Source organism: Phaeobacter inhibens DSM 16374 (genome assembly GCF_000473105.1).
Taxonomy (GTDB): Bacteria; Pseudomonadota; Alphaproteobacteria; order Rhodobacterales; family Rhodobacteraceae; genus Phaeobacter; species Phaeobacter inhibens.
Genome location: NZ_AXBB01000004.1, coordinates 170984 through 283475, shown reverse-complemented (window position 1 = coordinate 283475; position 112492 = coordinate 170984). Strand labels below are relative to the sequence as shown.

Annotated in this window: 109 protein-coding genes, 1 pseudogene and 1 riboswitch (2 of these 111 cut by a window edge); of the genes and pseudogenes, 61 read left to right on the top strand and 49 right to left on the bottom strand. The window is 61.3% G+C overall.

The genetic code is table 11. The features are described from left to right. Window positions 1–300, top strand: partial view of an energy transducer TonB gene (locus tag INHI_RS0101370; RefSeq protein ID WP_027246450.1) — the 3' portion only. Its footprint begins 561 nt before the window's first position; 300 of the gene's 861 nt are visible here — the last part of the coding sequence; its start codon lies beyond the left edge, outside the window; it ends in the stop codon at window positions 298–300. Window positions 301–453: 153 nt separating this feature from the next. Here the strand turns inward: INHI_RS0101370 and INHI_RS0101365 are convergent, their stop codons facing one another. Further along, window positions 454–2553 (bottom strand): TonB-dependent siderophore receptor, encoded by a 2100-nt coding sequence (locus INHI_RS0101365; RefSeq protein WP_027246449.1) that lies wholly within the window; start codon window positions 2551–2553, stop codon window positions 454–456. Between the two features lie 504 nt (window positions 2554–3057). Here INHI_RS0101365 and INHI_RS21265 point away from each other — a divergent pair. Both INHI_RS21265 and INHI_RS20660 read left to right on the top strand, forming a co-directional pair. Then, window positions 3058–3279, top strand: coding sequence for a hypothetical protein (locus INHI_RS21265; protein ID WP_014880822.1), 222 nt, complete (start codon window positions 3058–3060; stop codon window positions 3277–3279). A gap of 15 nt (window positions 3280–3294) precedes the next feature. Further along, window positions 3295–4206 carry an FAD-dependent oxidoreductase gene (locus INHI_RS20660; RefSeq protein ID WP_254656808.1) on the top strand — a complete coding sequence of 304 codons (912 nt, stop codon included), beginning with the start codon at window positions 3295–3297 and terminating at the stop codon, window positions 4204–4206. A gap of 97 nt (window positions 4207–4303) precedes the next feature. On the opposite strand, the gene INHI_RS0101350 is transcribed toward INHI_RS20660, so the two are convergent. Together INHI_RS0101350 and INHI_RS20145 are read right to left on the bottom strand one after the other, a co-directional pair. Further along, on the bottom strand, window positions 4304–4744 hold the full coding sequence (locus INHI_RS0101350) for a MarR family winged helix-turn-helix transcriptional regulator (protein ID WP_027246447.1): 441 nt from the start codon (window positions 4742–4744) through the stop codon (window positions 4304–4306). A 54-nt stretch (window positions 4745–4798) separates the two neighbouring features. Then, window positions 4799–5296 (bottom strand): MarR family winged helix-turn-helix transcriptional regulator, encoded by a 498-nt coding sequence (locus INHI_RS20145; RefSeq protein ID WP_036766735.1) that lies wholly within the window; start codon window positions 5294–5296, stop codon window positions 4799–4801. Between the two features lie 139 nt (window positions 5297–5435). Between INHI_RS20145 and INHI_RS0101340 the strand changes: the two genes are divergently transcribed. Genes INHI_RS0101340 through INHI_RS20140 form a run of 3 tightly spaced genes read left to right on the top strand, consistent with a single transcriptional unit; the run spans window position 5436 to window position 7061 of the window. Then, entirely contained in the window at window positions 5436–5933 is a 498-nt protein-coding gene (locus tag INHI_RS0101340) for an EF-hand domain-containing protein (protein WP_027246446.1), read from the top strand. A 31-nt stretch (window positions 5934–5964) separates the two neighbouring features. Next, entirely contained in the window at window positions 5965–6516 is a 552-nt protein-coding gene (locus tag INHI_RS0101335) for a cytochrome b (protein WP_014875505.1), read from the top strand. Continuing rightward, window positions 6513–7061 carry a DUF1772 domain-containing protein gene (locus tag INHI_RS20140; protein WP_051338918.1) on the top strand — a complete coding sequence of 183 codons (549 nt, stop codon included), beginning with the start codon at window positions 6513–6515 and terminating at the stop codon, window positions 7059–7061. Before INHI_RS0101335 ends, INHI_RS20140 begins: the two co-directional genes overlap by 4 nt. A 108-nt stretch (window positions 7062–7169) precedes the next feature. Here the strand turns inward: INHI_RS20140 and INHI_RS0101320 are convergent, their stop codons facing one another. From INHI_RS0101320 to INHI_RS0101285, 8 genes are all read right to left on the bottom strand, one after another. After that, the gene (locus tag INHI_RS0101320; protein WP_027246445.1) at window positions 7170–8099 is read right to left on the bottom strand and encodes an MYG1 family protein; all 930 of its coding nucleotides are present in this window, start codon (window positions 8097–8099) and stop codon (window positions 7170–7172) included. 234 nt (window positions 8100–8333) lie between these two features. Beyond that, window positions 8334–9092 carry a class I SAM-dependent methyltransferase gene (locus INHI_RS0101315; protein ID WP_027246444.1) on the bottom strand — a complete coding sequence of 253 codons (759 nt, stop codon included), beginning with the start codon at window positions 9090–9092 and terminating at the stop codon, window positions 8334–8336. A gap of 130 nt (window positions 9093–9222) precedes the next feature. After that, a complete protein-coding gene (locus INHI_RS0101310) occupies window positions 9223–10203 on the bottom strand; it encodes a sterol desaturase family protein (protein ID WP_027246443.1) in 981 nt (326 codons plus the stop codon). Between the two features lie 215 nt (window positions 10204–10418). Continuing rightward, on the bottom strand, window positions 10419–10742 hold the full coding sequence (locus INHI_RS0101305) for an antibiotic biosynthesis monooxygenase family protein (protein WP_014880831.1): 324 nt from the start codon (window positions 10740–10742) through the stop codon (window positions 10419–10421). Between the two features lie 146 nt (window positions 10743–10888). After that, window positions 10889–12430 carry an ankyrin repeat domain-containing protein gene (locus INHI_RS0101300; RefSeq protein WP_027246442.1) on the bottom strand — a complete coding sequence of 514 codons (1542 nt, stop codon included), beginning with the start codon at window positions 12428–12430 and terminating at the stop codon, window positions 10889–10891. A 218-nt stretch (window positions 12431–12648) separates the two neighbouring features. Then, window positions 12649–13047, bottom strand: a complete 399-nt coding sequence (locus INHI_RS0101295; RefSeq protein ID WP_014880833.1) for a hypothetical protein — start codon at window positions 13045–13047, stop codon at window positions 12649–12651. Between the two features lie 83 nt (window positions 13048–13130). Further along, on the bottom strand, window positions 13131–16469 hold the full coding sequence (locus INHI_RS0101290) for a M10 family metallopeptidase C-terminal domain-containing protein (RefSeq protein ID WP_027246441.1): 3339 nt from the start codon (window positions 16467–16469) through the stop codon (window positions 13131–13133). Window positions 16470–17061: 592 nt separating this feature from the next. Further along, window positions 17062–17373 carry an ETC complex I subunit gene (locus tag INHI_RS0101285; RefSeq protein ID WP_027246440.1) on the bottom strand — a complete coding sequence of 104 codons (312 nt, stop codon included), beginning with the start codon at window positions 17371–17373 and terminating at the stop codon, window positions 17062–17064. A 228-nt stretch (window positions 17374–17601) separates the two neighbouring features. On the opposite strand from INHI_RS0101285, the gene uvrB reads away from it, so the two are divergent. Next, window positions 17602–19800, top strand: a complete 2199-nt coding sequence (gene uvrB / locus INHI_RS0101275; RefSeq protein WP_027246439.1) for an excinuclease ABC subunit UvrB — start codon at window positions 17602–17604, stop codon at window positions 19798–19800. A gap of 139 nt (window positions 19801–19939) precedes the next feature. Here uvrB and INHI_RS0101270 read toward each other — a convergent pair whose 3' ends face one another. Next, window positions 19940–20245: a hypothetical protein gene (locus INHI_RS0101270; protein WP_014880837.1), complete on the bottom strand. Its 306-nt coding sequence runs from the start codon at window positions 20243–20245 to the stop codon at window positions 19940–19942. Between the two features lie 147 nt (window positions 20246–20392). On the opposite strand from INHI_RS0101270, the gene INHI_RS0101265 reads away from it, so the two are divergent. Next, window positions 20393–20578: a PLDc N-terminal domain-containing protein gene (locus INHI_RS0101265; RefSeq protein ID WP_027246438.1), complete on the top strand. Its 186-nt coding sequence runs from the start codon at window positions 20393–20395 to the stop codon at window positions 20576–20578. A gap of 153 nt (window positions 20579–20731) precedes the next feature. Here INHI_RS0101265 and INHI_RS0101260 read toward each other — a convergent pair whose 3' ends face one another. The 3 genes from INHI_RS0101260 to INHI_RS0101250 all read right to left on the bottom strand — a co-directional run bounded on the left by INHI_RS0101260 (window position 20732) and on the right by INHI_RS0101250 (window position 21919). Then, window positions 20732–20989, bottom strand: coding sequence for a TFIIB-type zinc ribbon-containing protein (locus INHI_RS0101260; RefSeq protein WP_014875518.1), 258 nt, complete (start codon window positions 20987–20989; stop codon window positions 20732–20734). A 107-nt stretch (window positions 20990–21096) separates the two neighbouring features. Next, complete coding sequence (locus INHI_RS0101255; protein ID WP_014880838.1) at window positions 21097–21504, bottom strand: universal stress protein; 408 nt, start codon at window positions 21502–21504, stop codon at window positions 21097–21099. Between the two features lie 97 nt (window positions 21505–21601). Next, window positions 21602–21919: an antibiotic biosynthesis monooxygenase family protein gene (locus INHI_RS0101250; protein WP_014875520.1), complete on the bottom strand. Its 318-nt coding sequence runs from the start codon at window positions 21917–21919 to the stop codon at window positions 21602–21604. A gap of 134 nt (window positions 21920–22053) precedes the next feature. On the opposite strand from INHI_RS0101250, the gene INHI_RS0101240 reads away from it, so the two are divergent. Beyond that, window positions 22054–22782 carry a hypothetical protein gene (locus INHI_RS0101240; RefSeq protein WP_027246437.1) on the top strand — a complete coding sequence of 243 codons (729 nt, stop codon included), beginning with the start codon at window positions 22054–22056 and terminating at the stop codon, window positions 22780–22782. A gap of 27 nt (window positions 22783–22809) precedes the next feature. On the opposite strand, the gene INHI_RS0101235 is transcribed toward INHI_RS0101240, so the two are convergent. The 3 genes from INHI_RS0101235 to INHI_RS0101225 all read right to left on the bottom strand — a co-directional run bounded on the left by INHI_RS0101235 (window position 22810) and on the right by INHI_RS0101225 (window position 27470). After that, the gene (locus INHI_RS0101235) at window positions 22810–25095 is read right to left on the bottom strand and encodes a glycosyl hydrolase family 28-related protein (RefSeq protein WP_027246436.1); all 2286 of its coding nucleotides are present in this window, start codon (window positions 25093–25095) and stop codon (window positions 22810–22812) included. A 172-nt stretch (window positions 25096–25267) separates the two neighbouring features. Next, entirely contained in the window at window positions 25268–25681 is a 414-nt protein-coding gene (locus tag INHI_RS0101230) for a DUF4864 domain-containing protein (RefSeq protein ID WP_014880841.1), read from the bottom strand. Between the two features lie 145 nt (window positions 25682–25826). Then, a complete protein-coding gene (locus INHI_RS0101225; protein WP_027246435.1) occupies window positions 25827–27470 on the bottom strand; it encodes a lysine--tRNA ligase in 1644 nt (547 codons plus the stop codon). A gap of 293 nt (window positions 27471–27763) precedes the next feature. Between INHI_RS0101225 and INHI_RS0101220 the strand changes: the two genes are divergently transcribed. Both INHI_RS0101220 and INHI_RS0101215 read left to right on the top strand, forming a co-directional pair. Beyond that, on the top strand, window positions 27764–28186 hold the full coding sequence (locus tag INHI_RS0101220; RefSeq protein ID WP_014875525.1) for a tellurite resistance TerB family protein: 423 nt from the start codon (window positions 27764–27766) through the stop codon (window positions 28184–28186). Between the two features lie 36 nt (window positions 28187–28222). After that, window positions 28223–28744 carry a GNAT family N-acetyltransferase gene (locus INHI_RS0101215; RefSeq protein WP_027246434.1) on the top strand — a complete coding sequence of 174 codons (522 nt, stop codon included), beginning with the start codon at window positions 28223–28225 and terminating at the stop codon, window positions 28742–28744. 89 nt (window positions 28745–28833) lie between these two features. On the opposite strand, the gene dacB is transcribed toward INHI_RS0101215, so the two are convergent. Further along, window positions 28834–30318 (bottom strand): D-alanyl-D-alanine carboxypeptidase/D-alanyl-D-alanine endopeptidase, encoded by a 1485-nt coding sequence (gene dacB, locus INHI_RS0101210; RefSeq protein WP_014880844.1) that lies wholly within the window; start codon window positions 30316–30318, stop codon window positions 28834–28836. A gap of 100 nt (window positions 30319–30418) precedes the next feature. On the opposite strand from dacB, the gene INHI_RS0101205 reads away from it, so the two are divergent. Beyond that, window positions 30419–31267, top strand: a complete 849-nt coding sequence (locus INHI_RS0101205; protein WP_244915593.1) for a DMT family transporter — start codon at window positions 30419–30421, stop codon at window positions 31265–31267. On the opposite strand, the gene INHI_RS0101200 is transcribed toward INHI_RS0101205, so the two are convergent. Beyond that, window positions 31247–31879, bottom strand: coding sequence for a nicotinate-nucleotide adenylyltransferase (locus INHI_RS0101200; protein WP_081698668.1), 633 nt, complete (start codon window positions 31877–31879; stop codon window positions 31247–31249). The two genes, INHI_RS0101205 and INHI_RS0101200, sit on opposite strands and share 21 nt — an antisense overlap. Window positions 31880–32353: 474 nt before the next feature. On the opposite strand from INHI_RS0101200, the gene ettA reads away from it, so the two are divergent. From ettA to INHI_RS20125, 5 genes and pseudogenes are all read left to right on the top strand, one after another. After that, a complete protein-coding gene (ettA, locus tag INHI_RS0101195; RefSeq protein ID WP_014880847.1) occupies window positions 32354–34021 on the top strand; it encodes an energy-dependent translational throttle protein EttA in 1668 nt (555 codons plus the stop codon). Window positions 34022–34279: 258 nt separating this feature from the next. Next, window positions 34280–35146, top strand: a pseudogene (locus tag INHI_RS20780) (YaaC family protein); the annotation flags it as partial. A gap of 229 nt (window positions 35147–35375) precedes the next feature. After that, window positions 35376–35627 (top strand): hypothetical protein, encoded by a 252-nt coding sequence (locus INHI_RS0101185; RefSeq protein WP_014875531.1) that lies wholly within the window; start codon window positions 35376–35378, stop codon window positions 35625–35627. 217 nt (window positions 35628–35844) lie between these two features. Then, complete coding sequence (locus INHI_RS20130; protein WP_155805537.1) at window positions 35845–36018, top strand: hypothetical protein; 174 nt, start codon at window positions 35845–35847, stop codon at window positions 36016–36018. Window positions 36019–36240: 222 nt separating this feature from the next. Continuing rightward, window positions 36241–36459, top strand: coding sequence for a hypothetical protein (locus INHI_RS20125; protein WP_036766732.1), 219 nt, complete (start codon window positions 36241–36243; stop codon window positions 36457–36459). A gap of 50 nt (window positions 36460–36509) precedes the next feature. Here the strand turns inward: INHI_RS20125 and trxC are convergent, their stop codons facing one another. Then, a complete protein-coding gene (gene trxC / locus INHI_RS0101170; RefSeq protein ID WP_014875533.1) occupies window positions 36510–36935 on the bottom strand; it encodes a thioredoxin TrxC in 426 nt (141 codons plus the stop codon). Window positions 36936–37054: 119 nt separating this feature from the next. After that, window positions 37055–38296, bottom strand: a complete 1242-nt coding sequence (locus INHI_RS0101165) for a hypothetical protein (protein ID WP_014875534.1) — start codon at window positions 38294–38296, stop codon at window positions 37055–37057. 434 nt (window positions 38297–38730) lie between these two features. Between INHI_RS0101165 and INHI_RS0101160 the strand changes: the two genes are divergently transcribed. Continuing rightward, window positions 38731–39282 carry a L,D-transpeptidase gene (locus tag INHI_RS0101160; RefSeq protein WP_027246431.1) on the top strand — a complete coding sequence of 184 codons (552 nt, stop codon included), beginning with the start codon at window positions 38731–38733 and terminating at the stop codon, window positions 39280–39282. A 304-nt stretch (window positions 39283–39586) separates the two neighbouring features. Continuing rightward, on the top strand, window positions 39587–39793 hold the full coding sequence (locus tag INHI_RS0101150; RefSeq protein ID WP_014875536.1) for a cold-shock protein: 207 nt from the start codon (window positions 39587–39589) through the stop codon (window positions 39791–39793). Window positions 39794–39922: 129 nt separating this feature from the next. On the opposite strand, the gene INHI_RS0101145 is transcribed toward INHI_RS0101150, so the two are convergent. Further along, the gene (locus tag INHI_RS0101145) at window positions 39923–40564 is read right to left on the bottom strand and encodes an arylesterase (protein WP_027246430.1); all 642 of its coding nucleotides are present in this window, start codon (window positions 40562–40564) and stop codon (window positions 39923–39925) included. A 51-nt stretch (window positions 40565–40615) separates the two neighbouring features. On the opposite strand from INHI_RS0101145, the gene INHI_RS0101140 reads away from it, so the two are divergent. Together INHI_RS0101140 and INHI_RS0101135 are read left to right on the top strand one after the other, a co-directional pair. Next, complete coding sequence (locus INHI_RS0101140; protein WP_014880853.1) at window positions 40616–41332, top strand: ABC transporter ATP-binding protein; 717 nt, start codon at window positions 40616–40618, stop codon at window positions 41330–41332. Then, window positions 41329–43854, top strand: coding sequence for an ABC transporter permease (locus INHI_RS0101135; protein WP_027246429.1), 2526 nt, complete (start codon window positions 41329–41331; stop codon window positions 43852–43854). Before INHI_RS0101140 ends, INHI_RS0101135 begins: the two co-directional genes overlap by 4 nt. 76 nt (window positions 43855–43930) lie before the next feature. Here the strand turns inward: INHI_RS0101135 and INHI_RS0101130 are convergent, their stop codons facing one another. Further along, window positions 43931–44395 carry an RrF2 family transcriptional regulator gene (locus INHI_RS0101130; RefSeq protein ID WP_014880855.1) on the bottom strand — a complete coding sequence of 155 codons (465 nt, stop codon included), beginning with the start codon at window positions 44393–44395 and terminating at the stop codon, window positions 43931–43933. Between the two features lie 216 nt (window positions 44396–44611). Between INHI_RS0101130 and INHI_RS0101120 the strand changes: the two genes are divergently transcribed. Beyond that, on the top strand, window positions 44612–45199 hold the full coding sequence (locus tag INHI_RS0101120; RefSeq protein ID WP_027246428.1) for a gamma-glutamylcyclotransferase family protein: 588 nt from the start codon (window positions 44612–44614) through the stop codon (window positions 45197–45199). After that, window positions 45196–46383, top strand: a complete 1188-nt coding sequence (locus INHI_RS0101115) for a DUF2254 domain-containing protein (RefSeq protein ID WP_027246427.1) — start codon at window positions 45196–45198, stop codon at window positions 46381–46383. Before INHI_RS0101120 ends, INHI_RS0101115 begins: the two co-directional genes overlap by 4 nt. Window positions 46384–46621: 238 nt before the next feature. On the opposite strand, the gene gltX is transcribed toward INHI_RS0101115, so the two are convergent. Then, a complete protein-coding gene (gltX, locus tag INHI_RS0101110; RefSeq protein ID WP_027246426.1) occupies window positions 46622–47947 on the bottom strand; it encodes a glutamate--tRNA ligase in 1326 nt (441 codons plus the stop codon). Between the two features lie 197 nt (window positions 47948–48144). Here gltX and INHI_RS0101105 point away from each other — a divergent pair, with 197 nt between their 5' ends. After that, on the top strand, window positions 48145–49668 hold the full coding sequence (locus INHI_RS0101105) for a sensor domain-containing diguanylate cyclase (RefSeq protein ID WP_254656807.1): 1524 nt from the start codon (window positions 48145–48147) through the stop codon (window positions 49666–49668). An 83-nt stretch (window positions 49669–49751) separates the two neighbouring features. Here the strand turns inward: INHI_RS0101105 and INHI_RS0101100 are convergent, their stop codons facing one another. Continuing rightward, entirely contained in the window at window positions 49752–51410 is a 1659-nt protein-coding gene (locus INHI_RS0101100; RefSeq protein WP_014880860.1) for an NAD+ synthase, read from the bottom strand. Window positions 51411–51580: 170 nt separating this feature from the next. On the opposite strand from INHI_RS0101100, the gene INHI_RS0101095 reads away from it, so the two are divergent. Further along, complete coding sequence (locus tag INHI_RS0101095; protein WP_254656806.1) at window positions 51581–53095, top strand: MORN repeat-containing protein; 1515 nt, start codon at window positions 51581–51583, stop codon at window positions 53093–53095. A gap of 278 nt (window positions 53096–53373) precedes the next feature. Next, window positions 53374–54945 carry a 2-isopropylmalate synthase gene (locus INHI_RS0101090; RefSeq protein WP_027246423.1) on the top strand — a complete coding sequence of 524 codons (1572 nt, stop codon included), beginning with the start codon at window positions 53374–53376 and terminating at the stop codon, window positions 54943–54945. A gap of 77 nt (window positions 54946–55022) precedes the next feature. Here INHI_RS0101090 and INHI_RS0101085 read toward each other — a convergent pair whose 3' ends face one another. Beyond that, window positions 55023–55823: a 23S rRNA (adenine(2030)-N(6))-methyltransferase RlmJ gene (locus INHI_RS0101085; RefSeq protein WP_027246422.1), complete on the bottom strand. Its 801-nt coding sequence runs from the start codon at window positions 55821–55823 to the stop codon at window positions 55023–55025. Between the two features lie 72 nt (window positions 55824–55895). Beyond that, a complete protein-coding gene (locus tag INHI_RS0101080) occupies window positions 55896–56966 on the bottom strand; it encodes an agmatine deiminase family protein (protein WP_027246421.1) in 1071 nt (356 codons plus the stop codon). A 336-nt stretch (window positions 56967–57302) separates the two neighbouring features. Here INHI_RS0101080 and INHI_RS0101075 point away from each other — a divergent pair, with 336 nt between their 5' ends. The 5 genes from INHI_RS0101075 to rodA are packed head-to-tail and all read left to right on the top strand — an operon-like array spanning window position 57303 to window position 62974. Further along, entirely contained in the window at window positions 57303–58349 is a 1047-nt protein-coding gene (locus INHI_RS0101075) for a rod shape-determining protein (RefSeq protein WP_014875550.1), read from the top strand. Window positions 58350–58401: 52 nt separating this feature from the next. Continuing rightward, window positions 58402–59337: a rod shape-determining protein MreC gene (gene mreC / locus INHI_RS0101070; RefSeq protein ID WP_014875551.1), complete on the top strand. Its 936-nt coding sequence runs from the start codon at window positions 58402–58404 to the stop codon at window positions 59335–59337. After that, window positions 59327–59863, top strand: coding sequence for a rod shape-determining protein MreD (gene mreD / locus INHI_RS0101065; RefSeq protein WP_027246420.1), 537 nt, complete (start codon window positions 59327–59329; stop codon window positions 59861–59863). The genes mreC and mreD overlap by 11 nt, the downstream gene beginning before the upstream one ends. Beyond that, window positions 59863–61809: a penicillin-binding protein 2 gene (gene mrdA, locus INHI_RS0101060; protein WP_014875553.1), complete on the top strand. Its 1947-nt coding sequence runs from the start codon at window positions 59863–59865 to the stop codon at window positions 61807–61809. The genes mreD and mrdA overlap by 1 nt, the downstream gene beginning before the upstream one ends. A gap of 25 nt (window positions 61810–61834) precedes the next feature. Beyond that, a complete protein-coding gene (gene rodA, locus INHI_RS0101055) occupies window positions 61835–62974 on the top strand; it encodes a rod shape-determining protein RodA (protein ID WP_027246419.1) in 1140 nt (379 codons plus the stop codon). Here the strand turns inward: rodA and INHI_RS0101050 are convergent. Then, window positions 62971–63828, bottom strand: a complete 858-nt coding sequence (locus INHI_RS0101050; RefSeq protein WP_027246418.1) for a LysR family transcriptional regulator — start codon at window positions 63826–63828, stop codon at window positions 62971–62973. The genes rodA and INHI_RS0101050 overlap by 4 nt on opposite strands. 91 nt (window positions 63829–63919) lie before the next feature. Between INHI_RS0101050 and INHI_RS0101045 the strand changes: the two genes are divergently transcribed. The 3 genes from INHI_RS0101045 (at window position 63920) to INHI_RS0101035 (ending at window position 67523) form a co-directional block, all read left to right on the top strand. Then, on the top strand, window positions 63920–64330 hold the full coding sequence (locus INHI_RS0101045; protein WP_027246417.1) for a VOC family protein: 411 nt from the start codon (window positions 63920–63922) through the stop codon (window positions 64328–64330). Next, entirely contained in the window at window positions 64327–65253 is a 927-nt protein-coding gene (locus tag INHI_RS0101040) for a 2-hydroxyacid dehydrogenase (protein ID WP_027246416.1), read from the top strand. Before INHI_RS0101045 ends, INHI_RS0101040 begins: the two co-directional genes overlap by 4 nt. Before the next feature lie 584 nt (window positions 65254–65837). After that, window positions 65838–67523 (top strand): tryptophan halogenase family protein, encoded by a 1686-nt coding sequence (locus INHI_RS0101035; protein WP_027246415.1) that lies wholly within the window; start codon window positions 65838–65840, stop codon window positions 67521–67523. A gap of 124 nt (window positions 67524–67647) precedes the next feature. Here the strand turns inward: INHI_RS0101035 and INHI_RS0101030 are convergent, their stop codons facing one another. From INHI_RS0101030 to INHI_RS0100995, 8 genes are all read right to left on the bottom strand, one after another. Continuing rightward, on the bottom strand, window positions 67648–69663 hold the full coding sequence (locus INHI_RS0101030) for a M3 family metallopeptidase (RefSeq protein WP_027246414.1): 2016 nt from the start codon (window positions 69661–69663) through the stop codon (window positions 67648–67650). Between the two features lie 96 nt (window positions 69664–69759). Beyond that, a complete protein-coding gene (locus INHI_RS0101025; protein ID WP_014880871.1) occupies window positions 69760–70581 on the bottom strand; it encodes an amino acid ABC transporter permease in 822 nt (273 codons plus the stop codon). A 64-nt stretch (window positions 70582–70645) separates the two neighbouring features. Beyond that, window positions 70646–71458 (bottom strand): transporter substrate-binding domain-containing protein, encoded by an 813-nt coding sequence (locus tag INHI_RS0101020; protein WP_027246413.1) that lies wholly within the window; start codon window positions 71456–71458, stop codon window positions 70646–70648. 33 nt (window positions 71459–71491) lie between these two features. Further along, entirely contained in the window at window positions 71492–72628 is a 1137-nt protein-coding gene (locus INHI_RS0101015) for a HesA/MoeB/ThiF family protein (RefSeq protein WP_027246412.1), read from the bottom strand. Next, a complete protein-coding gene (gene dut / locus INHI_RS0101010) occupies window positions 72628–73083 on the bottom strand; it encodes a dUTP diphosphatase (RefSeq protein ID WP_027246411.1) in 456 nt (151 codons plus the stop codon). The genes INHI_RS0101015 and dut overlap by 1 nt, the downstream gene beginning before the upstream one ends. A 42-nt stretch (window positions 73084–73125) precedes the next feature. Next, the gene (gene coaBC / locus INHI_RS0101005) at window positions 73126–74328 is read right to left on the bottom strand and encodes a bifunctional phosphopantothenoylcysteine decarboxylase/phosphopantothenate--cysteine ligase CoaBC (protein WP_027246410.1); all 1203 of its coding nucleotides are present in this window, start codon (window positions 74326–74328) and stop codon (window positions 73126–73128) included. Between the two features lie 100 nt (window positions 74329–74428). Then, entirely contained in the window at window positions 74429–75367 is a 939-nt protein-coding gene (locus INHI_RS0101000) for a ChaN family lipoprotein (RefSeq protein WP_027246409.1), read from the bottom strand. After that, entirely contained in the window at window positions 75364–76242 is an 879-nt protein-coding gene (locus INHI_RS0100995; protein ID WP_014875566.1) for an RNA polymerase factor sigma-32, read from the bottom strand. The genes INHI_RS0101000 and INHI_RS0100995 overlap by 4 nt, the downstream gene beginning before the upstream one ends. A 295-nt stretch (window positions 76243–76537) precedes the next feature. On the opposite strand from INHI_RS0100995, the gene cobU reads away from it, so the two are divergent. The 4 genes from cobU to INHI_RS0100975 all read left to right on the top strand — a co-directional run bounded on the left by cobU (window position 76538) and on the right by INHI_RS0100975 (window position 80024). Then, complete coding sequence (gene cobU, locus INHI_RS0100990; RefSeq protein WP_014880878.1) at window positions 76538–77056, top strand: bifunctional adenosylcobinamide kinase/adenosylcobinamide-phosphate guanylyltransferase; 519 nt, start codon at window positions 76538–76540, stop codon at window positions 77054–77056. After that, entirely contained in the window at window positions 77053–77658 is a 606-nt protein-coding gene (locus INHI_RS0100985; protein ID WP_036766728.1) for a histidine phosphatase family protein, read from the top strand. The genes cobU and INHI_RS0100985 overlap by 4 nt, the downstream gene beginning before the upstream one ends. Before the next feature lie 58 nt (window positions 77659–77716). Continuing rightward, complete coding sequence (locus tag INHI_RS0100980; RefSeq protein ID WP_027246407.1) at window positions 77717–78400, top strand: glutathione S-transferase; 684 nt, start codon at window positions 77717–77719, stop codon at window positions 78398–78400. A gap of 121 nt (window positions 78401–78521) precedes the next feature. After that, complete coding sequence (locus INHI_RS0100975) at window positions 78522–80024, top strand: YifB family Mg chelatase-like AAA ATPase (RefSeq protein WP_027246406.1); 1503 nt, start codon at window positions 78522–78524, stop codon at window positions 80022–80024. Between the two features lie 22 nt (window positions 80025–80046). Here the strand turns inward: INHI_RS0100975 and gshB are convergent, their stop codons facing one another. From gshB to rsmI, 3 genes are all read right to left on the bottom strand, one after another. Next, window positions 80047–80979 carry a glutathione synthase gene (gene gshB / locus INHI_RS0100970; RefSeq protein ID WP_027246405.1) on the bottom strand — a complete coding sequence of 311 codons (933 nt, stop codon included), beginning with the start codon at window positions 80977–80979 and terminating at the stop codon, window positions 80047–80049. 98 nt (window positions 80980–81077) lie between these two features. Further along, on the bottom strand, window positions 81078–81482 hold the full coding sequence (locus INHI_RS0100965) for a YraN family protein (protein ID WP_014875572.1): 405 nt from the start codon (window positions 81480–81482) through the stop codon (window positions 81078–81080). 2 nt (window positions 81483–81484) lie between these two features. After that, the gene (gene rsmI / locus INHI_RS0100960) at window positions 81485–82345 is read right to left on the bottom strand and encodes a 16S rRNA (cytidine(1402)-2'-O)-methyltransferase (RefSeq protein ID WP_027246404.1); all 861 of its coding nucleotides are present in this window, start codon (window positions 82343–82345) and stop codon (window positions 81485–81487) included. Between the two features lie 84 nt (window positions 82346–82429). Here rsmI and INHI_RS0100955 point away from each other — a divergent pair, with 84 nt between their 5' ends. From INHI_RS0100955 to murJ, 3 genes are read left to right on the top strand one after another with little or no spacing between them, the layout of a single operon-like run. Continuing rightward, window positions 82430–83602 (top strand): penicillin-binding protein activator, encoded by a 1173-nt coding sequence (locus INHI_RS0100955; RefSeq protein WP_027246403.1) that lies wholly within the window; start codon window positions 82430–82432, stop codon window positions 83600–83602. Continuing rightward, window positions 83562–86390 (top strand): [protein-PII] uridylyltransferase, encoded by a 2829-nt coding sequence (locus tag INHI_RS0100950; protein WP_027246402.1) that lies wholly within the window; start codon window positions 83562–83564, stop codon window positions 86388–86390. The genes INHI_RS0100955 and INHI_RS0100950 overlap by 41 nt, the downstream gene beginning before the upstream one ends. Beyond that, the gene (gene murJ / locus INHI_RS0100945) at window positions 86387–87943 is read left to right on the top strand and encodes a murein biosynthesis integral membrane protein MurJ (RefSeq protein WP_027246401.1); all 1557 of its coding nucleotides are present in this window, start codon (window positions 86387–86389) and stop codon (window positions 87941–87943) included. The genes INHI_RS0100950 and murJ overlap by 4 nt, the downstream gene beginning before the upstream one ends. 50 nt (window positions 87944–87993) lie before the next feature. On the opposite strand, the gene INHI_RS0100940 is transcribed toward murJ, so the two are convergent. After that, a complete protein-coding gene (locus INHI_RS0100940; protein WP_027246400.1) occupies window positions 87994–88680 on the bottom strand; it encodes a rhomboid family intramembrane serine protease in 687 nt (228 codons plus the stop codon). A gap of 128 nt (window positions 88681–88808) precedes the next feature. Here INHI_RS0100940 and trpS point away from each other — a divergent pair, with 128 nt between their 5' ends. Both trpS and INHI_RS0100925 read left to right on the top strand, forming a co-directional pair. After that, window positions 88809–89837, top strand: a complete 1029-nt coding sequence (gene trpS / locus INHI_RS0100930) for a tryptophan--tRNA ligase (protein WP_027246399.1) — start codon at window positions 88809–88811, stop codon at window positions 89835–89837. Between the two features lie 54 nt (window positions 89838–89891). Then, window positions 89892–90098, top strand: coding sequence for a cold-shock protein (locus INHI_RS0100925; protein ID WP_014875579.1), 207 nt, complete (start codon window positions 89892–89894; stop codon window positions 90096–90098). Window positions 90099–90270: 172 nt separating this feature from the next. Here the strand turns inward: INHI_RS0100925 and INHI_RS0100920 are convergent, their stop codons facing one another. From INHI_RS0100920 to paaG, 4 genes are read right to left on the bottom strand one after another with little or no spacing between them, the layout of a single operon-like run. Next, window positions 90271–90867, bottom strand: a complete 597-nt coding sequence (locus tag INHI_RS0100920) for a TetR/AcrR family transcriptional regulator (protein WP_027246398.1) — start codon at window positions 90865–90867, stop codon at window positions 90271–90273. A 5-nt stretch (window positions 90868–90872) separates the two neighbouring features. Beyond that, the gene (gene paaK, locus INHI_RS0100915) at window positions 90873–92183 is read right to left on the bottom strand and encodes a phenylacetate--CoA ligase PaaK (protein WP_027246397.1); all 1311 of its coding nucleotides are present in this window, start codon (window positions 92181–92183) and stop codon (window positions 90873–90875) included. Window positions 92184–92198: 15 nt separating this feature from the next. After that, window positions 92199–92624, bottom strand: a complete 426-nt coding sequence (gene paaI / locus INHI_RS0100910) for a hydroxyphenylacetyl-CoA thioesterase PaaI (RefSeq protein ID WP_027246396.1) — start codon at window positions 92622–92624, stop codon at window positions 92199–92201. Between the two features lie 2 nt (window positions 92625–92626). Then, complete coding sequence (paaG, locus tag INHI_RS0100905) at window positions 92627–93412, bottom strand: 2-(1,2-epoxy-1,2-dihydrophenyl)acetyl-CoA isomerase PaaG (RefSeq protein WP_027246395.1); 786 nt, start codon at window positions 93410–93412, stop codon at window positions 92627–92629. Between the two features lie 126 nt (window positions 93413–93538). Between paaG and paaZ the strand changes: the two genes are divergently transcribed. The 6 genes from paaZ (at window position 93539) to INHI_RS0100875 (ending at window position 100148) form a co-directional block, all read left to right on the top strand. Further along, window positions 93539–95569: a phenylacetic acid degradation bifunctional protein PaaZ gene (gene paaZ / locus INHI_RS0100900; RefSeq protein WP_027246394.1), complete on the top strand. Its 2031-nt coding sequence runs from the start codon at window positions 93539–93541 to the stop codon at window positions 95567–95569. 66 nt (window positions 95570–95635) lie between these two features. Next, a complete protein-coding gene (locus INHI_RS0100895; RefSeq protein WP_027246393.1) occupies window positions 95636–96460 on the top strand; it encodes a PaaX family transcriptional regulator C-terminal domain-containing protein in 825 nt (274 codons plus the stop codon). Window positions 96461–96530: 70 nt separating this feature from the next. Beyond that, window positions 96531–96745: riboswitch (cobalamin riboswitch) on the top strand. 107 nt (window positions 96746–96852) lie between these two features. Continuing rightward, window positions 96853–97278 (top strand): DUF1636 family protein, encoded by a 426-nt coding sequence (locus INHI_RS0100890; protein WP_014880895.1) that lies wholly within the window; start codon window positions 96853–96855, stop codon window positions 97276–97278. Next, window positions 97275–98060, top strand: coding sequence for an ABC transporter ATP-binding protein (locus INHI_RS0100885; RefSeq protein WP_014875587.1), 786 nt, complete (start codon window positions 97275–97277; stop codon window positions 98058–98060). Before INHI_RS0100890 ends, INHI_RS0100885 begins: the two co-directional genes overlap by 4 nt. A 14-nt stretch (window positions 98061–98074) precedes the next feature. Next, window positions 98075–99055 (top strand): ABC transporter substrate-binding protein, encoded by a 981-nt coding sequence (locus INHI_RS0100880; RefSeq protein ID WP_027246392.1) that lies wholly within the window; start codon window positions 98075–98077, stop codon window positions 99053–99055. A gap of 1 nt (window position 99056) precedes the next feature. Continuing rightward, a complete protein-coding gene (locus tag INHI_RS0100875) occupies window positions 99057–100148 on the top strand; it encodes a FecCD family ABC transporter permease (protein ID WP_027246391.1) in 1092 nt (363 codons plus the stop codon). 64 nt (window positions 100149–100212) lie between these two features. Here the strand turns inward: INHI_RS0100875 and INHI_RS0100870 are convergent, their stop codons facing one another. Continuing rightward, a complete protein-coding gene (locus tag INHI_RS0100870) occupies window positions 100213–100560 on the bottom strand; it encodes a RidA family protein (RefSeq protein ID WP_027246390.1) in 348 nt (115 codons plus the stop codon). A gap of 328 nt (window positions 100561–100888) precedes the next feature. Between INHI_RS0100870 and INHI_RS0100865 the strand changes: the two genes are divergently transcribed. From INHI_RS0100865 to INHI_RS0100845, 5 genes are read left to right on the top strand one after another with little or no spacing between them, the layout of a single operon-like run. Further along, window positions 100889–101920: a BMP family protein gene (locus INHI_RS0100865; protein ID WP_027246389.1), complete on the top strand. Its 1032-nt coding sequence runs from the start codon at window positions 100889–100891 to the stop codon at window positions 101918–101920. Window positions 101921–101933: 13 nt separating this feature from the next. Then, window positions 101934–103502: an ABC transporter ATP-binding protein gene (locus tag INHI_RS0100860; protein WP_081698666.1), complete on the top strand. Its 1569-nt coding sequence runs from the start codon at window positions 101934–101936 to the stop codon at window positions 103500–103502. After that, complete coding sequence (locus INHI_RS0100855) at window positions 103492–104541, top strand: ABC transporter permease (RefSeq protein ID WP_027246387.1); 1050 nt, start codon at window positions 103492–103494, stop codon at window positions 104539–104541. The genes INHI_RS0100860 and INHI_RS0100855 overlap by 11 nt, the downstream gene beginning before the upstream one ends. A 1-nt stretch (window position 104542) precedes the next feature. Continuing rightward, window positions 104543–105487, top strand: a complete 945-nt coding sequence (locus INHI_RS0100850) for an ABC transporter permease (protein ID WP_027246386.1) — start codon at window positions 104543–104545, stop codon at window positions 105485–105487. Beyond that, window positions 105487–106767, top strand: a complete 1281-nt coding sequence (locus INHI_RS0100845; protein ID WP_027246385.1) for an amidohydrolase family protein — start codon at window positions 105487–105489, stop codon at window positions 106765–106767. Before INHI_RS0100850 ends, INHI_RS0100845 begins: the two co-directional genes overlap by 1 nt. A 7-nt stretch (window positions 106768–106774) precedes the next feature. Here INHI_RS0100845 and INHI_RS0100840 read toward each other — a convergent pair whose 3' ends face one another. Further along, on the bottom strand, window positions 106775–107356 hold the full coding sequence (locus INHI_RS0100840; protein ID WP_027246384.1) for an exopolysaccharide biosynthesis protein: 582 nt from the start codon (window positions 107354–107356) through the stop codon (window positions 106775–106777). Window positions 107357–107728: 372 nt separating this feature from the next. Here INHI_RS0100840 and INHI_RS0100835 point away from each other — a divergent pair, with 372 nt between their 5' ends. The 4 genes from INHI_RS0100835 (at window position 107729) to INHI_RS0100820 (ending at window position 110122) form a co-directional block, all read left to right on the top strand. Continuing rightward, complete coding sequence (locus INHI_RS0100835; RefSeq protein WP_027246383.1) at window positions 107729–107854, top strand: entericidin A/B family lipoprotein; 126 nt, start codon at window positions 107729–107731, stop codon at window positions 107852–107854. 299 nt (window positions 107855–108153) lie between these two features. Continuing rightward, a complete protein-coding gene (locus INHI_RS0100830) occupies window positions 108154–109533 on the top strand; it encodes a mechanosensitive ion channel family protein (RefSeq protein WP_254656805.1) in 1380 nt (459 codons plus the stop codon). A gap of 88 nt (window positions 109534–109621) precedes the next feature. Then, entirely contained in the window at window positions 109622–109885 is a 264-nt protein-coding gene (locus tag INHI_RS0100825) for a DUF7218 family protein (protein ID WP_027246381.1), read from the top strand. Window positions 109886–109942: 57 nt separating this feature from the next. After that, window positions 109943–110122: a PLDc N-terminal domain-containing protein gene (locus INHI_RS0100820; RefSeq protein ID WP_027246380.1), complete on the top strand. Its 180-nt coding sequence runs from the start codon at window positions 109943–109945 to the stop codon at window positions 110120–110122. Between the two features lie 92 nt (window positions 110123–110214). Here INHI_RS0100820 and INHI_RS0100815 read toward each other — a convergent pair whose 3' ends face one another. Next, window positions 110215–110724, bottom strand: coding sequence for a pyridoxamine 5'-phosphate oxidase family protein (locus INHI_RS0100815; RefSeq protein WP_027246379.1), 510 nt, complete (start codon window positions 110722–110724; stop codon window positions 110215–110217). 114 nt (window positions 110725–110838) lie between these two features. After that, window positions 110839–111036, bottom strand: a complete 198-nt coding sequence (locus tag INHI_RS0100810; protein WP_027246378.1) for a CsbD family protein — start codon at window positions 111034–111036, stop codon at window positions 110839–110841. A 214-nt stretch (window positions 111037–111250) separates the two neighbouring features. Here INHI_RS0100810 and INHI_RS0100805 point away from each other — a divergent pair, with 214 nt between their 5' ends. The 3 genes in view from INHI_RS0100805 to INHI_RS0100795 are tightly spaced (each overlapping or abutting the next) and all read left to right on the top strand, a layout consistent with a single transcriptional unit that may run on beyond the window. Continuing rightward, window positions 111251–111805, top strand: coding sequence for a hypothetical protein (locus tag INHI_RS0100805; RefSeq protein ID WP_027246377.1), 555 nt, complete (start codon window positions 111251–111253; stop codon window positions 111803–111805). After that, a complete protein-coding gene (locus INHI_RS0100800; RefSeq protein WP_014880909.1) occupies window positions 111805–112215 on the top strand; it encodes a phage holin family protein in 411 nt (136 codons plus the stop codon). The genes INHI_RS0100805 and INHI_RS0100800 overlap by 1 nt, the downstream gene beginning before the upstream one ends. After that, window positions 112208–112492: the beginning of a hypothetical protein gene (locus INHI_RS0100795; protein WP_027246376.1), read on the top strand. Its footprint extends 450 nt past the window's final position; 285 of the gene's 735 nt are visible here — the first part of the coding sequence; it begins with the start codon at window positions 112208–112210; its stop codon lies beyond the right edge, outside the window. The genes INHI_RS0100800 and INHI_RS0100795 overlap by 8 nt, the downstream gene beginning before the upstream one ends.

Below are 112492 nucleotides of genomic sequence, written 5' to 3'. Positions count from 1 at the left end.
GCGCAGGCCGGGCAACAGGCGAAACTCAAATCCATCTGGGGCGCAAAAATCCGCGCCCGTGTCGAACGCAACAAACGCAGGACCTCTGGCACCCGCGCCACCGGACGGGTGCTGCTGCGCCTCACCGTGGCGCGCAATGGTCAGCTGATCAGCCACCGTATCGCCAAATCCTCCGGCAATGCAGCGCTGGATCAGGCCGCGTTGAAGGCCGTGGCGCGCGCGCGCAAGTTTCCCGCCGCCCCCAAGCAGCTGACGCTCAATCAAATGACCTTCACCCTGCCAATGACCTTCTCAAAATAACCCGTCAGGTCCATGGCAATTCCCAAACGGCCCGCAGATCTCATGCGGGCCGTTTGCATATTCGGCCTACAAAACCGGTCCGCACGACACAAAAAACTGCGCCCGCAGATCTTGCGGACGCAGTTGTCGTTCACCCTTCACACGGGTTCAGGCTCAGAACTTCGATGTCAGTGTCAGCGCAATATTGCGCCCGTCGCCAAAGTAGCAAGCGCCGCCCTGACAGGTGGTGACATACCGCTCATCCGTGAGGTTCTGCACATTGAGCGACACCAGCCAATTGTCCTGACTGTAGGACACCGCCGCATCATACAGCGTGTAAGACGGCGTCAGATAGGTCCCGGTCCCGCCCCAGGCTTCGCCGTTGTAACGCAAGCCGCCGCCAAAGCTCCAGCCCTGCAAGGCACCCGCTTCAGGGGCGTAGTTCAGCCACAGCGAGGCGGCATTCTTCGGCACCTGCGCGATATAATCGCCTTCGGCATCTTCGCTATCAAGATAGGTATAAGCCGCATCCACCGTCAGATCACCAAAGCGGTGGAACAGTTCCAGCTCCAACCCCTTGGCCGAGGCGGCACCGGTCTGCACCTGAAAGCCCGGATTGCCCGGATCCGCCACCGTCATATTGGACTTGGTCAGATCGAACACCGCCGCCGTCAGCAGCGTATCACTGCCTGCTGGCTGAAATTTCACACCCAACTCATACTGCTCACCACGGGTCGGCTCAAACGCCTTGCCATTCACATCGCTGCCAATGGCGTCCTGACGGAAGCTCTCAGCATAGCTAATGTAGGGTGCGATGCCGTTGTCAAAGCGGTACATCACAGCCGCATTGCCGGTCCATTCGCTGTCACTGGCCGCGGTGCTGGTCGCACCAAAGCTGCCATTGCTCGGCCCGCTCTCGATCTTGCCATAGCGCAGACCAAAATCGACAAACAGCCGGTCATCATAGCTGGCACGCTGCTGCACATAAGCGCCGGTTTCGGTGATGGAGGTCCCCGGCGTATCCGTCACCGAGACCGTCGGGTAACCGACATAGACCGGGTTGAACGGATCAATCGGGCCAACCTGTGCACCGTAGCCTGTATCACTGTCGTAATGGCCGCGCGTATAGCTCGCCCCGATAATGGTGCGCATATCAAAGCCACCAAGCCGGTATTCCGCCGTGCCATAGGCATCAAACCCCCAGGTCTTCAGCGTGTTTTCAGCCCGGTAGAAGGTCCGGTTGATGGTGCCATCGGGATTGTAGCGCCCAGAGCCAAAGTTGTCGAAGGCCCACCAGGCATGCTGGTATTCGCCGTCACTCTCCAGATAGCGCGCATTGGCGTTGAGGCTCCAGACCGCGTTGAAACGGTGTTTGAACATCGCCGTGATGGCACGCTGTTCGGTGTTGAACGTGTCAAACCCCGGCTCCCCCACAAACAGGCTGTTGGGCAGGTAATCACCATTGCCAAAGCCAGTTGCAGGCAACAGCGTACCCGCCATGGAGGCAAACTGGATCAGCGGGCTGCCATCGCTTTTCTGATAGTTGGCCAGAATGGTCAGCTCCGTATCGTCGCTGGGCCGCCAGGTGATCGACGGCGCCAGCACAACAGTATCATCCTGCGAATGATCAACCTGTGTTTCCGCATCACGCAGCAGACCGACAAAGCGATAGCGCAGAGTGCCGCTGGCGTTCAGATCACCGCTGACATCCACCGCCGCCTGTTTGCGGTCATGAGATCCGACCTGCACCTGAAACAGATTTTCCGCCTCCTGTGCGGCGGTCTTGGATGTGGTGTTCACCACGCCGCCCACTGCGCCGCTGCCATACAGCCCGGAGGACGGCCCTTTCAGCACCTCGACGCTGTTCAGCAGGAAGGGTTCCGGCTTGGTGTCATTGTAAAAACCATAACGCGCAGGCAGCCCGTCGTGCAGGGTGCTGGCGTCAAAGCCGCGCACCAGATACCAGTTGGCGCGGCTGTCCAGCCCCCATTGGCCGCCCACAACCCCGGCAGAATATTGCAGCGCCTGTTCCACATTCTGGGCACCGCGCTCCGCCAGCTCCTGAGCAGTCACCACCGTGACCGAGCGAGGCGTCTCGGCGATGGCATCCCCGTTTTTGGCCACAGTGCCGGTATCAAGAGAAACGCTCTTGCCAAAGAAGGCATCACCGGTTTCCTGAGTTACAATAATTGTTTCCAGTTCGACAACTTCAGCCATTGCCGGCACAGAGGCCAGCAGGGCAAAGGTCGACACAGCAGTTCGTCGCAGAATCATGTCCCGTCTCCGCTTTTGCGGTTGATGTTCTGCCTGACGTTTCGCTGGGTATTTGGGGGTTAACGGCGCCCTGCCTCCGTGGCAAGACCTGATGCCCGCCCCGGTTACAAAAGCACCTGCGGCGGCGCAAAAACCGCAGTACATACCCGCTTTGGCCTCATCAACGGCGGCGCAGAACAACCTATGGTCGGCGGATGCACGGTGCGCATGCCTACGGTCCGATCCTGTTAACCCCGCCGAAACGTCTGTTGCAGCGCCACCAGATATCCGCGCCCGCAGCCTGCGCAACGCCCAGAAAAAGTATCAACATCGCTGCCCGAATGTTTCGCACGCGAAACAATTGGACAGAAAGGCTGACCTGCCACGGCACATGCGGTATCCGTCAAGGCGACGGTCGGCCAATACCCTCTCTCGCATGAAGGTAGCAAAACGTTATTGCAATTACATAGTGTGCTATTTATATAGATAGCAGGCATTGTAATTTACGCAGTCCGGAGACCCGCCATGAAGACACGTATCCATGCCATCGCAGGCACAATTGGCTTTCTGACCATTCTGCTTTTCTGGACGTCCACCGTCCTGTCTGAACTGTTTGGCTCCCATGCGACAGTGGCGGCGGTGAAATCCGCGATCCTGATGGGCATGTTCGTCCTGATCCCGTCGATGGCGATTGTCGGCGGCTCCGGTTTTTCGCTGGCCAGCGGGCGTAACGAGGCCTTGGTTTAGGCCAAGAAGAAGCGGATGCCCATTATTGGCGCCAACGGTCTGCTGGTGCTGGTGCCGATGGCCTTCTTCCTTGAATCCCGGGCCGCAGCCGGACAATTCGATGCCACCTTCTACAGCTTGCAGGTCGTCGAACTGCTGGCGGGGGCAACCAATTTGGTCCTGATGGGGCTGAACATGCGCGATGGTATTCGCCTGTCAGGAAAGGCCGCGCCGACCACCAAGGTCACACTGACAAGCAGCGAGACAATCGCAACCGGGACGATGGCGTTTCACTTGACCAAACCTGCGGGATTTCAGCATCAGGCGGGCCAATGGATCCGGCTGACCATCGCGGGCACCGCCGCAGCTGATAGCAAAACCAGGTCCCGTATCCTCTCCATCGTCAGCGCACCGGATGAGCCGCAGATCACGGTCGCCACCCGGCTGAGCGATAGTGCTTTCAAACGCAGCCTCAGCACGCTGCCCGACGGGGCTGAGCTGACGGTCGCCGGCCCCTCCGGCACCTTCACCCTGCACGAGGATGCCAGCCGACCTGCGGTTTTCATTGCCGGTGGCATCGGGATTACCCCGTTCATGTCAATGCTTCGGGACGTCACCGCAACCAAGACCCCGCATAAGATCACGCTGTTCTATTCCAATCGCGCACCGGCGGCAGCCCCTTTCCTGCGCGAACTGGAGGAGCTGCAAAAGGCCAACTCCAACATCCAGCTGATCGCCACCATGACGGATCTGGATGCACATGACGGCTGGGTCGGCGAGACCAGCAAGATTGATCAGGATATGCTCCGCCGCCACCTCAGAGAGCTTGATGCGCCGATCTACTATTGCGTCGGCCCTGCGGGCATGGTGACCGCCACGCAAAAAATGCTCAGCGCCGCCGGCGTGGCAGAGCAGGACATCCGGGTCGAATCTTTCACCGGCTACTAGGGTCTTTTGACAAACGTGAAACCGGTCCGCCCCCCGGAACCGGTGCGCCCGCCCCCCTTCCCCAGGCCTTTGCCGGAGAAAGGGGGGACGGGTTGCCTCAGGCCAGGTCCGCCCCACGGAACGTTTTGACCACCCGCTGAAGCAGGTCGATAAATGTTCGGCGTTCCGCCTCGGACAGATCAGCCAGCATCGCGTCGTTCACATCTCCAGCCGCCCGGTAGGCCTGATCACGGATCGTCTTGGCCTTCTCCGTCAGATAGATCACCCGGGCCCGCCCATCCTCAGGATGCGCCTGTCGGACAATCAACCCGTCTCGCTCCATCCGGTTCAGCGTATTGGCCATGGTTGCCTGTTCAACATCCGTTTTGGCCACCAGTTCACGTTGGGTCTGGCCGTCGCGCTGCCAGAGCGCCAGCAGCGCCGGAAACTGCCCGGGCACAATGCCCAGCGGCTCGATTTCCTTGCGCAGCCCCTCAAAGGCAAGCCGCGCCAGTTGATTTATCAGATATCCGGCTGAGGTATTTTGATCAAAGGTCATGCGTTACCTATATTATTCCATAGCATAGAATGCAATAACGCCTCGAAACGCGGGTCACCTCGTCTCTCCATCGGCCCTGTGAGAACTGGCCCTGTCAGCCCGGGCTTCTTTTTCGCTGATCGCGGAGCGTTCGACACTTCGGATGATCTTGGTGACCAGGGTCAGGATCTCCGCCTGCTCCTCTTTTGTGAGACCAGACAGCATATAGGTGTTCTGCTCCGCCGCGATCCGCAATGCCGGACTGCGCAGAGACCGTCCGTGCTCTGTCAGGCGTATTTCCCGCCGCCGCCCGTCACTCAGATCCCGCTGGCTGACGACCAGACCATCACGCTCCATCCGTTTGAGCGTATTGGCCATGGTGCCCTGTTCAATCCCAACCCGTTGGACCAGCTGTTTCTGCGTCAGCCCCTCCTCCTCCCACAGGTGCAGCATGATCGGGAACACACCAATCGACAGCCCCAACGGCTGTATCCGCTCTTGCAGCGCCTGTGCAAACAGCCGCGCCAGATGGTTGAACAGATATCCGGCAGACGTCTCTCTTGGCTGTTTCATAACATCCTCAGTTAAATTGAATTGCAGGCTATTCATTTATAAATAGCTCACTATATAATACACCACAGCAACGATGATTCGGAATGCATGTAACAAAATAAATAGCTCGCTATAAAATCAGACCCGAAGGAGCGCTAGAATGATGAACTCAAAATCCACCCTCGCCCTGCTGTTGACCCTGATTGCGCCAGTCGCGGCCCCTCTTGCAGCCCAGTCCACAGAAACCACCCCCGGTCAGGAGCTGTCGGACCTGATCTTTGGATCAATCGGCGACGGCGCGACGGCTGAGATCGACATGGGGCAATTCGTGGACTTCGGCCGCTCGATCTTCACCTCCATTGACAGCAATGAAGATGGGGCCATCGCGCAGGGCGAATTTATCGAATGGGATTTCGGCTTTGAGTTTATCGCCGATAAAAAAGGCCGACAGCAGGCGTTTCAGGCCGCACGCAATATCCTGTTCGCAAATTGGGACCGCAACAGTGATGGTACGATTGACCTCCGCGAATACCACCGCGCGATGGCCTGGGACTATCGCCGGGCGGATACCAATGATGATGCTTTCCTGAGCCGTGAAGAATTCCTGCGAGGCTATACCGTCATCAAGACCTACCGCGCCGCGCTCTCTGAGCAGTGAACCGCCACAGATCTGACAAGGAGGGACCAACATGAAAAGCCAATCCAATCGCTATGGCACCGTCGCGATCACCATTCACTGGCTAAGCGCGCTGTTGATCTGTGCCCTGCTTGCCTCCGGCTTCCGTGCTGCGGGCCTGACGGATGGCGACGCCAAGATCGGGATTCTCAGCGCGCATGTGCCCATGGGGATCACCATTCTGGCTCTCACACTGGTTCGGATTGCATGGTGGGTCTTTGCTGACAGCAAACCCGCCAGCCCGAAGGGGGATCCGATCTGGCAGAGCCTGAGCGCCAAAGCCGTGCATCTGCTGTTCTATGTAGTGATCCTCGGGATGGCGGCCAGCGGCATTGGCATGCTCGCGCTGTCCGGAGCCGGTGCAATCATCCTTGGCGCCGCCGCCGGGGATCTGCCGAATTTTCACGACTACGCCCCCCGGATACCCCATGGGATCGGGGCGAGGGCCATCGTCGGCCTGCTGGTGCTGCATGTCGGCGCTGCACTTTATCACCATTTCATCAAGCGTGACGGGCTCATCTGGCGGATGTGGTACGGCTCACGCGCGGACGGAGATGCAAAATGATACAACAGACGTTCAACATCCTCGCGATTTGCGGCGCAGCCGGGTTTTCCGGCGTGATGCTGTGCATCGGGGTCACATTGGGTGGCTACTGGCGCAGCCTGCCACCCGAAGAGTTCCTCACTTGGTTTGCCGCCAACAATCACTTTGTCTCGAACACCATCCCGCTGATCGTGGGGCCGACGCTGATCGGCCTTGGCGGCTCCCTCTGGGCAGGTTGGGGCGCCCCAGGCTTTGCGCTCTGGGTGGCCAGCAGCCTGTGCATGCTGGTGGTTCTGGGGCTGACGTTTGCCTATTTCGTTCCGACGAATGCCGCCTTCGCCAGCAAATCCATTGAGGTCGCGGCCACGGCCGCCAAGCTGGATCAATGGCTCATGCTGCACCAGTCTCTTTCGGGAGATGCGCAGTACCAGCTGATCAACGTCGCCCAGTGGGAAACCCCAGAGGCCTATCAGGCTGCCACCGCCCTGATGCGCGAAACCGCAAATCTGCCCCGTATCGAAGGCGTGGTGCCCGGCCCGGCGCTGTACAATGTGATCCGCGACTGAGTGGACCTCCGCGGAATAGGGCGCGTGTCGTCCCCTATTCCAGCTCTCGGCCCTGCCACTCCTGCATGACGCAAAGTGGCAGGGCGCATGCGCGCTGGCAAAGACAGGCTATTCGCTGGTCTGCGACACCGCCTGAACAGCGCGATTTGCCAGGTCCATAATCGCCTCTCGGGTGCGCGCCACCGCGATGAAGCGCGCGTTGTGGCAGAATTTTGCCCCTGCGACACCAGAGGCCGCCTCAAGCGCCTCATCCATAAGACCCGCCCAGGCCGCAGGCAGATCAGCGCGGCTCTCGAAACTGTCGCCGCTCTTGCGGATGGTGGTCAGCGTCCAATCGCTGCCGCGCGGATGCACCACGAACAGCAGGTGATCGGCGCCCGCCTTCTCCACCGCTGAGCGGAAGGGCATGCCCATCGGCAGCTCCAGCACCTTGCCCGCACCTGCCCCCTCAATCGCCTGAAGCACCATGGTCTCGGCCCGCCGTTTCGCAGCCTTGCCCCGGATCGAGGCCTCGACAAAGGCCCGCGCCACCGGCAGCGCCGCAAGGAACGCCTGATCATCCGCGCCATCGCGACGGTCATCAAACACCGGCTTCAGGGTTTCCAGCAACACCGGCAGCGTCATCCCCGCCAGAGGCCCGGCAACACCGGGATCAATCGCGCCATTGTCCAGCAGATCCACCGGCAGCACGAAGCTCTGATCAAAACCGTGATGAATGGCGTCGACATCAGCCTCCGGCACATCAAGACCACGGAGGTAATCGCGCCCGAAATGATGCCAGATCAGACCAAAGGAGCTGTAGGGCTGGCCATCCTCGCGCAGGGGATTGGGGCGCTGGTGATGGTCGAAGATCTGCGCCTCCCCATCATAGGCCTGCCCCACATCATAGATGATCCGCCCCGCCGCCGGCGTGATCCATGCAGCATCCCGCGAGCGTATCAGCTCCGCATCGGGGAACAGGCGGGTCAGGATCACCGAGGACAGAAGTTCATCGGCATGAAACCCGCCGGAATGGGTCACAAGATGGGTGATGGTCATAAAAAACGCTCCACAGCGGCAGGACATAATACAGGCGCCGCGACGACGCCCATCGGGTTCAGGGACGGTGCTGAAAGGGGCGCCAAGTCACACCGCTGATCCCCGTCGGCACATCGCACGGTTTCACCCCGCGATACCCTAAGACCCGACCCGAAGACAACCGCGCCCTGTCAGGCATGCTGCGTGATCTGCTGGATCAGAATTCATCCGGAACAACATCCGATGGCAGTCTTCTTATGCACCGGATTTGCTGACCAGAACACGGGCCCATTTCTCGCCGCGCCACAAGTCGCGCAGCGCTCCGATCTGGCTCAGTTCCTCGCGCTGGCGGGCAGCTCCTGCCTCCCGCAGGTCAAGGATGATGGACCCGTCTTGCCTAACACTTGTCTCCCAGAACCGCGCATAGGTGTTCGCCGGGTAATGAAAACCGCAGCTGAGCAATGACAGCGCCAGATCAACCTCTGTGATCCGGGTTGCATCCTCGTGTCCGGGGTTGAGCGTCGTCACGGCCTCTGCCGCCACACCATTGGCCAGCAGGAACGCCCGCGCCGTGGCAAGACTGCTGTAAGCCGCCGCCTCAGCGTGAAACCCGAAATGCGTTGCGTCATTGCTTTCCAGATCAATCAGCGTCAGCGCAGGCTGGAAATCCCGGGCGATGAACAGGTCAATGAACCCATAGCCACATCCGATGTCTGCGACATGTTTCGGTGCGAGGGAGGCCAAGGTGGGTTTCAGCGCGAGATATTCGAGATAGAGAACCGAAATCGCACGCCGGAGCAGCAGATCGCCCCGTCGGGCCACCTCCGCCTGAAGCGCCTCAGGCTTTCCCTTGGACCATTGGCGGATCGGCAGGCCCCGGCGATCAAGATCAAAGAGAACCTCAGAACGCTGCAACACCGTATTGAGAATGTCCTTTTCGGAGAACATTGACAGGTCAAGCGCATTCACAAGCTGCGACTGGGCGACCTCCTGCACACGATCTGCATCGAACATTTCTGTCTTCCTTGTCTTCGCATCGGATCTGCACAGTATCGCAGATTATTTCACCTATATGAGACACAGGTTCGCGACGAATAACAACCGGATTATCAAACATATTCAGCCACAAAAGACACGTCTGGTCTCAGCTTTTCATCAAACGCTTGCGACGCTCCCGGATGCGCGCATCAGCCCCGATCGTCCCGTCATGAAAAGATCCGAAGAATTTGTCCCAGGGAATTTCAAGCGAGCCATAGTTACACTCAAAATAGCGATGGTGCATCTGGTGGTGAAACGTCCCGAGGGCCAGCCGGTTCTTGTCCTTCACCAGCAATCCCTCAAAACCGGTGTGGGTCGTTGCGGCCGTCAGCGCATAATATTGCAGATGAAACAGGATATGGATCGGGTGCGCCGCAACACCCCAATGGATCAATACCGAGCCGAGAAAAATAAGATGTTCAACCGGGTGCATGGACAGCCCCGACCAGGGACCAACATTGATGTTTCGGTGATGCAGCGCATGCACGTGTTTGTAGAGAAATGGCACATGCAGCAGGCGATGGATCCAGTAGAAATAGAAACTCTCCCAGATCGGGATCAGCAGGAACAACGCCACAAACCAGACCGGATGCGCCGCGAAGGTCAGCATCGGCGCATAGCCATTGGCCAGCGCCCAGAACATCAGGACCTCATAGGCGGTCCAGACCGTCACGCCGCTTGCCAAGGTCCAGAACATATTGTCCCGGATCTGCCCGCCTAACTTGAACTGGCGTCCGGCCTTCATCAGGGGGCGCGGGTCATACCGCAGCCTCTGGCCCTGTTTGGTGAAGGCATAGAAATAGAGATGCAGCCCTCCGGCGACAGCTGTCATCAGGATAAGATTGCGCAGATACATCTGCGCAATCCAGTCAAATGCAAACTCCCTGCTCTCCGCCAGAGGGGGCTGAAACCAGTAAAAGGACATGAATGCGACAGCGACGAGGATCAGCTTTTCAGTGATCAGAAACCAGGAGTTCCAGATCCACCCAACCATCTCCAGAGGCCGCGGCGGCCATGTGAAAAACGGGGATACCTTGATCGGAACAGGCGGAACATGGTTCCAGCCCTTGAGCGGTGTCTTGTCCATCAGCTTTGTCTCCGCGCGAAACGGTATGCTGCCAGTCTGACAGAACATCCCGCGCGTGAACATATTTAATAGCTGTCCAGAAAACCGATGCCTTTCAGCACCCTCCATTGGCATATAGGCACGTATCGCCCGCATCGACGCTGATGACCGGGGCCATCACAGAGGCACGGTGCGAAAATGGCGCCGTGATCAGCGGGTCCGGTGGCCAGCTGCGTTCAGTCGGTTTCGATCACCGTGTAGAGACCGGGGGTGAAGTTCAGCCCGTCTACAGGCGCGATCCCTGCGGTTTGCATCATCTTCGCCGAGGCTGCCTTGAACGCCTCTGCGCTTTCCCAAACCGCAATATTGACCAGCATGAATTTGGCATCTGGCGCAATCGACTGATGCAGAGCGGTCGAGACATATCCGGGTTGGGTTTGCAGAAAATCGCGTGACAATTTCCAATAATCGATCGAGGCCTGCAGAGCGCCTTCCGGAACTTCAAAGACGTTGATCAAGGTGACAGTACCGCCCTCTGCCTGTGCAGCGGCGGCGCTCATGATGCACCTGAAAGGTGAAGAACAGTGAGAGAGATCATATACAAAGGCTCCAAGAGTTCAATTTGCATAGCTGACTGTATAAATTTAAACAGTCAGCTATGCAACTCCCTACAGCTATCGGACGCCTGACAGAACGGCCCCAGGAGTCAGACGACGCCGCCGTCGACAACCTGCCCGGGGTATTGCTCGGCCCAGTCCATCAGAAACTCCGCCACCTCTGCCACGCCTGTCAGCTCCATCGCGCGGCGCGGCAGGGCAATGCCCTCGCCCAGCGCCAGTTCCAGACAGGCAATGTGATCGCGCGCGGCGGCCTGAGGGCAGTGTTCCGCCCCATGCAGGATGGTCGACAGCAGCGTGCCGCCATAGCCGTTCACATGGGTGAGATCGGGCTTGAGGCTCAGCAGGTAGCGCAGAACCTCCGCCACCCCTTCCCAGCCTGCGACCTGAACCGGGGTGAGCCCCTCACTGTCAGGGCGATCATGGTCAAGGCCGAGAGCGACAAGCCGCCGGATATGATCCAGCTTGTCGGGCAGATGAAGGATCTGGCGAATGATGTCGCGGTAGGCCTCCGGGATCGCCTCAGGCGTCAGCATTGTCCCCGGGAACGTCCCCTCTGCGGCTGCTGCCAGGGTCTCCTCCGCCGGGGTCAGGGTTGTGTCCGCGCCCCGCTCTGCCAAGAGCTGCGCCAGATCGCGGTTGCCGAAGATCCGCGCATAAGCATAGGGGGTCGCGCCCTGAAACCGGCGGTTCAGCGCCGCGCCATTGTCCAGCAGCAGCGTGATCATCTCCCGGTCGGCCATGCGGCGGGCAGCCTGATGCAGCGCGGGCACCACCCAAGGCGCCTCACCGCCGACAGAGCGCCCGTCAAAGGCGTCCACCCTGGCACCGTGATCCAGCAACAGCTGCACCGCCGGTACGTCGTGAAAATCCATGGCCCGCAGCAGCGCGTTGGTGCCTTCCGGCTCCGCGCCATGCGCCAGCAGCATCCGCAAGCCGTCGTGGTGCCCCAGTTCGGTCGCGTGATAAAGGCTTTCGCCATCATCAGGATTGGCCCCCTGCTCCAGCAGCCATTGCCCCAGCGCCATATTGTCGGCGTGGCCAATCGCAAAATAAAGCGGCGACAGGCGGTGGTCGCTGTCGTCATGCACCGGCGCGCCAAGGTTGATATCCGCGCCCGCCGCAAGAAGCGCCTCGGCGATTGCCAGCATATCCGCCTCCAGCTCCGGGGCGTGATGGATCCATCTGGAGCGCGCCAGAATGGTCAGCGGTGGTGCAACATCGCCAATCAGCGCCGTTGCATGCTGCGTGGACTGGTCCAGCGCCGTTAGCACATCCGCCTTGCGCAGCAGGCTGAGACAGAGGCCGAAATCGCCATCCGCGAGTGCTGGGCTATCGGCGAGCAACTGATCTGCAATCGCAAAATGACCAGCGTAGAGCGCCCGGCGCAGACGCTGGCGTTTGGTGGCCAGATCCATCCCCAGCAGCTCCGCCGCGAACTTAAGCGCAGGCCAGGAGGGAAATCCGTTTTCCCGCGCGATCACATGCAGATAGTCGGCATGCCTCAGTGGGGTGCCGGGCTTGCGTGGTCGCTGGCTCGCAATCCGCTGCTGGGCGATTGTGTCGTGGGAGTGATGGGCTTTGCGCAGCGCCTTTGCGTCGCGGCGCAGTTGGTCCAGAGATTTGGTCATCGGTGTCCTCATTCAGCGCCCGACGGTCCGCTAGGTGCGGGCATGAGACATACCGAAGAAGGCTGTCGTCTGATGTGGTTTGGGGTGCCGATGACGGCTTTCCGCGGACCTGGTGGCTAACCCGATAGCGATGTCATGTTAGGCCGATGCTCCGCTCGGAGCAAGAGGCCGGGGGCACGTCGATTGGCGCTCCCTCTCTGCCTGCGGGAACGGTCCTGTCAGTACATCACTGTATTGAGGGTGATATGGATCGGGGAGCCTGTCGGCATTTTGGTGCTGCCGCGGGCGATCAGCCAGCCATCTTCGCGTTCAAGTCGCGCCACCACCTGCAGAGTCGGGGATAGGGCTGACAGCGCCGCCGACGAGAGGGTGAAATCAATCCGCTTGGCCCGCCCTGTGCTGATCAGGTCGAACTCCAGCGCCAGATCCGAGGTGCCAGGCTGACCCGGATCTGACAGGGACAGGATGACCCGCCCTTTTGGGATCTTGGCGTTTTCTGCAAAGACTAACCTGCCCTGCACGACCTCCGACTGGGCCTTGGCGCGATACGTCAGAGCCGTCAGTGCGAAACCGGCAGCCCCCAGCAACAACGTGCGGCGATGAGGATGGTGGGGCATGGTGTGTCCTTTGTCGGCCTGAGGCAGGCACAGGGAGTGATGAGCCCCCCTGCGCCAAGTTTATCGGCTATTTCTGGACCGGATCAGATGATCACAAAATCATCTGCGCCCAGCTGCAGACCGGTCTGAAGCTGCGCAAACTGGATTGCATCAACGCCCCCCAGCCCATCCGCATCATAGGAAAGCGCACCGCTGTCGGTGTTGTAGACAATGCGGTCCGCGCCATCCAACGCGGTGCCAGAGGCGCTGCTGTGGAAGGCGCCGAAGTCCAGCACACCGATCTCTCCCGCCTCGCTGAAGATTGCGCTGTCCAGCAGGATCGTATCGCTGGCGGCATCGAAATCCCGGATCTCGTCGATATTGTCCGCACCGAGTTCGGTGGAGAAGCGGAAGAAATCATCGCCTTTGCCACCGATGAGCGTATCAGCCATCAGACCGCCATCCAGCAGGTCATTGCCACGTCCGCCCCTGAGGACATCCGCGCCAGCCTCACCCGGTTGCGCCGGTGCAGGCGGGAATTCGACCGAGACATTCAGCTCATAGGTGGAGCCTTCTGGCACGCTTTCGGACCAGCCTTCGGGGGCATCCGGCGACCAGCTGCCCTCGACGATGAAATAGGTGCCGGTTTCCTCGACCACAAACACCGTGCTGGAATCACGGTTGCTGGTGGAGCCGGGATCGCCGCCGCCATCATCGTTCTGGGTGACGATATTGCCCTCGCCGTCCAGCAGACGGACCCAGCTGTCGTGGACATTGGGATCGGCGATACCGTCGATGTCGATGGTCAACACGGTGCCCGCCGCCAGATCGATGCTGTAGTAGCCCCCCTGCCCGTTGCCGGTGGCATTCACCGTGGTGTGCAGCACGCTGGTGGAGTCAAAGATATCCGGGTCCTCGGTCAGCGAGAAATTATCCGAGATATCAAAGGCCGTCTCGATCGAATTATTGGTCGCATCCGGACCCAATGTGGCATAGCCGGTGCCCAGACCGGGCTGTGGTATCGCATCCGCTGCATCGGCGAAATCACCCAGCAGGATGTCATCCCCGGCAGCACCGCGCAGGGTGTCATTACCGCCCTGCCCGGTCAGCACATTGTCCGCAGCGTCGCCCTTCATCCGGTCGTTGAAACCAGAACCAGACAGATTTTCGATGGAGACATAGGTGTCGCCCTCGGTCTTGCCATTGGTCATGTTCAACTTCACGCCACGGGTCGCATTGGCGTAGTCGGCGGTATCGCTGCCCGCGCCGCCGTCCAGCAGGTCCGCCCCGCCGCCACCACTCAGAACATCATCGCCCGCACCACCGCTCAGGTTGTTTTCGCCGTTTGTGCCGATCAGGTGATCATCATGGAGCGAACCAACCGCGTTTTCCACTTCAACGATGATATCATGGCGGATGGTGGTGCCGCGTCCGACGATCTGCACCGGGCCGTCAGCGTCACCGCCACGGGCCGTGCCGTTTTCCAGATCGACAGTCACCCCGACCGAGCTGGCGGTATAGACGACCGTGTCCACGCCTGCGCCGCCGTCGAGATAGTCCTGACCGCTGCCGCCGATCAGAACGTCGTCGCCGTCCTCACCATAGAGCATGTCACCGTCGTTGCCGCCATCCAGCGTGTCGTCACCACCGCCGCCATTGAAGACGTCACCGCCGCCCTGACCCCAGAAGTGGTTGTTGTCGGAGGTGCCGATAAAGCGGTCGATGCGGTCATCCGAGCCGATCAGGTTTTCAATGCTGTAGAAGGTATCGCCAGAAGCCGTGCCCCCGCTGGCCACATTGGTCTCCAGATTGACCAGCAATTGGAACGGGCTTTCCTGGCTGAAATCCACGGTGTCGATCCCGGCGCCACCGCGGAACACATCCACACCCGCCTGACCGCGCAACAGGTCATCGCCGTCGCCGCCGTCCAGCAAGTCGTCGCCCGCACCGCCGTTGATGGTATCATTGCCATCGCCACCATAAAGCGCGTCATTGCCATCGTCGGTTTCGGTCTGGTCCTCAAGGTCGGCAATATCAATGGTGTTGTTGATATCGCGGCTGGCCAGCGTATCGCGCCCGCCAATGATCAGATCATCACCCCCAAGGCCAAAGATGGTGTTGCCACCGGCACCACCATCCAGTGTCTCATTGCTGTCATCACCGATGATCAGACTGTCGGTTGCATCAGTTGGCCCTTCGTTCGGCGCATCCGGCGCGTCGCTGCCCGGTGTTCCCGGCGTGCCGCCTGCGTAGATGATGGTCTCCACATTGGCGATGTCGCCCAGATCCAGCCCATCGGCCACCACGATCACGGTGTCATTGCCGCCGTTTTCGTCTTCGCGAACGATGTCATCAATGGAATCAACGAAATAAACGTCGTCGCCACCATTGCCCGCCATACGGTCATTGCCTGCGCGCCCGTCCAGAACATTGTCGCCGTCATTGCCGATCAGGATATCGTCGTAGCTGCTGCCGATCCCTGTCTCGACGTAGTATTCCGTCTGATCCGCGTTGTGCCCGGCAAAGATCGACACGTTGTTGTTGTGCCCGTTGACGCTGGAGAACTCACCGGCGCGCAGGTCCAGAATGGTGCTGGCGGTGGAGCCGGAGAAATCGATGGTGTCATCGCCGCCGGTGTCATGGATCACAAAACCGATATCGTGCTGCGGCCCGTCCTCGGTCAGCAGGTAGCCATATTCGGTGCTGTTGAAGCCATAGGTATTGTCATCGGTATTGAGATTGATGGTCTGATAGGTCCGCACGCCCTCATCATCGACGGTGGAGAAATAGCGGCGAATGATCGCCTCGATATCGCCCATAAGCGGTGTGACCGCCGACCAGCGCGTATCCTCGCCCACGTCGATACCATCGAAATAGGACATGACGCTGTATTGCTGGCGGTCATAGGTCCAGGTTGCATTGTTCAGATAGTTGATCTGCACACCGCCGGGGCCGCTATAATTATAAAGGCCGGGGTGGTTCAGGCCGAATTCATGGCCAAACTCATGCACGAAAGTATCAAAGACATAACCACCAAGGTCGGTGATATCCGGCTCGGTATCGTGGAAGCGCTGGCCAACGCTGACATAGCGGTCGCTGGAGAAGGCGCTGCCGTCGCTTTGCTCTCCGATTTCGGGGCTGACAACCTCCATCCAGTGCAGATCCGCGTCATAGGGCGCATCATCGACGATCTCGAACTGCAAAGGCGTGACCGAGGACCACATTTCAAGCGCGCCGATTGCGGCGTCCTTATAGGCGGGGTGATCATTCAGCCCGGTCAGGTTGATCACCAAAGGTTCGGCGGCGATTTCCGGGGTCAGACTGCGGCCAAGCGCGCCCAGATAGTCAAGAAACCCCTCGTAATCCTCGCTCTTGCCGAACGGGTTCTCCGGCGTCTGATCATTGGTCCACCAATCGGTGTTGCTGTCGGTTGTTGCGGGCATTTTTGCCTCCCTGTCATTCAACCCCGAGTGGTCAGACGTGATGGGCAAAATTCACCCGCAGCCCTCCGCAGGCATGGCGGAGCGCCCGGGCAGCCATCCGCTGACCTCGGAGATTATAGATATATTGGTTTCGTGCCCTGATCGTTTCCGAATTGAATGATCGTTCAACTCACTATTTTTGGTGAGTTTTTCGACAGTCCTTCGTTTCGGCAAAAGCTGGCCCATTGACGTCGGGGCATGAGCGGAGTTGTGCGGGAAGATGCAAAGGCCGTAGAACCGCGCAGAACCGCGAATTGACAGATGGTCGCCGCCGTGTCGGTCGAATCAATCATAGGTAGCAGAACTAAGGCATGCCGAGTGGCCCCGAAGCTAGCCCCGCCGCGCCACGAAGGGCCAACTGTCCGGGTGCCGGGCCGCAGGCATCCTCTGCCATCAGGGTGGAAGCAAAATTTGGTGAAAGCCAGATACAGAAAAAGGCGCCCGATGGGCGCCCTGTCTGGCGATTGCCCTGCCCCTCTCGCCCAAAATAACGCGCAGTTAAAGGGGGAGGCAGGCCGCCCAAATATGAGTAGTAGGCTAAATGCCCACAGCCTTAATGCGTCCAGGGGGCGCGGCGGTTGGTGGCAAAGTTTTCGCCGTAGCCACCGGCGCGGACATTGGTCTTGCGGCTCTTTGGCTCGGTCACCACAGCGTCGATGCCATTGGCCTCCGCATATTCAAGCGCCGCTTCCTTGGTGTCGAAACGCAGGCGCACCTGGCTCTGGGTGTCATGAGAGGAGGTCCAGCCCATCAGAGGGTCAACTTCCCGTGCGCTGGACGGCACGAAATCCAGAACCCACTTGCGGGTCTTGGCCATACCGGAGGTCATGGCGTTTTTGGCTGGCCGATAAATCCGCGCTCGCATGGGATATCTCCTCTCAGATCTCTGTCCCCTATATGCGCTGAACCCTGCGGGCGGGCAAGGTGGCAAATGCCGCAGATTGCGCAGGTTTGGGTGGAAAAACGGGGTTTTCCTGACCTTTGGCGCGCGTTTGAGGGCAAAGCGGGGCCTTCATCCAGGCGCGCAGGCAAAATCCCCCTTGAATAAGAACAAAAACAGACCAATCTCTGCCCCTAGCAGGAGAGAGCCACAATGCCATACGCCCATTCCGACAAATCCATGCCGATGATGGCTGACCGCGCGCCGCAGCACCGCCCCAAGCTGGAAGGCGGACGCGAATTTGTGATGCATACGGAATTCGATCCTGCAGGCGACCAGCCCACCGCCATCAAGGAACTCTCCGAAGGTGTGCTGGAGGGCGAGCGCAATCAGGTGCTGCTGGGTGCCACCGGAACAGGCAAGACATTCACCATGGCCAAGGTGATCGAGGAAACCCAGCGCCCGGCCATCATACTTGCGCCGAACAAGACGCTGGCGGCGCAATTATACGGCGAATTCAAAGGCTTCTTCCCTGAGAACTCGGTCGAATACTTCGTCTCATTCTACGATTATTACCAGCCGGAGGCCTATGTCGCGCGCTCCGACACCTATATCGAGAAGGAAAGCCAGATCAACGAACAGATCGACCGGATGCGCCACTCCGCCACCCGGTCGCTGCTGGAACGGGATGATGTGATCATCATCGCGTCGGTCTCCTGTATCTATGGTATCGGCTCGGTCGAGACCTATTCAGCGATGACGCAGGACCTGAAGGTCGGCGACGACTATGACCAGCGGCAGGTGATGGCCGATCTGGTTGCCCAGCAGTACAAACGCAACGATCAGGCGTTTCAGCGCGGCAGTTTCCGGGTGCGCGGCGATTCGCTGGAGATTTTCCCCGCCCACCTTGAGGATCGCGCCTGGCGGCTGTCCTTCTTTGGTGAGGAGCTGGAGGGCATCACCGAGTTCGACCCCCTCACCGGCGAGAAAACCGGCACATTCGATCAGATCCGGGTCTATGCGAATTCCCACTATGTGACGCCGAAACCGACGTTGAAACAGGCGGTCATCTCGATCAAGGAAGAGCTGAAGATGCGGCTCGACCAGTTGGTTGGTGAGGGCAAGCTGCTGGAAGCGCAGCGGCTGGAACAGCGCACCAATTTTGACATCGAAATGCTGGAGGCCACCGGTCATTGCAACGGGATTGAGAACTACTCGCGCTATCTGACCGGCCGCGCACCGGGCGAGCCGCCGCCGACCCTGTTTGAGTTCATCCCTGACAATGCCATTGTTTTTGCAGATGAATCCCATGTCTCCGTGCCGCAGATCGGCGGCATGTACAAGGGCGACCACCGGCGCAAATTCACGCTTGCGGAGCATGGCTTCCGCCTGCCCTCCTGCATGGACAACCGCCCGCTGAAGTTCGAGGAATGGGACGCCATGCGCCCGCAGTCGGTGTTTGTCTCCGCCACGCCATCCAAATGGGAGCTGGAACAATCCAGCGGCGTCTTTGCCGAACAGGTGATCCGCCCCACCGGCCTTCTGGACCCGCAGGTCGAAATCCGCCCGGTTGATATGCAGGTTGACGATCTGCTGGATGAGGTGCGCCGCGTCACCGCAGATGGGTTCCGCACGCTGGTGACAACCCTCACCAAACGTATGGCCGAGGATCTGACCGAATATATGCACGAACAGGGGATCAAGGTCCGCTACATGCACAGCGACATTGATACGCTGGAACGGATCGAGATCCTGCGCGATCTGCGTCTAGGGGCCTTTGACGTGCTGATCGGCATCAACCTGTTGCGCGAAGGTCTGGATATCCCAGAATGCGGGTTGGTCGCCATTCTGGATGCCGACAAGGAGGGGTTCCTGCGCTCGGAGACGTCTCTCATTCAGACCATTGGCCGTGCCGCCCGGAATGCCGAAGGCCGGGTCATCATGTATGCCGACCGGATCACCGGTTCGATGGAGCGCGCGTTGGGGGAAACCAACCGCCGCCGTGACAAGCAGATCGCCTATAACGAGGAACACGGCATCACCCCCGCAACCGTCAAGAAAAACGTCGAGGATGTTCTGGCCGGTCTTTACGCGGGCGATGTGGATATGAACCGCGTGACCGCCACCATCGACAAACCGATGCATGGCGCCAATCTGGAAGCCCATCTGGCCGGGCTGCGCGAGCAGATGCGCAAGGCCGCCGAGAACCTGGAGTTCGAGGAAGCCGCGCGTCTGCGCGACGAGGTCAAGCGGCTGGAAGCGGTGGATCTGGCGGTCTCCGACGATCCACTGGCGCGGCAATCCGCGATTGAGGCCGCATCAGATGCCGCAGTGAAATCACGGGGGCGTTCCACTGCGGGCAAGGCTGGGACGCGGGCCTATCGGGGCAAGTCGCAGAAGAAATTCTCATAGGCTGAGCGCGGGCTGCGGATCAGGTTAGACCCACGAGAAGACAGCGGAAGAGTTGGGGCCAGCGCCCCAAGAACAGGACACGAAAAAGCCCCCCGCGATGGCGGGGGGCAAACTGTGCCGGATCAGGCAGCTACGTCTATCAGTTGGATTCGGCGGCGACTTCGTCAGCGGCGTCTTCCGGCGGGGTCACCTTCAGGCCGGGAACCGAGATTTCAGCCTCTTCCATGGTTACATCGACGTCCGGAACCTTCACTGTCGCGGTTTCTTCGGTGATGGAAACGGACCCAACCTCAGCATCGAATTTCGGCAGGTTGCCGCCCTCTACGCTGACATCAACGTCAGGCAGGCTGGCTTCTTCGGTCTGGTCCACATCTACCATGTAAATGCCAATTGCGATGGCAACTACAGCAATAACACCCAGAATGATTCCTGTTGCGGTTTTCATATCATCGTTCCTTTCCAAAGACGGTGCATCACGTCGATGCGTCGAAAAGCAAACGACCTCATTGCGCAAATGGTTCCCGAAAAATTATCGGAACCTTTTTACGAACCGGGGGGTTGATCTAGCAGAACACAAATAGTGGAGAGAAAAATGGGTTACAGTCTTCTTGGTCTAATTATTCTAATCGCAGATCTATACGCGATTTATCAAGTTCTGACATCCGGCGCCTCGACTGCGGCCAAGGTGATCTGGACCCTCGTCATTCTGATCCTGCCTGTCATTGGCCTGATTGCATGGCTGATCGCAGGTCCGCGCGGCAGCAAAGCGCATATCTAACAGTATGTTACGAAAACGCCCCGGCATCAAGACATGGTGCCGGGGCGTTTTTTTATAGCTGCGCGAGCACGGTCACAGAGGACGAAGGCCCAGACGCCGACTCTGATGCGCAGTCTTCACGCACCCAAGACCCGACGTCGCTCCGGGTCTGCCTCAAAAATCAAACAGATCCTCAAGAAACCCACCGCGTTTTTTCTTATAGCGTTTCTCGGAATAATGCCGATCTGAATCGCGTTTTTCGGGGCGTTGACTGTCACGCGGCGGCGCGGATTGCTGCGGCGCGGATCGCTCGATGATTTTGTCCAATTCACCACGGTCCAGCCAGACACCCCGGCATTGCGGACAGTAATCGATTTCCACTCCGGCCCGATCGGTCATTACCAGCTGTGTGCCATCAATTGGACATTGCATCGTTTTCTCCTCACAAAACATGATTGCATTGCAAGTGGGGTCGCTCTGCCCCGGCGACAAGTCTTACGGCGCAATATTGCGGTCCCGGTGTCAAAAGATCGCAAGCCTCAGCGCACGACATGCACCGCACAGGCCGCATGGCGCACCACCTGCGTGGCGGTCGATCCCAGCAGCAGATCCTGCATTCCGGGGCGATGTGACGCGATGATGATGAGATCGGGGGAATTATTCTCGGCCCAATCCAGGATGGCGCGGCCGGAGTGGCCGTCGATCAGCAGGCCGCTGGCATTCGGCAGCGTCTTGGCCAGACCGTCCAACTCTGCCTGCAATGCCTTGCGGGCAGCCTCAAGATAATCAACCGGCATGTAGGAAATTGCGTAGGCCGGCACCTGTTCGACCACGTGCAAAAGCGTAATCTTCGCCTCTGGCGTAGCCAGCAGACCCGCAAGCTTCAGCGGGCCGCTGACATCGCGATCCGGATCAAATGAAATCGGGACAAGAATATGGCTATACATCTGCGCTCTCCTCTGTCTGCAACCGTATCATGGGACAGGCCTCAAGCGCCTGCCTTGATCGAGATCAGCCGCCCACAGATGGGAAACGCGCCACAGATCAAAAGGTTGCGGCAACCTCATACATCACCGGTTCAAAACTGCGACAAAGCTCGTTGATCTTGCGATTGCGGTTGCGCATCTCGGCACTGCGCAACATCGCCATAAAATCTTCGCGGCGACGCCACTGGGAATAATTGGCAATCCGCGTCTGAGCGTCGTTCACATGCAACCCGGCGGAAATAAACCCCGGCTGATGGGAAATAAACTCGGCATAGGCCTCAGTCAGGGCATCCAGCAGATCCTGGCAGGTGCCCGGTGTCATCTCGAATGTGGTGATGACAGTTTGGGTTTCGGTATTGGTCGCGATCGTCGGCATGGCTTCCTCCGTTGTCCGGGTCCAGCCTACGCCGGTTTGGGAAAATCCGGCAGAGATTTTTGCCACACCGGGCGGCCAGCCTGCTGTTCCATAAAAAGAGTGGTCAAAAATATAAACAACTTTAAGGTGTTCATATGTCTCATCACTTCGCCCGTCTTCTGGCTCTGATCCTAGCCTGTCTGATGCCTTTGTCGCCGGTCTTTGCCGGGGCGTGGTTACAGCAAAAGGGACAGGGGTTCAGTGCAACCAGCCTGACCCTGCGGCGGGATCTGGCCGCGATAAAGGGGCTGGACGCAGAGCAACGCATCCCGGCGGAGTTCGGCTATTACGGTGAATACGGGTTACATCGGCATTGGACCGTTGGAGTAGATCTGAACCTGAGCCGGGGCAGCTCTGCCCATGCGCTGCTGTTCGTGCGCCATCCCCTGCCCCGGCTGGGGCGTGCCAATACGGCGGTGGAACTGGCGCTGGGGCTGAACCAGAGCAGCGAGGTCTGGGCACCAATGCAGCGGGTGACACTGTCGTATGGCCGTGGGTTTGACACCCGGTGGCGCGACAGGGCGCTTTCGGGGTGGATTGCACTGGATCTGGGGCATGAGTGGCGCAGCAAGGGGCGGGAGCAGACCTGGAAACTGGATGCGACAGTAGGGCTGAACCGCCCCGGCAGACTTGCGCCACTGCTGCAGGTGGAAACCAGCAAGACCGCCGGGGCTGCAGTTTCCGTTGCGGTCACCCCCAGTCTGAGGGTGCCGCTGGCGCGTCGCTTCGGAAAGGACGCGCCAGAGCTGGTGATTGGTTTGCAACACAAGCGGGCCGAGACCCGGTCGCTGGGCGTCAAACTGTCGATCTGGCACAGGTTCTGACCTCGGCCTGTCTGTGTCCAGCTCGGGCTATTTGTCCACCCGGACCGTCACCTGCACGGTGCCGCGCACCGCCTCCGGCCAGATCAGCTGCACCTGATCCCGGCGACTGCCAACCCGCAGTTTGGTGTGAGGCATGGCGTGGCGATCAGCGCCGCCGCTGATCTCCACCGGGCCAATTGCGATGACGCTATCAACCCCCCGCGCCTGCCCACGGAACGGCAGCGCATCATCGGTGTCGACGGTCCAGGTCTTGGCGGTACTGCCCTGCACATGTTCAATCCGCAGCGGATTGGCGACGGCGGCTGAGACATTGTGATAGGTGTTGCCCTCGTAAAAGATGCTCTTGGAGCGGCTGAAATCGAGATCGGCAAAACTGGTGTCGACCCGCTCTGCCCGGTCGATGGACCCGTTGATGGAGCGGAATTTGTTCCCCGACACCGTCATCCCATTCAGGAAATGCCCGGTGCCATAGGGTTTGACCACGATATAGCTGAACCAGCGCGCCACATCACCAGAGAGGAACACATTGTCGGTGATCGACAGCGCGCTGAAGGAAAAGCCGCTGCTGAAATCGGGCCGCGCATCGCGTTCATTGGTCCATTCGACAAAACAATTGTCGATGTAATTGTCCGACACAGTGGAGGCGCAATTGGTGCTGGTCAGGATCAGACCAGCGGTGCGGCTGCCATCAGCGACGGTATCGCCCTGAAAGAAGTGGTTGCCGGTCACCGTCTGGTTCTGCCCGCCGAGGAGGGCAAAATGGCGGAACTTGGTGGCGCGATTGTTGCGCAGCTTGGCGTCATTGGCATTCACATTCAGCGCGATGGACTGGCGCGCGGAGACATTCAGCGGCTCCTCATCGGAGAGGAACTGGCAATTGTCCACCAGAATGCCCTGACAGCCCGACCCGATGGAGGTGATACCACGATTGAGGGGACGCGAGATGAAACAGTGATCCAGGCTGAACACAGTGCCGGCCGGGGCCAGACGAATACCGCTACAGCGGCCCGCGCATTGGATCTCGACCTCGGTCATGCCGAACTTGCTGAGCGCGCTGAAGCCGCTGAAATCCAACATATATTTGAAGTCGCGGAAGGTGTATTGCTGGGTACCCACCGCATCATAAAGCGGCGCGGTCAGGGTCAGTTCCCGTGCGCCCACGTTCTTATCCCGGACATAGATTTCGCGCCCGACGCCGCTGCCTTCGACCAGCGCGCCAACGGGAATATTGGCGATATTGGCGACGTTTGTCAGCTTGCGGGATGCGCTGGTGCTATAGGTTGCCTGAGCGGTGATGGTATCGGTGTCCCAGGCGGCATTGGCGGCAGCCTCCAGCTGGCCGTTGCGGATCACCCGGCGGGTGGCATAGCTGGTCTTGTTGGGCACCGCCGCCTGCATATCAACCGGTCCGCGCAGCGTCACCTTGCGCCCGCAGAGGTCCAGCGATTCATGGTCGGCATTGTTCAACAGCGCCTGAAACGCTTTCTTGAAGCCCAGTTCCTCATCCCCGAAAGCTGCAGCATAGCTGGGGAAATCGAAATTGCGGGTCAGCAGAAGCATTCGGCTGGTGGGCATGCGAACGGTGCCTTCGAACTGCACCTCATGGTTCATCGACACCGTGCTGCCGAGGTAGAATTCCCCCGCAGGGACCAGCACACGGCGGCCAGCGGCAGCAGCATCGGCCGCCTCAAAGGCGGCGGTATTATCGGTGCTGCCATCCCCGATTGCGCCGTAATCCGTCACATCCACAAGGCTGATCATGTCCCGCAGGAACACGCCTGTGACATCGCGCACCGCAATATCCTCAATCCGCACAACACCGCCGTTTGGCCCGATCAGATCCAGCCCCACATGGGCAAAGCGCGCGGCACGGCCCCAGGGCATATCGACACCATTGCGACTGCCGGTGCCGACAATGGCCGAGACCTCAACCACCTTCCCATAGGTGGAGAGGCTGGTTCCCGGCCCGGTTTCCACAACGCCGCCCAGATGGCCACCGCCGGACTGCCCGGCCCAGGCGGCAATGCGTACGGTGGGCAGGGCACCGCTGATCGCCTTCACCTTTGCGGTGATCTGCAGATAGCACCCGGGTGTCAGCATGGTGCGCGTCATATTGCGCAGCTTCTGCACCGAGGTGGTTTTTTGCAGCTCAAGACAGCCGCCGAAATCGGCGTCCGCCGCGACAAAGGCTGCATTGGCCGCCCCCTGATAGGTGTCCGACCCCGGTGTGCCATTGCCACTGGACCAGTTGTTCAGCCCCTCAGCAAAGGCCGGAGGCATCAGCTCTACGCCGTCAGTGATCGCTATGTTCATCAGTCACCCTTTCCAAAACCGCCGTTTCCGGCTGATCAGGCCGCAGCCCGGTTCAATCAGGGAAAGGGTTATACCGGGCGGGATTTAACGCGCTGTCAGAGGGGCGTTCGCAGGGTGTGCACCAACCGGCCTCTCAAAGCGGCCGGCCGGATAGTCGGGACAAGTGGTCAGGTCAGGCGGTGGGGGCATCTGCGGTCAGCAGCTGGACGGCATTGATTTTCCAGCCCGAACCGGTCTCAACCATCTGATAATCAAGGAGATGTACGCGTCCCTCTGGGTCGGTGATCATCACCCGCTGCCACAGTCCACCCGCAACAGTGCGCAGGTCCAGATAGCGCACTTCATCCGGTTGCCAGACCATGGGGTAGCCCGACTGCACCATGGTCGCAAACCGCTCAGAGCTGCCAAACAGCCCTTGGATCATCGGTGACGCATGGGCAAAGGCGGCCTCTGCATCGCCGCGCAGGAAGGCGGCGATCTGATCACTGATCACCCCGGTAATTGCCGTATCCCGCCCCTCAGCAGCGGTGGAAACAGGCAGCGCCATCATGGCAACACAGGCACTCATCAACATAAACTTGCGCATAGAAGATCTCCCTTGATGGGAATTCAGCTAGGCCGCCGGCTGCACCCGTCAATTCACGTGGAGCAAACGGAGCCTTCCCCAGAACGGGAAAAGGGCACCCGGTGGGGTGCCCTTTTCACATGTTTTCCTGTCGTGCAGCGGTCGGTCAGACCAGCTCACCTGCCAGCGCCTGATCGATCAGTTTGATGGTGTCCTCAACCCCGTACAGGGCGATGAACCCGCCAAACCGCGGCCCTTGGGAGGCGCCCAGAAGCACCTCGTAGATCGCAGAGAACCACGCCCGCAGCGGTTCAAACCCGTGGATCTTGCCGATGGCAAAGACGACGGACTGCAGGAATTCCTCATCCGCAAAATCCGCCTCGGGCAGCGGATCGGTGTTGCCTGCGATTTCGTTCTTCTTGGCAATGGCCGCGAGGGCCGCATCCGAAGATTTCAGCGCATCCGCCAGATCCTGAAGCGCCCCGCGCTCCTGATCGGTGGGCAGGCGATAGGTTTTCTCCGGTTTCACGAAGTCATTGAAATAGGCCACCGCAAAGCCGGCCGCCTGATCCATTGTCGGATTGCTTTCGGGCGTCGCATCAGGGGCGTATTTGTTGATGAAGCCCCAGAGCGTTTCCTTGTCCTCTGCGTTGGATACGCTGGCAATGTTCAACAGCATCGCAAACGGCACCACCATATCCGACTGCGGCACATCACCGCCGTGGATGTGCCAGACCGGGTTACTGAGCTGCGCCTTCAGGTCCTGGGTGTGATAGGCGCGCAGCTGCTGGTGGTATTCGTCCACCGCCTTGGGGATCACGTCGAAATGCATCCGCTTGGCGGTCTTCGGCTTTTGGTACATGAAATAGGCCAGACTCTCGGTCGAGGCATAGGTCAGCCATTCGTCGATCGAAATGCCGTTGCCGGAGGTTTTCGAGATCTTCTGACCATTGGCGTCCAGGAACAGCTCATAGGTGAAATGCTCCGGCGGGCGGTGGCCCAGCACCCGGCAGATGCCATCATAGATCGGCGTATTGGTGGAATGGTCTTTGCCGTACATCTCAAAATCGACACCCAGCGCAGCCCAGCGGGCGCCGAAATCCGGTTTCCACTGCAGTTTCACATTGCCGCCGGTCACCGGCAGGGTCCATTCGCGGCCGTCTTCGTCGTCAAAGGTGACGGTGTAGGTCTCGGCGCAGACCTTCTTCATCGGCACATAGAGAACGCGACCAGTCTCAGGGTGGATCGGCAGGAAGATCGAATAGGTCTGGCGGCGTTCCTCGCGCAAGGACTTCAGCATGATCGCCATGACGTCGTCGTATTTGTCGACCGCGCGCTTCAGCACCTCGTCGAACTGACCGGATTCATAGAATTCCTTGGCCGAGTAGAACTCATACTCAAAGCCAAAGGTATCAAGAAACCGGCGCAGCATGGCGTTGTTGTGGTGGCCAAAACTCTCGTATTCGCCAAAGGGATCGGGAACGCTGGTCAGCGGCTTTTGCAGATGGTCCTGCAGGCTTTCGGCGTTGGGGACATTGCCCGGCACCTTGCGCATCCCGTCCAGATCATCCGAGAAGCAGATCAGCTTCGTCGGGATGTCGGAGATCACCTCAAAGGCGGTTTTGATCATGGTGGTGCGGGCGACCTCGCCGAAGGTGCCGATATGCGGCAGGCCGGAGGGGCCATAGCCGGTCTCGAACAGAACATAGCCCTTCTCCGGCGCGCCCTTGGCGTAACGTTTGAGAACCCGGCGGGCTTCTTCAAACGGCCAGGCTTTGCTCTTGAGAGCTTCTTCGCGCAGATCAGACATTGTTTTCTCCATCGGCAACCGGGCACTGCTCCGGTCGGGCTGCCTGCCGCCACGGGTGGTGCCGCTATGGGCGGCGATATTACGGGCGACAAACCACTGCCGGGCACCCCATGCACCCGGTCGGCCTCACCTATGGCGGCAGGCGAAATGAGTCAAGAAACAGCAGCCCTGACACCCCTTCCGTGCCGGTGCCTGCGGCGGAATATGCACGATGACGTATTGTCCCGTTGATCGGGGTCGACACGATGCCTATTCTTCTATGCAGAACACATGCCAATTTACTGGATTTCATAATGAACACCCAAACCGCCCATCCCTTTACCCCGCAGGATTGCCTTGTTGCGCTGATGGTGGCGGTGTCGGCCTCGGATGAGAATATCCGCACCGCTGAACTGGTGAAGATCCAGTCGGCGGTCAATATGCTGCCCGTGTTTGCTGATTACGACATTGATCGGGTCAATCGCACCTCGCAGACGGTGTTCGACCTCTTTGAGCAGGAAGACGGGCTGGACGCGCTGTTTGGGCTGATCCGTGAGGATCTGCCGGAGCGCCTGTTTGAGACCGCCTATGCGCTGGCCTGCGATGTGGCCGCAGCGGATGGCAGCCTGGCAGAGTCGGAACTGCGCCTGCTGGAAGAGATCCGTTATGAGCTGAACATTGACCGGCTGCATGCTGCTGCCATCGAACGCGGGGCCCGCGCCCGGCATATGGTCTGATGTGACATAGGTACGGGCAGACAGGGACAGGCGGATATGACAACGCTCACGACCGCGCCCCGGCTGACAACGTCGCGGTTGGTCCTGCGAGGACCCGAGCGCGAAGACCTGCCCGCCTTTACCCGCTTCATGACCAGCGCCCCGTCGATGATTGCACAGGGTGAGACGATTACCGCAGATCAGGCTTGGTTCGGGTTTCTGTCTGGGGTTGGCCACTGGCATTGGCATGGCTTTGGCTTCTTTATGGTCACATTGCGGGAGAGTGGGCAGCCGGTCGGTCGCGTTGGCCTGATCAAACATTCCAACTGGCCGGAGATTGAGCTGGCCTGGCATCTGTTTGAAGGGGCCGAGGGACAGGGTTTTGCCACCGAAGCAGCCATAGCCGTCAGGACATGGGCTTCTGAGGATCTGGGGCTGGACCACCTCTACAGCTATATTGATCATGACAACATACGGTCGCAGGCGGTGGCAAGGCGGCTGGGGGCTGTCACAGACGGCACCCGCGCCCCGCATGAGCCGCAGGCAGAGATCTGGGTCCACGCCATGGCGGGCGGTTAGACCTGCCAGCCAGATCCACGGCTGAGCCGCAGGACAGGCCCGGAGGCAGGCAGGCAGATAGAGCCCCGTTTCTCGTCTCGCGCAAAGGGTCAACTGCCGTAAACCCGCCCCCACCGCTCAATCAGCTTTTGTTGCACCTGTTTGGCGCGGCGGTTCCAGGATCTTGCCCCCTGCGGGCGTTCGCGCTCCGCCCGCGAGATGCGGGACCGCGCCTTCTGATCGGCACTGAAAATGGCAAAGGCCAGCACGGTGCCATCGGTGGCCGTCATGAAACCGCCCAGACCGGACACGAAGTTGAGCGTCCCGGTCTTGGCCGCGACCTTGATCGGGTGGCCTTTCAGGATACGGCCCTTGCTGTCGCGCATGGGAAAGGACTTCAGCAGAGGTTTCAACCGCCCATCGCGATAGGCGGCAACCAGCACGCTGACCATATCATCTGGCGTCACCCGCGAATCCTCGCCAAGGCCGGAGTGATCCACCAGCCGGGTGTTGGCCATACCATAGGTTGCCGCCGCCCAGCGGTTCATCTCCGCGGCAGAGTCGCGCAGACTGCGGGGCCGCCCGCCGCGTGCCTGCGTCGCAGCCAGACCAATCATTTCGGCCATCAGATTGTTGGAATATTTCAGCGTCGCCTTCAGCATCAGATCCAGCGGCGGGCTGTTGTGATGGGCCACCACCTGCCCCGAGGGGCGGGACTTGGCCATCTTCGGGTTGCCCAGCTTGACGCCATTGGCGCGCGCCATGGTGCGGAAGACATCCGCCGTGTAGGCCCCCGGATGGCGCACGGGCAGCCAGCGCGCGCCTCCTTTGCCCAGCGCCTTGCTGGCGACAGTCCAACGGTCGGTGTCCTTGCCCTCGGAGTAGCTGTAAACTGGCAGGCTGCGCTGTGCGATTTTCATCGTCGCAACAGAGACCTCGGGGCGATATTTCTTGGTCCGGGCATCCATGGTGACGGCCCAGCCCTGGCCTGCGCGCTTCCACTCAAAATGGACCCGGTTGTAATTGAGCGCCAGTCCTGAAATCGCCGGGCTATAGCCGACATGATCGGGTTGGCCGGGATCAATTGTCCTGATCTGCGGCAGCGCGCCCTCCCAGACGCGGAAGGCGCCGCGGACTTCGCGGATGCCCGCAGTCTTGAGCGCCTGAGCCAGCTGCGCGAGAGTATCTGTGTTCAGCATCGGATCGCCGCCACCCACAAGCACCAGATCGCCCGCAACCACACCGCCGCTGATGCCGCCGGTGGCAACAATCTGCGTGGTAAAGCGGTGGTCAGCCCCCAGCGCATCCAGCGCATAAAGCGCGGTCAGCGCCTTGGCGACACTGGCTGGCGGCAACCCGGCACCTGCCCCTTCGGCCTCCAGCCGCAAACCGGTTTTCACATCGGCCACCGCGCAGGCAACCTCACCCGAGAGGCCTGCGCGGGACAACAGCCCCTTCAGCCCGCCACCAGCGCGGATCAGGCTGGCCGGATCGCGCGCCACCGGACGCAGAGAGACCGCAGGCGCATTGGCCAGGGCGGTGTTCGCCGCCGCAGAGGCGAGGCAGGTGGTCAGAAAAAAACGTCGCGAAATCATATTAGCAATAGTCTACTCAAAACCCCTACAATTCTGCAAACGTGCCACAGGTTTTTATGTCGCGGGGCCGCGGAGATTTGGCCGCTTTCCCCGGATGTGGATGCCTGTTACCGCTGGCGCGATGGTACGGGCAGTGATGATCATGTTTGTCGCCATGTCAATGATCCCTGCCGGGGACCTTTGCGGGAAACTGCTCACATCGGGCGGTCTGGCGACACCGGGATTTGTGGCATGGTCGCGGTTTGCAATCGGCACAGTATTGGTGCTGCCCTTTGCCTGGCGCGGGGCGTGGCCGCTGTTTGGCGACTGGCGGCTATGGCTTCGGGCGGCTCTGCTCAGCGGTGGCATCCTATCCATTCAGATCGCTCTCAAGACAGAACCACTGGCCGATGTTTTTGCCGCCTTCTTTATCGGGCCGATTGTCAGCTATGTGCTGTCGGTGCTGCTGCTGCGCGAAGCGGTGACACCAACGCGCAGCCTGTTGATGGCGCTGGGGTTCTGTGGCGTGTTGCTGGTTGTGCGCCCTGGGTTAGGCGGATCGGCCAATCTGATCTGGGCCGCAGTAGCAGGCGTCTGCTATGGTGGCTTCCTTACCAGCTCGCGCTGGCTTTCGCATCTGGGCACACCGTTGCAGCTGAGCCTGACGCAGCTGTCAATCAGCGCGCTGCTGACCCTGCCGTTGGGGCTCGCCGCGCTGCCGACCCCTAGCCTACCTACCGCAGCGCTGACCTTTGGCAGCGCCGGGTTCTCAATGCTGGGCAATCTGCTGCTGCTGTTTGCCTATGCGCAAGCGCCCGCATCGCGCCTGGCACCGCTGATCTATTTCCAGCTGATAGCAGCTGTCTCACTGGGATGGTGGGTCCTTGATCAATGGCCCGACGCGCTGACTTGGGCTGGTCTTGCGGTGGTGATCGGCGCCGGGCTTCTCTCAGCGGGGCTGCGTCGCTGACCAATCGCCACGGGCCCGGATCTCGGTTGAGCTGGCGTTGACCATCGGCACATTGACGAAACACCATGCCGGTGCGCAGACCTCTGCCAACAGTCGGCTCTGCCCGCCCTTCAGCCGGTAGGGCGCATAGAGCCGCGCCGCAGGCGACAGCCGTGCTGAAATCCGATCACCGGGTCGCGCCAGCACCCCCACAGGCACCGTCTCCAAGATCTGCTGCCAATCCTTCCAGCGATGGAAATCCGCCAGATTGTCCGCCCCCATCAACCAAACAAACCGCACCCCGGGATGGCGTTTGCGCAGGATGCGCAGGGTTTCGGCGGTGTAGCGCGTGCCAAGCTGAGCCTCGATCCCGCTTATCTGTACACGGGGGTGATCCATCAGCTCCTGCGCCGCCGCGATCCGCCGTTCCAAGGGCGCTGGCGGATGCGCCTTCAGCGGATTGCCCGGCGAGACCAGCCAGACCAGCTGATCCAGGCCGAACCGCTTCAACGCCGCAAGCGAAATCGCCCGGTGCCCCTCATGCGGCGGATCAAAGGACCCCCCCAGCAGACCAACGGTGGTTCCGGGCGGAATATGGGGCAAGCGATGCATCATAACTGCCTTGATGCACATAGTTTCAAGAGAGATCAATCAGGTGTTGTGGACCAACCGAAGAACAGTTTGAAGTCATCCCGCCTGCCCGCCCTGCCTGCATCGGCATCTCGCGGCATTCCAACCTGGGGACCTGCGGTGCGCGCATCGGGGACATACGCGCATGGGTCGACACAGCTTCCTTTTCGGTCTGACGGAGTAGCGCTGCCGCCCAGGCAGCTAGGGGCGCTGCCCCTCGGCCATATGGCCTCACCCCGGAGTATTTGAAGAAAGGTGACGGGTTGCACCGCTTGTCATCTTTCCCAAAATACTCTGGGGTCCGGGGCAAAGCCCCGGCGATAAAAGGTCTGACAGGCCCTCCCTCAGGGACGTCACGCGCGTCAGGCCGCGATGGGCAGACCCTCAAGAGCACCCGCCCCGCATCCCGCATTGCCCCCGCCTTCCCCATCCGCTATCACACCAGCCAGCAAATTCCCCCCTTAACGGAGCTGTCTCATGGCTGCCTATCAATACGTCTACCACATGCAGGGGGTCTCCAAGACCTATCCCGGTGGCAAGAAATGCTTTGAAAACATCCACCTGTCCTTTCTCCCCGGTGTGAAAATCGGTGTCGTCGGCGTCAACGGCGCCGGTAAATCCACCCTGATGAAGATCATGGCCGGGCTGGATACAGATTTCACCGGTGAGGCCTGGGCGGCTGAGGGAGCCAAAGTCGGCTATCTGCCGCAGGAGCCGAAGCTGGACGAAAGCCTGACTGTGCGTGAAAACGTCATGCTGGGTGTCAAAGCCAAGAAAGACAAGGTCGACCGTTTCAACCAGATCGCGGTCGAGATGGCCGAGAACTACACCGATGAGCTGATGGAAGAGATGACCGCGCTGCAAGACAGCATCGATGCGGAAAACCTCTGGGATCTGGACAGCCAGATCGACATCTCGATGGAGGCGCTGCGCTGCCCGCCGGATGATGCTGAAATCGCCAACCTGTCGGGCGGTGAACGCCGCCGAGTAGCCCTGTGCAAGCTGTTGCTGGAAGCGCCGGAAATGCTACTGCTTGACGAACCGACCAACCACCTTGATGCCGAGACCATCGCCTGGCTGCAGCAGCACCTGATTGACTACAAGGGCACCATCCTCTGCGTCACTCACGACCGCTATTTCCTGGACGATATCACCAGCTGGATCCTTGAACTGGATCGCGGCAAGGGCATCCCATACGAAGGCAACTACTCTGCCTGGCTGGAGCAAAAGGCCAAGCGCCTTGAGCAGGAAGCGCGCGAAGACAAATCCAAGCAGAAGACGCTGGAACGCGAGTTGGAATGGATGCGTCAAGGTGCCAAGGCGCGGCAGGCCAAATCCAAGGCCCGGATCAACGCCTATAATGATCTGGCCAGCCAATCCGAGCGCGAGAAACTGACCCGCGCCCAGATCGTCATCCCCAACGGCCCGCGTCTGGGATCCAAGGTGATCGAGGTTGAAGGCATCTCCAAACACTATGGTGACAAGCAGCTGGTTGAGGGGCTGTCCTTTGACCTGCCCCCCGGCGGCATTGTTGGCGTGATCGGCCCCAATGGTGCGGGTAAATCGACCCTGTTCCGCATGCTGACCGGTCAGGAGCAGCCCGATGAGGGCAATGTCAGCTATGGCGACACCGTGAAGCTGTCCTATGTCGACCAGTCGCGCGACGATCTGAATGACAATGAAACCGTCTGGGAGGCCATCTCCGGCGGCGCCGAAATCATCGAACTGGGCGACGCGCAGGTCAATTCCCGCGCCTATTGCTCGTCCTTCAACTTCAAGGGCGGCGACCAGCAGAAGAAATTGAGCCTCCTGTCCGGTGGTGAACGCAACCGGGTCCATATGGCGCGCTTGCTGAAAGAGGGCGGCAACGTGCTGCTGCTGGATGAACCGACCAACGATCTGGACGTGGAAACCCTGCGGGCGTTGGAAGATGCTCTCGTGGATTTCGCCGGCTGCGCCGTGGTGATCTCACACGACCGTTTCTTCCTCGACCGGATCTGTACGCATATTCTGGCGTTTGAGGGTGACGCCCATGTGGAATGGTTCGAGGGCAACTTCGAGGACTACGAAGAAGACAAGAAACGCCGTCTGGGCCCCGACGCGCTGGAGCCCAAGCGGTTGAAGCACAAGAAGTTTGTGCGGTGATTTTCTAGGAATGCATCTCGTTTCGATGTTACAAGTTAAAACGGGCCTCTCTCCGTAGAGGCCCGTTTTTTTTGGGGGAGGTTTGTATTGACCGTAGCACTAAAATTAAATGGGCGACGCTTATGGATGCACAAAGGCATAGCCAGTCCAGACTTTACAAAAGAGCATGTCTTAAGTCGAGATCCTTGGCTATATGTTGAGCTTTGGTTGAAAAGAGAAAAGGCTTCAGAGAGTTTATCATATTGACAGCAAGCAAAACGGTTTGCCGATGCGTCTAATGGGATGCCTACTGAAGCAGCCCCACCAACTATCTATTACTCCTTTTTAAACGCATCAAAAGCACTTCTAACGTACAAAAAAGCAACATTTAGCCAACACCACGGCGTTGCTGGAGTTCGTCCAGAAAATGCACGAGCTGCTCTATCGACCGAAATTGTCCATCTCAAAGGCGGTGGAATTTTGCCTGAACTGTGTAGGTATCTTGGTGAGAGTGTGGGAAATAGTGAACACTCCTTGAGCGACATACTTTGGAACATTCCTTTTATTCATCGTGCATACTGCCTCACGTACCACTCGAAGGGAGAACTCTTCATCCCGCTGGAAGAGGTCAGATATGTAAAAAGTTCAACGACGGAAGAATGCTGGTTGGAGGCTCAAATTGTTCCGAGATTTAGCGACAAACGCAAACTGCTCAGCATACCTTCTTCATTCGAATATTTTGAGCGAGATGGCAACACGTTTGTTCGACGAAAAAAGCGCTTTCGATGGTTCGGCGGGAGGTCGAATGCTACCAAAAGAAAGGAAGCACATCAAAGGCTGGTTCGTTACCACTCGACTCTTCGGAGAATTGTCGTCAATATAAACGGCAATCGTGACCTGTGGTATTTAAAGCGTGCTTCTGATCAAAACTCCGCTGCAGAACGACATACATTGGTTTTGATGTTCGCAGCGATGCACCGACTAAGTGAACTTTCTAGATATGACCCCAATGGCCTTGATCGCCATTTGTCTGGAAAGGCAAACTGGTTGATATCCGAATTTGTCCATGGAGCGATGGATCAGTTTATAGACCAAATCGCCACGGAAATTACAGGATGCCAATTTTGGCAACCGAAGATTCGTTAGACCCGCGCCTGACCTTTGGGGAGGTGCGAATGCGCCTTCCCATGGGGGAAGGTCAGGCGCGGGTCGTGGCGCTGCGCGCCACGACCCAGACCCCGTCCTGCCAAACCCTTTCCCAGCACCGACATGGCATCGGCATAATTTGAACAAAATCATCGCTAGTCTTTAACCATACTCTAACGATGCCCCCTGCGAGAACCGCTTGGGGACTGGGCCAGAGAAAGGGCGGAGCATGGCAGGGATTGGTATTCTGGTAGGCGTCATTGGCGGACTGAATGCGGCCATTCTGGGCTATACGCTGATCGGTCTCTCCTTCGGGATGAGCTTGTTGCTTTATCCGCTGTTTGGGGTGCCCTCCGCCATGCTGGCGATCCTGCTGCTCTGGATGCAGAAAACCGCGCGCGAGACGCTTGGGCGGGAGGTTCTGGACGATTTGGGACAGGCCGCCCATCCGGAATTCGCTGGCAAACCCGCACGCGCCTGATCTCTTTGCAATAATCACGCAGGCATAGTTCTTTTGCGCGCTATACGCGCAAGTCTGTGCTGTTCCTGCCATAGTTCGCGAATAAGCTGCAACACATACCAATATACTCGCCGCCTGACCGTAAGGCGTATTGATTGCACGGCCTACTTTAGGTCAAATTTACCTCAATTGATGTGAGGGTGCGATGGCTTGGTTGGCGATGTTGACGAGTGCTGGGGTGACAATGCTGATCACCGTGCTGGGCCATGTGGCCTATGACCTTCCGATCTGGGGTCTGTTCCTGCTCTACTCCGGCCTTGGCGGCCTGCTTGGGCTGGGGCTGACACTGTGCCTGATGATCAAAAGCGGCGGGTTTTCGCGCAAGATGACGGCACCAAATTCGCAGGATTAGTCAATTTCAGGATGACCACGTGATCATACCCGACTAAAATTATCACCCAATTTTCATTTCAAAACAACGCCCTAACGGAACGACTGTGGCGGACAAGGCGGTGATCTGCCCGCGCGTTAACCAAATCTATAGAAAATTTGAACTATTCTTGTGGATATCAAAGCGTTGCGATCCGCTCAAAAAATTGTAGATTAAATGCAACTCAACCCAAAGGGTAGGACTATGGCTTGGATCGGGATCATTGTGGGCACTTTTGCAGGGGTCTTCTCTGCTGTGGCGGCCTATGCCCTCTATGCCCTGCCCCTCTGGTACAGTCTGATGCTCTATCCCACAGTCGGGACAACAAGTGCGATTTTGACGATTTTGGTTATGATCCACCTGCCGCCCGGATTACGCCCAATGGAGCAGCCGCACCCGGATGAGCTTCGCCGCACCGCCTGAGGCGGCGCCCTCAGCCGGTTTCGCACTGACCGGGACGACCCACACTATCTTTATCCCTTGGCCCAGCTGACGATCTGCCCTGCGCGCATGGCACCGGCTTGTCGCTTCTGCTCCTTGCCACGGGCAAAGCGCACCAGCGTCGGGATCCCCTTGATGCGGTAACGCGCGCCGGTGGACTGATGGGTCTGGGTATTCAGCTTGACCAGCCGCACCTGCCCCTTCAGCGACTTCGCCGCCTTGGCAAAATCCGGAGCCATCATCTTGCAGGGCCCACACCAGGGCGCCCAGAAATCCACCACCAGCGGCAGATCATCCTGCGCCGCAGCCTTTTGCAGGGTGGCGGGATCAACATCAACCGGCCCGGCCGGGATCAGCGCCGCGCCGCAGGTGCCACATTTGGGACCCGCAGCCAGACGGTCCTCCGGCACGCGGTTCAGCTGCGCACAGCTGAGGCAGGTCAGGGTCTTTGCGCCCATATCGTGGTCTCTCCTTGCAGAAGATCGCCGTTGCGACCTGCCCCCGATATACGGGACACTGCGCGCGGGACAAGAGCCATGCAGCCGCCGTGAGAGACCTGCGCCCAGAGCACACGGCCCTAGAAGGTGAGCTTCGCGCCCAGAATGACGCTATGGGACTGCACGCCGGCATCGCCCGTACGCCGGGGCAGGATCAGCGGCACAAACCCATCGTTGAAAAGATACTCCGCCCCCAGCGTGACATTCGGGGCCACCGCAACCTCCATCCCCAGAATGACCTGCGACATGGATTCCCATTCGGTGCCAGATGCCCCCTGCCGCCCGTGACTGGCCGAGAGCGAATAGACCGCAGGACGTCCCAGAAACTCACTCCGGTAGCGCCCCTGAAGCGTCAGCGCGCTGACCTTATGGTCGGTGGCAGGCCAGCGGTCGGTGGTTTGGGTGAATTCGGCCATGACGTCAAACCGCTCTCCGCTGAGGGTGGCGTGGACATCCCACGCCCCGTTCCAGCCGCGATCAATGCCGCTGCCGGGCGGATGATGGGCGATGGCGCTGTCGTAGATCGTCCCGCGTAGAAAACCGGCCCCCAGTTTCAGCCCCATCCCATTGGCCAGCGGAATACGATGGGCCGCGTTCAGCGCATAATTGGTGTAGTGGTCATCGTTCTTCGGGCTGCTGATCACCCGATTGCCGCGATGGTTGCGGATGATCGACAACGCCAGCTCGGTGCGATCCGTAATATAGCCGATCTCAATCAGCGGATCCTTGGTCTGGGCCCAAAAATAGTGGCTGCTATGGGTGTGTGTGAAGGGCGCGTAGCTGGCGAAATTGCCGAAGTTCACGGTCTTGCGCCCCACCGCCACATAGAAGGGAGAGCGGTCCAGGTCGCCGATTGCCAGCCAGGCCTTGCGCAGTTGGATATCATTCTGGCCGGGATATTCGACCTCGGTATATTCGCCCTGCACCACCGCTGTCAGCAAAGGTGTCGTGGCGGTGGCGATGAGCGAGATATCATTGATGACCCCATAGGTATCAGAGGTGCCGCTGGTGTGGGTGGGCGGCAACCGCGACAGGATCGGAAACTTGCCGGGCGTATTGGTGTTCTCATAGATCACCGTGCCTAAGAAGCGCCCGCCAAAGGTGATTTTGTTGATCCCCAGCTGCCCGGACTGCCGCGCCCGCAAGGCGATGGCGACCTTGTTGGTCACATCCTCCTGACGGTCCAGCATCCGTTCCGAATAGCGCAGTGAGGTGGCCAGAAAACCGACGCCCTCCTGTGCCTCGCCCGTGTGGGCTGCGGTCATGCCCACAGCCATCGTCAGCGCGGCCAACACCGCGCGCCCCCGAAATGAAACAGTCACAATCGTTACTCCAGTATATGACCCCCGACAGACCACCAGCCGTGCTGCGCACAACACCCGGCCGATCTCAGACAGGGTCAATCCGGTTGCAGGCCAGACAGGCCCAACACCAAACCGCTAGAAAATAACGCGTACCCCCGTGCGACCTTGCCGGTGGAACTGCCCCCGCAGCCGTGCCGGAAATACTGTCGCCAATCGCTGAAATCCGCCGAAACTGGCGGTGGATCAGAAACGCGATCCGATCACAGGGTATCACAGGTTCGTGATCTGACGAAGCCTGATCTGCCAAGGATACTGCAGCCTGGCTACGGGCGGCTGTTGCGCCGACGTCGCGCAGGTGGCCTTGCGACGGATCCGCACCGGGCCCACTATTGACCGGATCGGCACTCCACCGCAGACTGGCTGCATCTGTTCCAAAACTGAAAGAGCCCCGCATGTTGTCACGCCGCGCCTTTCTGGCCAGCTCAGCCGCAGCCTCGCTCTGGCCCCAGATCGGGTCAGCCGAAACGGTCTTTGATCCGACCCCGCAAGAGGTTCGCATCAAGAAGGAATTCGCCCCCGGGCAAATTCTGGTGCTGCCGCGATCCTATTACCTTTATTATGTAACCGAGCCGCGACGGGCGCGTCGTTACGGGGTTGGGGTTGGTCGCGCAGGCCTCGAATTTACCGGCACCGCCGTCATTCAGGCCAAGAAAGAATGGCCGACCTGGCGCCCGACCGATGAGATGATCGAACGCGATCCGCACAGCTATGCCCGCTTTGTCGATAACAAATACATCCAGCCCGGTGGCACTGATAACCCGCTGGGGGCGCGCGCGCTCTACCTGTTTCAGAACGGCATCGACACCTATTTCCGCATTCACGGCACCAACCAGCCGCAGACCATCGGGCATTCCGTCTCCAACGGCTGCATCCGCATGACCAACGAGCATATTGTCGATCTCTACGAACGGGTGCCTTTGGGAACCGTGGTGACGGTGCTCTGATCAGGACCAGACCAAAGTGGTAACGCGTGATCTGGCGCCGCTTCGGCGTCAGCCTGCCAGTCTGCCTGTCTGCGTGCTGAGCTTTGCCGATCAGCGGGCCACCGCTGCCCAGGCACTGCCCAACTAACAGGCACCCCCCGCTATAACACTTGCACCGAAAGGACATTGGCGACAAGATTGTCCCCGCAAGGTTACGCAGAACTCATCGCTGTCCTAGGAGGCTCGGTCATGAATACGCAATGACATTGCCGGGCTGTCGCATGTCGCGGACAGGGATTTGAGTAAAGACTGGGAGAAGAAGACGATGGCCACAGGCACCGTCAAATGGTTCAACACCACCAAAGGCTACGGTTTCATCGCACCCGATGCGGGTGGTAGCGATGTATTTGTACATATTTCTGCAGTAGAGCGGTCCGGGCTGACCGGCCTCGCCGACAATCAGAAAGTAACTTACGAACTGCAACCAGGCCGTGATGGCCGCGAGTCTGCGGTGAATATCGAACTGGCCTGATCGGTCAGAGAGACAATAAGATCAGCTGTCGGCCCCTTCATCGGGGCCGTCTTTTGTTGTGGGGTATGTGTTCCGCCTGCGCGGCGTTCAGGGTCGCAACCGCCGGGTCGGCCCCGCTTGGCGACAAGCCTATTGCTTAGCCAGCTCTATCAGTTCCAGCACCTTCGGACCGATGGCGGCCACATTCAACGCCACGCCTTCAGCATTGGGGTGGATCCCGTCCTCCTGCAGATATTGCCCCGCAGCCTGAATATCATCACCGGTTGCAGCCCGGATACCGGCGAGGCTGTCCGCGTGAAGCAGCGTGCTATAGTCCCGCGCGAGATCGGGGAAAATCGCATCGAAGTCCGCTTTGAAATCCGCGCCGTAGTTGCCCGGCGCCTGAATGCCGACCAGCAACACCGGAACCGCATTGGCCTGTGCGACCTCCAGAATGCGGGTGAGATTGGCGCGGCTTTCGGACGGCGCAAGGCCGCGCAGCAGGTCATTGCCACCAAGAGCCACGATCAGCGCATCCGGTCCGTCGGCCAGCGTCCAGTCGATCCGGGCGGCGCCGCCTGCGGTCGTGTCACCGGAGACACCGGCATTGATCAGCCGCACCTCAGCCCCCTTTTCGCCCAGCCAGCGTTGCAGCTGCGGCACCCAGCCCTGTCCCTGCGGCAGGCCATAGCCCTGCACCAGACTGTCACCAAGCGCAGCAATACGCACCGGCTCTGCCTGCGCAATCGCCGCAGTTAACATAAAAATCAGTCCTGCTATCATCTTGCGCATTGCTACAAAGGCTCCATATCGAGAGTGGTCCCAAAACAGGCGCGATATCACATGCAGTCCAGCACGATCCCCTCATCCGATCCTATTCTGAACCTCCAACATGCGTCTTTGTCACTGGTTGGCAATACCGGACCTGTCGAAATTCTACACGATATCTCCTTGGCGGTGGAGAGCGGCGAAACCCTCGGCCTGATCGGCCCCTCTGGCTCCGGCAAATCCTCCCTCCTGATGGTGATGGGCGGTCTTGAGCAGGCCACCGGCGGCACCGTCTCGGCGCTGGGGCAGGATCTGACCGCGATGGATGAGGATGCGCTGGCGCGCTTTCGCCGTGACAATATGGGCGTCGTCTTCCAAAGCTTTCACCTGATTCCGACCATGACCGCGCTGGAAAATGTGGCCACACCGCTGGAGCTTGCCGGCCACAAAGATGCCTTTGAGAGGGCACAGGCTGAGTTGGAGGCCGTCGGACTGGGCCATCGTGCGGGCCATTTCCCGGCGCAGATGTCCGGCGGCGAACAGCAGCGCGTGGCGCTGGCCCGCGCCCTGGTCACTCGCCCGCGGATCCTGCTGGCGGATGAGCCGACCGGCAATCTGGACGCAACCAACGGCGATGCAATCATGGACCTGCTGTTTGATCTGCGCGACCGCTATGGGGCGACGCTGATCATGGTCACCCATGCGCCGGAACTGGCGGCGCGCTGTGACCGGGTGATCCGGCTGCGCGATGGCCGACTGGATCACGACGCCGCGCGTGAGGCCGCTGAATGAGCCCCTCTGCCCTGTCGCTGGCCACACGGTTTGCCAAGCGCGAGCTGCGCGGTGGTCTCTCCGGGTTTCGTGTTTTCCTGATCTGTCTGGCGCTGGGGGTTGCTGTGATTGCCGGAATCGGCTCCCTGCGCTCAGCGATCCAGACCGGGCTGAGCGAGGAAGGCGCAGTGCTGCTGGGCGGCGACGCCGAGCTGGGCTTTACCTATCGGCGCGCCACAGCCGAAGAGCAGGCCTGGATGGAGGCTCGCGCCCTCGCCCGTTCTGAGATCATTGATTTCCGGTCCATGGCGACGGTGGGCGACGAGCGCGCGCTGACGCAGGTAAAGGCCGTGGATGATGCCTATCCGCTGGTGGGCACGGTGATCCTCTCCCCCGACTTGCCACTGGAAGCCGCACTGGCGGGAACAGGGGATTTCCCCGGCGGCGTGATGCAGCGGGTTCTGGCAGATCGGCTTGGCCTGTCCGTTGGCGATGAGTTCACCCTTGGCAGCCAGCAGTTTGTGCTGACGGCGCTGCTGGAGAATGAACCCGATGCCGCCAGCGCAGGGTTCACCCTTGGGCCGCGGACCCTTGTACGCACAGAGGACTTGGCGCAATCCGGCCTCTTGCAACCCGGTACGCTGTTTTCCAGCAAATACCGGCTGACCCTGCCCCCGGATACCGATCTGGAACAGCTGAAAACCCGCGCCGAGGCAGAGTATGACAACAGCGGCATGCGCTGGACCGATGCCCGCAACGGAGCGCCGGGCATTGCCACATTTGTCGAACGGCTGGCCGGGTTTCTGGTACTGGTTGGCCTCTCCGGACTGGCGGTGGGCGGTATTGGCGTTTCCGCAGCGGTGCGCGCCTATCTGGCGGGCAAAACGGCAACCATCGCGACCCTGCGCACCCTTGGTGCCGACCGCCGGACGATCTTCCTGACGTATTTTCTGCAAATCGGCGCGCTGGCACTGCTGGGCATCGCGATTGGCCTGGTGATCGGCGGCTTGGCCCCGGTGCTGCTGGGACCGCTGATCGCGGCGCAGCTGCCGTTTCCGGCGGTTTTTGGCATCTCAGTTCCTGCACTGAGCGAGGCGGCCCTTTACGGGTTGCTGACCGCCTTTGTCTTTGCCCTCTGGCCGCTGGCCCGGGCGGAGCGGATCCGGGCAGCGGCGCTGTTTCGCGACACGCTGGACAGCCGCAGCCGCTGGCCTGCGCCGCGCTATATTCTGGCCACCGTCGTTGCCGTCGCTGTACTGATCGGCGCGGCGGCCCTGTTCAGCGGCGCGGTTGAGCTGACGCTCTGGACTGCGGGCGGTCTGATTGGCGCGCTGGCGGTGCTGCTGCTGGCCGCGCTGGTGCTGGGCTGGATCGCGCGCCGATCAGCCCCCTTGGCCCGTGGCAACCCGGCGCTGCGATGGGCACTCTCCGCCATCGGGACCTCGCGCGATGGCGCCGTCCCGACAGTGCTGGCGCTGGGGCTGGGCCTGACGGTGCTGGCGGCCATCGGTCAGGTCGATGGCAATATGCGCCGCGCGATTGAGGGCAACCTGCCCGATGTGGCCCCCTCCTACTTCTTTGTTGATATCCAGCGCGATCAAATGCCGGACTTCCTCGCCCGCGTGGAACAGGACCCGGCGGTCGACCGCGTCCAAAGCGCCCCGATGCTGCGCGGGGTGCTCACCACCATCAACGGTCAGCCTGCGACCGAGGTAGCCGGAGATCACTGGGTGGTGCGCGGAGATCGCGGCATCACTTATGCCGCAAAACAGCCCGAAACCACGCAGATCGTGGCCGGCACATGGTGGGCGGAGGATTACAGCGGTCCACCGCAGGTCAGCTTCGCCCGCGAAGAGGCCGAGGAACTGGGTTTGGATCTGGGGGATACGCTGACAATCAACGTGCTGGGCCGCGACATCACTGCGACAATCACCAGCCTGCGTGAGGTGGATTTCTCCACCGCTGGCATGGGGTTTGTGATGGTGCTGAACGAAAACGCCCTGGCAGGGGCGCCACACAGCTATATCGCAACCGTCTATGCCGAACAGGAGGCCGAGGCGCAGATCCTGCGTGATCTCGCCCGCGCGATGCCGAATATCACTGCCGTGCGGGTGCGGGATGCGCTGGACCGCGTGTCTGAGATCCTGCGGCAACTGGCCTCCGCCACCGCTTATGGTGCGGCGGCCACCCTGCTCACCGGTTTCATGGTGCTGATCGGCACCGCCGCTGCCGGGGAACCGGCCCGCCGCTATGAGGCCGCCGTGCTGAAAACACTCGGCGCGTCGCGACGCCGCATTCTGATCAGCTTCGCCCTCAGATCGGTGTTTCTGGGCGCAGGCGCCGGACTGGTTGCGCTGATTGCGGGGATGAGTGGTGCCTGGGCGATCAACACCTATGTGTTTGAGAGCGACTATCAGGTGATCTGGGGCAACGCGCTGGCGATCATCAGCGGTGGTATCCTGACCACGCTTCTGGCCGGTCTTGCCTTTGCCTGGCGGCCACTTCAGGTGCGCCCCGCACGAATCCTGCGGGCGCGCGACTGAACCTGCGCGCGCCGTTGTGGCGCAAGGAGGGACCCACATCAGACACCAGCTGCGGCAGGCTGGTGTCTGCACCGACCTAATTCACATAGCGCGCACAGCTGGCGGCGCCGGGCGGCTGAAACAGGGCAAACAGCGCGTCATTGTCACAGATCAGCGCCTCCAGCGTGATGCCGTCCAGCGATTGATAGAAGGCCTGCGCGGCCTCCGACAGGGCGAGGCGCAACCGGCAGGCCGACACCAGTGGGCAGGTATTGTCGGCATCGGCAAAACACTCAACCATCGGCACCGTGCCCTCGACATCGCGGAACACGTCGCCAATGCCGATTTCCGCCGCAGGCTTGCCCAGCGACATGCCGCCATTGCGACCACGTTGGGTATGAAGATATCCCAATTGCGCCAATTGGTTGATTACCTGCGCCAAATGGTTCTCGGAGATATTGCAGCGCGCCGCAATTTCCGATTTGGTGACCAGGCGGTCCGCATGGGCCGCACAGTACATCAACAGCCGCACTGCAATATTCGTCCGTTTCGTGATCCGCATGATCGCCCCTCCGAGGTGCCTTGATCGCCGGATCATGACATGGCTGCGCAAAGGCCACTTTGACATGCATCAAAGCTGCAATAGCTCTGTGCTGATCTCTGCACCGCAGGGTCGCCATCACCGCCGCCGCCGTCACGGCAGAGCCCAGCTGCCTTGCCCCGATCCGGCACACCGCGCAGATATTGCCGATTGAGACATTGCTGACAGGAGATCCGAATGACTGCCCCCGTTCCCCCAGCCCCCTATTTCTTTGGCTACGGCAGCCTGGTGAACACGCGCACCCATGCCTATGGACAGGCCCGCCCGGCACGGCTCAGCGGCTGGCGGCGGGCCTGGGTGCAGACCGATCTGCGCCCGGTGGCCTACCTCTCTGCGGTGCCCTGCGCCGACAGTCGCATCGACGGGCTGGTCGCCGAAGTCCCTGGCGCGGATTGGACAGCCTTGGACGACCGCGAGTTCGGCTATGATCGTCTGGCGGCGCGGGACGCGGTGCAGCACGATCTGGCGCCGGAGACCGAGATCGCCGTCTACGCAATCCCCGCCAGCAGCCAGCGTGCGGCCAGCATGCGCCATCCGATCCTGCTGAGCTATCTTGATGTGGTGATCCAGGGGTATCTCGATGTCTTTGGCACAGAAGGCGTTGCCGATTTCATGCGCACGACCGATGGCTGGGACGCGCCAATCCTGAACGACCGCGCCGTCCCCCGCTATCCCCGGGCACAGGCGCTGACCACGGAGGAACGTGATCTGGTGGACCAGCATCTGGGCGCGGTCGGGGCAACCCTGATTGGACTCGATCAGTGATCTCGCGCACGCTTCTCTACATTCAGCGGATCACCCGGCAATTGTGGTTCCGGGTGGTGCTGATTTCAGCCTGCTCTCTTTTGGCGCTGGCCATCGCGCCCTGGCTCACCCCGTTTATCCCCGAGGATCTGGGCGAACGGTTCGGACGCGAAGCGGCGCTGCCGGTGCTCAATATCCTCGCCTCCGGCATGCTGGCCGTGACCACATTTTCGCTGAACGTCATGGTCTCCGCCTATCGCACCGCCGCCGCCACCGCGACCCCGCGGGTTTACCGCCTGCTGCTTGAGGATACGATCACCCAGAGCGTTCTGGCCACCTTCGTCGGTGGATTTGTCTTCAGCCTGAGTGCGGTAATCCTGTTCCGGGCCGGGTTCTACAGCGAGGATGCGGCCATTGTGATCTTTGCGCTCACCGTTGGGGTTGTCGCGCTGATTGTCGGGGCGATTTTGCGCTGGATTGATCACCTGTCGGGCCTTGGCAGCATGGATCACACCCTGCGCCTGATCGAGGACCGCAGCCGCACCAGCCTGCGCCAGCGCGCCGATGCGCCCTGTCTGGGCGCGCAACGCGCCGAGGATGACACCCGGTTCAAGGCAGACGGCACGGCGATCCCGGCGCAGGCTTCGGGGTTCGTGCGGTTTGTGGACGTGGCGCAGTTGCAGACATTGGCGGAAGAGGCCGACACCCAGATCGCGATCCATCGCACCCCGGGTGAATTTGTGTTGCGCGGGCGGCCCGTGGCCTATGCGAAATCCGGGGATGAGGACCTGTGCGAGGCCGCCAGCCGCTGCATCGAAATCGGCGATGTGCGCAGTTTTGATCAAGATCCCTCGTTTGGACTGACCCTGCTTGCGGAAACCGCACAGCGGGCGTTGTCTCCCGGGGTCAATGATCCCGGCACCGCGCTGGAGGTCATGGGGCGGCTGGAACGCTTGTTGTGGGAGAATACCCCGGATGAGGATCAGCAAGGCACGCGCGATGTGTCCTTTGACCGAATGTTCATGCCCGCCATATCCGCCCGGCATCTTCTGTCCTGCGCCTTCCCGCCCATCGCCCGCGCCGGAGGGGATGATCCTGCAGTGATCGACTGGATGGACAAGGCCCTCGCGGCACTGGGGCATCATCCCAACCCGGCCATGGCGAAAGCGGCCACAGAGATGCGGGAGCAGCACTCTGATCGCTGAGACCTGACACATGTAAGAGCGGGCGCTCCCGTCCGCGCGCTGGACCAGGAAACCTGATCCGCACACTGTTGGGCATGGCAGACCGCCGACCGGGCGGTCTGCAGCGCCGCGCTCCGGCGCGGCGCCCGGCCCAACCGCAACGGCGGCATCTTTGATGCCGATGAGGCGGGCGGGAGCGCGCCTCAATACAAAAGGCGGCCCACCCGGAGCCGCCTTTTCAGACGTGTACTGGCAGAGATCAGCCGCGGGCGCGCACCGTCTCCATCAGCGCCAGCAGGGCCGACATATCGGGCCCGCGTTCCATTCCGGTTACGGCTTTGCGCAGCGGCATGAACAGGCCTTTGCCCTTACGGCCGGTCTTTTCCTTCACTGCGGCGGTCCATTTGCCCCAGCTTTCACCATCGTAAGGCCCCTCGGGCAGGAGCGCCATCGCCTCCGCAATGAACGCCGTGTCCTCTTCTGCAATCAACGGCTCCGCACCATCACGGCACAGCTCCCACCAGCCGCCCAGATCCTTCAGCGTGGAGATATTCTCCTTGGCCACATCCCAGAACGCGGCCTGTTTCTCAGCCGGGACCCCCAGCGCGTCCACATGTGTCTGGACATCAGCCAGCGACAGCGACTGCAGGTAGCGGGCGGTCAGCGGGTAGAGATCCTCCACATCGAATTTGGTTGGCGCTGCGCCAAAGCGGTTGATGTCAAAACCGTCGATCAGCTCCGCCATTTCCGAGCGTATCTCAACCGGGTCGGAGGAGCCCAGACGCGCCATCATGCTCAGCAGCGCCATCGGCTGAACGCCCGCTTCACGCAGATCACGCAGCGCCAGCGTGCCGAGGCGTTTGGACAGCGCCTCCCCCTGCGGGCCGGTCAGCAGCGAGTGATGGGCAAAGGAGGGGACAGTACCGCCCAGCGCCTCAATGATCTGAATCTGTGTCGCAGTGTTGGTCACATGGTCAGAGCCGCGCACGACATGGGTCACGCCCATCTCGGTGTCATCCACCACGGAGGCCAGCGTATAGAGGAACTGGCCGTCGCCGCGGATCAGCACCGGATCAGAGACCGAAGCGGCGTCAATGGAGATGTCGCCCAGAATGCCGTCAGCCCATTCGATCCGCTGCTGGTCCAGTTTGAACCGCCACACACCATCGCCGCGTTCGGCGCGCAGGGTGGCCTTTTCGTCGTCGGACAGGGCCAGCGCCGCGCGGTCATAGACTGGCGGCTTGCCCATGTTCAGCTGTTTCTTGCGCTTGAGGTCCAGCTCAACCGGCGTCTCAAACGCCTCGTAGAAACGGCCGATCTCGCGCAGTTTGTCAGCTGCAGCAACATAGCGTTCCAGCCGCTCGGACTGGCGCTCAACCCGGTCCCAACCGAGACCCAACCATTCGAGATCCTGTTTGATCGCGTCGACATATTCTTCCTTCGACCGCTCCGGATCGGTGTCGTCGATACGCAGGATGAAGCTGCCGCCGGCCTTGCGGGCGATCAGATAATTCATCAGCGCGGTGCGCAGATTGCCAACATGGATATAGCCGGTCGGCGACGGGGCAAATCGGGTGGTTGTCATCACAAGTCTCCTGTTGCCCTGCCCCATGTCACATGGACACCGTTTTGTCCAGTTGTGGCGCGGGTGCTGAACTTGCCTAAAAAGTCGTTTCAAAGTTTCGGCGTTTTCCCGGGGGATGGCTTAGGTTTCATTCAGACTTCCTGTGTCAGCCTGTCGCAGCACAACGATACGACTGGTACGAAACAATGGGGTCTCCCGTGAACAAAGTGATCCCGAATGAGATGTTGCAGGCGGAGAGTCTGCCCGAGCCATCCCATGCCCGGCTCATGGATGTATTGAACAAGCTGGACCAGGGCGTGATGGTCTGGACCGAGGACGGGCATTGCCAGGTCTTCAACGAGCGCCTGCTCACCCTTCTGGAGCTGCAGAACGGGGATATATATCCCGGCTATTCGCGCGCGGCGTTTTTTGCCACCGCCGTCAGGCTGGGCCATGTGACCGAAGACAGCGCCAAGCAGGCCGAACAGGATTTCAGCTCTGACAAGGAGCGGTTTTCGGCGACCCGCAGGATGCCGTCGGGACGGCGGCTGCAGATTGATACGCGGCGGCTGTCCACCGGCGGCTTTGTCTCCTGCTACACTGATGTCACCCAGATTGAGCGCAGCGCGCGGGACCTGACCCAGGCGCGGCAGGCTGCCGAAGAGGCAGAGCTGACCGCCCTGAAGACGCTTGCGGCGGAACAATCCTGGCGCGAGGAAGCCAAGCTGTTGTCCCAGCTTGATGAATGGCTGCACTCCTGCAAATCACAGGAGGAGCTGTTTCGCATTGTCAGTGCCTTCATGGCACAGTTGTTTCCGCAATCCCGGGGAGAGTTGTATATCTATTCCAACTCACGTGATGTTCTGGACGGCAAATGCCACTGGGGCGGCGGCGAGGCGCATGACCACATCTTCCCCGATGCCTGCTGGGCCCTGCGGCGGGGTCGGCAATATCTCTATTCTGCGGATAAAATCGCCTTTGCCTGCACCCATGTGGAGGAGCAGCCCAGCACCAGCGATCATAAGGAGTACGTCTGTTTTCCGGTGGTCGCCCATGGCAATACCGTGGGTCTGTTGCATGTGAAATTCGCGCCCGAAACCGATGCCAAACGCAAGGTGGCGCTGCATCGTCTGGCGCTGCGCTGCGGTGAGCATATCTCACTGGCAGTGGCCAATGTGCGGCTACGCGATGAATTGCATGACCAGTCCACCCGCGATCCGCTGACAGGCGTCTATAACCGACGTTACTTCCTTGGAGAGCTGCGCAATGCGGTGGCCCTCGCCGACCGGCGCGCCAGCCAGCTGGGGGTGCTCAGCTTTGATGCCGACCGGTTCAAGACCTTCAATGACACCCATGGCCACGATGCGGGCGACATGGTGCTGCGCGCCATTGGCGACACGCTGAAGGAGCTGTTTCGCAACGGAGAGGTCTGCTGCCGGATGGGAGGCGAGGAATTTGCAGTGTTCCTGCCCGACACTGACAAGGAACAGACCATTGAGGTGGGCGAGGCTCTGCGCGCTGCAATCGAGGATATCACCCTGCGCTACGGCTCCGGCACGTTGCCACGGGTCACCATCTCCATCGGGGTGGCCAGCTATCCCGAGGACGGGCTGCTGCCGCAGGATCTGATGCATGCCGCGGATCGCGCGCTCTACGCCGCCAAGGATGCAGGCCGCAACTGCGTGGTGGATTGCCAGAAGGCCGACCCGGCCAAGGGCCCGTTCTCAGGAGCCCAAGACTGACAGCGCCCGTCGCCGCAGGTTTAGTTGCCGACCGCAAGTGACGCAGCTGGATGCCTTTGCGGCAGCCAAACCGCCGCCCCGCCTCAGCTTGGATCGCGCCAGCGGTTCACGATCGGGTAGCGCCGGTCCAGCCAGAACGCACGCGGCGTCAGACGCGCACCGGGCGCCGACTGAAAACGCTTGTATTCGCTGATATAAATCAGGTGCTCCACACGTTTGGCATTCTCCCGCGAGAACCCTGCCGCGACGCAATCGGCAATCGACCCATCCCGGTCCACCAAGATCTCCAGCAACGCATCCAGTTCCGGGTAATCCGGCAGGCTGTCGCTGTCTTTCTGATCATCGCGCAGTTCGGCACTGGGCGGCTTGTCAATCACATTGGGGCGGATCACCTCGCCCTCTGGCCCCATCATCCAGTCCCGGTGATTGTCATTGCGCCAGCGGCAAGTCTCAAATACGCGGGTCTTGTAGAGATCCTTGATCGGGTTATAGCCCCCCGCCATATCGCCATAGATCGTCGCATAGCCCACGGCGACCTCGGATTTATTGCCGGTGGTCAGCAGCATCTCGCCAAATTTGTTCGACATCGCCATCAGCAGGAGCCCCCGCAGGCGGGACTGGATGTTTTCCTCCGTCAGCCCCTCGTCCAGACCTGCAAACAGCGGCGCCAACGTGTTGGTGATGGCAGCACGCCCCTCGGCAATCGGGACGTAGTCGTAGTGCACGCCCAGCGCCTTGGCCACGGCTTCGGCATCGTCCAACGACTCTTGCGAGGTATATTCGGACGGCAGCATCACGCAGCGGACATTCTCCGCCCCCAGCGCATCAACCGCAATGGTAGCCACAATGGCGGAATCGACCCCACCGGACAGACCCAGCAGCACCTTCTTGAAGCCGGTCTTGCGCATGTAGTCACGCAGCGACAGCGTCATGACGTGATAATCCTGCTCCCATTCATCCGGTAGCGAGGCCTTGGGGCCTTCGACGGCGCGCCACCCCTCGGCGGTGCGTTCCAGATCGAGATGCTGTATCGCCTCGTCAAAGACCGGCATCTGCAGCGCCAACGCACCGCCCGGGTTCAGCACAAAGGAACCGCCATCAAAGACCTGATCATCCTGACCGCCCACCATATTGAGGTAGATCACCGGCAGATCGGTTTCGACCGCGCGGGCCACCATGTGGTTGAACCGCACATCCATCTTGTTGCGAAAATAGGGCGATCCATTGGGGATCAGCAGGAACTCAGCACCGGTTTCCGCCAGTGTCTCGGCCACATCCTCGTACCAGCCATCCTCGCAGATGGGGCTGCCGATCCGGGTATTGCCAACCGCATATGGCCCACCCAAGGGACCGGCATCAAAGATCCGCACCTCGTCAAACACAGTGGCATTGGGCAAATGGTGTTTCAGCACCTGCGTGGTGATCTTGCCACCCTTCAGGATCAGATAGGCGTTGAACAATTTGCCATCTGCGACCCAGGGGCTGCCGACCGCCAGAGCTGGCCCATCGGCGCAATCGGCGGCCAACCGCTCAACTTCGGCAATCGCGGCCTGGTGAAAAACCGGCTTTTGCACCAGATCCTGCGTGTTGTAGCCGGTGATGAACATTTCCGGCAAAGCGACCAGATCCGCCCCGGCGTCACGGCCTGCGGCCCAGGCCTCGCGGGCCTTGTTTGCATTGCCCGCCAGATCCCCGACGGTGGGGTTCAACTGGGCCAGTGTCACGCGAAAACGATCAGCCATCCTGCTTGCGTCCTTCGATAATCCTGCCTTCTGCCATTAAACAGATCGCGCCCCGAGGGAAAGACCACAGCGGCAAAAGACATTGCGACGGCGGCGGCTGTGGCATAGTTTCCTGTCAAACAGATCAACAGGCCCGCACCGCGGCTCTCCTTATGGCAAGCAGATATTCCATGACCCGTTTCACCACCGCCGCTCTTTTGACCTCTGCCCTGGCGCTTGGCGCTGCCGGGGGGATCCGTCCGGCCCTGGCACAGGACGATGGCAAGGTACTGACCACACAGGATGAAATCGGCGGCATCTATGAGGGCACCTTTCGCGGTGGATTGCAGCATGGCACCGGCACCTACACCCTGCCCAACGGCTATGAATATACCGGCGACTGGGTCGATGGTGAGGTGCGCGGACGCGGCGTGGCGCGTTTTCCCAACGGCTCCGTCTACGAGGGCGAGTTTGCCAAGGGCAAACCGGAGGGCGCGGGCAAAATCACCTTTGCCGATGGCGGCACCTACGAGGGGGAGTGGTCCGACGGGGTGATCAACGGTCAGGGCATCGCGGTCTACGCCAACGGCGCCCGCTACGAGGGCGGCTTTCGTGATGCCAAGCACCACGGCAAGGGCCTCATGCGCAACCCGGGCGGCTATCAGTATGAGGGCGACTGGGTCGATGGCCTGAAGGACGGCACCGGCAAGATCACCTACCCCGACGGCGCCACTTACGAGGGCGATATCCGCAACGGGCAGCTGGAGGGCACCGGCAAACTGATCATGCCCGACGGGCTGATCTACGAGGGCGACTGGGCCGCGAACCAGATGGATGGCACTGGGGTGCTGACGCAGCCCAATGGCGACATCTACGAGGGCCCTTTGGCGGCCGGGCGCCGTCAGGGTGAGGGCAAGCAGATCCATGCCAATGGTGATGTCTATATCGGCAATTTCGAGGATGATCTGCGCCACGGCGAAGGCACCTTCACCAAGACCGATGGCTATGTGTACAGCGGCGAATGGCTGGCCGGCCAGATCGAAGGCAAGGGCCGCGTCACCTATCCCGACGGTTCGGTCTACGAGGGCCAGTTCCGCGATGACCTCGCGGATGGGGTGGGCAAAATCACCTATCCCGATGGCTCCACCTACGAAGGCGACTGGGTCGCCGGCGTGATCGAGGGGACCGGCACCACCACCTATCCCAACGGGCTGGTCTATACCGGCGAATTCAAGAACGCCAAGAACCACGGTCAGGGGGTCATGACCTATCCCGACGGTTACCGCTACGAAGGTGGCTGGAAAGACGGTCAGCGTGATGGTGATGCGGTTGTGACCTACCCTGACGGCTCGGTCTATACCGGCAGTTTCGCCAACAGCCAGCGTCACGGCACTGGCAAGATCGTGATGACAGATGGCTTCAGCTATGAAGGCGACTGGACCGAAGGCAAGATCAGCGGCAAGGGGGTCGCGACCTATGCCAATGGCGACGTTTATGAGGGCAGCTTCCTCAACTCCAAACGACAAGGTCCCGGCGTGATGCGCTATGCCAGCGGTCAGGAGGCCGAAGGCACCTGGGAGAACGGCGCCCTGAAAACCACCGGCGGCGCCACGCAGGGCAACGATGACGCCGATGCAGATCAGGCCACCGAAGATCAGGCCAGCGACACGGCTCCCGCCGCAGCCGATGACGACGCCAGCAACTGATCTGCCTCACCCGGCCAGGGCGGCGGATCGGCGACAGTCGCAAGCTTTGCCCCCGCGCCGATAATTTCTGTCTTCCCATTCGCCTTCGGCTCTGTATAACTCTGCGTCATGACCATGCGTGCAGATATCCTTCGCTCCGCCACCGCGTTTCGCGGTGCAGATCTGCGCGCCCTACTGATCCTAATCCGCCTCTGAGCGTGCCATCCGGCGCGCCCGCTCAGAGGGGAAGGCATGCGCGCCAAGGATTGGATTTTAGGACAGACAAGAAAGATACCGACATGACGACTGCAGCTGACAAAGATCGCGTTTTGATCTTCGACACCACTTTGCGCGATGGCGAGCAGAGCCCCGGCGCAACCATGACCCATGACGAAAAGCTCGAGATTGCCGAGCTGCTCGACGATATGGGCGTGGACATCATCGAAGCGGGCTTCCCCATCGCCTCTGAAGGCGACTTCAAAGCGGTGAGCGAGATTGCAGAACGCTCCAAAAACTCCAGGATCTGTGGCCTGGCGCGCGCCAATTTCAAAGATATCGACCGCTGCGCCGAAGCCGTGAAACGTGCCGCTCAGCCGCGTATCCACACCTTTATCGGCACCTCGCCGCTGCACCGCGCCATCCCCAACCTCACCAAGGATGAGATGGCCGAGAAAATCCACGACACGGTCACACATGCCCGCAACCTGGTGGACAATGTGCAGTGGTCGCCAATGGATGCAACACGCACCGAATGGGATTACCTCTGCCGGGTGATCGAGATTGCGATCAAAGCGGGGGCGACCACCATCAATATCCCCGATACCGTGGGCTATACCGCCCCGGTCGAAAGCGCCGATCTGATCAAGCGCCTGATCGAAACCGTTCCCGGCGCCGATGATGTGATTTTTGCCACCCATTGTCACAACGACCTTGGCATGGCGACGGCGAATTCTCTGGCCGCAGTTGCCGGTGGCGCGCGACAGATCGAATGCACCATAAACGGGCTTGGCGAACGCGCCGGCAACACCGCACTGGAAGAGGTCGTCATGGCCCTGAAGGTGCGCAATGATATTATGCCCTTCACCACTGGCATCGACACCCAGAAGATCATGCATATCTCCCGCCGGGTCTCGACGGTGTCGGGCTTTGTCGTACAGCCGAACAAGGCGATTGTCGGCAAAAACGCCTTTGCTCATGAAAGCGGCATCCATCAGGATGGCATGCTGAAGAACAAGGAAACTTTTGAGATCATGCGGCCCGAGGATGTGGGCATTGCCGGCACCTCGCTGCCGCTCGGCAAACACTCCGGCCGTGCGGCCTTGCGCGACAAGCTGAGCCAGCTCGGCTTTGAGGTGGGCGACAACCAACTGAAGGATCTCTTTGTCCGGTTCAAGGAACTCGCCGACCGCAAGAAAGAGGTGTTCGACGACGATATCATCGCCCTGATGCGCACCAGCGGCGATGAGGATGATCACCTCAAGCTGGTCTCCATGAAAGTGGTCTGCGGCACCGGCGGCCCGGCTGAGGCAACCCTTGAGATGGAAGTTGAGGGCAAGGATGTGTCTGAGACCGCAGAAGGCGACGGCCCGGTTGATGCGGCCTTCAGGGCGATCCGCAAAATCCACCCGAACTCGGCGCATCTGCAACTCTATCAGGTCCATGCGGTGACCGAAGGCACTGACGCGCAGGCCACGGTTTCGGTCCGGCTGGAAGAAAATGGCGTGATCGCCACCGGCGAAAGCGCCAACACCGATACGGTTGTCGCCTCTGCCGCGGCCTATATCGGCGCGCTGAACCGGCTGATCATCCGCCGCGACAAGATGGGAGCAGGTGCCGACACGCGTGAGATTTCCTACAAGGACATCACCTGAGCCACGCGCGAAACGAAAATAACAAAAGGCCACCCAAAGCGGGTGGCCTTTTTGACGTCAGCTATCCGGGCGGGGATCTAACCCAGCTGTGCAAACAGCTTGGTCAGCCGCGCGGCCTCTGCTTCGGTGCCATAGGGCGCGTTGACGATAAACATGCCCGAACCAACCATCCGGTGGCCCTCGCGGGCGGGCGGAAACCGCACCTCATGGCGCAGCGCACCCGGCAGGTTCTGTGCCTCCAGCGCGGTCAGCATCGGCTTATGCGTGCCATCGGTCAGGATCGGGTACCACAGCGCAATCACCCCCACGTTCCACTTGCGGTGCAGCTTGGCGATATGGCCGGGGATCTGCGCATAGTCGCGCTTCACTTCGTAACTTGGGTCAATCAGCATCAGCCCACGGCGCGGCGTCGGCGGCGCCAGCGATTGCGCCAGCTCAAACCCATCCTGCTGATGCACATGAACGCGCCGCCCCAGCCCATGCGGCCAAAGCGCCTGCCGCAGGGCGGCGTTCTCCTGTGGGTGCAGCTCGGCAAAATTGAGACTGTCGGCCTCGCGCAGGAGATGCGCCGCGATCAGGGGGGAGCCGGGATAGGCCTTCTCGCCATCTGCGCTGCGGGTACGGGTAATGGCCTCTGCCAGCGGATGCTCCGCGTCCAGCATGGATCCGTCCAGCAGGCGGTTGATCCCAGCCGCGGCCTCTCCCGTCTTCACTGCCTCTGCCGCATCCAGCTGATAGAGGCCACGCCCGGCGTGGGTCTCGATATAGCTGAGCGGCTTGTCCTTCCGCGTCAGATAATCCAGCATCCGCGCCAGCAGCGCGTGTTTCTGAACATCGGCCAGATTTCCGGCATGGTAGATATGTTGATATGACAGCATCCCTGCCCTCTACCGCCAAACCGCCCCGGACAAAAGCCCCTTGCCGCAACGGAGGGCGTTGGATCCGACGGCTCAGACCGCTGGCATCTGCTGCGTCGCACAGTGAATGCCACCGCCCAATTCGCCCAGCGGGTCGACGTTGAGCGTGACAATCTCCCGTCCCGGATAGTGCCGTGCCAGCGCGTTCCGCGCGATCTCATCGGTTTCGCGATCCCCGAATTCCGCCGCGATCACCGCGCCATTGCAGACGTAATAATTGGCGTAAGAGGCGACAAAATCGAGGCTTTTGATCCGACGGATATGGGGTTCGGGGATAACCTCCACCCCCAGCCCCGCCGCAATCAGCCGGTCATGCGTGTCCAACGCGGCCATATGGAACGGATCGGCGCTATCGGGGGCATCGGGCAGGTTCATAAGAACACGCCCCGGCCCGGTGAAACGTGCGAGGCTATCGATATGATAATCAGTGATATCCTCCCCCCGGACGCCCTCCGCCCAGATCATGCGATCCGCCCCATAGGCCTCCAGCAGCCGTTGTTCTATCTGTGCACGCGACAGGCCGGGGTTCCGGTTCTTGTTCACCCAGCTGCTCTCATGTGCCATCAGCAGCCCGTGCCCATCCTGCTCCACGCCGCCTGCCTCGCCATGCAAACCAGTCGGCAACAGCGGCAGCCCCAAACGCTCAGCCATCCGTTCTGCGATCTGGCTGTCCCGCCGGTTGACCTGCTTTTTACCCCAGCCGTTGAACTGGATATGGCTGATCGCCATGCCGCCTGCGCCATCAATCACAAAGATAGGCCCTGAATCGCGGCACCACAGATCCTCGGTCGGGATATCCCACAGCTCAACATCCGCAGACAGCTTGGCGCGCGCGCCGCTGTGATCCGCTGCCGCCGCGAGCACTGTGACAGGTTCAAACGCCGCGATCGCATTGGCGATATCTGCAATCGACTGCTGCGCCATGTCGCGGAACACAGGATCGGGATGCACCTTCCTGCTGACCGGCCATTGCATGAAGCTGCGCTGATGCGGCGCTTCCTCCGGTGGGACAAAAAATCCGGACCCGGCAACGGCAGTTTGTCCTGTGATCAGATTTGCCATGCCGAAGGCCCCGCCAGCCAGTAAGAAATTTCGCCGCTTCATCGCCGTTCCCTTCGTCGACCAAACATCCGTAAGGATCAAGCTTAACAACGCTGTGCAAACAAGAGAAGCAACATCGCGCGGCCCTGTACCGCCTCCGATAGTTGCCGGAGGCATGCGATTTTGAGGGGCGCGCTTATCAGATCCGCGCCACACCTGCCCGCCCTGCCAATCGGATCGGTTGTCTGCCTTTCCCATGGGGCACCCCGCGGTGGTGGCGAAAAGGCGCCTTTTGGTCCGAATCCGCCCTTTCGCCACCTCTCAGCGCTGCTTATAAGACATAAAGCCCGCTCTCAGCAGAGTCGCGGGACAGGTGGCAGTTTTACAGGGTCTTAATATATGTCGATCTTCGGAAGTCTTGGCGGGTTGTTCACGTCTGATATGGCAATTGACCTCGGTACGGCGAACACGCTTGTCTATGTAAAAGGTCGCGGTGTCATCCTGTCAGAGCCGTCGGTTGTGGCCTATCACGTGAAAGATGGCGTCAAGAAAGTACTGGCCGTGGGCGAAGACGCCAAGCTGATGCTGGGCCGCACCCCCGGCTCCATCGAGGCGATCCGCCCGATGCGCGAAGGGGTGATTGCGGACTTCGACACCGCCGAAGAGATGATCAAGCATTTCATCCGCAAGGTGCACAAACGCTCCACCTTCTCCAAACCGAAGATCATCGTCTGCGTCCCGCATGGCGCCACCCCGGTTGAAAAACGCGCGATCCGCCAGTCGGTGCTCTCCGCAGGTGCCCGCCGCGCCGGGCTGATCGCCGAGCCGATCGCCGCAGCAATTGGTGCCGGGATGCCGATCACCGATCCAACCGGCAACATGGTCGTGGACATCGGCGGCGGCACGACCGAGGTTGCAGTCCTGTCGCTGGGCGACATCGTCTATGCCCGCTCCGTGCGCGTTGGTGGCGACCGGATGGATGAGGCGATCATCAACTACCTGCGCCGCCAGCAGAACCTGTTGATCGGGGAATCCACCGCTGAACGCGTGAAGACCTCCATCGGTACCGCCCGGATGCCCGATGATGGCCGTGGCCAGTCAATGCAGATCCGTGGTCGTGACCTGCTGAACGGCGTGCCAAAAGAGATTGAAGTCAGCCAGGCCCAGGTGGCCGAGGCGCTGGCCGAACCGGTGCAGCAGATCTGCGAAGCGGTGATGACCGCGCTGGAAACCACCCCACCGGATCTGGCGGCGGATATTGTGGACCGGGGCGTGATGCTGACCGGCGGTGGCGCGCTGCTGGGTGATCTGGATCTGGCCCTGCGTGAGCAGACCGGCCTGGCCGTCTCCATCGCGGACGAGAGCCTGAACTGCGTGGCGCTTGGCACCGGCAAGGCGCTGGAATACGAAAAACAGCTGGCACACGCCATCGATTACGACAGCTGAGCGGACGGACCATCACTAGGATGGTCGACGCCCGGCGCCGGGAAGGAACACCTTGGCCAAAGATCGGTCCCAGCGCGATGACTACACCGCCCCGCTGCGCCGCCTGCTGACCGGGGTTGTCTGCCTGTGCCTGCTGGCGATTTTCCTGATCTGGCGGATCGACAGTCCACGGGTTGAACGGTTCCGCGCGCAGGTCGTTGATGCGGTGGTGCCCAGCATGGACTGGGCCATGATCCCGGTTGAGGGCGCAATCAATCTCTTCCGTGATTTCCAGAGCTATCAGCGCCTTGCCGAGCAGAACCGGGAATTGCGCAGCGAGCTGCGTCAGATGCGTGCCTGGAAAGAGGCCGCGTTGCAGCTGGAGCAGGAAAACGCCCGCCTGCTGGATCTCAACAATGTGCGGCTCGACCCGCGTCTCACCTATGTGACGGGCGTGGTCATGGCCGACAGCGGGTCGCCGTTTCGTCAATCGGTGATCCTCAACGTCGGCGCCCGCGACGGGGTGCGCGACGGCTGGGCAGCGATGGATGGTATCGGTCTGGTCGGGCGGATTTCCGGCACCGGGCAGGACACCGCGCGGGTGATCCTGCTGACCGATGCAGCCAGCGCTGTGCCCGCGCTGATCCAACCTTCGGGGCAGAGCACACTGGTGGCCGGCGACAACAGCCCCGCACCGGTGATCGACTTTCTTGAAAACCCCGATCTGGTCCGCCCCGGTGACCGGGTGGTGACCTCGGGGGATGGCAATGTGTTTCCGGCGGGCCTGCTGATCGGGCAGGTCACGCAGGACCGCTTTGGCCGCCTGCGGGTGCGCCTCTCGGCGGATTATGAGCGGCTCGAATTCCTGCGGGTGCTGCGCCACCACGGCTCCGAGGTGATCAAGGACCCCGGTGGGCTGGTGGTGCCTGCACCGGGCATCAACATCCCGCAACCCCGCCCCGAGGGTCTGGGCAATGAGGCCGCAGCGGGGGCCACAGATGGCGAATAACGCCCCGACGCGGATCTGGGTCATGCGGGCGGCCTTTCCGGCGCTGGCCCTCGTCATCATGTTCTTTCACCTGCTGCCATTGGATACGCTACCCTCTCGCTGGGCGCCGCCGGATCTGCTGCTGGCGCTGGTCATGGCCTGGTCGATGCGCCGCCCCGACTATGTGCCGACCGTGCTGATTGCGCTGACCTTCCTGCTGGCGGATCTGTTGTTTCAGCGGCCACCGGGGCTGATGGCGCTTCTGGTCGTGCTCGCTTGCAGCTTTCTGAAATCACAGGTCCAGCCGCACCGCGAAACCGCCTTTATCGGGGAGTGGGTCACCGTGGCCATAACCATCACCGCCGTGACCCTGCTTAACCGGCTGATCCTCGCGGTTCTGGGGGTGGTGCAACCGTCGCTGGGGTTGATTCTGATCCAGATGGTGGCAACATTGCTGATCTATCCGCTGGTCGCGCTGGCCAGCCAAAGCCTGCTGGGGGTGCGCAAACTCTCCCCGGCAGAGGCAGAAGCCCTGGGAAGCCGCTGATGAAACGCAACGTCAAAGACGTCGAAGCCTCACACCGCAAACTCAGCCGCCGCGCGCTGCTTTTGGGCGGGTTGCAGCTGGCCTTTGCCGGTGGTCTTGCGATGCGAATGCGGCACCTTCAGGTCGATCAGGCCGATCAGTTCCGCCTGCTGGCCGAGGAAAACCGCATCAACCTGCGCCTGATCCCGCCCGCCCGCGGACAGATCTATGACCGCAACGGCACCATTCTGGCGCAAAACGCCCAATCTTACCGGATCACCGTGGTGCCGGAGGACGCGGGCGATGTGGGTGACGTCATCGGCAAGCTGTCGCGCCTGCTGACACTGGACCCCGAAGACATCGAGCGCGCGATGGCCGAGATGCGCCGCTCACCGCCGTTTCTACCGATCACACTGGCCGATCAGATCAGCTGGGATGATATCTCCAAGGTGGCGGTGAACGCCCCCGCCCTGCCCGGCATCACGCCTGAGGTCGGCCTCACGCGGGTTTACCCCCAGCAGGAGGATTTTGCCCACGTGGTGGGCTATGTCGGTCCGGTCTCCGACTATGACCTCAGCAAGATGGAGGACCCCGAGCCGGTGCTGATGATCCCGCGCTTCCAGATCGGCAAGGTCGGGTTCGAGGCCAAGCGCGAAGACGTGCTGCGCGGCAAGGCCGGCGCCAAGCGGGTCGAGGTCAACGCCACCGGACGCGTCATGCGCGAGCTGGACCGCCGCGAGGGGGAGGCCGGCGCGGATATGCAGCTGACCGTTGATGCGGATTTGCAGTATTACACCCAAGCCCGCCTGGGCAAGGAAAGCGCCAGCGCCGTGGTGATCGACTGCGAAAGCGGCGATGTACGCGCCATTGCCTCCTCCCCCAGTTTTGATCCCAATCTGTTTGTGCGAGGGATCTCGGTTGCCGATTACCGGATGCTCACCGAAGACCCCTATCGCCCGCTGGCCAATAAATCGGTGCAGGGCACCTATCCGCCCGGATCGACCTTCAAGATGATCACCGCCCTCGCCGCGCTGGAAGAAGGCTTGATCGGCACCGAAGACACCGTCTGGTGCCCCGGCCATCTGGAGGTCTCCGGCCGCCGTTTCCACTGCTGGAAACGCGCAGGCCACGGCCATGTGGATCTCAACACCTCGCTCAAAAGCTCCTGCGACGTCTATTATTACGACCTCGCCATCAAGGTTGGCATTGACAAGATTTCCGCCATGGCGAAACGCTTTGGCCTTGGCGTGCGCCATGATCTTCCGATGTCCGCCGTGGCCAAGGGGATTGCCCCGAACAAGGAATGGAAATCGAAAACCTACGGTCAGGACTGGCTGGTTGGCGATACCGTGAACTCCTCCATCGGGCAGGGCTATCTCTTGGCCTCGCCGATGCAGCTGGCCGTGATGACAGCGCGTCTGGCCACTGGTCGCTCGGTCACGCCGCGCCTGCTGAAATCCATCGACGGGGTGGAGCAGCCCAGCGGCGCCGGAGAGCCGATCGGCGTCAATGAAAACAACCTGCGCACCATCCGCCGGGGCATGTACTCGGTCAGCAATGAGCGGCGCGGCACCGGCTACCGCTCCCGGATCATCGCCGACGGCATGCGTATGGCCGGCAAAAGCGGCACCAGCCAGGTGCGCAATATCACCGCCGCAGAACGCGCCGCCGGGGTGATCCGCAACGAGGATCTGCCGTGGGAACGCCGCGACCATGCGCTGTTTGTGGCCTATGCGCCGGCAGATGATCCGAAATTTGCCGTGGCGGTGGTGGTCGAACATGGCGGCGGCGGTTCCAAGGCAGCGGCCCCTATCGCGCGCGATGTGCTCTTGCAGGCGCTCTATGACGGCAGCCCGCCGCTGGAGGCCTACCCCAAGAAAGACCGCACCAACATCGAAGCCCTGCAGCAACGTCTGGAACGTGAGCGCATTCAGCGCAATCGCGACAGCGGCAGCGGGCAGGCTTGAGAGCGCCGCGTATGAAAGGGCCCGCATGAGCTATCTCGCCAATAACGCGCAATCGGTGCCCACCGGCCTGCGCAAGATCCTCTATCTGAACTGGCCATTGGTCCTGCTACTGGCCAGTGTCGCCAGTGTTGGCTTCCTGATGCTCTACTCGGTGGCGGGCGGCAGTTTCTCTCCCTGGGTGGAACCACAGGTCAAACGCTTCATTCTGGGACTGTCGGTGATGCTGGTGGTCGCCATGATCCCGATCTGGTTCTGGCGCAATATCTCCGTTCTGGCCTATTTGGTCTCCGTCCTGCTGCTGGTGGCGGTGGAGTTTTTCGGCACCGTCGGCATGGGCGCTCAGCGCTGGATCGACATCGGCTTCATGCGGCTACAACCGTCCGAGCTGATGAAGATCACGCTGGTGATGCTGCTGGCGGCCTATTACGACTGGCTGCCCCCGGAACGCTGCTCGCGTCCGCAATGGGTGATCCTGCCGGTCATCCTGATCCTGCTGCCCACCTTTCTGGTGCTGCGCCAGCCTGACCTTGGCACCTCCATCCTGCTGATGGCGGCCGGTGGCGGCGTGATGTTCCTTGCCGGTGTTCACTGGGCCTATTTCGCCGCTGTCATCGGGGCCGGTGTCGGGCTTGTGGCCACCGTTTTCAAAAGCCGGGGCACCGACTGGCAACTGCTGAAGGACTACCAGTTCCGCCGCATCGACACCTTCCTCGACCCCTCACAGGATCCGCTTGGGGCGGGATATCATATCACCCAGTCGAAGATCGCGCTCGGTTCCGGGGGCTGGTCGGGGCGCGGCTTCATGCAGGGCACCCAGTCACGGCTGAACTTTCTGCCGGAAAAACACACCGATTTCATCTTCACCACCCTGGCCGAGGAATTCGGCTTCATCGGCGGATTTACCCTGCTCTTCATCTATATGCTGGTGATCACCTTCTGCATTGCCACCGCGCTCGCCACCAAGGACCGCTTTGCGTCGCTGGTCACATTGGGGATTGCGATCAGCTTCTTCCTGTTCTTTGCAGTGAACATGTCGATGGTGATGGGCCTCGCCCCGGTGGTGGGCGTGCCGCTGCCGATGGTGTCCTACGGTGGCTCCGTGATGCTGGTTCTGATGGGCGCCTTTGGCCTTGTGCAAAGCGCGAATATCCACCGCCCACGCTAAGCGCCCGTTAAGGCGCCCAGCAGCACCCGTGTCAGCGCGCTGTCCGCATCGCGCTGATGCAGCAGGACACCCAGCCGCCGCTCCTCACCGTCAAACGGGGTGAACCGCAGGCCAGCATGCCTGCGCAGCCCCTCCCAGAGCGGCACAACGGCCTGCGCGGTGCCCTCTGCCACCATCTGCGCGATCAGTTCAAGCGCATCCAGTTCCGCCAGAATGTCCGGCATATCAACCCGCTGGGTCAGTGCCTGCCAGCAGCGCGCGCCACCCCATGCGTCGCGGCTGTAGATCAGGAACGGCAACGCCCCATCAGATGGTCCGTCAGATGGCCCATCACGGTCCGTCTCTGCCTGCAACAAGCCAATGGGCTGGCGGGCGACCTCTTTGAAAACATAGGCTTTGGGGAGCGCAAACGGTGGCTCAATCAGCAATGCGGCGTCCACCTGCCCCTGTTGCATCAAAGCATAAAGCCCTTCCGATGTTCCGGGCACCAGCTGCAAGGCCACCTCCGGCGCCGCTTGCCTCAGGTGCCGAAGGATCGTTCCCGCGTAATCTCCCATGGCTGTCGACACTGCCCCGAGCCGCAGCGTGCCGCTGAGGGTGGCCCCGCGCAGCTGCCCCCGCAGCTCTGCCTCGGCACGCAGAATCTCGCGCATCTTTGGCAACAGGCGACGACATTCCGCCGTGGGCTGCATGACGCGCCCGGCGCGGCACAGAAGCACCACGCCGACATCGGCCTCAAGTGCAGCGATCCGTTGCGAAATCGCCGATGCGGTGATCCCCTCACGGCGCGCCGCCGCCGCCAGGGATCCCTCCTCTATCGTTGTGACGAGGCTGGAAAGGAACCGTATATCCATAGTTTTTCTTATGTTTGAATACAGAAAAACAAGCTACCCTTTTTCATCACCCCCTTCTATCCCTAGTAGACAGATCACAGGGAGCAGACCGATGAGCATCTTTCACCTCGCCTATCACGTCGATGATCTCGACAGGGCGCGCGGCTTTTATGGCGGCCTGCTGGGCTGTCAGGAGGGGCGCAGCACAGAGACCTGGGTCGATTTCAACTTCTTTGGCCATCAGATCTCGCTCCACCTCGGGCCGGTTTTTGCCACCGCCAAGACCGGCAAGGTCGGCGATCACATGGTGCCGATGCCCCATCTGGGTGTGATCCTGCCGCAGGACGAATGGCGCCTACTGGCGGATCGGCTTGAACACGCGGGGCTGGCGTTCACCATCGCCCCCACCACGCGATTTGCAGGCGAGCCCGGCGAGCAGAGCACGATGTTCTTCCATGACCCGGCGGGCAACCCCATCGAAATCAAAGGTATCGCCGATATGGCGGGAGTATTTGCCACATGATCAACGTCCAGTTTGCCGCCCTGCCCGAACGCTGGGCCACCTATGAGACCCCTTTGCGCGCTGCCTTTGCGGAGGCCGGGCTGAAGGTCGATCTGCGTCTTGATCACGCCCCGGATGAGGTGGACTATGTGGTCTATGCCCCCAATTCCGATTTGCAGGATTTCACCCCCTATATCCGCTGCAAGGCGGTGCTCAGCCTCTGGGCCGGAGTGGAGAAGATCGTCGGCAACCAGACCCTGACAATGCCGCTCTGCCGGATGGTGGACCCCGGCCTGACCGCGGGTATGGTCGAATGGGTCACGGGGCATGTGCTGCGCTATCACCTCAATATCGACCGCACGATCCACACGCAGGACCGATGGGAGCCGGTGGTCCCCCCGCTTGCCGAAGAACGTCCGGTGACGGTTCTGGGCCTTGGCGCATTGGGACAGGCCTGTGCCGACATGCTGGCCACACTGGGCTTTCCGGTCACCGGCTGGTCGCGATCCAAGAAATCCATCGACGGCATCACCTGCCGCCATGGCGACGACGGCCTGCGGGACGCCCTCGCCACGGCACAGATCGTGATCCTGCTCCTGCCAGACACCCACGCGACCGAGAATACGCTCAACAGCGACACCCTCGCCCTGCTGCCCAAAGGGGCGCGCATCATCAACCCCGGTCGCGGTCCCCTGATTGACGATGACGCCCTTCTGGCCGCCCTCGACAGTGGCCAGATCGGCCATGCAACGCTCGATGTCTTCCGCATTGAGCCGCTGCCGATGGATCACCCCTATTGGGCCCATCCAAGGGTCACCGTGACGCCGCATATCGCGGCAGAAACACGCCCCCTTACCGCCGCGCGTGTCATTGCCGACAACATCCGCCGGGGCGAGGCTGAGGCGCCATTCCTGCATCAGGTGGATCGCACCCTCGGATACTAGAGACGGATACGCAGTGGACAAGATTTAACAATTAGCAACCAAAGCGCACGCCCCGCTCAGGATCGTTTCAGGCCGCTGTGTCAGACTGATCCCAATCGCGATTACAGGATCCGGGTCTGGCACCCCGGCTCCGACCAGGAACCGGGCCCCAACTTCTGGGGTCGTGCAGAGAATTTGAGCACGCGGGCCATCAACCCGCCCTCCTCCGCCCCCGTGGCGGCGCCGTCCACTTTATGCCGCAACCGCCCGGTTGCAGAACAAGGCCCCGATCAACGGTTAATAGATTGATCCAGCCCAGAGCCACCCCGGACAGCCACAGGCTGCACCGGTAAATCCGCGCGTCTTGCAGATCCGGCTATCCCGTCCCAATCCGCCCGACAGCCCAGTAAACCCTGTTGCAGAGCGGTAGTTTTCAAAACTTGAAGACTGGTGCGCCCGGCCTGCCCTCTCTCAGAATACAGCCCTTCGTGCCCCGGACCGTCTGATAACAGGTTCGACACGGCATTTTGCGGAATTGTTGCTAGCCAGACGCCAGATAGCTGCGCTACGGTCCTTGAAAAAACTATAAAACAGGGACGGAACACATGAACAATCGCTTAAGGAAGATCACCATCGTCGGCGGCGGCACGGCGGGGTGGATGACGGCGCTGATCCTGGAGACAGAACTCTCCCGCACGTCAGCGCCCAAGGACCGGCCAAAGATCTGCCTGATCGAAAGCCCGAATATCGCCACCGTCGGGGTGGGCGAGGCAACCGTGCCGCGGATGCCGAAAACCCTCCGTCAGGCCGGCATCTCAGAGCGCGCCTTTTTCCGTGAGACCAACGCCTCGTTCAAACTGGGGGTAAAGTTCTGCAACTGGAACAAGGATGCCAAGGGAAATCGCATCGACTACGTGAACCCCTTTGCCCACGGTCAGTTGCTGGATGGGCTGGAGCCAGCTGAATATTTCCTGCGCTTTGGCAATGGGGATCGCGACTACACCCAATCCATCGCCCCCCATGATGATCTGGGCCGCCTGTGCAAGGGGGCCCGCCCCTTGGGGCAGCCGGAGTTTGAACAGCGCTTTGGCTATGCCTACCATCTGGACGCGGTAAAATTTGCAGGCATGCTCACCAAGGTTTGTACCAAGCACGGCGTGGAGCATATCCAGGATGAGGTGACATCGGTTGAACTGGATGAGCAGGGCAATGTCAGCCATCTGATGCTGGAGCAGCGTGGCCGCCACGATATAGAGATGGTCATCGACTGCACCGGCTTCCGCGGGCTGATCATCAATCAGGCGCTGGGTGAGCCGTTTATGGATTACTCCGACTACCTGCCCAATGACCGCGCTATGGCGTTGCAGATCGACCATCCCGACCCGGAAAAGATCGAAAGCCTCACGCGCTCCACCGCCCTTGGCGCCGGTTGGACCTGGCGGGTGCCGCTTTATAACCGGGTCGGCACCGGCTATGTGTTCTCCTCCGCCCATCGCACCGATGATCAGGCCGCAGATGAATACCTTGAATGGCTTGGGGACAGCGGCAAAGGGGCGACCCCGCGCATCATCCCAATGCGGATCGGACGCGTGCGCAATGCCTGGGTGAAGAACTGTGTGGCCATCGGTCTGGCCGGCGGCTTTATCGAGCCGCTGGAAAGCACCGCAATCCATATGATTGATCACGCGGTGCGCTGGCTCACCGAACATATGCCCACGCGCGACATCGCCCCGTCCCTGCGGACCAGGTACAACCGCCAGATGGACAAGCTCTATGATGAGGTTCTGGAATTCATCTGCCTGCACTACCGGCTGGGCAACCGCACCGATGACCAATACTGGATCGACGCCCGCACCGAGATGAAGATCCCGGATCGTCTCGCCGAAAACCTTGAACTCTGGCAGCACCGCCTGCCGATGCCCCATGATATTGAATTCGCGACCCTGTTTGATTACCGGGTCTATCAGACGGTGCTTCTGGGCAAACAGGTCTATGATACGGGCTATGGCCCCGGCATCCGGGATCGCCTGCGACCACTGAAGAAACCGATCTGGTTCCAGTGGTGGAAGGGCGCGAAGGTGGATCTGGCGAACATCCTGAAGTCGATGCCGGATCACAAAACGCTGCTGCGCGACATCCGTGGCGAACTGGACCAGCCCGGCTTTGGCATGGCGGCGGCGATGAAACCAACGGTGCCGATGCCCGGTGCCGCACCGGTGCCCTGGGCGATCCAGAACATGCCAAGCTTCAGCGAAATTGAGAGCGGTCAGAAAGACCTGCAATTGTTCTAAGAGCGGCTGCGCCCCCCCCTCACAGCGGATCACGGGGGCGCAAGTCCGCGGCACAACCACAAATGAGAGAGGGCAGACGCATCGCGCCTGCCCTCTCTGATTCTGGACAAAACCATCGTGCGGATTATTTCGCCGCCAGCCCGCGCCCCTTCAGCAACGCATCAACGCCCGGCAGGCGCCCCCGGAACGCGGTGTACAGCTCCGCCGGATCCCGGGAGCCACCGGTAGAGAGAATATGCGCCTCCAGCGCCTCGGCGCGCTCAGGATCAAAGGCCCCATTTGCCTCTTCAAAGGCCTCAAAGGCATCGGCATCCATCACCTCCGACCACATGTAGCTGTAGTAGCCCGAGGAATAGCCGTCCCCGGAGAACACATGGGCGAAATGAGGGGTGGTATGGCGCATGATGATCGCGGATGGCATGCCGATCTCAGCCAAGACCTCCGCCTGTCTGGCCATCGGATCGCTGGGTGCAGGCCCGTCATGAAACGCCAGATCCACCAGTGCAGACGCCACATATTCCACCGTCTGAAATCCCATATCAAAGGTCGACGCCGCCAGCACCCGGTCGCGCATCTCCACCGGCATCGGCTTGCCGGTTTCCGCATGGGTGGCGAATTTGCCCAGAACCTCCGGCACATCCAGCCAGTGCTCATACAGCTGCGAGGGCAGTTCGACAAAATCGCGCGCCACTGAGGTGCCAGAGATGCTCTCATAACTCACATCCGACAGCATCTGGTGCAGCGCATGGCCGAACTCATGGAACAACGTGCGCGCATCGTCGTAAGATAACAGCGCGGGCTCACCCTTGGCAAAGTTGCAGACGTTGATCACGACCGGGGTCTGCACCTCAGGGAATTTCGCCTGGCTGCGCATTGCCGAACACCAGGCGCCGGACCGTTTGGAGGAGCGGGCGAAATAGTCCCCGATGAACACGGCCACATGCGCACCATTGCGGGTCACTTCCCAGGCGCGGCAATCCGGGTGGTACAGCGGCACGTCCAGCGGCGTGAACTCCAGCCCGAACAGGCGGGTTGCGCAGTCAAACGACGCCTCGATCATGCGGTCCAGCTGGAAATAGGGCTTCAGCTCCGCCTCATCCAGATCATGCTCCGCCTTGCGCCGTTTCTCTGCGTAATAGCGCCAGTCCCAGGGCTCCAGCTCGCCGTTGATGCCGTCTTCCTGCATCATCTTGGTCAGCACCCAGGCATCCGCCTCCGCCTGCGCCTTGGCCGGCTCCCACACCTGCATCAGCAGATCGCGCACCGCGGCCGGGGTCTTGGCCATCTCGGTTTCCAGCTTGTAGGCTGCGAAATTTTCATAGCCGAGCAATTTGGCGCGCTCTTCGCGCAGGGCCAGAATTTCGGCAGCAATTTCGCGGTTGTCGCTGTCGCCGCCATTGGCACCGCGCGCAGCCCAGGCCTCGAACGCCGTCTTGCGCAGGTCGCGACGGGGAGAAAACTGCAAAAACGGCGTGATGAGAGAGCGCGACAGCGTGACCGCAGGGCCATCCAGCCCCTTGTCCTTGCCCGCCGCGCGGGCGGCATCGACCACAAATTGCGGCAGACCGGCCAAATCCTCTTCGCTCAGCGCCATGAACCAATCACGTTCATCCGCCAACAGGTTCTGGGTGAACTCCGTCCCAAGCGTCGCAAGGCGGGATTTGATCTCCTGCATGCGGGTGTCATCCGCGCCCTCCAGCGCTGCACCGCCACGCACAAATCCGCGATGGGTCAGCATCAGGACACGCTGCTGTTCCTCGGTCAGATCCAGCGTATCGCGCTGATCCCACACCGATTTGACGCGCGCATAAAGCGCCTTGTTGGCGGTGATGGCGGAAAAATGCGCTGCCAGTTTCGGGGAAAACGCCCGCTGCAACGCCTCGCGCTCGGGGTTACTGTCTGCACCAGCCACGCTGTAGAACACCGACAGAACCTGCTCCAGCTCGCGGCAGGGGGTTTCCAGCGCCTCGATCACATTGGCAAATGTCGGCGCCTCATCTGCGGCGGCAATCGCATCGATCTGCGCCTTATGCGCAGCCAGCGCCTCATCCAGAGCAGGGGCAAAATCGCTGTCCTTGATTTCATCAAACGGCGCAACTTCAAATGGCGTGTCCCAGGTGGACAGCAGCGGATTGGTCATGGCAAATCTCCTTTGAGAGGAAGCTATGCCTGCCCCCGCCCGCCGTCCAGAGGCACACTCAAGAGAATTTCGCCGATTGCCGCCAGAGCCTGCCCGCTACCGGCGCTCCTCGCGACGTCGCAGGTGTTTCTCAAACCGTCTGAGCAGCAGCGACAAGCCAATTGTCAGCGTGAGGTAAATCAAAGCCACCACATTGTAGGTCTCGAAATAGCGGAAATTGCCCACCGCCGTCAGCTTGCCCAGCTGCGTGACATCGGCAACGCCCAGCACTGACACCAGCGAACTGTCTTTGACCAAGGCGACAAAATCATTGCCCAGCGGCGGCAGGATGGTGCGGATCGCCTGTGGAAACACAATGAAACGGAAGCGATGCCAGCGGCTGAGGCCCAGCGACTTCGCCGCCTCGATCTGGCCCTCATCCACCGATTGCAGACCGGCGCGAAACACCTCCGAGATGAAGGCGGAATAGGCGATCATCAGCGCGATAATGGCCCGCCACAGCAGCGGAAAATTGCGGGTGCGGATCGGGTCCAGCCCGATGTGATCCCCCAGCCAGTTGCGCAGTTCCACCAGTGCGGGTGCGAGCACAAAGGCGACGTAAAGCAGCAGCACGATGATCGGAATGCCGCGCACCACCTCGATATAGAACCGCGCACCCTGCCGGATCACCAGCCAGCGTGACCCCGCCGCCAGCGCCAGCCCAAGACCCAGAAGCGACGCGAGAAAAAAACTGATCAGCGTGACAAAGATGGTCAGCTGCACGCCCCGCATCAATGTGCTGAGGATGGAGAGATAGAGATCATCCGAGGCCACCCGCCAGATCAGCGTCCCGCCAATCAGAAGCACCGCCGCCAGCCACCAGGGAAAATCGTCTTTCTTGCCGTCCGGTCTGCGCGGCTTTGGCTCTTGTGCGCTCATGTCTGCCCCTTGATGTAGAAATCCCCGGCGCCTGGGCCGGGGATTGGTCGGTGTCTGTGCAGGGTTATCCGCCGAGCTTATACTCAAGGAACCATTTGGTGTTCAGCGCCTCCAGCGTGCCGTCTGCCTCCATCGCGGCGATGGCTGCATTGATCGGCGCCACCAGATCGCTGCCCTTGGGGAAGATGAAGCCGAAATCCTCAGTCCCCAACGGCTCACCCACGATTTTCAGCGCCCCGTCAGAGGCCTGCACGTACCCGTTGGCAGCGGTGCTGTCCGACAGTGCCAGATCCACATCGCCCGTGCGCAGCGCCTGAATGGCCGCGCCAAAGGTTTCAAACAGCTTGATGCGCGGGTTGGCCTCGTCACCATCCAGAATATCGTAAACCGTCACGTAAAACGGCGTGGTGCCGGGCTGCGCGCCCGCCAACAGGTCCGCATCCGCGGCAAAACCTGCAGCATCATCAAACCGGCTCTCATCCCCGGCCACGATCATGCGCATTTGCGAGGTCAGGTATTTGTCGGAGAAATCAACCTTTTCCTTGCGATCATCGCGAATGGTGATGCCTGTCATGCCCATGTCATACTGGCCATCGCTGACCGCCGGGATCATCGCGTCCCAGCTGGTGGTTTCATAGACAACGGTGATGTTGATCCGCTCGGCGATCTCCGCCATGGCGTCATATTCCCAGCCAATCGCCTTGCCGCTGGACGGTTCGACGAATTGCAACGGCGGATAGGCGTTTTCTACCGAAACAACCACTTCGCGCCCCTCAAGGTCCGGCAGATCCGCAGCCGTGGCTGCGCTTGCCAGCAATGCCACCCCTGCGGTTGCGGCCACCGTTTTCAGAGCCGTTTGGGTCCAATTGAATGTCATCTTATCCTCCCCTTTGGTGATGTAATTGCGTCGTCAGATTGTCTCGGATGACCCCGCATCGGAGTGCAGCGCGCCCGTCTCTTTTCTAGTCTCTTTCTTCCCGGTCTCCTCCACAGGTCCAGCACCGCCCGCACAAATCGGGCAATCACTGCGTTGGCTGAGGGTGATCTTGCGGCTCTCGGAATAGAGCCCGTCGTAGATCAGCATCTCGCCCTGCAGGGTCTGACCCGCGCCGGTGACCGCCTTGATCGCCTCCAGCGCCATCATCGCGCCAACAACACCGGGCAAGGGCCCCACGACCCCGGCCTCGGAACAGCTGGGGGCAAGCCCTGCGGCCGGTGCCTCGGGAAAGATGCACTGATAACAGGGGCCGCCTGCGGTGGGGTGAAACAGCGAAATCTGCCCCTCCCACTGCGACAGCGCGCCTGAAATCAGCGGCTTGCCCAGTGCCACGGCGGTGCGATTGACCAGATAGCGCGTTTCGAAATTGTCGGTGCCATCCAGGATCAGATCATAATCGCCAAAAAGATCGGTCGCGATATCCGCGTCCAGGCGGCGGTGATAGGGGCGCACGGTGACATATGGGTTCTGCGCCTCCATCGCGGCCTGGGCCGAGAATACCTTGGGGATGCCGATATCCTGATCGCGGTGGATCACCTGCCGCTGCAGATTGGCGTTTTCCACCAGATCATCGTCGATCACCCCAATGGTGCCCACCCCGGCGGCGGCAAGATATTGCAGCGCGGGCGCGCCCAAGCCCCCTGCCCCGATCACCAGAACACGGGCCTTGCGGAGTTTCTTCTGCCCCGGCCCGCCCAGTTCGCGCAGGACGATGTGACGGGCGTAGCGGTCCAGCTCGCTCTCCGAGAATTTGTCCGGGCGAGGTTTGGCGCCACCCTCGGCATCTTCCTCCGGCTGTGCGCGGCTGCGCAGGCGGCGCAACAAATGACGATACGCCAGCACCAGAACCACCATTCCGGCCAGCACCAGCCAGGGCGCCGCAGATCCACCGGTGGCCCCCCGCAGCGGTGCGGTTTCAGGCAGGGTCAGATGCACCGCGAGAATAGCGATATACAGCACCCCGAGCAGGCCCAGCCGCAGGGTGTGCCCCAGCCCGAGAAACCGCCCGCCCCACCAGATGAGAGCCGCAAGAACAACAATCGACAGCATCAGCGCTGCCCCGTGGAGCCAAAGCCACCGCTGCCGCGCGCGCTATCACTCAGGCTGTCGACCAGTTGAAAACGCGCCTGCAGCACCGGCGCAACCACCATCTGCGCGATGCGGTCCCCATGGGCGATCTCAAACGGGGCGTCACCTGCGTTCATCACAATAACCCCCAGCGGGCCGCGATAATCGCTGTCGATAGTGCCGGGCGCATTGGGCAGGGTGATGCCATGTTTCAGCGCAAGGCCGGAGCGGGGGCGGATCTGCACCTCATAACCTTGCGGGATTTCCAGTCGCAGCCCGGTGGGCACCAGCGCTCGGGCACCAGGGGCAAGGGTCAGGCGCGCGCGATCCGGCAGGTTGGCGCGCAGATCGGCACCTGCGGCTTCGGCCGTCTGATAGGCGGGCAGCGGCACATCCCTGTCTGCGCCCTCGTCATATGTGATGCGGATCTCGACCATTCCTGTGCCTTGTCCTTATTCGATGTTTCCTATTCGGGCGGCTCAGCCTCTCTCTGTGAGCGCCGCTGCGATGCGATCCGCCAATTGACGTGCGACAGCGCCCTTGTCCATGCGCGGCCAGCTCTCTGCGCCTTGATCTGAGATCAGCACAACCGCGTTTTCGCTGCCGCCCATGATACCTGTCGCGGGGGAGACATCATTGGCAATAATCCAGTCACAGCCCTTGCGCAGGCGTTTAGCGGTGGCGTTTTCCACCACATCATTGGTTTCTGCCGCAAACCCCACAACAAGTCTCGGCCGCCCCTCATCCAGATGCGACACGGTTTTGAGGATGTCGGGGTTTTCGGCAAATTCCATCACTGGCAGGCCATCCTTCGATTTCTTCAGCTTGCGATCAGAGGCGCTGGTGACCCGCCAGTCGGCCACGGCTGCGGCAAAGACACCGGCGTCCGCAGGCAGGGCGGCGGTCACCGCGTCGGCCATCTCTTGCGCGGTCTCCACGGCCACCACCTCAACCCCCTCGGGCGGCGCGACGCTGGCAGGGCCCGTGATGAAGACCACCTCAGCGCCCAGATCGCGCAGAGCACGGGCCAGCGCAGTTCCCTGCGCTCCGGATGAGCGGTTGGCGATATAGCGCACCGGGTCGATCGGCTCATGGGTGGGGCCGGAGGTCAGGACAATACGCTGTCCCTTCAGCGGCCCGTCGGAGAGTTTGGCGACAATCGCGGTAACAATGGCGTCCGGTTCCGCCAGACGGCCGGGGCCAAATTCACCGCAGGCCATGCCGCCCTCATCCGGGCCGACGCAAGCAACACCATCCGCCAGCAGGATCTCAAGATTGCGCTGGGTCGCCGGATGCTGCCACATGCGCACATTCATCGCAGGCGCCAACAGCACCGGCGTATCGGTTGCCAGCAGCAGGGTGGAGGCCAGATCATTGGCGTGACCATTGGCCATCTTCGCCATCAGATCTGCGGTTGCCGGGGCCACCACCAGTAGATCCGCGCTGCGCGACAGTTGGATATGGCCCATCTCAGCCTCGGCTGTCAGATCAAACAGGTCCCGGTGGACTGCCTGCCCGGCCAGTGCAGAGACTGACAAGGGGGTCACAAATTCCTCTCCCGCCTTGGTCAGGACCGGCACCACCTCGGCGCCCTGATCCTGCAGCCGACGGATCAGCTCCAGCGATTTATAGGCGGCAATCCCGCCGCCGATGATCAGGAGAATACGTTTGTTCGCCAGCATTTGCCCATCCTTGCCGCAGGTCCCGGCAAACTCTACTGCGCCACGCCGCCAGTGTGAAACGGTTTTCGGCGACCCCTGGCCTGGCGCCGGGATAGGGTTGTTACTGGAACGCCAGACAGGGATCCGGACGGTGGATGGCAACCGCGTCCAGAACCACATCGAACACGCCCGCGATCTGGCTGTCTTCGGACTGGCCAAGGGCCGCGATCCGCAAATCGGGACGTGCCTTGTGCAGCGCCACTGGGGCGCCACGATCCAGCCGTGCATGACCATTGCCGGTGATGACAACAACAGGACCCTTGGATCTGTCATAATCTGGCTGCTGCATCGCGATCAAAACGGCACGTGCCAGCGCCGCGTCCCGCAGTCGCTGCAAATCAACCAGCACCGGCAGCATTTCAGGTGGCATGGCGTTGCAGTGATTGACCAGTTGATCCGCCTCCCGCTGAGATTGCTGCGCCTCTGGCAGCGGATCCGTCAGGCCATATCGCGACGCCTCCACACCGAAGAAGGCGGCCACCCCGATCTCCATCGCGCGGCGGGTGTCTGCGCGGGGCACCAAGGCGCCGAATTGCGCAGCCTCACTGCTGGCGGAGAATACCGGTTGATAGAGTGCAAAGTCGGGCCAGCCGGATTGTGCCCAATCCAGTATTTCGGCCAAGGCGGCAGCGTCTCGCAGCAGCGCTGGTGTCAGTCTTTGCGACTGTTCCATAGTGATCATTTCCCAGACCACCGCCTGGGGAAGCAATTGCGCGATCAATTCCGCCTGTACCTGATGATGGGCCGGATTGTCATGTACCTCACCCAGAAAGACCACGTCGGCCTCAGCCAGAACCGGTAGCACCTCAGCGCTGGAGCGAGCTAGCACCGCAGGCGATGGGGCATGTCCGATATTGCTGTCTGCCGCGCCACTGCCCGCCATGGCAACGGCCAGAACCATTGCGCATAACGCCAAGCGCCCCAGTGCTGAGCCGCGCATAAGGAAGGCGCGTCCGATCCGGGGCGCGCCTTTGTTGATAACATCACTATGGTTTTTCATAGGAGGAAGTTCTGGACTTCCCGTGAACAGGTTTCAAGCGATTTGCGCATCTTCTGAAAGGCACCTGCCTCCAGCTGGCGCACACGCTCCTTGGACAGGCCCAGCTCGGTTCCGAGGCTCTCCAATGTGCGCGGTTTTTCCCGCAGTTTGCGTTCCGTGATGATGAAGCGTTCGCGGTCGTTCAGCGCCTGCATCGCCTCCACCAGCCAAGTCCGCAGCTGCCGGGTGTCATGGCTTTCCTCGACCAGCTCGGCGGCCTGAGCGCTGTCGTCTTCCAGCGCCTCGATCCACTCGCGCCCCTCTTCCTCGGCTGACTGGACAGCATTCAACGAAAAATCCGCGCCCGCCAACCGCCCGTCCATCATCTGCACATCCCGCAGTGGCACGCCGATTTCGGTGGCGATCTGCTGGTGCAGCTGATGCTGGTCCAGGCGCGTGCCTTCCGACTGGGCCTGTCGCTCCAGCTGGGCCTGCACCCTGCGCATATTGAAGAACAGCGATTTCTGCGAGGAGGTCGACCCGGTCCGCACCATCGACCAGTTGCGCATCACATAGTCCTGAATGGAGGCCTTGATCCACCAGACCGCATAGGTGGAGAAGCGCACACCCCGATCAGGGTCAAACTTGTCTGCCGCCTTCATCAGGCCCAGACCCGCCTCCTGAATAAGGTCATTCATCGGCGCGCCGTAGCGGCGAAATTTGGACGCCATCGAGATGGCCAGTCGCATATAGGCGTTGATCAAACGGTGCAGTGCCTGCACATCGCGTTCATCCCGCCAGGCGTAGGCCAGTTGCAGCTCTGTTTCCGCGTCCAGCAATTCCGCCTTCATTGCCCGCTTGGGCAACGGGTTTTCGATCATGGTATCAAGTGCCATTTTTCTTCCCCGTAGATGAATTTTGATCTGTTTACGCGCGCCGCGCGGATTTGGATCACTTCACAATTGGCAAATTCCCGAAAATAGGGTCGGGACTGTTGTCTGTGGCCGGACAGGTTGTGGCGAAAAACGCATAACGCGCCGCCACATCGGGCCGGTCTGGGGTGCAATAAACGTCTGAAATACGGCGTCATCTTAGGCAGGTTGACGCGCCCTTGTGGTCAACACATCTTGTGCTGCATCGCACCCGTGGCTACCCAGTCACGCAACACTCGATATGTTCAGGGTAGTAAAATTGCCGTCTAAAGTCACATTCATTCTTGGCGGCGCAGCGTCTGGCAAGTCGGCCTTTGCCGAAAGCCTCTGCCTAAGCTCCGGTAAAGACAGGGTTTACCTCGCTACTTCACAAGTGTTTGACGATGAGATGCGCGCGAAGATTGACCGCCACCTTCATCAGCGGGGCACCGGCTGGACCACCAATGAGGCGCCGATGGACCTCGCGCCGGTGCTCGACTCGCTGGCGGCGGATCAGATCTGTCTTGTGGATTGCGCCACCATGTGGCTCAGCAATCAGATGCTGGCGGAGGCGGATTTGCAGGCGGCGCAGCACCACCTGCTGGATGCCTTGCAGCGCTGCGCGGCTGAGGTGGTGGTGGTGTCAAACGAGGTGGGGCACGGCATCGTGCCTGACAATGCGCTGGCCCGGCAGTTCCGCGAGGCGCAGGGTCGGCTCAATATCGCATTGGCCGGGATGGCTGACCGGGCCGTGCTGGTCACCGCCGGGCTACCGCAGGTGCTGAAAGGAACGCTATGAGCAACGATGCGATCACGAGACTGTTTCTGGTCCGTCACGGCCCAACCCATGCCAAATCCATGGTCGGCTGGTCCGATCTGCCGGCTGATCTGTCGGACACGGGCGCGCTGGACCGGCTGCATGGATATCTCCCCGCTGAGGCGCTGGTGGTCTCCTCCGACCTCAGTCGGGCGCGCGACACGGCGACTGCTATCGGGCGCGACCGGCAGCGGCTGGAGGATCATCCGGATCTGCGCGAGATTCATTTCGGCGCCTGGGAGCTGCGCAGCTGGCGCGAGATCGACGCCGAAGACCCCGACCGCATCCGCGCCTATTGGGAAACCCCCGGCGACGTGACCCCTCCCGGCGGCGAAAGCTGGAATCAGGTCTGCGCGCGGGTGAATGGGGCCATCAATGGGCTGATCGACACCCATCGCGGGCGCAATCTGATTGTGGTGGGCCATTTTGGCCAGATCCTGACGCAGATCCAGCGGGCCGAGCGGCTGACCGCTGAAGAGGCCTTCTCGCACCGGATCGACAATCTGTCGGTCACGGAACTCACCCATCGGGGGGCTGATTGGGAACAGGGGTGGGGCTGCGGCAAAATCAATCACAATCCGTGATGATTTTCTTCACAAATATTACATTTTAGAATGATCTATGACGCGTTAGCCTCGCGCTATGACATATCAACTCTATATCGGTGATCGCAAGTATTCCAGCTGGTCGTTGCGCGGCTGGCTGATGCTGGAAAAATTCAACCTGCCCCATGAGGTCTCTCTGATTGAGATGTTTTCGGGCACCATGAAGGACAGAATGGCGGCGCTGGCGCCTGCGCGGCTGCTGCCGACGCTGCAACTGCCCGATGGTACGGTGATTGGCGAGACCGTTGCCATTGCCGAAACTCTGGCGGAGCGCCATCCCGAGGCTGGCATGTGGCCCGAAGATCCGCGCCAGCGCGCGACGGCCCGCTGGCTGGTGGCGGAGATGGCCTCTGGTTTTGGCGCGCTGCGCAGCGCCTGTCCGATGCAATTGGCCCATATCTATCAGGGGTTTGAACCCTCTGAGGCGGTTCTGGCGGATCTGCGGCGCATTGAGACGCTGTTTGCTCATGCGCGGACGGTCTCGGGCTGCGCCGAGGGCTGGCTCTTTGGCAGCTATTCCATCGCGGATGCCTTTTATGCGCCGGTGGCGGCGCGCATTGTCGGATTTGACCTGCCTGTTTCGGATGAGATGCGTGCCTATTGTCGCGTCACCCTTTCTGATCCTGTGCTGCGCCGCTGGCAGGATCGAATGGATGAGGTGAAGTATAGCACCGATCCCTACCCGATTGATTTGCCGCGCATCCCCTGGCAGTTGAGCTGAACTGCCGGTCAGCCATCAGGGTAAATAATGCGTAAAACCTCAGGGGCCCTCCACGCGCATTAACGACTCCGAAACCACGTTCACCAAGCATCTCTCCCCACCCATAGCGGAAAGGGGAGAGATGATTTCGCGCGCGTATACCGTTGCCTTTCAAGGCATTGAGGCCCGCCCGGTTGAGGTGCAATGCGCTGTCGCACCCGGCTTGCCTGCCTTTTCCATCGTAGGTCTACCGGACAAGGCAGTCAGCGAGGCGCGTGAACGGGTGCGCTCCGCCCTTGCGACCATGTCGATCGCCCTGCCCTCGCGCCGGATCACGGTCAACCTGTCGCCTGCGGATCTGCCCAAGGAGGGTAGCCATTTTGACCTGCCCATTGCGCTGGCGCTGCTGGCAGCGATTGAGATTATTCCGGCAGAAGCAGCATCAGAGACCATTGCCCTTGGCGAACTGTCCCTTGACGGCAGCCTTGTGCCGGTGGTGGGCGCCCTGCCCGCAGCCATGGCCGCTGCCAGCGAGGGGCGGAGGCTGCTCTGCCCCAGAGCCTCGGGCGCCGAGGCCGCCTGGGTCAGTGATGCAACGGTGATTGGCGCCAGCGGGCTGTCAGACGTCGTGCGGCATTCCACGGGGCAAATGGTGATCACGCCTGCCGAACCCGGTGAGGTCATCGACATCCCCGCTACAAAGGACTTGCGCGATGTGAAAGGACAGGAGCGGGCCAAACGCGCGCTTGAGATTGCTGCCGCCGGGCGACACCATCTGTTTATGGTGGGGGCACCGGGATCGGGCAAATCCATGCTGGCTGCGCGACTGCCGTCGATTCTGCCGGTTCTAACGCCAGCCGAGGCGCTGGAAACCTCAATGATCCAGTCCCTGTGCGGATTGATCGACGAAGGGGGCATTTGTCGCAATCGGCCATACCGGGAACCCCATCACACCGCGTCGATGGCAGCCATCGTTGGCGGTGGCAGGCGAGCACAACCCGGCGAGATCAGCCTGGCCCATAACGGGGTCTTGTTTCTGGATGAGTTACCAGAGTTCAGCCGTGCTGTGCTGGAAACCCTGCGCCAACCGCTGGAAACCGGCCATGTGAATGTGGCGCGTGCAAATGCTCATGTCAGCTACCCCAGCCGTTTCATGCTGGTGGCCGCTGCCAACCCCTGCAAATGCGGTGCCTTGAGCGATCCCAGCCGCGCCTGTGCCCGCGCGCCGCAATGTTCGGCGGATTATCTGGGACGCATTTCCGGCCCGTTGATCGACCGGTTTGATCTGCGAGTCGATGTGCCGCCTGTTGGGTTCGCCGATCTGGATCTGCCCAGTGCGGGCGAAACATCTGATCAGATCGCCCTAAGGGTGGCCATCGCCCGCGAGATCCAGACCAGCCGCTACCACGATCATCCGGGGCTGCGCCAGAACGCCGATGCCGAGGGGCAACTGCTGGAGGAGGTGGCCACGCCCGATGCCGAGAGCCGCGCATTGTTGTTGCAGGCAGCGGACCGGTTCGGACTGACCGCGCGCGGCTATCACCGGGTCCTGCGGGTGGCCCGCACCATCGCGGATCTGGACGGGGCGCCGGATGTCCGCCGCCCCCATATCGCCGAAGCGATCAGTTTTCGCATTGCCGCCTAGGCGGGTTTTCCCAGCTGATAGCTCAGAGCTTGGCTTCGATTGCTTGCCAGATCTTTTCGGCGATATTCACCCCGTCAAAGCGCTCCAGCTCCTGAATGCCGGTGGGTGAGGTCACGTTGATCTCTGTGAGATAGTCGCCGATCACATCGATCCCGACGAAGATCTGTCCCTTTTCACGCAGCAGGGGTCCGATGGCGGCGCAAATCTCGCGATCCCGGTCACTGAGGCTGATTTTCTCGGGACGGCCACCGACATGCATGTTGGAGCGGGTTTCGCCCGCTGCAGGCACGCGGTTGATCGCGCCAACCGGCTCACCATCGACGAGGATCACCCGTTTGTCGCCATTCGACACATCCGGCAAGAATTTCTGCACGATCAGCGGCTCCCGGCTGAAGCCGGTGAACAGCTCATGCAGAGAAGTCAGGTTGCGGTCATTGGCGTCGAGCCGGAACACACCGGCCCCGCCATTGCCATAGAGCGGCTTCAGAATGATGTCGCCGTGTTTCTCCTTGAACGCCTTGATGGTGTCCAGATCGCGGGCGACGGTGGTCGGCGGTGTCAGCTCGGGGAAATCCAGAACCAGCAGTTTTTCGGGGTAGTTGCGGACCCAGAACGGATCATTGACCACCAGCGTCTGGCCCTTGAGACGGTCCAGCAGATGGGTGGAGGTGATGTAATGCATGTCAAAGGGCGGGTCCTGACGCAGCCAGACCACGTCAAAGTCGCTCAGGTCGACTTCGCGGCGCGGGCCGAGTTCCGCCGGGGTGCCAGCCACCCGCTGGACCGTCATATCATGGCCGCGCGCGGTGATGCGCCCCTCCTGATAGGCCAGCTGGTCGGGACCGTAGAAAAACAGGCTATGCCCGCGCGCCTGCGCCTCCTCAGCGAGGCGGAAGCTGCTGTCGGCGTTGATGTCAACGTCGGTGATCGGGTCCATTTGAAAGGCGATTTTCATAATGTCAGTCCCTCATGACATGGGCAAAATGACATGGGCAAAACCGCCCACGCGGAATACATGACCCAGCTTGGCGGCGGGTTCAATGGCTGAACTGATCAACCGTGACCATAGGCGTTTTCCAGCACCTCAACCCTGCCGGTGCCATCCACCACCGCGACATCAAGCCGTGCCTCCGTTAGCTGGCCCGCCGGTTCATCCGCAAGAAACTGCGCTGCACTGGCCATCATGCGCTGCATCTGCGCGGCATTGATGCGCGCCATGGCCTGATCGCGGGTGGCGCTGTGTTTGACCTCAACAAACACCACCATCGCCCCAAGCCGCAGGATAAGATCGATTTCAGCGCTGCCGCCCCGCCAGCGGCGTGCCGCGATCTGATAGCCCTGCCGTTCATAGTGGCGCGCCACCAACTCCTCCGCCGCCTGTCCGGCGTGATGGGATTTTGCGCCACGTAGCCCACGGGCCGAGGCGCGCCTGGGCGGGGTGTCCTGCCGCCCGGCCACGCTCAGCCGGCGTCCTTGGCCATATCGAGCGCCAGTTGGTAGATCTTGCGGCGGGGCAGATTGTGCATCTCGGCCACGATGGAGGCGGCGTCTTTTACGGAGTTGTCCTTCAGCGCGGCGCGCAGATCGCTGTCGAGGTCGCCGTCGCTGACACTGACGCCGCGTGCCCGGTCAACGAGCACCACGATCTCGCCTTTGACGGGGGCCTGATCCAGCCCCTCGGCGAGGGTCAGCAGGCTGTCGCGGCGCACCTCCTCGAATTTCTTGGTGATTTCACGGCAGAGCGCGGCGGGACGGTCGCCGAGAACCGCCGCCATGTCGCGCAGGGAGGCCGCAATCCGCTTGGGCGATTCGTAAAAGACCAGCGTGCCGGGCACGGCTGCCAGCTCTTCAAGCCGCTTGCGCCGGGCGCCGCTGGCGTTCGGCAGGAAGCCCGCAAAGAAAAACGCATCCGTTGGCAGGCCAGCCAGTGTCAGCGCCGCCAGCGCCGCAGAGGCCCCCGGCGCCACGGTCACCAGATGCCCGGCCTCAGCGGCGGCGCGGCTGAGGTCATAGCCCGGATCGGCAATAAGCGGCATACCCGCCTCGGAGGCATAGGCAACCGATTGCCCCTCCTCCAGCGCAGCCAGCAGGCGTGCGCGGGCCCCTGCACCGCTGTGATCGTGATAGGCCACAATCTGCCGACCATTGAGCGGAATACCGTGGATTTCCATCAGTTTGCGCAAGGAACGGGTGTCCTCGGCGGCGATCATGTCGGCAGAAGCCAGCACATCCAGCGCCCGCAGAGTGATGTCGCGCGCGGTGCCGATGGGCGTCGCAACAAAGTAGAGGCCGGATGGCAAATGGACGATCTTGTGATTCACGCTGGACCCGCCTTGTTGGTCGTTTATGATCCCTCAGGTACCAACACGGCGTACGCCGCCGGACAAGGGAGTTTCAAGTCCATTATGTTTGCTGTTTTTCAACACGCCCGCAAGGCGGCAATGACCGCTGCTACCGTGGTTTCGACGCTGGCACTGGCCGCCTGTGATACCTTGCCAACCGGTGGCGGGCCATCGATCAACACAACCAAACCCGTGCCCGTTGCCCTGCTGGTGCCGCGCGGGTCCGCCCAGTCCGGCGATGCGCTGCTGGCCAAAAGCCTTGAGAATGCGGCCCGGATGGCGATTGCCGATCTCAACGGGGCGCAGATCGATCTGCGAATCTATGACACCGCAGGCACGCCCCAGCAGGCCGCAACCGCCGCGACCACCGCGATCAATGATGGCGCGCGGATCATTCTGGGGCCAGTCTATGCCGAGGCCGCAAATGCCGCGGGTCTGGTAGCCGCACAGCGCAACGTCAACGTTCTGGCCTTCTCCAACAACAGCGCCATTGCCGGTGGCAATGTCTTTATCCTCGGGCCGACCTTCGACAACACAGCACGCCGTCTGACCAGCTATGCCACCCGTCAGGGCAAGGGCAATATGGTGATCGTCAGCGGCAGCGACCCCGCAGGTCAGGCCGGCCGTGTGGCGATTGAGCGCGCAGCCGCAGGTACCGGGGCCAATATCAATGGCGCTGTCAGCTACCAGCTGTCGCAGCAGGGCGTGATCAACGCCATCCCGACGATCCGCTCAACCGTTGCCAGCAGCGGCGCGCAATCGGTGTTCCTGACCGCGAATACCGCCGGTGCCCTGCCCCTGCTGACCCAGCTGATGCCGGAGGCAGGCGTGGACCCGGCCGCAACACAGTATATCGGCCTCACCCGCTGGGATATTCCGGCACAGACGCTGGCCCTGCCGGGTGTGCAGGGCGGCTGGTTTGCAATGCCCGACACCAACCGGTCGCAGCAATTCCGCAGCCGCTATCAGGCCAGCTATGGTGCCGCTCCGCATCCGATCGGTGGTCTTGCCTATGACGGGATCGCCGCCATTGGCGCACTGGTGAGTGCAGGCAAATCCGACGCGCTGACCGGCGCGGCGCTGACCCGTGGCAATGGGTTCCAGGGCACCGGCGGCATTTTCCGCCTGCGCCCCGATGGCACCAATGAACGCGGCCTTGCGGTTGCGACAATCCAAGAACAGAAGGTTGTGGTTATTGACCCAGCTCCCAGCAGCTTCGCCGGTGCCGGATTCTGATCCAGCGCTGCCGGACACCGTCCATCTCCCACCTTTGCTGGGGCCGCTGATCTGCGACCCCGGCAAAATTTTTGACGCCGTTGCCGTGCGCGCCGCCATCACCGCCCTGTCGCGGGATTGCTCGGCGGCGGAGCTGCGCGCTGGCGTTGTGAAAATCCTGCGCGAGGCCAATCTGGCCGGGCGCGCCGCCATCGCCGAGGCCTTTGCCGAGGAACCCTTTGCCGCACGGGCCCTGACCCGGTCTTATGTCTATCTGACCGACGGTCTGGTCACTGCCGCCTATTTCACCGCCACCAGCCTGCTGCACCCGCTGTCCAACCCCACCCAGGGCGAACGGATCGCGGTGATTGCGGTTGGCGGCTACGGACGGGGTGAGATGGCGCCCCAGTCCGACGTGGACCTGCTGTTTCTCACCCCGTACAAAATCACCGCCTGGGCTGAGAGCGCGATTGAATCGATGCTCTACATTCTGTGGGATCTGCGCCTGAAGGTGGGCCATTCGAGCCGCACCATCCGCGATTGCATCCGGCTGGGGGGTGAGGATTTCACCATTCGCACCGCCATGCTGGAACAGCGGTTTCTGGACGGCGACGCCGGGCTGGCGGCTGATCTGGACCGGCGGCTGAATGCGGAGCTGTTTTCCAAGGACGCCCGCGACTTCGTCGAGGCCAAGCTGGCCGAGCGTGACGCCCGCCACCTGAAACAGGGGGAGCGCTATGTCGTGGAACCCAACGTCAAGGAGGGCAAAGGCGGTTTGCGCGATCTGCAGTCCCTCTACTGGATCGCCAAATATCTCTATCAAGTTCAGGATGTCGCCGAACTGGTGCCGATGGGGCTGTTCAGCCCGGAAGAGCTGGACTCCTTTGCCAAGGCTGAAAACTTCCTCTGGGCGGTGCGGGCACATCTGCATCTACTGACCAAACGGGCCACCGAACAGCTGAATTTTGACCTTCAGGTCGAGGTCGCCGCCCGCATGGGATATGAGGACCGGGCCGGGCGGCGCGCGGTTGAGGTCTTCATGCAGGAGTATTTCCGCCACGCCACCAAGGTTGGCGACGTGACCCGGATTTTCCTGACCAAGCTGGAGGCCACCCACCAGAAAAGCGAACCGCTGCTGGAACGGATTTTCCGCCGCCGCCCACGGGTAAAGCCCGGCTATGCGGTGATCCACAACCGTCTGGATGTCGCCGATCCCGATGCCTTTTGTGCGGATAAACTAAACCTGTTGCGGATCTTTGAGGAAGCGCTGCGCACGGGGATGCTGATCCATCCCGATGCCATGCGGCTGGTCACTGCCAGCCTGCATCTGGTGGATGACGAAATGCGCAACGACAAGGAAGCGCGGCGCATTTTCCTTGATCTGCTGCTGAAACATGGCAACCCCGAACGCGCCTTGCGACGGATGAACGAACTGGGGGTGCTCAGCGCCTTTGTGCCGGAGTTCGAGCCGATCGTGGCAATGATGCAGTTCAATATGTATCACTCCTACACCGTAGATGAGCACACCATTCAGGTGATCGCCAACTTTGCGGCGATTGAACGGGGCGAGTTGGAGGATGAGCTGCCGCTGTCCTCGGAAATCCTCCGCAAAGGGCTGAGCCGCAAGGTGCTGTTGGTGGCGATGCTGCTGCATGACATCGGCAAAGGGCGTGAACAGGATCATTCGATCCTCGGCGCGCAGATTGCACGACGGGTGGCGCCCCGGCTGGGCCTCAGCAAGAGCGACAGCGAAACCGTGGAATGGCTGGTGCGGTATCATCTGTTGATGTCGGATATGGCGCAGAAACGCGATATTGCCGATCCGCGCACCGTGCGCGACTTTGCCAAGGCGGTGAAGACAATCAAAAGGCTGGATCTGCTGTTGCTGCTCACGGTCTGCGACATTCGCGGTGTTGGCCCGGATACCTGGAACAACTGGAAGGCGGCGCTGCTGCGCGCGCTGTACAACCAGACCCGCGAGGCGCTGGAAAACGGCATGGAGGCGCTGAACCGGGCCCATCGCGGCACGGAGGCCAAGAAGGCCCTGCGCGCCGCCCTGCCCGACTGGCCCAAAGCCGATCTGAAGATCGAAACCGGGCGGCATTATGATCCCTACTGGCAGGGTCTGGATGTCACCGCGCATATCGACTTTGCCGAAATGCTGCGAGAGCTGACAGAGCGGGACAACCCCGCAGAGGTCATCATCCGCCTGCATCCAGATGAAGACCGGGATGCAACGCGAGCCTGTTTCTGCATGGCCGACCACCCCGGCATCTTTGCCCGCATCGCCGGTGCGCTGGCGCTGGTTGGGGCCAATGTGGTCGATGCGCGATCCTATACAACCAAAGACGGCTACGTCACCGATGCCTTCTGGATCCAGGACACCGAGGGCCACCCCTATGAGGCAGACCGCCTGCCCCGCCTGCGCGAGATGATCCACAAAACGCTCAAGGGCGAAGTGATCGCCGGCGAAGCGCTGAAGTCACGCGACAAGATCAAGAAGCGCGAACGCGCCTTCAACGTGCCCACGCATATCACCTTCGACAACGACGGCTCGGAGATCTACACGATCATCGAGGTGGACACCCGCGACCGTCCCGGGCTGCTGTATGATCTGGCCCGCACCCTTGCCGGAGCCAATATCTATATCGCCAATGCGGTCATCGCGACCTATGGCGAGCAGGTTGTCGATGCGTTTTACGTGAAGGATATGTTCGGGTTGAAATATTACTCCGAGGCCAAGCAGAAATCGCTGGAAGCCAAGCTGCGCAGTGCCATCGCCGAAGGGGCGAAGCGGGCCGGAACATGAAGCCGATCAAACTGCTGTCAGGCTTTCTCACCGTCGGATTTTGGACGCTGGCGAGCCGCATTCTGGGGTTTCTGCGCGAAATCCTGATCACCGCCTATATTGGCCCCGGTCCGCTGATGGATGCCTTTGTGGCGGCGTTCCGGCTGCCCAACATGTTCCGCCGTTTCTTTGCCGAGGGGGCGTTCAACGCAGCCTTTGTGCCGATGTTTGCCAAGCGGCTGGAGAGCGGCGAGGATCCGCAGGGCTTTGCACAGGAAGCGTTCAACCTGCTGGCCATCACGGTTCTGCTGCTGGTCGGGCTTGGCATGGTGTTCATGCCCGCACTGGTCTGGGCCACGGCAGGCGGTTTTGTGGGCGATGCGCGGTTTGATCTGGCGGTGGGCTACGGGCAGATCGTCTTTCCCTATATTCTATGCATGTCGCTGGCGGCGCTGTTTTCCGGTGTGCTGAATGCCACCGGGCGGTTTGCGGCGGCGGCGGCGGCGCCTGTCTTGCTCAACATCTTTGCCTGCGCCGCCATGGTGGCAGGCGCTGTTTTGGGCGGCGAGGTCATAAGTTGGCTGGTCTGGACCATTCCGGTGGCCGGTGTCGCGCAGTTGGCGCTGGTGTGGATCGCCGCCAGCCGGACCGGTATACGCCTGCGCCCCGGCCTGCCCCGTTGGACGCCGCAGATGAAAAACCTCGTCCGTGTGGCGCTGCCGGCGGCACTGGCGATGGGGGTGACACAGATCAATCTGGTGGTCGGGCAGCAGGTGGCCTCTGACATTGAAAACGCGGTGAGCTGGTTGTTTGTCGCGGATCGTCTGTATCAGCTGCCGCTGGGGGTCGTGGGCATTGCCATCGGCATCGTGCTGCTGCCGGATCTGTCGCGCCGCCTGCGGGCGGGTGACGATGCGGGCGCACGCGATGCGTTCTCACGTGCCGGCGAATTCTCACTGCTGCTCACGCTGCCCTCAACTGCGGCTTTTCTTGCCGTTCCGTTGGTTCTTGTGTCCGTCCTGTATGAACGCGGCGCGACCGGTGCCGATGACGTGGCCGCCATTGCCTTGGCGGTTGCCATCTATGGCGCTGGCCTGCCCGCCTTTGTGCTGCAAAAGGTGCTGCAGCCGCTGTTCTTTGCCCGCGAGGATACGCGCTCACCGTTCCGCTACGCAGTGGTGGCGATGGTGATCAATGCGGTGCTGGCTTTTGGCCTGAAACCCTATCTGGGCTGGATCGCCCCTGCCATCGCAGCGACTGTGGCGGGCTGGACCATGGTCGCCTGCCTGTGGCTGGGCGCACGCCGCATGGGAGAGGTCGCGCGGTTCGACCAGCGGTTCTACGACCGGAGCCTGCGCATTCTCACCGCCTCCGCCATCATGGGTGCTGTGCTCTTTGGTTTGGTGCAGCAGTTTGGCTGGCTGTTCTACCTGCCCAGCTGGCGCTATCTGGCGCTGTTAGGTCTGATCGTGCTGGGCGCGGTGGTCTATTTCGGTGTCGGCCAGATCATCGGCGCGGTCCGTTTGGGGGATATCAAACGTGCCGTGCGTCGCGGCGGGACCCCAACCCAGTAAGGCCCCGTAAGCCACCGTAGCGCGAGAACCTGCCAATCAGGGTTGGCTGATCACTCCCTGCGGATATGATTGCGGATGCGGGCCCAGCCGCCGGGGGCGAGGAAGAAGGACAGGCCAAAGCCGGTGGCAAAGCCGCAGAGATCGGCGACCCAGTCAAGGGTGCCGCCGAACAGCAGGCCAAACAGCAGCTGGATCCCCATCAGAAAGGCAATCAGCGTAAAGGCGCGGCTTTGCTGCGCGCCGACAAGCGACAGCTGCCGCCACAGGATATAGGTGAAGGCCCCGATCAGCCCGTAGACCGCGGGAAAGCCACCGATCAGCGGCACCGATGATTGGGTCAGCAGCGCATAGCCAACAGCGCCGCCGATGCCGGAGACCAGAAACACCAGCACCATGGCCAGATCGCCAAAAATCTCGCCCACCATCTTACCCATGGCGAGCACGAAAACGCAGACAAACAGGGTCTGGGTGAATGCGACATGCACAAAGGGGTAAGAAACAAAACGGATCAGATGCTCCGTCGGCCATTGCCCGGTCTCCCACATCCACCAGAAGATGTCGGAAGAGAACGAATAGGTCTGAATTGCCTCCAGCCGCCAGCCGACGGCCTCAGGCCCGCCAAAGATCCCGCGCGCGCCAAGCGAAAACCCGGCTTCGATCCCCATGATGATCAGCACAAGCGCCACCACAACCGGCGGCAGCGGGTTCACCGGAGACGGCTCTTTTTGGTATTCCATTGTGATCTTGCTCCTGCTTGCCTGCTCTGCCGCCCTGCCCGGCGGCCCGGTTGATCCGCGCGCGGTTGACGATGGTTCCAGCCATGGTTAAGCCAGCAAGGATCCTAATTCCAGACGGGAGTTTATTGATGACCGAGACCACATTCACGCCCCGCGTGTTTTCCGGCATCCAGCCATCGGGCAATCTGCACCTTGGCAACTATCTTGGCGCGCTGAAGCGGTTCGTGGACTGGCAGGCCAAGGACGTGGAGAGCATCTACTGCATGGTCGATATGCACGCGATCACCGTCTGGCAGGATCCGGCGGATCTGAAGAAATCCACGCGCGAGCTTTGCGCCGGGTTCATCGCCGCCGGGCTTGACCCTGAACAGTCGATCCTGATCAACCAAAGCCAGGTACCCGAGCATGCGCAGCTGGCGTGGATCTTCAACTGCGTTGCCCGCATGGGCTGGATGCAGCGGATGACCCAGTGGAAGGACAAGGCCGGTAAGAATGCGCAGAACGCCTCGCTTGGTCTGTTCGCATATCCGGCGCTGATGGCGGCTGATATTCTGGTCTACCACGCCACCCATGTGCCCGTGGGCGAAGATCAAAAGCAGCATCTGGAACTGACCCGCGACATCGCGATGAAGTTCAATCACGACTACGGCGTCGATTTCTTTCCGGTGACCGAGCCGGTGATCGAAGGCGCGGCCACACGCGTCATGTCGCTGCGGGACGGGTCGAAGAAAATGTCCAAATCGGATGCGTCTGATGCCAGCCGCATCAACCTGACAGATGATGCCGACACCATCGCCAAGAAGATCCGCAAGGCCAAGACCGACCCTGACGCCCTGCCCTCCGAGGTTGAGGGGCTGGAAGGACGGCCGGAGGCACGCAATCTGGTCAACATCTACGCCGCCATGGCAGAGCAATCGGTTGATCAGGTGCTGGCGGATGTCGGCGGCAAGGCGTTTTCGGAGTTTAAACCGATGCTGGCAGATCTGTCGGTTGCGAAAATGAGCCCGATCACCACCGAAATGGCCCGGCTGATGCAACATCAGGACGAGATCGACAAAATTCTCGCACGTGGATCGGAGCGTGCCCGAGAAATCACAGCCCCCATCCTTCGCAAAACTTATGACATTGTGGGCATGGTCGCGCCGGTCACTCTGTGATATCAGGCCTTACGATCCCGCACCCTGCGGGGAGATAGATACTGGAGAATTCGGATGGCCAATGGCACCGTGAAATGGTTCAACGCAACAAAAGGCTACGGCTTTATCGAGCCTGAGTCTGGCGGCAAGGACGTGTTTGTACACATCTCTGCGGTTGAACGCTCGGGCCTTAATGGTTTGAACGACAACCAAAAAGTTTCCTACGAGCTGGAAACTGGTCGTGACGGCAAGCAGTCCGCAGGTTCGCTGGAACTGCTGTAAGGATCGCGGCGCGGGTTTTCCGCGCCCATCCATCTAAAGACATTCTGACCACAGCTTTCTGTGGATAGAATCACCCTAAGGCCGCCCGTTTCAGGCGGCCTTTTGCATGTCTGGGTTCAATTATTTTTCCGACGCCAGAGACCGCTGCAACCGGAGTGATCCGGACGGGATGCTATAGCGACCGGATGCCGTTCATGGTCAGATCTGCCACCATCTGTGCGTAATCTTCACGCGCCTCAGGTCCAGCGCCGGAATTCCACATGTAGTACCAGTTCAACATCCCGAAGACCGACATGGTGGCGGCACGCAGCTTGGCCGGATCTCTGGCGATGCCATCGGCAGCAACCCCGGCAAGCGCGTCACTGACCAGCTGCACCAATTCGCGCTGATACCCGCGCAGCAGTGCCTGCTGTGGCTCCGGCAGGGCTCCCATGGCGCTGATCTGCACCTGATGCTCGTGGTCGGCCCCCTGATAGGCCAGCAGGATTTCCGAAACGATGCAGCGCAGCCGCTGATCAGGGGAAAGCGCGCTGACGTCCACACCGCAGACCCGATCGCGCAGATCGCTCAGATAGGTGTCAAGGACGCCGAACAATACGGCATCCTTGCTATCGTAATAGTGGTAGATATTGGCCTTGGAGATCCCGCATTCCCGCGCCAGCTGGGTCATCGACGCGCGGTCAAATCCCTGCTCAGCAAAGACTTTGGCCGCAGATTTCAGGATCTGGGCGCGTTTCTCGTCGTGGTCTTTTGCAATGGTGCGGGCCAAGCGGGTTACTCCTTGCTGCGGTTGTCGACAACGCGCTTGGCCTTGCCCTGGCTGCGCTCCACCGATCCCGGTTCGCCGACGATAATCTCCGTCGAGACGCCAACCATATCCTTGATCCGCTTGGTCAGCATCCGGGCCGCCGCGGTCTTGCTCAACTCATCTGTGGCATCCGGGTTGGCCTCCACAAAGACCCGCATCGCGTCCATGCGGCCGGATTTATACAGCTCGATCTGGTAGTAAGGCGCCAGCCCGCCAGTGGCCAGCAGCTGCTCTTCGACCTGGCTGGGGAAGACATTGACGCCGCGCAGGATGATCATGTCATCGCTGCGGCCGGTGATCTTCTCCATCCGCCGCATCGAGCGCGCGGTGCCCGGCAGCAGGCGGGTCAGGTCGCGGGTGCGGTAGCGCACCATCGGCAGGCCTTCCTTGGTCAGCGTGGTGAACACCAGCTCCCCCATCTCGCCGTCCGGCAGCACCTCGCCGGTGGCCGGGTCGATGATTTCCGGCAGGAAGTGATCCTCCCAGATGACGGGGCCGTCCTTGGTCTCGACGCATTCATTGGCCACGCCGGGTCCCATGATTTCGCTGAGGCCGTAGATATCGACCGCATGCATGTCGAAAGCCTGCTCAACCTCGCGGCGCATCGCGTCCGTCCAGGGTTCAGCGCCAAAGACGCCGACCTTCAGCGAGCACTCGCGCGGGTCCATACCGACCTTGTGATACTGCTCCAGAATGTTGAGCATGTAGGAGGGCGTCACCATGATGCCATCGGGTTTGAAATCGGTGATCAGGCCAACCTGTTTTTCGGTCTGCCCGCCCGACATCGGCACCACGGTCGCACCCAGCCGTTCAATCCCGTAATGCGCACCAAGCCCGCCGGTGAACAGACCATAGCCATAGGCGTTATGCACCATGTCGCCCTTGCGCAGGCCAGCCGCCCGCAGGGACCGCGCCACCAGATCCGCCCAGTTGCTGATGTCATTCGCCGTATAGCCCACAACGGTCGGCTTGCCGGTGGTGCCCGATGAGGCATGCAGGCGCATGATTTGTTCCCGTGGCACCGCAAACAGGCCGAACGGATAGTTGTCCCGCAGGTCGTTTTTGTAGGTGAAAGGGAACTTGGCCAGATCGGACAGCTCTTGCAGGTCGTCCGGATGCACGCCCGCCTCGTCGAACCGTTGCTTGTACATCGGCACGTTGTCATAGGCATGGCGCAGCGACCACTTCAGCCGGTCCAGCTGCAGGCTGCGGATCTCGTCGATCGAGGCGATCTCGATCGGGTCCAGTTCACCCTTCTTGGGGCTCAGATCTTCCATGGCATCCTCCACGCCTTATTCGTCGAACAACTGGCCTTTGATCGCCCGGGAGAAACCCCGGAATTCCGCGATCTTCTGGCTGTCCTGATTGGTCACTGTCACGTCATAGATACCGCTGCGTCCGGTCAGAGAGACCTCATGCGCCGTAGCAATCAGCCTGTCGCCCAGCCGACCCGGCGCGGTGAAGCTGATCACATTGTGCTGCGCCACGGTCGACTGGTTGCGGCTGTTGCAGGCAAAGGCAAAGGCGCTGTCGGCCAGCATGAAGGTGACACCGCCGTGGCAGATGCCGTGGCCGTTGCAGTGGTGCTGGGCCACGGTCAGCTCCAGCGTCGCCTCGCCCTCATCCACATGGGTGATTTCCATGCCCGCCCATTTGGACGCATGGTCGTCCGCCCACATGGCAGCTGCGGATTTTTCGGCGCGTTCCTTGGGGGTCATGGTCATTTCCCCTTGAACGCGGGGGCGCGCTTTTCCAGGAAGCTGGCAACGCCCTCGGCATAATCCGCGCTTTCGCCGCAGGTTTTCATCGCGTCCGCCTCGATCTCCAGCTGGTCAGACAGCGTGTTGACCGCCGCGGCCTGGATGCACTGCTTGGTCAGGCCCAGCCCCAGTGTCGGGCCGTTTGCGAATTTCTCCGCCATGCCGCGCGCCTCGGCCATCAGTTCGTCATCCGGCACTGCCTTCCAGATCAGGCCCCAGTCCTCGGCCTTCTTGGCAGGCAGCGGCTCAACCGTCAGCGCCAGCCCCTTGGCACGGGCCTCGCCCAAGAGCCGCGGCAGATGCCAGCTGCCGCCGGTGTCCGGGATCAGGCCGACCTTGGAGAAGGATTGGATGAACTTGGCGCTCTCAGCCGCGACAACCACATCGCAGGCCAGCGCCAGATTGGCCCCGGCCCCGGCGGCGACGCCGTTGACGGCACATATCACCGGAAAATCGAGCGAGCGGATCAGGTTCACCAGCGGCGCGTAGAAGGTGCGGACGGTATGGCCAAGGTCCGGCGGGCCGTCCATCTTGCGCGGATCGCGGTCGCCCAGATCCTGCCCGGCACAGAAACCACGTCCGGATCCCGTCAGCAGTACAGCACGCGCGCCACCATCGCGGGCCGCTTCAAGGGCTGCGCGCAGGGCATGGTGCATCTCCTCTGTGAAACTGTTCAACCGGTCCGGACGGTTCAGGGTGATTTCCACCCATGTCCCGTGATCCTCCACCAACAGCGTCTCTGACATCGCAGCGCCTCCCCTCGTGCATCTGTTAACAAAGACCTTGCATAAACCGACCGGTTGGTCAATATATTTGCGACTTCTCATATTCAGACCGTGCATGTCCCGGTCCAGACGCAAAGGAACCCGCCCATGAGCCTTCTTGATGTTTCCAGCTTTGCCGCTGGCCAATGGATTGCCCCGGGTGCGGGTGCGCGCAGCATTGCCAGCGCGATCACAGGCGCACCCCTTGCTCAGGCGGGCAATGACGCGCTGGATGTGCAGGGGATGCTGGACTATGCCCGCACAGTGGGCGGCCCCTCCTTGCGCAAACTAACCTTCCATGATCGCGCCCGGATGCTGAAGGCCCTGGCGGGGCATCTGAACCAGCACAAACAAGCGCTCTACGATCTGAGCTTCAACACCGGCGCCACGCAAAGCGATCACATGATCGATATCGACGGCGGCATTGGCACCATGTTTGTTTTTGCCTCCAAGGGGCGGCGCGAGATGCCGGATGCCCATGTGTATCTGGACGGTGATATTGAGCAGCTGTCGCGCAACGGCACATTCCTTGGTCAACATATCTGTACGCCTTTGCAAGGGGTTGCGGTGCATATCAACGCCTTCAACTTTCCGGTCTGGGGGATGCTGGAGAAACTGGCGCCGACCCTGCTGGCCGGTGTTCCGGCCATTGTGAAACCGGCCACTGCGACCTGCTATGTCACCGAGCTGGCGGTGCGGCTGATGCTGGAGTCGGGCATCCTGCCTGAGGGCGCCCTGCAACTGGTTTCCGGCGGCCTTGGCGACATGCTGGACCATCTGACGATGCAGGATGTGGTCAGCTTTACCGGCTCTGCGCAGACTGCGCTGAAGCTGCGCGCAAACCCAGTGATTCTGGAGAATTCCATTCGTTTTGTGGCTGAACAGGACAGTCTGAATGCCTCGATCCTTGGCCCGGACGCGGGTCCCGGCACGCCGGAATTTGACCTGTTCGTCAAGGAAGTCAGCCGCGAGATGACCACCAAGGCGGGTCAGAAATGCACCGCCATCCGTCGTATCATCGCGCCGGACGCGCAGGTGGAGGCGGTGATCGAAGCCCTGTCGGCGCGGCTGGCAAAGACCCGGATTGGCGACCCGCGCCTGGAAACCACCCGCATGGGCGCGCTGGTCTCGAACAGCCAGAAACGCGACGTTCTGGAGAAGGCCGCGATCATCGGCCAGGAAGCAGAGCGCGTCTTTGGCGATCCGGAAAACTTCTCCGTTGATGGCGCCGATGCCGAAAAAGGCGCCTTTGTGCCGCCGATGCTGTTCCATTGCGCCGATCCGGACAAGGCGCAGCGTGTCCATGACACCGAAGCGTTTGGCCCGGTCTCAACCATCATGGGTTACCACGATCTGGATCACGCCATCACGCTTGCCAATCGCGGCGAAGGGTCATTGGTGGCCTCCGTCATCACCCATGATACAGAGGTGGCCCGCGAGGTCGCGCTGGGGGCGGGTGCCTATCACGGGCGGCTTTACTTCAACAACCGCGACTCGATGAAGGAATCGACCGGCCATGGCTCCCCCCTGCCCCATATGGTGCATGGCGGGCCAGGTCGTGCTGGCGGCGGCGAGGAGCTAGGCGGCGTGCGCGGCGTCAAACATTACATGCAGCGCACCGCCATTCAGGGCTCCCCCGACATCCTGTCGGCGATTGGCGAACAATGGGTGCCGGGTGGCACGGAGATCGCCGCCAAGGTACATCCCTTTACCCGCAAATTCGGTGATCTGGAGCTGGGAGAAACCCTGCACAGTGCTGCGCGCCAGATCACGCTGGAGGATATCGAGACCTTCGCCAAGTTCACGGGCGATACCTTCTACGCCCATATGGATGACGAAGCTGCCGCGCGGAACCCGTTCTTCCCCGGTCGTGTGGCCCATGGGTATCTGTTGATCAGCTTTGCTGCCGGTCTGTTCGTGCAACCCGATGAGGGGCCGGTGCTGGCCAATACCGGGATCGACAATCTGCGGTTCATGAAGCCTGTTTCTGCAGGCGACAGCATCAAGGTGCGTCTGACCGTCAAGAAGAAGACACCCCGCAACGAAGACTACGGCGAGGTACGCTGGCATGTCACCCTGACCAATCAGGATGATGAAATTGCCGCCGAATATGAGCTGCTGACCATGAACGCGTTCTGATAGGGCCCTGTCATCAGACGGTCGTCCGGTCTGGCCTATCCGGGCCGGGCGACTTATCTATTATATATGACAGACGCACAGACCTCCTGGTTCGACACCACCGTAACTGCCCTTAGCGACCCGCAGAACCAGCGGGTCTGGTCGATTATTGTCTCGCTCTTTGGAGATCTGGCGCAGCGGGACGGGGACCAGATTGGCGGCAGCGCCCTCACCCGGATCATCACCCCGATGGGAATCAAGCCGGAGGCGATCCGCGTTGCATTGCACCGGCTGCGCAAGGACGGCTGGATCGACAGCACGCGATCAGGCCGCGCGTCGGTGCATTTCCTGACCCCGATGGGCCGCAGCCAATCCGCTGCTGTCACCCCGCGCATCTATGCTCCAACGACACTCGCCCCCGAGGATTGGCACCTGCTGATAGCGCAGGACGGACAAGGCGGCGCGCTGGACGCCCTGCTGCAGCAGCCAAATTATGTTGCCGTCAACCGCTCTACGGTGCTGGGCCATGGCCCCCTGCCACGGGAGCGGGACCAATTTCTGGCGGTCGACCATCCGGATCTGTCAGTGCCTGACTGGCTGCGTCAGCGGCTGTTTCCAGAGGATCTGAAACTGGCCTGTGCCCGGCTCGACAGCACCTTGAGCGGCGTCAAACCGCCGGAGACAAGCCGTGTTTCAGATGCCCTTGACCCGACACAGATCGCCACGCTGCGCACCCTGATCGTGCATCGCTGGCGGCGTGTGGTGCTGCGGCATCCGGATCTACCGCCCCGGTTTCATCCCAATGACTGGGCCGGAGAACACTGCCGCCAGCGTGTCGCGTCGCTGCTGCAGCACCTGCCGCGCCCCCGGCTCAGCCCAAATGGTGAACTGATCGCTGCCGAAGACCCCTGAGAGGCAGCACCAGCGTGCGACCGGCCGCGCAGCTGTGATGATTTTTCCTTTACAAACCTCGGTGAGAAATCTACCCAAAGTCGCAGATGGTTCCCACGGCCCCAAAGCGGTCACGGGATGAAAAGGGAACGTGGTGTGGTGTAGCCAAAAGGCGCCAAATCCGCGACTGCCCCCGCAACTGTGAGCGGTGAGCGACCTCGATAGACCACTGGCCCCTTGGGCCGGGAAGGCCGAGGCCCGCAGCAACCCGCAAGTCAGGAGACCTGCCATCCACAGGAAACCTATTGGACCGGACGGGGTGTTCCGGCGGGCAGGATGATACGGCACGACACTCACGCGTGGCTGGTCCCCTTCCCCCTTTGCCCCCCTGACCGGATTGCGCGGAGGGCGCTATGGACGGGACAGCACGGCACCGTATTCTGGTGTGCACATCCTGCAAAGGGACAGACCCCGGCACCCGTCCGGGGCCGCAGCTGATTGACGCCTTGCGCGACGCGCTTGACCAGCGCGGCGATACCCTGGTGGAGGTGGCAGGTGTCGCCTGCATGGCGGGATGCAGCCACCCCTGTACTGTCGGATTTCAGGCCGAGGGCAAAGCCAGCTATGTGTTTGGCGACCTCACCCCTCAGGACGATCTGGCGGATATTCTGCAATTTGCCGATCTCTACAAATTGCTGGCGGACGGCTGGTGCAGCTCGGTTGATCGTCCCGGCAAACTGCGCCGCTCCACCCTGTCGCGCATCCCGGCCCTGTTCCCCGCGGCCCCGATAGAGGCCAAAGCGGCAAAAACAACCGCGCCCATGGAGCCTGCCGAATGACCGCAGCCTCACTCACCGTTACAGATGTCAGCTGGGGACCGGGCCGTGCGGCGCCGCTCATCCTGCAGCCAATCAGCTTTCACCTCGATGCAGGCCGTGTGCTGGGTGTGGTTGGCCCCAATGGTGCCGGAAAGTCCAGCCTGCTACGGGTGATTTACCGCTTCAACCAGCCGCGCAGCGGCAAGGTTGAGGTTGGTGACAGTGATATCTGGGCCCTGCCTCCAAAGGCTGCAGCGCAGCGCGTTGCTGCGGTGCTGCAGGAACAACCTACCGATTTTGCCCTGACCGTGGCGGAGATCGTTGCCCTGGGACGGGCGCCCTATCGCTCAGGGTTTGCGACACCGGGCGCGCGCGATGCGGCGATCATTGAGGGAATGCTGGACCGTCTCGATCTCTACAGCATGGCTGACCGGGCCTTCGGCACCCTGTCGGGTGGCGAGCGTCAGCGGGTCATGGTGGCGCGGGCACTGGCGCAGGAACCCTCACTTCTGGTGCTGGATGAGCCGACCAACCATCTGGATATCCGCCATCAGCTGGACGTGCTGGACCTGATCCGGGATCTGGATGTGACCATTGTCACCAGCCTGCATGATCTCAACATCGCAGCCGGCGCCTGTGATGAAATCCTGTTGATGTCCGAGGGCCGCCAGCTGGCCTTTGGCACGCCCCATGACGTACTGAGCGAGGACACCGTTAGTCGGGTCTTCAACGTCGCTGCCAGACGCGAAACCCTGACCCCCTCCGGGCAGGATCACCTGACCTTTCACCTCCCTGTTTCATGAGGATATCCCTGACTATGACTGCCCGTTTTTCAACAGTGACGCAGCTGCTCGCCGCCGGTGTTATGGCCATCTCCCTCGCGCCGGTGGCGCAGGCCGAGACCACGGTACAGAGCTGCAACCGCAGCGTTGCATTTGATACACCGCCGCAGCGCGCCATTTCCAATGACGTCAATCTGACCGAGATGATGCTGGCGCTGGGGCTGGCCGACCGGATGGTGGGCTACACAGGGATTTCCGGCTGGAAGACCCTGGATCCGGTGATGCGCGCTGGCGTCGCCGAACTCCCGGAACTGTCGGCAAAATACCCCTCCAAGGAGGTGCTGATCGGCGCCGATGCGGATTTCTTCTTTGCCGGCTGGAATTACGGCATGAAGGTGGGCGGTGAGGTCACGCCAGAAACCCTCGCCCCCTTTGACATCAAGGTCTATGAGCTGACCGAAAGCTGCATTCACATTGGTGAAAAGGCAAAGGTCAGCATGGATGACATGTATAACGACCTGCTGAACCTCGGCCGGATTTTCGCCGTTGAAGAAACCGCGGAGGCACTGGTTGCGGGCTACAAGGATGAGTTGGCCGCCTTTTCCAAGGATCGTCCCGAAGCCAGCGATCCGCTGCGCGTCTTTGTCTATGACAGCGGCGAGGACACGCCGTTCACCGCAGGCAAATATGCCATGCCCACCGCGCTGATCGAGGCGGCGGGCGGCAGCAACATCATGGATGATCTGGAAAAAAGCTGGGCCACTGTGACCTGGGAAGCCGTGGTCGAGCGCAATCCTGAGGTTATCGTCATCGTGAACTACGGGTCGGTCACCGCCGAGGAAAAACGCGCCTTCATGCGCAGCAACCCTGCATTTGCAGAGGTCGACGCGGTGAAGAATGACCGTTTCGTGACGCTTGAGTATGTCGAAGCCACGCCTGGACCGCGCAACATCCGCGCAATCAAGACGTTGGCAACCAGCTTTGACGCGGCGCAGGCGCATGCGGTAAGCAACTGATATGTCCACCGCCCACGCACATCCCGCAACTGAGCCGCGCCTGAGCGCGCGCGCCCGGCGGCGCCTGCGCGGGCGGCTGGCCTGGATCCTGGGCGGGGCCGTACTGACGGCCCTGACCCTGTCGATTGCCGTCTCTGTAGGCGCAGTTGGCATTCCGCTCACCTCCGTGTGGGGCATTATCGCCCACAAGCTGACCCACGGATCAGCGTTTGCGGCAGACAGTGTCTTCGGCGCGAGCTGGAGCAAGGGACAGGCCGCGATTGTCTGGGACATCCGTTTCCCCCGCGCCCTGCTGGCGATGATGGTCGGCGCCGGGCTTGCCATGGTGGGGGCCAGTCTTCAGGCGGTGACCCGCAATCCGCTGGCCGATCCGCATCTGCTGGGCATCTCCGCTGGCGGCGCCTTTGGTGCGATTCTGGCGCTGCTGCATACCGGGCTGTTTCTGGGACTGCTGACCGTGCCCTTGCTGGCGTTTGTCGGCGCCCTTGCGGCCACGGCGCTGGTGCTGGCTGTTTCCCGCTTTGCCGAGGCGACCACCGCCGACCGGCTGGTGCTGGTGGGAGTGGCGGTCTCCTTTGTGGTTATGGCAGGGGCCAATGTTCTGATTTTCCTCGGGGATCCGCGCGCCACGCATACGGTGGTCTTCTGGATGCTGGGGGGGCTTGGCCTCGCCCAGTGGAGCCATCTGGCCTATCCCCTGGTGGTGCTGGTGCTCTGCGGCAGCTGGCTCTGGTCCCGCTCCGGCGATCTCAACGCGATGACAGTCGGGGACGAGACAGCCACGACGCTGGGCATCCCGGTGGCGCGGTTCCGCCTGATGACCTTCTGCGTCGGTGCGCTGATCACCGGGGTGATGGTCGCGTTTTCCGGCATGATCGGCTTTGTCGGGTTGATCGTGCCGCATGTGGCCCGGCTGATCGTCGGCGGTGATCATCGCCGGGTGCTGCCGGTCTCGGCGCTGTTTGGCGGGCTGTTCCTGGTCGCCGCCGATATCGCCGCCCGCACCCTGATGGCGCCGGAGGATATGCCGATCGGGCTGGTCACCGGGCTGGTGGGCGGTGTGTTCTTCATCTGGCTGCTGCGGCGGCGTTAGGGCTGCGGCGACAACAGACACTTAAGGCCCCGCGCGCATCGGGGGCCTTTTGCAGTTTCAGACGTCAGGCAGCGGCGACCACGATCATTTCCACCAGCAGCTCAGGCCGCGCAAGCTTGGCTTCGCCGCAGGCCCGCGCCGGGGCCGCGCCCTCAGGCACCCAAGCGTCCCACACCTCGTTCATCGCTGCGAAGTTGGCCATATCCGAGAGCCAGATCGTACATTGCAGCATGCGGGATTTGTCGCTGCCTGCCTCTGCCAGCAGCGCGTCAATCTTGTCGAGGCAATCCTGCGTCTGCTGGGCGATGCTGGCCCCTGCAGTACCAACCTGACCGCACAGGTAAATGGTCTCGCCATGTTTAACGATTTTGCTCATACGCTTGCCAATATGATGGCGTTCGATTTGTGTCATATGTTCCTCGTTCGGTGACGGCCACGCCGGAGGGCGGGTCTGCTTCAGGGATATCGATCCGGTCGTGGCAAAGCAATGCACCCCGCGCCGGACATCAGATGGCAGCAGATCACCTCAGGCAAGCCGTTCAAATACCGCACAAATTTTGATGTTTTAATTCATCCTTGCCGAAAAGAGAAGCGCGCCCCTATAGTTTCCCCTGCGGAACATATGGCGCGTATTGCCGGGGTCACGACCGACCCCCTAGCGTCGACGACACGCGGGCACGACCGGCGACGTTCCAAAAAGAGCCTGCAACATCGCAGGGCCATCGACAGGGGGAAATGACATGACATCGACCAAGACCCGCGCGCGGATGTCGCGCCGCCAATTTTTGCTCAGCTGCGCGGCTGGCGCGCTGACCGTTGGTTTGGGCGCTTCGCTGGCTGAGCAGGGGCACGCCGCAGAACCAATCAAAGTCGCTGGTATCTACACGGTGCCCGTCGAACAGCAATGGGTCAGCCGCATTCATGTTGCCGCCCTCGCCGCGAAGGACCGTGGCGACATCACCTATACATTCTCCGAGAACACCTCGAACACCGATTACCCGCGGGTGATGCGTGAATATGCCGAACAGGGCCACAAGCTGATCATCGGTGAGATTTTCGGCGTGGAGGCGGAGGCCCGCGAGGTGGCAGCGGATTATCCGGATGTGGCCTTCCTGATGGGGTCTTCCTTCAAAGAAGACCCGGCGCTGCCCAATCTGGCGGTGTTCGACAATTATATTCAGGATGCGTCCTACCTGTCTGGCATTGTAGCCGGGGCCATGTCTGAGAGCGCCAATATCGGCATGGTTGGCGGCTTTCCCATTCCTGAGGTGAACCGCCTGATGCATGCCTTCATGGCAGGTGCACGGGAGATGAACCCCGATATCACATTCCAGGTCTCCTTCATCGGCAGCTGGTTCGATCCGCCCAAGGCCAAGGAAACCGCCTTTGCGATGATCGAGAACGGCGCGGACATGCTCTATGCGGAACGCTTTGGCGTCTCAGATGCGGCCAAGGAAAAGGGCGTTCTGGCCATTGGCAATGTGATCGACACGCAGGGCGACTACCCCGACACGGTGGCGGCCTCGGCCCTATGGCATTTTGAGCCAACTTTGAATGCCGCGATTGCCAAGGTACGGGATGGCAGCTTCACAGCAGCAGACTATGGCGTCTATTCCTTTATGAAGGAAGGCGGCGCATCACTGGCACCTTTTGGCACCTTTGAGGGGAAGATTCCGCAGAAAGCGCTGGATCTGATCGCCAGCCGCACAGCGGCCATCAAGGATGGCTCCTACGAGGTGGAAATCAACGACGCTGAGCCTGCGTCCTCCTGACGGGAGGCCGCCAATGGCGTCCGATAAAATGGGACAGGCACCGGGTCTCACCCCGGTGCTGCGCCTTCAGAACATCACCAAACGCTTTGGCAGTGTCACCGCGAACGATGACGTGAGCTTTGACCTGTTTCCGGGTGAAGTCATTGCCTTGCTTGGGGAAAACGGCGCGGGCAAAACCACGCTGATGAATATTCTGTTTGGTCAGTATATGGCCGATACAGGCGGCGTGGAGCTGTTCGGCGCCCCCCTGCCGCCCGGTGCGCCACGCGCCGCCTTGGATGGCGGCGTCGGCATGGTGCATCAGCATTTCACGCTGGCGGATAATCTGACGGTCTGGGAGAATATCACCCTTGGCGTGGAGCCGCTGCTGGGTCTGGGCCTGCGGGCAGGACCGGCCAAGGCCCGCATCCGCGCGCTGGCCGAGCAGTTTCATCTGAAGGTCGATCCCAACGCGAAGGTTTCGCGGCTCACCGTTGGCGAGCGTCAGCGGGTTGAGATCCTGAAGGCGCTGTACCGGGACGCACGGATCCTCATTCTGGACGAACCCACAGCGGTCCTGACGCCACAGGAATCCGACGCGCTATTTGCCACCCTGCGCGAAGCCATCAACCGGGGCCTTTCGGTGATCTTCATCTCGCATAAACTGCATGAGGTGATGGCGATTTCCGACCGGGTTCTGGTGCTGCGCCATGGCAAGCTGGTGGCCGAACGGCAGACCGCTGATACAGACAGTGACGCGTTGGCTGCGCTGATGGTCGGTGCCGATGTCGTGCCTGCGAAATTTGCCGCCAACACACCCGGCCCAGCCCTGTTGCAGTTGCGCGATGTCACCACACCCAGCGCCGGGGCCAGCCCCGGTTTGCGGCATGTCTCGCTTGATCTGGCCGCGGGTCAGATCACCGGATTGGCCGGAGTGTCCGGCAATGGTCAGGCGGCACTGTCTGATCTGGTCTCGGGCCTGATCACGCCGCAGTCCGGCAGTCTGACCCTGAACGGCGCCGCCCCGGCAGGCTGGTCACCGCGTGAGGCCATCACCGCCGGGATCGCCCGCATTCCAGAAGATCGCCACAAGACAGGCACCATCGCGGATTTCGATCTGACGGAGAATGCGATTCTTGAAACCTATGCCACCCGTTTCAGCCACCGGGGCTGGCTCGACTGGCGGGCCGCGCGTGACTTCGCAAAGACTGTGATCACAGGCTATGACGTGCGCTGTCCCGGCCCCGACACCCGCATCCGGCTGCTGTCCGGCGGCAATATGCAAAAGCTGATCCTTGGCCGTGTGCTGGAACAATCGCCGCAGATCATCCTGGCCAACCAGCCAGTGCGCGGGTTGGATATCGGTGCAGTCACCTATGTACATGAACAGCTGGCCAAAGCCTGCGCACGTGGGGCGGCGGTTCTGCTGATTTCCGAGGATCTGGACGAGATAATGCAGCTTTCTGATGTGATCCATGTGATCAGCGAAGGACGCCTTAGCCCCGGGTTCACCCGAGGTTCTAAACAGCCAGAAGAACTGGGGGCCTGGATGGCTGGTCATGGCTTTGACACCCCACAGACGGAGGATGGCCATGCGGCTTGAACCGATTGCCGCACCGAGCTGGCAGCGGCGGCTGATGCCGCCTGCGCTGGCGCTGCTGGCGACCTTTGCCCTTGCCGCGCTGCTGGCACAGATCGCGGGCGGAGAGCCGCTGTCGATTTTTGGCCTGATCCTGACTGGGGCGTTTGGGTCGAAATTTGCGCTGCTTGAGACGCTGAACCGGGCCACCCCGTTGATTTTTACCGGCCTCGCTATTGCCGTCGCCTTTCGTGCCAAGCTCTGGAATATCGGAGCCGAGGCGCAGCTTTATGCGGGGGCTGTGATCACCGTTGTTCTCGGCACCGGCGCGCTGAACCTGCCTGCGCCGCTGTTGCTGCCCCTACTCGGCGCGGCGGCGCTGATCGCGGGGGCGGTGCTGCTGCTGGGGCCTGCGCTGTTGAAGACACGGCTGGGGGTGGATGAGGTGGTTACAACGCTGCTGTTCAACTTCATATTCCTGTTGTTCGTCTCCTACCTTCTGGAAGGGCCGCTGAAGGATCCGATGGGCATGGGTTGGCCAAAATCACCACGGCTGAGCGCCGACGCGCGGCTCCCCCGCGTGGTGGACGGGCTGCGGCTGCACTGGGGGTTTGCGCTGGCGCTTATTTCGGCTTTGGTGATCTGGGTGATCAACACCCGCACCACGCTGGGCTATGAGATGCGCGCAGTTGGCCAGAATGCCGAAGCCGCGCGATTTGCGGGCATCCCAGTCACAAAGGTGATCCTGAAAACCGCGCTGTTGTCTGGCGGTCTGGCCGGATTGGCGGGCTATTCCGAAGTATCAGGCCTGAAAGGGGCTCTGACGCTCGATCTGAGCCCCGGTTTTGGCTATACGGGCATCGTTGTGGCCATGCTGGCGCTGTTGCATCCAATTGGCGTGATTTTTGCAGCGCTGTTTGTCGCCGCGATTTTTGTCGGAGCGGACAGTATGAGCCGGGCCGCAGGTGTTCCCAGCTATCTGGCCGATATCATGTTGGCCTCTGCCCTGCTGCTGATGGTGCTGGCGATCCTTCTGAGCAAATTCCGGCTGCGGAGGGACTGAGATGGATATCCTCGAAATCCTGCTCTCTGCCAGCTTCTGGGCCGCCGCGATCCGCATCGCCTCGCCGCTGATCTTTGCCACGTTGGGAGAGCTGATCTGCGAACGCGCAGGGGTGCTCAATCTCGGGATTGAGGGGATCATGGTCGCGGGTGCCTTCTCCGGCTGGATCGCGGTCTGGGCCGGGCTGCCGCTCTGGGGTGGGGTTGGTGTGGCGCTGCTGACCGGCATGGCCTTTGGCCTGCTGCATGCGACGCTCAGCGTGCCTTTCGGGTTGTCGCAGCATGTGGTGGGCATCGGGCTGACACTGCTGGCCACGTCGCTGACCTTTTACACCTACCGCGTGGTGCTGCCGGAGGTGTCCTCTCCGCCCAAGATCGAGGCGTTTCAGCCCTATGAAATCCCGCTGCTTTCGGATCTGCCGCTGATCGGCCCGGCGCTGTTTTCCCAGACACCGCTGACCTATGCCGCCTTTGTGCTGGCGGCACTCTGCGCCTACACCCTGTATCGCACGCCGCTGGGGCTGGCGGTGCGCGCGGCGGGTGAGAACCCATCGGCAGTGGCCGCGCAGGGGCTGTCAGTGACCGCGATCCGCATGGGCGCGGTGGTGGTGGGCAGCGGGATTATGGCGGTTGGTGGCGCGTTCCTGACGCTCTCGGCCTTTGACAGTTTTTTCTTCGATATGGTGAATGGGCGCGGCTGGATCTGCATTGCGCTGGTGGTCTTTGGCGCGTGGCGGCCGGGCAAGGCGGTGCTGGGGGCGATCCTTTTTGCGGCCTTTGATGCGCTGCAGATCCGCCTGCAACAAACCGGTATTGGCGCGGTGGTGCCCTATCAGCTGTTCCTGATGCTGCCCTATATTCTGTCGATACTGGCGCTGATCCTGATGTCACGCCGCGCCGAGGTGCCCGCCGCGCTGATGGTGCCATTCAACAAGGGAGAAAGATGATGTTGGATCTGTTGATCAAGGGCGGCACCCTGCCCGATGGCTCTGTCGCGGATATCGGCATCACCGGTGACACGATCACCGAGGTGGCGCCGTCCATTGACGCGACAGCCGGGGAGACCATCGAGGCCAGCGGTGATCTGGTCGCGCCGCCCTTTGTCGATCCGCATTTCCATATGGATGCGACGCTGTCCTACGGGCTGCCGCGGGTCAATGCCTCTGGCACGCTACTGGAGGGGATCAGCCTATGGGGGGAGCTGCGCGAGGAGGCCAGTGTCGAGGATATGGTCAACCGCGCGCTCACCTATTGTGACTGGGCGGCCAGCATGGGGTTGCTGGCAATCCGCACCCATGTCGATACTACCCCCGACCACCTGCGGGGCGTGACCGCGATGCTGGAGGTTCGCGAGGCGGTTAAGGATTATATTGACCTGCAATTGGTCGCCTTTCCGCAGGACGGGTTGTACCGGGCAGAAAACGGGCGTGAGAATCTGATCCGCGCGCTGGATATGGGCGTCGATGTGGTGGGCGGCATCCCGCATTTCGAACGCAGCATGCAGGACGGCGCGGAGTCTCTGCGCGATCTCTGCCGAATAGCGGCGGATCGGGGGCTACAGGTCGACATCCATTGTGACGAAACCGATGATCCGCTGTCGCGCCACATCGAGACACTGGCGCAGGAGACGCTGCGCCACGGGTTGCAGGGACGGGTGGCCGGCAGTCACCTCACCTCAATGCATTCGATGGACAATTACTACGTCTCCAAGCTGTTGCCGCTGATTGCCGAGGCCGGGATTGCGGCCATTCCCAACCCGCTGATCAATATCGTATTGCAGGGGCGGCATGACAGTTTTCCCAAACGGCGCGGGCTGACCCGGGTGAAGGAATTGCTGGCCCATGGGGTCACGGTGGGCTGGGGTCAGGATTGTGTGCTGGATCCCTGGTACAGCCTTGGCACCGGGGACATGCTGGATGTGGCCTTCATGGGGATGCATGTGGCGCAAATGACCCACCCGGATGAGATGGCACAGTGTTTCACCATGGTAACCGAGAGCAATGCCGCCATCATGGGGCTGGACGGCTATGGCCTGAAGAAAGGTGATCGCGCGTCTTTGGTGGTGCTGGATGCCGCCACCCCAACCGAAGCGCTGCGTCTGCGGCCTGCGCGCCTTGCCGTCGTGGCCAAGGGCAAGGTGGTCAGCCGGAGCGCGCGCGGCGATGCGGATATATCCATCCCCGGCCGCCCGGCACAGGTGCGGCGGCGCCATCAGATGCCCGGATGACCTGACATCAGATCAACAGATACGGCAGGCCAACCCCCGCCGCCGTCAGTAACAGCAGGGCTATCAGCATCACCAACCCGTCGCGGGTCAACATCGCAACAGCGAGGCTGCTGACCACAATCCCCAGTGTCGAGGAGCTGAACGGCACCAGCTCAAGAAAGGGCATCGCCAGCCCGCAAAGCGCGCAAATCACCCGCGGGACAGTCACAAAGGGCTGACGCAGCAGAATTTTGACACGGGCCTCTGTGTGACGATCCAGAAACCGCGCCATGCGGCGCATCGGTCCCAAGACCTTTCGCGCGCGGTCGGAGGAGACCCGCTGCCTGCGAAGCCAATCCGGCAACCAAAGATGATCGCGCCCCAATGCCATCTGCCCCGCAATCAGGAAGATCAGCATCCCGCAGATGGTCGAAAACAGCGGCACCCCGCTGAGAGGGGACACAACGGCCATTGCAGGGAGCAGCAGCGTCGCCGACATCGACGAATGGCCCAGATCCTCCACTACGTCTGCCACGCTGATGCTGTCTTCCTCCAGCAGCTCTGTTGTGGCGTCGATCATCTCGGCAACGGGGTGGTTCTCGGCGGTCATTCTGTGCAGGCTCCTGTTCAGCGGCACGCAGTTGGTTCACGGGCAAAACGTGTTCGGCCCGCCGTAGTTCCGTGGCATCTGCGCCTCGGCCCGCCTGTTCAGACCCACGAGCCAAGCTTCAGTGCCAAACCCGTCTGCGTTTTCTCAAGGAACCCGCCAAATCTGCGGGAACCGTTTCCTGATTCGGAACGTTACCCCAGCGCAACCCCGTGATGAGACGGGACGGGCCCCGGCTGATCGGGGCCAACCGGGGCCGCGACCGGGCACCTGCCCGCGCCCCATCCTTCCGCTGGTCTCCGACTGGCGTGCATAAGACCGGGAGATATTCCGGATTGGAGACGGCCCAGCGCCGCGAAACGAAAGGAAATTGATATGCGACTTTTCATTGCTGCTCTTGCCCTGGCCGGGTTGGCCGCCTGCGAAACCACCGAAGGGTTCGGCCGTGACGTCTCCGATCTTGGCAACGCGATTACCGAAGAATCTCAGGAAGCGCAGTAAATCAGCTGCGCCGGAACACCCTGTCAGACCCGTTCTGGCGGGGTGTTTTTGCATTTAAGGCAGAGCGTGCAAATTTTATCGTGACATCGGCATCTGTCTGCGGTTGACCTTGCCCTGAAGTCACAGAACCATTGCGGTGCGGCAGCCCGCCTTGGCTTTGATCAACTGCCGACATGTTCCAGATGCGCCCCAGACCGAGGATGCCAATGCCTGACTGCCCTGCCCGCCGCCCATTAAACGCAGCATTGGGCGCGCGCCCTACCGTGGCGTGCATCAGCTGCCTCGGGCGCGCTCAGCAGATGCTCCTGCACGTTCTGGCGACAGCAACCCTGCTGGTGGTCTTATGGATGCCCGTACTGGCAACAGCCCAGACCAGCAGTGAACCGGTTCAGACTGACAGTGCGATCCAACTGGACGGCAAAGCGGCTCCGGATTCGCAGATCCGCCGCCGGATCGTCGAACTTCTGGGGGAAATCGACGGGTTTGATAAGGTCGGTGTCTCAGTCTCCAATGGTGTGGTGACCCTTGCGGGCGAGGTGCTGGATAATGCGCGCCAGACCCAGCTTACCACCATGATTGAGCGGATTGACGGCGTCGTGGCGATTGAAAACCAGACCCTGGTCAACGGTCGGCTGGACGAGCGGCTGGACTCTGCGTTTTCAAGACTGAAAGAGCGGACCCGCAATATCATTGCCAATGCGCCGATCTTCTTTGTTGCGATGCTGGTCTTCGTGATGATCTCCGCCTTTGGTTGGCTGGTCACCACCCGGCTGCGGATCTGGCAGCGTCTGGCGCCCAATTCGTTCATCGCAGAGGTCTACAGCGCCGTTGCCCGCATTGCATTCATCATTCTGGGACTGGTGGTGGCACTGGATATCCTTAATGCGACCGCGTTGTTGGGCGCGGTTCTGGGGGCTGCGGGTGTGGCGGGTCTGGCCGTGGGTTTTGCGGTGCGTGACACGGTGGAGAATTTCATCGCCTCGATCCTGCTGAGCCTGCGGCAACCCTTCCGGCCGAATGATTTTGTCGAGATCGCAGGCGATATGGGGACCGTGGCCCGGCTGACCTCGCGTGCAACCATTCTGATTTCGCCGGAGGGCAACCATATCCGCATCCCCAATGCGACCGTCTTCAAGGGGCGGATCGTCAACTATACCCGCGATGCAAACCGGCGGTTCGAGTTTGAACTGGGTGTTGATGCCGACGCCGATCTGGCGGCTGCGCTGTCGACGGCGGTCGACGCATTGCAATCGCTGCCCTTCGTGCTGCGCGATCCGTCGGTCGGCGCCTGGGTCAAGGAAGTGGGCGATTCCAACGTGATCCTGACTTTCACCGGCTGGGTGGACCAGACGCGCAGCAGCTTCCTGAAGGCGCGCGGCGAGGCGATCCGCACCGCCAAGACCGCTCTGGAGAGCAACGGATTTGGCCTGCCGGAACCGATCTACCGTCTGCGCGTCGATGCCAATGCAGCGGCCAGCCTGTTGCCGATCACCGATCAGCCGCGTGACGACGCCGCTGCTCCGTCGCCGCATCCTGCACCAGCTGCGGCAGAGACCCCCCTTCCGGCAGCCGCTGATCCGGCGCGGGTTGAAGACGCCAATGAGGAAGCCGCCACCCGTGAACGCAACGCCCCCGACGGCGGTGGCGATCTGCTGAGTGAGGGTCAGAAAGCGGAATAAACTTCGCACAACGCAACCGTGTGGGCCGATGTTTCTGCGGAACAATCGCTGATGTCTCTGCGTTGCCCCAGAGACAAAGGAGCATCCCATGGCAAAAACCCACAGCCCCTCCATTAAGAATGACAGCACCTATGATGCCCTGCGCGACAAGGGCTATAGCAAGTCCAAGGCCGCAGCGATCGCCAATGCCCAGGCCAACGACAATATGGCCCCCTCTGAAAAAGGCGGCAAAGCGCCCCCATATGAGGATTGGACCAAGGATGAGTTGATGGAGCGTGCCCGCGAGCTTGAGATTGAGGGGCGTTCGACCATGAACAAAGATGAACTGATTAAGGCTTTGCGCAACGGCTGACACGGTCAGGCCCCCGCTGCGCGGTCTCTAACCCCTTTAAATCAGGAGACATGATAGATGGTAGAATATGCTGGAATTGGCGGGCTTATTGTCCTGCTGCTATCGATCTGGGCAATCGTATCAATTGTCGGATCCAACGCCAGCACGGGCAAGAAGGTCATCTGGGTGGTCTTTGTTCTGATCCTGCCCATATTTGGGTTCATCTGCTGGCTGCTTTTTGGTCCGCGCGCGCGCTAGCCGCTGCGCTTTATTTCGATGAGACAAAAACAGCGCCGTCTTTTGCGAGACGGCGCTGTTTGTTTTGCATGTTCGGGAGGGCCGCAACAACCTTAGGTATTGAGCTGAAGCACGTGGTGTACGCCGACGTCCGGGTGGCCTTCGGTCTCGCTCATGCTGGCGCGCAGCAGTTTGAGACCAACCAGAACCGCGTTGCCCTGCGAGGCCCAGACCGCCGCCTCCCGCGGGGTCATTCTCAATAGCGTGACCTTTGGATCATCGCGCCCCTTCTCGAACCAGGCACCGACTGCAAAGCTCCACAGCTCATCCAGCTTATCAGGGTCGTTGGTGACCTCAATCGGGCCGCGTACGCTCGCGTGATAGTCCTGACCATCCGACACAAAGGTCAGCTGCGCATCAGCGCCAAGGCCGGTTGCCTTGACCAGATCGCTGTCGGATGAGCTGATGAACCAGATCGCGCCGTTCTCAGCATCGGCGAAATGAGTCATCGGCTGCGGGTGCTGGTCGCTGTCGCGCACCGCCAGCATGGAGGTGCGGCGTTTTTCCAGCTGATGCCAGAGTTGAGAAATCGCGTCGTCTTTTGTTTCGGTCTGTCGTGCCACGGCTGAAATCCTTTATTTATATGCTCGCGCCTGTTCCAGGGCTTACGTGGAGGGCGGGCATCGGCCCGCTCCCCTTGCTGCTGTCAGCTATTGCTGTCGTCAATGCTGGCGCGGTCAGACAGAGGCGAAGAATTTATCCAATTCACGCTCCGCCTCTTCGCGGGCCTTGCCGTATTTGGTTTGCAACAGGCCGACCAGCTGCTCGCGGTCGCCTTTGGCTTGCTCCACCTCATCATCCGTCAACTCGCCATAGGCTTCGTGGAATTTACCCTTGAGGGTCGCCCAATTGCCTTTGACCTGGTCCTGATTCATAGCGTGCTCCTATCGTTGCGGTATCGTCGCCTAACCAACGTGCCGATATCGGCTTGGTTCCCGGAAATTTTCCTCCCGCGCCACCACCGGCGCCCCGTGCCAGATCTTCTGACAGTTGTCTTGGCTGCGCCCGCCAACTGAGCAAAGGATCGGGAACCAACCGCCACAGTCGGCGTTGAGAGCATGAGCCATCCAGACAAAACAGGAGAGGCAAATGACTGATCACAGCACCACCCCGCACCCGATTGAGCGGGCCAAGCACCATGCCAACGAATTGGCCGAACAGGCGCAGGATACGCTGCGAAGCGAGGCGCGCGCCCGCGCCGAAGAGGCTCAGGCACAGGCCGCAGGTGAAGCCGCTGCAGTGGCCCGCGCAGCGGATGCCGCAGCCTCCGAACTTCCGCAGGGGTCTTTTCAGGCCGAGGCGGCGCAACAACTTGCACAGGGCCTGGAGCAATTCGCAGATAAAGTCCGGACTGCCGATCTCGACAAGGTGCTCCGCGACACCGGTGATTTTGCCCGCAAGAACCCGATGCTGTTTCTTGGTGGGGCGGCGCTGCTTGGCTTCGCTGCAACCCGGTTCCTGAAGTCCACGGCCCCCGAAGAGGACCGCGCCGCAACTTCGGCAGATGACGTCACCGATGATCCTTGGGGCACCCATGAGGCGGGCCACGCATATTCGGCCAGCAGCGACGACACCGACCGCAGTGCCATGGCACGCGAGACCGGCAACGTATCTGCCCACGGCGCCACACGGAGGGCGTCATAATGAAAGAGCAGAATACAGCAGCCAGCCCCTCCGAGGCACCGGGCATTATTGTGACCGTGCTGAAGCAGATGTCGCAACTGATGCAGGATGAGGTCCGCCTGATGAAGGCCGAGATGTCCCGCAACCTCTCCCGCGCGGGCGTGGCGCTTGCGATGATTGCCGTTGGCGCTGTGCTGGCCATCGTGGGCCTGCATGTGCTGGCCGCCGCTCTGGTCGCGGCAATCGCCGCCCTTGGCCTGAGCGTCGGCACCGCCGCGCTGATCGTCGGCGGGCCGCTGATCGCGCTGGCGGTTGGTTTGGTCATGCTGGGCGTCAACCGTCTGTCGCCGGCCGCCCTGATGCCCGACCGCAGCCTGCGCAACGTCCAGCGCGATCTGAAGACCCTGAAGGAGACCACACGTCATGCCTGAGACATCTGAATTGACCGACCTTGAAAGCGAAGTGGCCCGCGACCGCGTAGCCCTGTCCAAATCTCTTGATACGCTGGCCGTCAGCCTGTCGCCTGATCGTATTGCAACGCAGGTCTCGGCCACCGCATCGCACTATGGCGGCGAAATCTCGCAGCAGCTGTTGTCAACTGCGCGGGCAAACCCGGCCGCACTGGCCCTGGTGGGCACCGGCATTGCGCTGCTGATGTCCGGCGCGGGTCAGCGCCGCGCGGCTGGCCCGCGCCCGCAACCCGATGTC

Excerpts from the sequence above, each read along its gene's own strand:
- INHI_RS0100830 (WP_254656805.1), top strand. The coding sequence starts at position 108,154 with ATGCTCCTGCACGTTCTGGCGACAGCAACCCTGCTGGTGGTCTTATGG.
- INHI_RS0100850 (WP_027246386.1), top strand. The coding sequence starts at position 104,543 with ATGGATATCCTCGAAATCCTGCTCTCTGCCAGCTTCTGGGCCGCCGCG.
- INHI_RS0100925 (WP_014875579.1), top strand. The coding sequence starts at position 89,892 with ATGGCCAATGGCACCGTGAAATGGTTCAACGCAACAAAAGGCTACGGC.
- INHI_RS0101185 (WP_014875531.1), top strand. The coding sequence starts at position 35,376 with ATGGCAGGGATTGGTATTCTGGTAGGCGTCATTGGCGGACTGAATGCG.
- gshB (WP_027246405.1), bottom strand. The coding sequence starts at position 80,979 with ATGAAAATCGCCTTTCAAATGGACCCGATCACCGACGTTGACATCAAC.
- INHI_RS0101295 (WP_014880833.1), bottom strand. The coding sequence starts at position 13,047 with ATGCCCCACCATCCTCATCGCCGCACGTTGTTGCTGGGGGCTGCCGGT.
- INHI_RS0101025 (WP_014880871.1), bottom strand. The coding sequence starts at position 70,581 with ATGAGCGCACAAGAGCCAAAGCCGCGCAGACCGGACGGCAAGAAAGAC.
- INHI_RS0100825 (WP_027246381.1), top strand. The coding sequence starts at position 109,622 with ATGGCAAAAACCCACAGCCCCTCCATTAAGAATGACAGCACCTATGAT.
- INHI_RS0101250 (WP_014875520.1), bottom strand. The coding sequence starts at position 21,919 with ATGCCGACGATCGCGACCAATACCGAAACCCAAACTGTCATCACCACA.
- INHI_RS0101230 (WP_014880841.1), bottom strand. The coding sequence starts at position 25,681 with ATGCGCAAGTTTATGTTGATGAGTGCCTGTGTTGCCATGATGGCGCTG.
- INHI_RS0100800 (WP_014880909.1), top strand. The coding sequence starts at position 111,805 with ATGAAAGAGCAGAATACAGCAGCCAGCCCCTCCGAGGCACCGGGCATT.
- INHI_RS0101045 (WP_027246417.1), top strand. The coding sequence starts at position 63,920 with ATGAGCATCTTTCACCTCGCCTATCACGTCGATGATCTCGACAGGGCG.
- INHI_RS0101305 (WP_014880831.1), bottom strand. The coding sequence starts at position 10,742 with ATGAGCGCCGCCGCTGCACAGGCAGAGGGCGGTACTGTCACCTTGATC.
- INHI_RS0100820 (WP_027246380.1), top strand. The coding sequence starts at position 109,943 with ATGGTAGAATATGCTGGAATTGGCGGGCTTATTGTCCTGCTGCTATCG.
- INHI_RS0101080 (WP_027246421.1), bottom strand. The coding sequence starts at position 56,966 with ATGAAGCGGCGAAATTTCTTACTGGCTGGCGGGGCCTTCGGCATGGCA.
- INHI_RS0101020 (WP_027246413.1), bottom strand. The coding sequence starts at position 71,458 with ATGACATTCAATTGGACCCAAACGGCTCTGAAAACGGTGGCCGCAACC.
- INHI_RS0101035 (WP_027246415.1), top strand. The coding sequence starts at position 65,838 with ATGAACAATCGCTTAAGGAAGATCACCATCGTCGGCGGCGGCACGGCG.
- INHI_RS0101260 (WP_014875518.1), bottom strand. The coding sequence starts at position 20,989 with ATGCAATGTCCAATTGATGGCACACAGCTGGTAATGACCGATCGGGCC.
- INHI_RS0100810 (WP_027246378.1), bottom strand. The coding sequence starts at position 111,036 with ATGAATCAGGACCAGGTCAAAGGCAATTGGGCGACCCTCAAGGGTAAA.
- ettA (WP_014880847.1), top strand. The coding sequence starts at position 32,354 with ATGGCTGCCTATCAATACGTCTACCACATGCAGGGGGTCTCCAAGACC.
- uvrB (WP_027246439.1), top strand. The coding sequence starts at position 17,602 with ATGCCATACGCCCATTCCGACAAATCCATGCCGATGATGGCTGACCGC.
- INHI_RS0100940 (WP_027246400.1), bottom strand. The coding sequence starts at position 88,680 with ATGGAATACCAAAAAGAGCCGTCTCCGGTGAACCCGCTGCCGCCGGTT.
- trpS (WP_027246399.1), top strand. The coding sequence starts at position 88,809 with ATGACCGAGACCACATTCACGCCCCGCGTGTTTTCCGGCATCCAGCCA.
- INHI_RS0101215 (WP_027246434.1), top strand. The coding sequence starts at position 28,223 with ATGACAACGCTCACGACCGCGCCCCGGCTGACAACGTCGCGGTTGGTC.
- INHI_RS0101120 (WP_027246428.1), top strand. The coding sequence starts at position 44,612 with ATGACTGCCCCCGTTCCCCCAGCCCCCTATTTCTTTGGCTACGGCAGC.
- INHI_RS0101265 (WP_027246438.1), top strand. The coding sequence starts at position 20,393 with ATGGGTTACAGTCTTCTTGGTCTAATTATTCTAATCGCAGATCTATAC.
- INHI_RS0101235 (WP_027246436.1), bottom strand. The coding sequence starts at position 25,095 with ATGAACATAGCGATCACTGACGGCGTAGAGCTGATGCCTCCGGCCTTT.
- INHI_RS20140 (WP_051338918.1), top strand. The coding sequence starts at position 6,513 with ATGATACAACAGACGTTCAACATCCTCGCGATTTGCGGCGCAGCCGGG.
- INHI_RS0101350 (WP_027246447.1), bottom strand. The coding sequence starts at position 4,744 with ATGACCTTTGATCAAAATACCTCAGCCGGATATCTGATAAATCAACTG.
- INHI_RS0100870 (WP_027246390.1), bottom strand. The coding sequence starts at position 100,560 with ATGACACAAATCGAACGCCATCATATTGGCAAGCGTATGAGCAAAATC.
- INHI_RS0101015 (WP_027246412.1), bottom strand. The coding sequence starts at position 72,628 with ATGCTGTCGATTGTTGTTCTTGCGGCTCTCATCTGGTGGGGCGGGCGG.
- INHI_RS0100840 (WP_027246384.1), bottom strand. The coding sequence starts at position 107,356 with ATGACCGCCGAGAACCACCCCGTTGCCGAGATGATCGACGCCACAACA.
- INHI_RS0101315 (WP_027246444.1), bottom strand. The coding sequence starts at position 9,092 with ATGTTCGATGCAGATCGTGTGCAGGAGGTCGCCCAGTCGCAGCTTGTG.
- INHI_RS0101000 (WP_027246409.1), bottom strand. The coding sequence starts at position 75,367 with ATGAAAAACCATAGTGATGTTATCAACAAAGGCGCGCCCCGGATCGGA.
- INHI_RS0100845 (WP_027246385.1), top strand. The coding sequence starts at position 105,487 with ATGTTGGATCTGTTGATCAAGGGCGGCACCCTGCCCGATGGCTCTGTC.
- INHI_RS0101130 (WP_014880855.1), bottom strand. The coding sequence starts at position 44,395 with ATGCGGATCACGAAACGGACGAATATTGCAGTGCGGCTGTTGATGTAC.
- INHI_RS0101135 (WP_027246429.1), top strand. The coding sequence starts at position 41,329 with ATGAGCCCCTCTGCCCTGTCGCTGGCCACACGGTTTGCCAAGCGCGAG.
- INHI_RS20125 (WP_036766732.1), top strand. The coding sequence starts at position 36,241 with ATGGCTTGGATCGGGATCATTGTGGGCACTTTTGCAGGGGTCTTCTCT.
- INHI_RS0101255 (WP_014880838.1), bottom strand. The coding sequence starts at position 21,504 with ATGTATAGCCATATTCTTGTCCCGATTTCATTTGATCCGGATCGCGAT.
- INHI_RS0100855 (WP_027246387.1), top strand. The coding sequence starts at position 103,492 with ATGCGGCTTGAACCGATTGCCGCACCGAGCTGGCAGCGGCGGCTGATG.
- INHI_RS0101160 (WP_027246431.1), top strand. The coding sequence starts at position 38,731 with ATGTTGTCACGCCGCGCCTTTCTGGCCAGCTCAGCCGCAGCCTCGCTC.
- INHI_RS0101030 (WP_027246414.1), bottom strand. The coding sequence starts at position 69,663 with ATGACCAATCCGCTGCTGTCCACCTGGGACACGCCATTTGAAGTTGCG.
- INHI_RS0101365 (WP_027246449.1), bottom strand. The coding sequence starts at position 2,553 with ATGATTCTGCGACGAACTGCTGTGTCGACCTTTGCCCTGCTGGCCTCT.
- gltX (WP_027246426.1), bottom strand. The coding sequence starts at position 47,947 with ATGACAACCACCCGATTTGCCCCGTCGCCGACCGGCTATATCCATGTT.
- INHI_RS0100995 (WP_014875566.1), bottom strand. The coding sequence starts at position 76,242 with ATGGCACTTGATACCATGATCGAAAACCCGTTGCCCAAGCGGGCAATG.
- INHI_RS0100955 (WP_027246403.1), top strand. The coding sequence starts at position 82,430 with ATGTTTGCTGTTTTTCAACACGCCCGCAAGGCGGCAATGACCGCTGCT.
- INHI_RS0100835 (WP_027246383.1), top strand. The coding sequence starts at position 107,729 with ATGCGACTTTTCATTGCTGCTCTTGCCCTGGCCGGGTTGGCCGCCTGC.
- paaI (WP_027246396.1), bottom strand. The coding sequence starts at position 92,624 with ATGACCCCCAAGGAACGCGCCGAAAAATCCGCAGCTGCCATGTGGGCG.
- INHI_RS0101270 (WP_014880837.1), bottom strand. The coding sequence starts at position 20,245 with ATGAAAACCGCAACAGGAATCATTCTGGGTGTTATTGCTGTAGTTGCC.
- INHI_RS0101290 (WP_027246441.1), bottom strand. The coding sequence starts at position 16,469 with ATGCCCGCAACAACCGACAGCAACACCGATTGGTGGACCAATGATCAG.
- INHI_RS20660 (WP_254656808.1), top strand. The coding sequence starts at position 3,295 with ATGCCCATTATTGGCGCCAACGGTCTGCTGGTGCTGGTGCCGATGGCC.
- coaBC (WP_027246410.1), bottom strand. The coding sequence starts at position 74,328 with ATGCTGGCGAACAAACGTATTCTCCTGATCATCGGCGGCGGGATTGCC.
- INHI_RS0101200 (WP_081698668.1), bottom strand. The coding sequence starts at position 31,879 with ATGTGCATCAAGGCAGTTATGATGCATCGCTTGCCCCATATTCCGCCC.
- INHI_RS0100875 (WP_027246391.1), top strand. The coding sequence starts at position 99,057 with ATGTCCACCGCCCACGCACATCCCGCAACTGAGCCGCGCCTGAGCGCG.
- murJ (WP_027246401.1), top strand. The coding sequence starts at position 86,387 with ATGAAGCCGATCAAACTGCTGTCAGGCTTTCTCACCGTCGGATTTTGG.
- rodA (WP_027246419.1), top strand. The coding sequence starts at position 61,835 with ATGAGCTATCTCGCCAATAACGCGCAATCGGTGCCCACCGGCCTGCGC.
- INHI_RS0100865 (WP_027246389.1), top strand. The coding sequence starts at position 100,889 with ATGACATCGACCAAGACCCGCGCGCGGATGTCGCGCCGCCAATTTTTG.
- INHI_RS0100805 (WP_027246377.1), top strand. The coding sequence starts at position 111,251 with ATGACTGATCACAGCACCACCCCGCACCCGATTGAGCGGGCCAAGCAC.
- INHI_RS0101150 (WP_014875536.1), top strand. The coding sequence starts at position 39,587 with ATGGCCACAGGCACCGTCAAATGGTTCAACACCACCAAAGGCTACGGT.
- INHI_RS0101285 (WP_027246440.1), bottom strand. The coding sequence starts at position 17,373 with ATGCGAGCGCGGATTTATCGGCCAGCCAAAAACGCCATGACCTCCGGT.
- INHI_RS0101140 (WP_014880853.1), top strand. The coding sequence starts at position 40,616 with ATGCAGTCCAGCACGATCCCCTCATCCGATCCTATTCTGAACCTCCAA.
- INHI_RS21265 (WP_014880822.1), top strand. The coding sequence starts at position 3,058 with ATGAAGACACGTATCCATGCCATCGCAGGCACAATTGGCTTTCTGACC.
- INHI_RS0100885 (WP_014875587.1), top strand. The coding sequence starts at position 97,275 with ATGACCGCAGCCTCACTCACCGTTACAGATGTCAGCTGGGGACCGGGC.
- INHI_RS0101225 (WP_027246435.1), bottom strand. The coding sequence starts at position 27,470 with ATGTCTGATCTGCGCGAAGAAGCTCTCAAGAGCAAAGCCTGGCCGTTT.
- INHI_RS0100895 (WP_027246393.1), top strand. The coding sequence starts at position 95,636 with ATGACAGACGCACAGACCTCCTGGTTCGACACCACCGTAACTGCCCTT.
- INHI_RS0101310 (WP_027246443.1), bottom strand. The coding sequence starts at position 10,203 with ATGGACAAGACACCGCTCAAGGGCTGGAACCATGTTCCGCCTGTTCCG.
- paaZ (WP_027246394.1), top strand. The coding sequence starts at position 93,539 with ATGAGCCTTCTTGATGTTTCCAGCTTTGCCGCTGGCCAATGGATTGCC.
- INHI_RS0101340 (WP_027246446.1), top strand. The coding sequence starts at position 5,436 with ATGATGAACTCAAAATCCACCCTCGCCCTGCTGTTGACCCTGATTGCG.
- INHI_RS0101040 (WP_027246416.1), top strand. The coding sequence starts at position 64,327 with ATGATCAACGTCCAGTTTGCCGCCCTGCCCGAACGCTGGGCCACCTAT.
- INHI_RS0101145 (WP_027246430.1), bottom strand. The coding sequence starts at position 40,564 with ATGCGCAAGATGATAGCAGGACTGATTTTTATGTTAACTGCGGCGATT.
- INHI_RS0101220 (WP_014875525.1), top strand. The coding sequence starts at position 27,764 with ATGAACACCCAAACCGCCCATCCCTTTACCCCGCAGGATTGCCTTGTT.
- trxC (WP_014875533.1), bottom strand. The coding sequence starts at position 36,935 with ATGGGCGCAAAGACCCTGACCTGCCTCAGCTGTGCGCAGCTGAACCGC.
- INHI_RS20145 (WP_036766735.1), bottom strand. The coding sequence starts at position 5,296 with ATGAAACAGCCAAGAGAGACGTCTGCCGGATATCTGTTCAACCATCTG.
- mrdA (WP_014875553.1), top strand. The coding sequence starts at position 59,863 with ATGAAACGCAACGTCAAAGACGTCGAAGCCTCACACCGCAAACTCAGC.
- INHI_RS0101095 (WP_254656806.1), top strand. The coding sequence starts at position 51,581 with ATGACCCGTTTCACCACCGCCGCTCTTTTGACCTCTGCCCTGGCGCTT.
- INHI_RS0100860 (WP_081698666.1), top strand. The coding sequence starts at position 101,934 with ATGGCGTCCGATAAAATGGGACAGGCACCGGGTCTCACCCCGGTGCTG.
- paaG (WP_027246395.1), bottom strand. The coding sequence starts at position 93,412 with ATGTCAGAGACGCTGTTGGTGGAGGATCACGGGACATGGGTGGAAATC.
- INHI_RS0100890 (WP_014880895.1), top strand. The coding sequence starts at position 96,853 with ATGGACGGGACAGCACGGCACCGTATTCTGGTGTGCACATCCTGCAAA.
- INHI_RS0101085 (WP_027246422.1), bottom strand. The coding sequence starts at position 55,823 with ATGCTGTCATATCAACATATCTACCATGCCGGAAATCTGGCCGATGTT.
- INHI_RS0101050 (WP_027246418.1), bottom strand. The coding sequence starts at position 63,828 with ATGGATATACGGTTCCTTTCCAGCCTCGTCACAACGATAGAGGAGGGA.
- INHI_RS0100880 (WP_027246392.1), top strand. The coding sequence starts at position 98,075 with ATGACTGCCCGTTTTTCAACAGTGACGCAGCTGCTCGCCGCCGGTGTT.
- INHI_RS0101090 (WP_027246423.1), top strand. The coding sequence starts at position 53,374 with ATGACGACTGCAGCTGACAAAGATCGCGTTTTGATCTTCGACACCACT.
- INHI_RS0101300 (WP_027246442.1), bottom strand. The coding sequence starts at position 12,430 with ATGACCAAATCTCTGGACCAACTGCGCCGCGACGCAAAGGCGCTGCGC.
- INHI_RS0100975 (WP_027246406.1), top strand. The coding sequence starts at position 78,522 with ATGATTTCGCGCGCGTATACCGTTGCCTTTCAAGGCATTGAGGCCCGC.
- INHI_RS0101075 (WP_014875550.1), top strand. The coding sequence starts at position 57,303 with ATGTCGATCTTCGGAAGTCTTGGCGGGTTGTTCACGTCTGATATGGCA.
- INHI_RS0101240 (WP_027246437.1), top strand. The coding sequence starts at position 22,054 with ATGTCTCATCACTTCGCCCGTCTTCTGGCTCTGATCCTAGCCTGTCTG.
- paaK (WP_027246397.1), bottom strand. The coding sequence starts at position 92,183 with ATGGAAGATCTGAGCCCCAAGAAGGGTGAACTGGACCCGATCGAGATC.
- INHI_RS0101100 (WP_014880860.1), bottom strand. The coding sequence starts at position 51,410 with ATGGCTGATCGTTTTCGCGTGACACTGGCCCAGTTGAACCCCACCGTC.
- INHI_RS0101205 (WP_244915593.1), top strand. The coding sequence starts at position 30,419 with ATGCCTGTTACCGCTGGCGCGATGGTACGGGCAGTGATGATCATGTTT.
- INHI_RS0100985 (WP_036766728.1), top strand. The coding sequence starts at position 77,053 with ATGAGCAACGATGCGATCACGAGACTGTTTCTGGTCCGTCACGGCCCA.
- INHI_RS0100980 (WP_027246407.1), top strand. The coding sequence starts at position 77,717 with ATGACATATCAACTCTATATCGGTGATCGCAAGTATTCCAGCTGGTCG.
- INHI_RS0101320 (WP_027246445.1), bottom strand. The coding sequence starts at position 8,099 with ATGACCATCACCCATCTTGTGACCCATTCCGGCGGGTTTCATGCCGAT.
- mreD (WP_027246420.1), top strand. The coding sequence starts at position 59,327 with ATGGCGAATAACGCCCCGACGCGGATCTGGGTCATGCGGGCGGCCTTT.
- INHI_RS0101335 (WP_014875505.1), top strand. The coding sequence starts at position 5,965 with ATGAAAAGCCAATCCAATCGCTATGGCACCGTCGCGATCACCATTCAC.
- dacB (WP_014880844.1), bottom strand. The coding sequence starts at position 30,318 with ATGATTTCGCGACGTTTTTTTCTGACCACCTGCCTCGCCTCTGCGGCG.
- dut (WP_027246411.1), bottom strand. The coding sequence starts at position 73,083 with ATGGTCGAGATCCGCATCACATATGACGAGGGCGCAGACAGGGATGTG.